At 65.8% G+C, this 115,343-nt stretch carries 93 protein-coding genes and 1 tRNA gene (1 of these 94 only partly in view); 40 read left to right on the forward strand and 54 right to left on the reverse strand.

Going from position 1 to position 115,343, the window contains the following annotated elements:
- Positions 1-90 precede the first annotated feature (90 nt).
- From ACQR13_RS16795 to ACQR13_RS16810, 4 genes are all read right to left on the reverse strand, one after another.
- Positions 91-1,203, reverse strand: coding sequence for a CaiB/BaiF CoA transferase family protein (locus ACQR13_RS16795; protein WP_315828360.1), 1,113 nt, complete (start codon positions 1,201-1,203; stop codon positions 91-93).
- 283 nt (positions 1,204-1,486) lie between these two features.
- Positions 1,487-2,287 (reverse strand): FAD binding domain-containing protein, encoded by an 801-nt coding sequence (locus tag ACQR13_RS16800; RefSeq protein ID WP_434862999.1) that lies wholly within the window; start codon positions 2,285-2,287, stop codon positions 1,487-1,489.
- Between the two features lie 18 nt (positions 2,288-2,305).
- Entirely contained in the window at positions 2,306-4,651 is a 2,346-nt protein-coding gene (locus ACQR13_RS16805) for a xanthine dehydrogenase family protein molybdopterin-binding subunit (RefSeq protein ID WP_316165694.1), read from the reverse strand.
- A gap of 99 nt (positions 4,652-4,750) precedes the next feature.
- Complete coding sequence (locus ACQR13_RS16810; protein ID WP_315717018.1) at positions 4,751-5,236, reverse strand: (2Fe-2S)-binding protein; 486 nt, start codon at positions 5,234-5,236, stop codon at positions 4,751-4,753.
- A 297-nt stretch (positions 5,237-5,533) separates the two neighbouring features.
- Between ACQR13_RS16810 and ACQR13_RS16815 the strand changes: the two genes are divergently transcribed.
- From ACQR13_RS16815 to ACQR13_RS16830, 4 genes are all read left to right on the forward strand, one after another.
- Complete coding sequence (locus ACQR13_RS16815) at positions 5,534-7,570, forward strand: methyl-accepting chemotaxis protein (RefSeq protein WP_316173285.1); 2,037 nt, start codon at positions 5,534-5,536, stop codon at positions 7,568-7,570.
- A 403-nt stretch (positions 7,571-7,973) separates the two neighbouring features.
- Complete coding sequence (locus ACQR13_RS16820; protein ID WP_434843330.1) at positions 7,974-9,488, forward strand: MFS transporter; 1,515 nt, start codon at positions 7,974-7,976, stop codon at positions 9,486-9,488.
- On the forward strand, positions 9,489-10,310 hold the full coding sequence (otsB, locus tag ACQR13_RS16825; protein ID WP_434863000.1) for a trehalose-phosphatase: 822 nt from the start codon (positions 9,489-9,491) through the stop codon (positions 10,308-10,310).
- A gap of 216 nt (positions 10,311-10,526) precedes the next feature.
- Positions 10,527-11,987 (forward strand): trehalose-6-phosphate synthase, encoded by a 1,461-nt coding sequence (locus ACQR13_RS16830; protein WP_316165688.1) that lies wholly within the window; start codon positions 10,527-10,529, stop codon positions 11,985-11,987.
- Between the two features lie 38 nt (positions 11,988-12,025).
- Here ACQR13_RS16830 and ACQR13_RS16835 read toward each other — a convergent pair whose 3' ends face one another.
- Entirely contained in the window at positions 12,026-12,370 is a 345-nt protein-coding gene (locus tag ACQR13_RS16835) for a hypothetical protein (protein WP_316227002.1), read from the reverse strand.
- A gap of 221 nt (positions 12,371-12,591) precedes the next feature.
- Here ACQR13_RS16835 and ACQR13_RS16840 point away from each other — a divergent pair.
- Positions 12,592-12,681: transfer RNA gene (locus ACQR13_RS16840), tRNA-Ser, on the forward strand.
- A 144-nt stretch (positions 12,682-12,825) separates the two neighbouring features.
- On the opposite strand, the gene ACQR13_RS16845 is transcribed toward ACQR13_RS16840, so the two are convergent.
- Both ACQR13_RS16845 and ACQR13_RS16850 read right to left on the reverse strand, forming a co-directional pair.
- Complete coding sequence (locus ACQR13_RS16845) at positions 12,826-15,213, reverse strand: S8 family peptidase (protein WP_434863001.1); 2,388 nt, start codon at positions 15,211-15,213, stop codon at positions 12,826-12,828.
- Positions 15,214-15,279: 66 nt separating this feature from the next.
- Positions 15,280-16,338, reverse strand: coding sequence for an AAA family ATPase (locus ACQR13_RS16850; protein WP_316227000.1), 1,059 nt, complete (start codon positions 16,336-16,338; stop codon positions 15,280-15,282).
- A gap of 690 nt (positions 16,339-17,028) precedes the next feature.
- Between ACQR13_RS16850 and ACQR13_RS16855 the strand changes: the two genes are divergently transcribed.
- Both ACQR13_RS16855 and ACQR13_RS16860 read left to right on the forward strand, forming a co-directional pair.
- Complete coding sequence (locus ACQR13_RS16855; RefSeq protein WP_315827898.1) at positions 17,029-18,234, forward strand: MFS transporter; 1,206 nt, start codon at positions 17,029-17,031, stop codon at positions 18,232-18,234.
- A gap of 839 nt (positions 18,235-19,073) precedes the next feature.
- The gene (locus ACQR13_RS16860) at positions 19,074-20,771 is read left to right on the forward strand and encodes a methyl-accepting chemotaxis protein (protein ID WP_315750799.1); all 1,698 of its coding nucleotides are present in this window, start codon (positions 19,074-19,076) and stop codon (positions 20,769-20,771) included.
- A 23-nt stretch (positions 20,772-20,794) separates the two neighbouring features.
- On the opposite strand, the gene ACQR13_RS16865 is transcribed toward ACQR13_RS16860, so the two are convergent.
- From ACQR13_RS16865 to ACQR13_RS16885, 5 genes are all read right to left on the reverse strand, one after another.
- Positions 20,795-21,256: an NUDIX domain-containing protein gene (locus ACQR13_RS16865; protein WP_316169887.1), complete on the reverse strand. Its 462-nt coding sequence runs from the start codon at positions 21,254-21,256 to the stop codon at positions 20,795-20,797.
- Positions 21,257-21,260: 4 nt separating this feature from the next.
- A complete protein-coding gene (locus ACQR13_RS16870) occupies positions 21,261-22,502 on the reverse strand; it encodes a DUF763 domain-containing protein (RefSeq protein WP_316173277.1) in 1,242 nt (413 codons plus the stop codon).
- Between the two features lie 87 nt (positions 22,503-22,589).
- Positions 22,590-23,570 carry a homoserine O-succinyltransferase MetA gene (metA, locus tag ACQR13_RS16875; protein WP_316191837.1) on the reverse strand — a complete coding sequence of 327 codons (981 nt, stop codon included), beginning with the start codon at positions 23,568-23,570 and terminating at the stop codon, positions 22,590-22,592.
- 12 nt (positions 23,571-23,582) lie between these two features.
- A complete protein-coding gene (locus tag ACQR13_RS16880; protein ID WP_315750808.1) occupies positions 23,583-24,887 on the reverse strand; it encodes an O-acetylhomoserine aminocarboxypropyltransferase/cysteine synthase family protein in 1,305 nt (434 codons plus the stop codon).
- A 150-nt stretch (positions 24,888-25,037) separates the two neighbouring features.
- Positions 25,038-25,994, reverse strand: coding sequence for an alpha/beta hydrolase (locus ACQR13_RS16885; protein WP_315750809.1), 957 nt, complete (start codon positions 25,992-25,994; stop codon positions 25,038-25,040).
- Between the two features lie 141 nt (positions 25,995-26,135).
- Between ACQR13_RS16885 and ACQR13_RS16890 the strand changes: the two genes are divergently transcribed.
- Entirely contained in the window at positions 26,136-27,023 is an 888-nt protein-coding gene (locus ACQR13_RS16890; RefSeq protein WP_315750810.1) for a branched-chain amino acid aminotransferase, read from the forward strand.
- Between the two features lies 1 nt (position 27,024).
- Here the strand turns inward: ACQR13_RS16890 and ACQR13_RS16895 are convergent, their stop codons facing one another.
- The 3 genes from ACQR13_RS16895 to ACQR13_RS16905 are packed head-to-tail and all read right to left on the reverse strand — an operon-like array spanning position 27,025 to position 30,102.
- Entirely contained in the window at positions 27,025-27,906 is an 882-nt protein-coding gene (locus ACQR13_RS16895) for an acyl-CoA acyltransferase (protein ID WP_315750812.1), read from the reverse strand.
- Between the two features lie 39 nt (positions 27,907-27,945).
- Entirely contained in the window at positions 27,946-28,908 is a 963-nt protein-coding gene (locus ACQR13_RS16900) for an amino acid--[acyl-carrier-protein] ligase (RefSeq protein ID WP_315717036.1), read from the reverse strand.
- A gap of 42 nt (positions 28,909-28,950) precedes the next feature.
- Positions 28,951-30,102, reverse strand: coding sequence for an acyl-CoA dehydrogenase family protein (locus tag ACQR13_RS16905; protein ID WP_409998634.1), 1,152 nt, complete (start codon positions 30,100-30,102; stop codon positions 28,951-28,953).
- Positions 30,103-30,519: 417 nt separating this feature from the next.
- Between ACQR13_RS16905 and ACQR13_RS16910 the strand changes: the two genes are divergently transcribed.
- From ACQR13_RS16910 to mtnA, 3 genes are all read left to right on the forward strand, one after another.
- Positions 30,520-30,792 (forward strand): phosphopantetheine-binding protein, encoded by a 273-nt coding sequence (locus ACQR13_RS16910; protein ID WP_315717167.1) that lies wholly within the window; start codon positions 30,520-30,522, stop codon positions 30,790-30,792.
- A 90-nt stretch (positions 30,793-30,882) separates the two neighbouring features.
- Positions 30,883-31,758 carry an S-methyl-5'-thioadenosine phosphorylase gene (locus tag ACQR13_RS16915; RefSeq protein ID WP_315750816.1) on the forward strand — a complete coding sequence of 292 codons (876 nt, stop codon included), beginning with the start codon at positions 30,883-30,885 and terminating at the stop codon, positions 31,756-31,758.
- A gap of 12 nt (positions 31,759-31,770) precedes the next feature.
- Complete coding sequence (mtnA, locus tag ACQR13_RS16920) at positions 31,771-32,877, forward strand: S-methyl-5-thioribose-1-phosphate isomerase (RefSeq protein ID WP_315750817.1); 1,107 nt, start codon at positions 31,771-31,773, stop codon at positions 32,875-32,877.
- A gap of 89 nt (positions 32,878-32,966) precedes the next feature.
- On the opposite strand, the gene ACQR13_RS16925 is transcribed toward mtnA, so the two are convergent.
- Entirely contained in the window at positions 32,967-33,602 is a 636-nt protein-coding gene (locus ACQR13_RS16925; protein WP_315750818.1) for an HAD-IA family hydrolase, read from the reverse strand.
- Between the two features lie 90 nt (positions 33,603-33,692).
- On the opposite strand from ACQR13_RS16925, the gene ACQR13_RS16930 reads away from it, so the two are divergent.
- Together ACQR13_RS16930 and ACQR13_RS16935 are read left to right on the forward strand one after the other, a co-directional pair.
- On the forward strand, positions 33,693-34,463 hold the full coding sequence (locus ACQR13_RS16930) for a S1 family peptidase (protein WP_410051871.1): 771 nt from the start codon (positions 33,693-33,695) through the stop codon (positions 34,461-34,463).
- Positions 34,464-34,573: 110 nt separating this feature from the next.
- Positions 34,574-36,076, forward strand: coding sequence for a flavin-containing monooxygenase (locus tag ACQR13_RS16935; RefSeq protein WP_434863002.1), 1,503 nt, complete (start codon positions 34,574-34,576; stop codon positions 36,074-36,076).
- 217 nt (positions 36,077-36,293) lie between these two features.
- Here ACQR13_RS16935 and ACQR13_RS16940 read toward each other — a convergent pair whose 3' ends face one another.
- Both ACQR13_RS16940 and ACQR13_RS16945 read right to left on the reverse strand, forming a co-directional pair.
- Positions 36,294-37,211 (reverse strand): response regulator transcription factor, encoded by a 918-nt coding sequence (locus tag ACQR13_RS16940; protein WP_315750850.1) that lies wholly within the window; start codon positions 37,209-37,211, stop codon positions 36,294-36,296.
- Positions 37,201-40,575 carry a hybrid sensor histidine kinase/response regulator gene (locus tag ACQR13_RS16945; RefSeq protein WP_434863003.1) on the reverse strand — a complete coding sequence of 1,125 codons (3,375 nt, stop codon included), beginning with the start codon at positions 40,573-40,575 and terminating at the stop codon, positions 37,201-37,203. Before ACQR13_RS16945 ends, ACQR13_RS16940 begins: the two co-directional genes overlap by 11 nt.
- 186 nt (positions 40,576-40,761) lie before the next feature.
- On the opposite strand from ACQR13_RS16945, the gene urtA reads away from it, so the two are divergent.
- The 7 genes from urtA (at position 40,762) to ACQR13_RS16980 (ending at position 47,731) form a co-directional block, all read left to right on the forward strand.
- A complete protein-coding gene (gene urtA, locus ACQR13_RS16950) occupies positions 40,762-42,024 on the forward strand; it encodes an urea ABC transporter substrate-binding protein (protein ID WP_434863004.1) in 1,263 nt (420 codons plus the stop codon).
- A 236-nt stretch (positions 42,025-42,260) separates the two neighbouring features.
- Positions 42,261-43,187 carry an urea ABC transporter permease subunit UrtB gene (gene urtB / locus ACQR13_RS16955; RefSeq protein WP_315717045.1) on the forward strand — a complete coding sequence of 309 codons (927 nt, stop codon included), beginning with the start codon at positions 42,261-42,263 and terminating at the stop codon, positions 43,185-43,187.
- Between the two features lie 39 nt (positions 43,188-43,226).
- Entirely contained in the window at positions 43,227-44,366 is a 1,140-nt protein-coding gene (urtC, locus tag ACQR13_RS16960; RefSeq protein WP_316226996.1) for an urea ABC transporter permease subunit UrtC, read from the forward strand.
- 10 nt (positions 44,367-44,376) lie between these two features.
- Positions 44,377-45,132 carry an urea ABC transporter ATP-binding protein UrtD gene (gene urtD, locus ACQR13_RS16965; protein ID WP_315717047.1) on the forward strand — a complete coding sequence of 252 codons (756 nt, stop codon included), beginning with the start codon at positions 44,377-44,379 and terminating at the stop codon, positions 45,130-45,132.
- A gap of 204 nt (positions 45,133-45,336) precedes the next feature.
- The gene (gene urtE, locus ACQR13_RS16970; RefSeq protein ID WP_315717048.1) at positions 45,337-46,026 is read left to right on the forward strand and encodes an urea ABC transporter ATP-binding subunit UrtE; all 690 of its coding nucleotides are present in this window, start codon (positions 45,337-45,339) and stop codon (positions 46,024-46,026) included.
- Positions 46,027-46,062: 36 nt separating this feature from the next.
- Positions 46,063-47,292 carry a formamidase gene (fmdA, locus tag ACQR13_RS16975; RefSeq protein WP_316226994.1) on the forward strand — a complete coding sequence of 410 codons (1,230 nt, stop codon included), beginning with the start codon at positions 46,063-46,065 and terminating at the stop codon, positions 47,290-47,292.
- Positions 47,293-47,389: 97 nt separating this feature from the next.
- Positions 47,390-47,731 carry an FmdB family zinc ribbon protein gene (locus ACQR13_RS16980; protein WP_284423096.1) on the forward strand — a complete coding sequence of 114 codons (342 nt, stop codon included), beginning with the start codon at positions 47,390-47,392 and terminating at the stop codon, positions 47,729-47,731.
- A gap of 27 nt (positions 47,732-47,758) precedes the next feature.
- On the opposite strand, the gene ACQR13_RS16985 is transcribed toward ACQR13_RS16980, so the two are convergent.
- From ACQR13_RS16985 to ACQR13_RS17000, 4 genes are all read right to left on the reverse strand, one after another.
- Positions 47,759-48,583 carry an MlaD family protein gene (locus ACQR13_RS16985; RefSeq protein WP_434863005.1) on the reverse strand — a complete coding sequence of 275 codons (825 nt, stop codon included), beginning with the start codon at positions 48,581-48,583 and terminating at the stop codon, positions 47,759-47,761.
- A 57-nt stretch (positions 48,584-48,640) separates the two neighbouring features.
- A complete protein-coding gene (locus tag ACQR13_RS16990; RefSeq protein WP_434863006.1) occupies positions 48,641-49,357 on the reverse strand; it encodes a DUF1614 domain-containing protein in 717 nt (238 codons plus the stop codon).
- Between the two features lie 113 nt (positions 49,358-49,470).
- Entirely contained in the window at positions 49,471-50,040 is a 570-nt protein-coding gene (locus tag ACQR13_RS16995; RefSeq protein WP_316165661.1) for a class GN sortase, read from the reverse strand.
- Positions 50,041-50,140: 100 nt separating this feature from the next.
- Positions 50,141-52,408: a marine proteobacterial sortase target protein gene (locus ACQR13_RS17000; protein WP_434863007.1), complete on the reverse strand. Its 2,268-nt coding sequence runs from the start codon at positions 52,406-52,408 to the stop codon at positions 50,141-50,143.
- Between ACQR13_RS17000 and ACQR13_RS17005 the strand changes: the two genes are divergently transcribed.
- A complete protein-coding gene (locus ACQR13_RS17005) occupies positions 52,341-52,541 on the forward strand; it encodes a hypothetical protein (protein WP_434863114.1) in 201 nt (66 codons plus the stop codon). The two genes, ACQR13_RS17000 and ACQR13_RS17005, sit on opposite strands and share 68 nt — an antisense overlap.
- A gap of 67 nt (positions 52,542-52,608) precedes the next feature.
- The gene (locus tag ACQR13_RS17010; RefSeq protein WP_434863008.1) at positions 52,609-53,382 is read left to right on the forward strand and encodes a helix-turn-helix domain-containing protein; all 774 of its coding nucleotides are present in this window, start codon (positions 52,609-52,611) and stop codon (positions 53,380-53,382) included.
- A 1,275-nt stretch (positions 53,383-54,657) separates the two neighbouring features.
- On the opposite strand, the gene ACQR13_RS17015 is transcribed toward ACQR13_RS17010, so the two are convergent.
- Positions 54,658-55,890, reverse strand: coding sequence for an ABC transporter substrate-binding protein (locus ACQR13_RS17015; RefSeq protein WP_315717056.1), 1,233 nt, complete (start codon positions 55,888-55,890; stop codon positions 54,658-54,660).
- 269 nt (positions 55,891-56,159) lie between these two features.
- Here ACQR13_RS17015 and ACQR13_RS17020 point away from each other — a divergent pair, with 269 nt between their 5' ends.
- The 4 genes from ACQR13_RS17020 to ACQR13_RS17035 all read left to right on the forward strand — a co-directional run bounded on the left by ACQR13_RS17020 (position 56,160) and on the right by ACQR13_RS17035 (position 60,308).
- Positions 56,160-57,299 carry an acyl-CoA dehydrogenase family protein gene (locus ACQR13_RS17020; protein WP_316195112.1) on the forward strand — a complete coding sequence of 380 codons (1,140 nt, stop codon included), beginning with the start codon at positions 56,160-56,162 and terminating at the stop codon, positions 57,297-57,299.
- A 214-nt stretch (positions 57,300-57,513) separates the two neighbouring features.
- Positions 57,514-58,683 (forward strand): acyl-CoA dehydrogenase family protein, encoded by a 1,170-nt coding sequence (locus ACQR13_RS17025; RefSeq protein ID WP_434841857.1) that lies wholly within the window; start codon positions 57,514-57,516, stop codon positions 58,681-58,683.
- Positions 58,683-59,339, forward strand: a complete 657-nt coding sequence (locus tag ACQR13_RS17030) for a glutathione S-transferase family protein (RefSeq protein ID WP_315717059.1) — start codon at positions 58,683-58,685, stop codon at positions 59,337-59,339. Before ACQR13_RS17025 ends, ACQR13_RS17030 begins: the two co-directional genes overlap by 1 nt.
- A 177-nt stretch (positions 59,340-59,516) precedes the next feature.
- A complete protein-coding gene (locus tag ACQR13_RS17035; RefSeq protein ID WP_315827916.1) occupies positions 59,517-60,308 on the forward strand; it encodes a helix-turn-helix domain-containing protein in 792 nt (263 codons plus the stop codon).
- On the opposite strand, the gene ACQR13_RS17040 is transcribed toward ACQR13_RS17035, so the two are convergent.
- Entirely contained in the window at positions 60,278-62,860 is a 2,583-nt protein-coding gene (locus tag ACQR13_RS17040) for a cation-translocating P-type ATPase (protein ID WP_434863009.1), read from the reverse strand. The two genes, ACQR13_RS17035 and ACQR13_RS17040, sit on opposite strands and share 31 nt — an antisense overlap.
- A 186-nt stretch (positions 62,861-63,046) precedes the next feature.
- On the opposite strand from ACQR13_RS17040, the gene ACQR13_RS17045 reads away from it, so the two are divergent.
- From ACQR13_RS17045 to ACQR13_RS17060, 4 genes are all read left to right on the forward strand, one after another.
- The gene (locus ACQR13_RS17045; protein ID WP_434863010.1) at positions 63,047-63,913 is read left to right on the forward strand and encodes a 3-keto-5-aminohexanoate cleavage protein; all 867 of its coding nucleotides are present in this window, start codon (positions 63,047-63,049) and stop codon (positions 63,911-63,913) included.
- A gap of 119 nt (positions 63,914-64,032) precedes the next feature.
- Positions 64,033-65,628 (forward strand): AMP-binding protein, encoded by a 1,596-nt coding sequence (locus ACQR13_RS17050; protein WP_434863011.1) that lies wholly within the window; start codon positions 64,033-64,035, stop codon positions 65,626-65,628.
- Between the two features lie 140 nt (positions 65,629-65,768).
- Positions 65,769-67,385 (forward strand): acyl-CoA carboxylase subunit beta, encoded by a 1,617-nt coding sequence (locus ACQR13_RS17055; protein ID WP_316195101.1) that lies wholly within the window; start codon positions 65,769-65,771, stop codon positions 67,383-67,385.
- A 17-nt stretch (positions 67,386-67,402) separates the two neighbouring features.
- Positions 67,403-69,358, forward strand: a complete 1,956-nt coding sequence (locus ACQR13_RS17060) for an acetyl/propionyl/methylcrotonyl-CoA carboxylase subunit alpha (RefSeq protein WP_316195167.1) — start codon at positions 67,403-67,405, stop codon at positions 69,356-69,358.
- A gap of 227 nt (positions 69,359-69,585) precedes the next feature.
- Here ACQR13_RS17060 and ACQR13_RS17065 read toward each other — a convergent pair whose 3' ends face one another.
- From ACQR13_RS17065 to ACQR13_RS17085, 5 genes are all read right to left on the reverse strand, one after another.
- Entirely contained in the window at positions 69,586-69,948 is a 363-nt protein-coding gene (locus ACQR13_RS17065) for a response regulator (protein ID WP_315717065.1), read from the reverse strand.
- A complete protein-coding gene (locus ACQR13_RS17070) occupies positions 69,935-71,317 on the reverse strand; it encodes a sensor histidine kinase (RefSeq protein ID WP_316165647.1) in 1,383 nt (460 codons plus the stop codon). Before ACQR13_RS17070 ends, ACQR13_RS17065 begins: the two co-directional genes overlap by 14 nt.
- 331 nt (positions 71,318-71,648) lie before the next feature.
- Positions 71,649-71,954: a c-type cytochrome gene (locus tag ACQR13_RS17075; RefSeq protein ID WP_434863012.1), complete on the reverse strand. Its 306-nt coding sequence runs from the start codon at positions 71,952-71,954 to the stop codon at positions 71,649-71,651.
- 12 nt (positions 71,955-71,966) lie between these two features.
- A complete protein-coding gene (locus ACQR13_RS17080) occupies positions 71,967-72,716 on the reverse strand; it encodes a CBS domain-containing protein (protein WP_434863013.1) in 750 nt (249 codons plus the stop codon).
- Between the two features lie 91 nt (positions 72,717-72,807).
- Positions 72,808-74,370: an AMP-binding protein gene (locus ACQR13_RS17085; RefSeq protein WP_434863014.1), complete on the reverse strand. Its 1,563-nt coding sequence runs from the start codon at positions 74,368-74,370 to the stop codon at positions 72,808-72,810.
- 323 nt (positions 74,371-74,693) lie between these two features.
- On the opposite strand from ACQR13_RS17085, the gene ACQR13_RS17090 reads away from it, so the two are divergent.
- Positions 74,694-75,881, forward strand: a complete 1,188-nt coding sequence (locus tag ACQR13_RS17090) for an ABC transporter substrate-binding protein (protein ID WP_315717071.1) — start codon at positions 74,694-74,696, stop codon at positions 75,879-75,881.
- A 59-nt stretch (positions 75,882-75,940) separates the two neighbouring features.
- On the opposite strand, the gene ACQR13_RS17095 is transcribed toward ACQR13_RS17090, so the two are convergent.
- The 4 genes from ACQR13_RS17095 to ACQR13_RS17110 are packed head-to-tail and all read right to left on the reverse strand — an operon-like array spanning position 75,941 to position 80,550.
- The gene (locus tag ACQR13_RS17095) at positions 75,941-76,333 is read right to left on the reverse strand and encodes an MAPEG family protein (protein ID WP_315717072.1); all 393 of its coding nucleotides are present in this window, start codon (positions 76,331-76,333) and stop codon (positions 75,941-75,943) included.
- A 26-nt stretch (positions 76,334-76,359) separates the two neighbouring features.
- Complete coding sequence (locus ACQR13_RS17100; protein ID WP_434863015.1) at positions 76,360-77,442, reverse strand: lipocalin-like domain-containing protein; 1,083 nt, start codon at positions 77,440-77,442, stop codon at positions 76,360-76,362.
- On the reverse strand, positions 77,432-79,894 hold the full coding sequence (locus ACQR13_RS17105) for an ABC transporter permease (RefSeq protein WP_316201975.1): 2,463 nt from the start codon (positions 79,892-79,894) through the stop codon (positions 77,432-77,434). Before ACQR13_RS17105 ends, ACQR13_RS17100 begins: the two co-directional genes overlap by 11 nt.
- Positions 79,891-80,550, reverse strand: coding sequence for an ABC transporter ATP-binding protein (locus ACQR13_RS17110; protein WP_315717075.1), 660 nt, complete (start codon positions 80,548-80,550; stop codon positions 79,891-79,893). Before ACQR13_RS17110 ends, ACQR13_RS17105 begins: the two co-directional genes overlap by 4 nt.
- Before the next feature lie 256 nt (positions 80,551-80,806).
- Between ACQR13_RS17110 and ACQR13_RS17115 the strand changes: the two genes are divergently transcribed.
- Positions 80,807-82,111, forward strand: coding sequence for an MFS transporter (locus tag ACQR13_RS17115; RefSeq protein ID WP_315717076.1), 1,305 nt, complete (start codon positions 80,807-80,809; stop codon positions 82,109-82,111).
- 60 nt (positions 82,112-82,171) lie between these two features.
- Complete coding sequence (locus ACQR13_RS17120) at positions 82,172-83,047, forward strand: tetratricopeptide repeat protein (protein ID WP_434863016.1); 876 nt, start codon at positions 82,172-82,174, stop codon at positions 83,045-83,047.
- Between the two features lie 4 nt (positions 83,048-83,051).
- Here ACQR13_RS17120 and ACQR13_RS17125 read toward each other — a convergent pair whose 3' ends face one another.
- The 9 genes from ACQR13_RS17125 to soxX form a co-directional block, all read right to left on the reverse strand.
- Positions 83,052-84,767 carry an N-acyl-D-amino-acid deacylase family protein gene (locus ACQR13_RS17125; RefSeq protein ID WP_434863017.1) on the reverse strand — a complete coding sequence of 572 codons (1,716 nt, stop codon included), beginning with the start codon at positions 84,765-84,767 and terminating at the stop codon, positions 83,052-83,054.
- Between the two features lie 206 nt (positions 84,768-84,973).
- Positions 84,974-86,191: an MFS transporter gene (locus ACQR13_RS17130; protein ID WP_315751164.1), complete on the reverse strand. Its 1,218-nt coding sequence runs from the start codon at positions 86,189-86,191 to the stop codon at positions 84,974-84,976.
- Between the two features lie 462 nt (positions 86,192-86,653).
- Complete coding sequence (locus ACQR13_RS17135) at positions 86,654-87,691, reverse strand: MBL fold metallo-hydrolase (RefSeq protein ID WP_315751165.1); 1,038 nt, start codon at positions 87,689-87,691, stop codon at positions 86,654-86,656.
- Between the two features lie 105 nt (positions 87,692-87,796).
- Positions 87,797-89,545: a thiosulfohydrolase SoxB gene (gene soxB / locus ACQR13_RS17140; RefSeq protein ID WP_315717081.1), complete on the reverse strand. Its 1,749-nt coding sequence runs from the start codon at positions 89,543-89,545 to the stop codon at positions 87,797-87,799.
- A 135-nt stretch (positions 89,546-89,680) separates the two neighbouring features.
- On the reverse strand, positions 89,681-89,983 hold the full coding sequence (locus ACQR13_RS17145) for a hypothetical protein (RefSeq protein WP_409977916.1): 303 nt from the start codon (positions 89,981-89,983) through the stop codon (positions 89,681-89,683).
- Positions 89,984-90,006: 23 nt separating this feature from the next.
- A complete protein-coding gene (soxA, locus tag ACQR13_RS17150; protein WP_315751166.1) occupies positions 90,007-90,855 on the reverse strand; it encodes a sulfur oxidation c-type cytochrome SoxA in 849 nt (282 codons plus the stop codon).
- On the reverse strand, positions 90,852-91,163 hold the full coding sequence (gene soxZ / locus ACQR13_RS17155) for a thiosulfate oxidation carrier complex protein SoxZ (protein ID WP_315717084.1): 312 nt from the start codon (positions 91,161-91,163) through the stop codon (positions 90,852-90,854). The genes soxA and soxZ overlap by 4 nt, the downstream gene beginning before the upstream one ends.
- Before the next feature lie 15 nt (positions 91,164-91,178).
- On the reverse strand, positions 91,179-91,673 hold the full coding sequence (soxY, locus tag ACQR13_RS17160; RefSeq protein ID WP_315751168.1) for a thiosulfate oxidation carrier protein SoxY: 495 nt from the start codon (positions 91,671-91,673) through the stop codon (positions 91,179-91,181).
- An 18-nt stretch (positions 91,674-91,691) separates the two neighbouring features.
- A complete protein-coding gene (soxX, locus tag ACQR13_RS17165; RefSeq protein ID WP_315751505.1) occupies positions 91,692-91,985 on the reverse strand; it encodes a sulfur oxidation c-type cytochrome SoxX in 294 nt (97 codons plus the stop codon).
- 186 nt (positions 91,986-92,171) lie between these two features.
- Between soxX and ACQR13_RS17170 the strand changes: the two genes are divergently transcribed.
- Positions 92,172-92,849 (forward strand): DUF938 domain-containing protein, encoded by a 678-nt coding sequence (locus ACQR13_RS17170; protein ID WP_315751170.1) that lies wholly within the window; start codon positions 92,172-92,174, stop codon positions 92,847-92,849.
- 107 nt (positions 92,850-92,956) lie between these two features.
- On the opposite strand, the gene ACQR13_RS17175 is transcribed toward ACQR13_RS17170, so the two are convergent.
- Positions 92,957-95,023: a prolyl oligopeptidase family serine peptidase gene (locus ACQR13_RS17175; protein WP_315751171.1), complete on the reverse strand. Its 2,067-nt coding sequence runs from the start codon at positions 95,021-95,023 to the stop codon at positions 92,957-92,959.
- 210 nt (positions 95,024-95,233) lie between these two features.
- Here ACQR13_RS17175 and ACQR13_RS17180 point away from each other — a divergent pair, with 210 nt between their 5' ends.
- Entirely contained in the window at positions 95,234-96,451 is a 1,218-nt protein-coding gene (locus ACQR13_RS17180) for an MFS transporter (RefSeq protein ID WP_315751172.1), read from the forward strand.
- 303 nt (positions 96,452-96,754) lie between these two features.
- Here the strand turns inward: ACQR13_RS17180 and ACQR13_RS17185 are convergent, their stop codons facing one another.
- Positions 96,755-97,300 (reverse strand): carboxymuconolactone decarboxylase family protein, encoded by a 546-nt coding sequence (locus ACQR13_RS17185; RefSeq protein WP_315751173.1) that lies wholly within the window; start codon positions 97,298-97,300, stop codon positions 96,755-96,757.
- A gap of 153 nt (positions 97,301-97,453) precedes the next feature.
- Between ACQR13_RS17185 and ACQR13_RS17190 the strand changes: the two genes are divergently transcribed.
- Both ACQR13_RS17190 and ACQR13_RS17195 read left to right on the forward strand, forming a co-directional pair.
- Positions 97,454-98,638 carry an acyl-CoA dehydrogenase family protein gene (locus ACQR13_RS17190; RefSeq protein WP_315751174.1) on the forward strand — a complete coding sequence of 395 codons (1,185 nt, stop codon included), beginning with the start codon at positions 97,454-97,456 and terminating at the stop codon, positions 98,636-98,638.
- 152 nt (positions 98,639-98,790) lie between these two features.
- Positions 98,791-99,930 (forward strand): acyl-CoA dehydrogenase family protein, encoded by a 1,140-nt coding sequence (locus ACQR13_RS17195; RefSeq protein ID WP_315751175.1) that lies wholly within the window; start codon positions 98,791-98,793, stop codon positions 99,928-99,930.
- 215 nt (positions 99,931-100,145) lie between these two features.
- Here ACQR13_RS17195 and ACQR13_RS17200 read toward each other — a convergent pair whose 3' ends face one another.
- The 10 genes from ACQR13_RS17200 to ACQR13_RS17245 all read right to left on the reverse strand — a co-directional run bounded on the left by ACQR13_RS17200 (position 100,146) and on the right by ACQR13_RS17245 (position 111,667).
- A complete protein-coding gene (locus ACQR13_RS17200) occupies positions 100,146-100,601 on the reverse strand; it encodes a fasciclin domain-containing protein (protein ID WP_315717171.1) in 456 nt (151 codons plus the stop codon).
- A gap of 1,066 nt (positions 100,602-101,667) precedes the next feature.
- A complete protein-coding gene (locus ACQR13_RS17205; RefSeq protein ID WP_315751176.1) occupies positions 101,668-102,705 on the reverse strand; it encodes an amino acid ABC transporter substrate-binding protein in 1,038 nt (345 codons plus the stop codon).
- 66 nt (positions 102,706-102,771) lie between these two features.
- On the reverse strand, positions 102,772-103,365 hold the full coding sequence (locus tag ACQR13_RS17210) for a L,D-transpeptidase (protein ID WP_315717095.1): 594 nt from the start codon (positions 103,363-103,365) through the stop codon (positions 102,772-102,774).
- 111 nt (positions 103,366-103,476) lie between these two features.
- On the reverse strand, positions 103,477-103,602 hold the full coding sequence (locus tag ACQR13_RS17215) for a DUF2474 family protein (protein ID WP_315717096.1): 126 nt from the start codon (positions 103,600-103,602) through the stop codon (positions 103,477-103,479).
- Positions 103,602-104,612, reverse strand: a complete 1,011-nt coding sequence (gene cydB, locus ACQR13_RS17220) for a cytochrome d ubiquinol oxidase subunit II (RefSeq protein WP_315751177.1) — start codon at positions 104,610-104,612, stop codon at positions 103,602-103,604. Before cydB ends, ACQR13_RS17215 begins: the two co-directional genes overlap by 1 nt.
- Positions 104,609-106,015: a cytochrome ubiquinol oxidase subunit I gene (locus ACQR13_RS17225; protein WP_315751178.1), complete on the reverse strand. Its 1,407-nt coding sequence runs from the start codon at positions 106,013-106,015 to the stop codon at positions 104,609-104,611. Before ACQR13_RS17225 ends, cydB begins: the two co-directional genes overlap by 4 nt.
- Positions 106,016-106,383: 368 nt before the next feature.
- Entirely contained in the window at positions 106,384-106,995 is a 612-nt protein-coding gene (locus ACQR13_RS17230) for a sigma-70 family RNA polymerase sigma factor (protein ID WP_315751179.1), read from the reverse strand.
- A gap of 231 nt (positions 106,996-107,226) precedes the next feature.
- On the reverse strand, positions 107,227-107,970 hold the full coding sequence (locus ACQR13_RS17235; RefSeq protein ID WP_315717100.1) for a response regulator: 744 nt from the start codon (positions 107,968-107,970) through the stop codon (positions 107,227-107,229).
- Entirely contained in the window at positions 107,967-109,712 is a 1,746-nt protein-coding gene (locus ACQR13_RS17240) for an ATP-binding response regulator (RefSeq protein WP_315751180.1), read from the reverse strand. The genes ACQR13_RS17235 and ACQR13_RS17240 overlap by 4 nt, the downstream gene beginning before the upstream one ends.
- Entirely contained in the window at positions 109,682-111,667 is a 1,986-nt protein-coding gene (locus tag ACQR13_RS17245) for a sensor histidine kinase (protein ID WP_409998644.1), read from the reverse strand. The genes ACQR13_RS17240 and ACQR13_RS17245 overlap by 31 nt, the downstream gene beginning before the upstream one ends.
- 520 nt (positions 111,668-112,187) lie before the next feature.
- On the opposite strand from ACQR13_RS17245, the gene ugpB reads away from it, so the two are divergent.
- The 3 genes from ugpB to ACQR13_RS17260 all read left to right on the forward strand — a co-directional run.
- Positions 112,188-113,513: a sn-glycerol-3-phosphate ABC transporter substrate-binding protein UgpB gene (gene ugpB / locus ACQR13_RS17250; protein ID WP_315751181.1), complete on the forward strand. Its 1,326-nt coding sequence runs from the start codon at positions 112,188-112,190 to the stop codon at positions 113,511-113,513.
- 2 nt (positions 113,514-113,515) lie between these two features.
- Positions 113,516-114,466, forward strand: coding sequence for a phosphotransferase family protein (locus ACQR13_RS17255; protein WP_316187880.1), 951 nt, complete (start codon positions 113,516-113,518; stop codon positions 114,464-114,466).
- A gap of 223 nt (positions 114,467-114,689) precedes the next feature.
- Positions 114,690-115,343: the 5' end (the start) of an ABC transporter substrate-binding protein gene (locus ACQR13_RS17260; protein ID WP_434847326.1), read on the forward strand. The gene runs 969 nt beyond the window's last position; the window shows 654 of its 1,623 coding nt (coding positions 1-654); its start codon is at positions 114,690-114,692; the stop codon falls past the right edge of the window.

The following is a 115,343-nucleotide window of genomic DNA, read 5'->3' on the forward strand; positions in this document are numbered from 1 at the left end:
GACACTGAGATTGAGGCGACGGCGTAGCCAACTCGTTGACATCGGAACAGTCGAGCAGCGCTCGATCGGCGCTGCTGCAGCGATCGAGCTTTAACGCCCTGCCTGCCAAGCGCTTACCACAGCGCCGATCTCCGTCACCTCCGGCTCGCGGATATTCGACGGCGTCCGCGAGAACCTTGGCGCCGGCGCGGGCTGCGTCACGCCGTGCCGCTCGACGAACACGCCACGCGCGGCCATGTGCGCATGCTTCGGCGCCTCCGACATCGTCAGCACCGGTGCGAAGCAGATGTCGGTGCCCTCCATGATCGCGCACCATTCCTCGCGCGTCTTGCGCTTGAACACCGCGACCAGCTTCTCCTTCAGCGCCGGCCAGGCGCGCGGGTCCATCTGCGCGTCGAAGGCGGGATCGGAGAGGTCGGCATGCTGCCGCAGCAGCGCGTAGAACTGCGGCTCGATCGAGCCGATGGAGATGAAGTTGCCACAGGCGCATTCGTAGACGCCGTAGAAGTGCGCGCCGCCGTCGAGGAAGTTGCGCTCGCGCCCCTCGGTCCAGCGGCCCATCGCGGTGAGGTCGAAGAACATCGCGAGCAGCGAGGCCGCGCCGTCGCACATCGCGGTATCCACCACCTGCCCCTTACCGGACTTCGAGGCTTCGAGCAGTGCGGCGAGCACACCGACGACCAGATAGAGCGCACCGCCGCCGAAATCCCCGACCAGGTTGAGCGGCGGCACCGGCCGCTCCCTGGGTCCGATCGCGGCCAGCGCGCCGGTGATCGAGATGTAGTTGATGTCGTGACCGGCCGCATGCGCCAGCGGTCCGTCCTGGCCCCAGCCGGTCATGCGGCCGTAGACGAGCCTCGGATTACGCGCGAGCACGACCTCGGGGCCGAGGCCGAGCCGCTCCATCACGCCGGGCCGGAAACCCTCGATCAGCGCGTCGGCACCGGCGAGCAGATCGAGCACCTGGGGGATGACCCCCTTGTCCTTGAGATCGAGCTCGATCACCTTGCGGCCGCGGCCGGCGACCGACTTCATGGTCTTGCGCGCACCGACGCGATCGAGCGTCACCACCTCCGCGCCCATGTCGGCCAGCAGCATACAGGCGAACGGACCCGGTCCAATGCCGGCGAACTCGACGATGCGGAAGCCCGCGAGCGGTCCGGTGGCGCGGGTCTCGGTCTGTGGTGCGGTCTTGTCGAGCACGTTTGTCTTGTCCCTGCGGTGCTTCGGCGCGTGATGAGGTCGATCGGACAAAGATGGTCGCCGTGACCTTCACCCTCCGCCTCCAGGGGAGGGTGGGTGTGCTTGGCTGCTGTCCGCATCAATCAAACATCATCACGCGCGATGCGTTTCCTGATCCTTTGATTGTCCCGCGTGCATCAGGCCAACGCAAGCGCGCCGTATGCCGCAAAGCAAAACGGCGCGCATCGCTGCGCGCCGCATGGAATTTGTCGTGCCGTTGCGCGGAATGATCCGCGTCGTGAGGTCAGCCCGCGGCTTGCACCGCGCGCTGTGCCATCACCTTCACCAGATTGGCGCGGTAGTCGGAGGAGCCGTGGATGTCGCTGAGCAGGCCCGCCGCGGAGACGCTGACACCGTCGATCGCCGAGGCCGACCAGTTCGACTTCAGCGCCGCCTCGATCGCCGGCACGCGCATCACGCCGCTCTGCGAAGCGCCGGTGGCCGCAACGCGGACGTCGCCGCCCTTCGTCTTTGTGACGAACACGCCAGTGAGCGCGAAACGCGACGCCGGGTGGCGCATCTTGGCGTAGCCGGCCTTTTCCGGCACCGGGAACGACACCTCTGTGATGATCTCGCCGTCCTCCAGCGCCGTCGTGAACAGGCCCTTGAAGAAATCATCCGCCGAGATCGACCGCTTGTTCGTCTTCACGGTGGCGCCGAGCGAGATCAGCGCCGCCGGGAAATCCGCCGCCGGATCGTTGTTCGCGATCGAGCCGCCAATCGTGCCGCGGGCGCGCACCGCGGGATCGCCGAGCACCGAGGTGAGATGGGCGATCGCGGGGATCGCCTTCTTCACATCGGCATTGGTCATGATGTCGTAGTAGGTCGTCGCGGCCTTGATGACGAGCGTGTCGCCCGACAACTGCACCCCGATCAGGTCCTTGATCTTGCCGATGTCGATGACATCGGACGGAGCAGCAAGGCGCTGCTTCATCACCGGGATCAAGGTGTGACCGCCGGCAAGGAACTTGGCTTCGCTGCCCTTGGCGAACAGCGCCGCCGCCTCGTCGACCGAGGAGGCACGATGATAAGTCGTCTGATACATGGTTGCTCCTCCGTTCGATCAGGCGTTGCCGTGGATCGCGTGCCAGACGCGGTCCGGCGTCGCCGGCATTTCCAGCTTGTTGTTGCCGATCGCATCCGTGATCGCGTTGATCACGGCGGCGGATGCGCCGATCGCGCCGGCCTCGCCGCAGCCCTTCACGCCGAGCGGATTACCCGGGCACAGGGTCGTGGTGTGGCTCAGCTTGAAGGACGGCACGTCGTCGGCACGCGGCATCGCGTAGTCCATGAACGATGCCGTCACCGGCTGGCCGTTGCTGTCGTAGATCGCGTGCTCGAGCAGTGCCTGGCCGATGCCCTGGACCAGACCGCCATGAACCTGGCCCTCGACGATCATCGGATTGATCAGTCGGCCGAAATCGTCCGCCGCGACGAAGTTGACGAACGACGTCTTGCCGGTGGCCTCGTCGACCTCGAGCTCGCAGATATAGGTGCCGGCCGGGAAGGTGAAGTTGGTCGGATCGTAGAAAGCAGTCTCCTTCAATCCGGGCTCCATGCCGTCCGGCAGGTTGTGCGCGGTGTAGGCAGCGAGCGCGACCATCGGCAGCGCGATCGACTTGTCGGTGCCGGTCACCTTGAACTCGCCGTTCTCGATGACGATGTCGCCTTCCGAGGCCTCCAGCGCATGCGCTGCGATCTTCTTGGCCTTGGCCTCGACCTTCTCCATCGCCTTGAGGATCGCGGTGAGGCCGACTGCGGCCGAGCGCGAGCCGTAGGTGCCCATGCCGAACTGCACCTTGTCGGTGTCGCCATGAACGATCGAGACTTGGCTGATCGGCACGCCCAGGCGCTCGGCGATCAGCTGGCAGAAGGTGGTCTCGTGGCCCTGGCCGTGGCTGTGTGATCCGGTGAGCACCTCGATGGTGCCGACCGGGTTGACGCGGATCTCGGCCGATTCCCACAGACCGACGCCGGCGCCAAGGCTGCCGACTGCCTTCGACGGCGCGATGCCGCAGGCCTCGATGTAGCAGGAGAAGCCGAGGCCGCGCAGCTTGCCCTGCGCCTTGGCGGCCGCCTTGCGCGCCGGGAAGCCGGCGTAGTCGATCGCCTTCAGCGCCGCGTCGAGCGAGGCGTTGAAGTCGCCGGTGTCGTAGGCCATGATCACGGGGGTCTGGTGCGGGAACTGGGTGATGAAGTTCTTGCGCCGCAGCTCGGCCGGATCGACCTTGAGCTGACGCGCTGCGGTCTCCATCAGCCGCTCCAGCAGGTAGCTCGCCTCAGGGCGTCCGGCGCCACGATAGGCGTCGACCGGCGTGGTGTTGGTGTAGACGCCCATCACCTCGGCATAGATCGCCGGGATGTTGTACTGGCCCGACAGCAGGGTCGCGTACAGATAGGTCGGCACCGAGGACGAGAACAGCGACATGTAGGCGCCGAAATTGGCGTGGGTCTTGACCCGCAGCCCCAGGATCTTGTTGTCGGCATCGAGCGCCATCTCGGCCTTGGAGATGTGGTCGCGGCCGTGCGCGTCGGTCAGGAACGCCTCGGTGCGATCGCCGGTCCACTTCACCGGACGGCCGACCTTCTTGGAGGCCCACAGCGCCACCATCTCCTCGGGATAGATGAAGATCTTGGAGCCGAAGCCGCCGCCGACGTCGGGCGCGATGACGCGCAGCTTGTGTTCTGGTGCGATGTTGTAGAACGCCGACAGCACCAGGCGAGCGACGTGCGGGTTCTGCGACGTCGTATAGAGCGTGAAATGCTCCTCGGCCGCATCGTACTCGGCGATCGCCGCGCGCGGCTCCATCGCGTTCGGCGCCAGCCGGTTGTTGGTCAATTCCAGGGTGACGACGTTGGCGGCCTTGGCGAAGGCGGCGTTGACCGCCCCCTCGTCGCCAATATGCCAGTCATAGACGACGTTGCCGGGGGCCTCCGGGTGAAGCTGCGGCGCGCCGGGCTTCAGCGCGGAGGGCATGTCGGCGACCGCCGGCAGCTCCTCATATTCGACCACGACGGCCTCGGCGGCGTCGCGGGCGAGGTTCTTGCTCTCGGCGATCACGACCGCCACGGCCTGGCCGACGAATCGCACGGTCTCCGGCGCCATCGCCGGCCATGCGCCCATCCTCATCGGCGAGCCGTCCTTCGAGGTGATGGCCCAGCCGCAGATCAGATTGCCGACCTTGTCGTCGACGATCTGCCTGCCCGTGAGCACCGCGACCACGCCGGGCATTGCCTCGGCGGCCGAGGAGTCGATGCTCTTGACCTTGGCGTGCGCGTGCGGGCTGCGGATGAAATGGGCAAAGGTCATGCCCAACAGCTTGACGTCGTCGACGTAACGGCCCTTGCCGGTGATGAAACGCTTGTCCTCCTTGCGGACGACGCTGGCGCCAATGCCTTCCATACCCATGCGAATCTCTCCCCTACCGGAGTTCTATTGTCCCGCCGCGGCCATCGCGCGCAGCGGTCGTGGTCTCGGTATTGCGGTAAACGGCGGCTCTCGCCGGCCTCATTCGGCAGCTTGCGCGACCTTCATCCGTCCGGCAGCGTCGAGCACGGCCTTGACGATGTTGTGATAGCCGGTGCAGCGGCAGATGTTGCCTTCCAGCTCCTCACGCACCGTGCTCTCGTCGAGCTCGCCTCCGTGGCGGTGCACAATGTCGATGGCCGACATGATCATCCCCGGCGTGCAATAACCGCATTGCAGGCCGTGATTGTCGCGGAAGGCCGCCTGCATCGGGTGCAGCTCGTCACCCTTGGCGATGCCTTCGATGGTGGTGACGTTGGCGCCGGCCGCCTGGCCGGCCAGCACGGTGCAGGATTTCACGGCACGGCCGTCGATATGGACGACGCAGGCGCCGCATTGGCTGGTGTCACAGCCGACATGGGTGCCGGTGAGGTTCAGATGATCCCGCAGGAGGTGAACGAGCAGGGTGCGATCCTCGGCCTCGACCGAGACCGCCTTGCCGTTCACCGTCAGTTTGACTGTCGACACGAGTAACCTCCCGATGAATTTTTCTTATTCTGATTAGAAACAGCGCCCTCAGGACTTTGCAACTCGAATTTTCGTCTCTGATGTCATTGCGACGTCTTGCGCGCGGCCTCGGCGATTCGGTCGCATGTGGCACGCCACGCGAGGCGGCACCGGCGCGGGTGAAGCGCAGGCCGCAGGCCGAGGCCGCCCATTTACCGCCCCTTAGCCATTGTGACGTAGTTTTGATCACGCTCTGGTGCGTTGCTGCCGGGCGGTTGGTTTCTGGCCAATATAAAGAATGGCGTGTCGGGGGTGGGAATGTCTGCGCAGCTTGCGCCGCAGTCGCGGCGTGCCAATTTTCTGACCCTGCGATTTCGCGGCAAGATCTTCCTGGGCTTTGCCGTGGTGCTGGCCATCTCCGCCGTCAGCATCGGCTTCTCCTATCTGGGGTTCGAGCGGGTCGCCGCAGCGGTGGCGGCCTATCGCAGCAGCGTTGCGGAAGCCGACACCACCCGCACCATCGATCGCGAGCTGGTCTCGTACCAGGCTCTCGCCCGATACTATGCCCTGACCGGCAAAGCCGACGACGAGGCGGCGGCCACCGCTGCCCAGCAGGCGCTCCAGGCCGCGATCGACAAATCGATGGCTGCGACCGGTGCCGAGCGGCGGGCGCAGGTCGGCAAGCTGCAGGCGCAGTTTCAGGCCTTCGCCAAGACATTCTCGAGCATCGTTGCCCTGACCCGCGAGAACGCGAAGCTGGCGACCGACCAGATCGGCATCATCGGCAACAAGATCCGCTTCAAGTTCGACGATCTGGCGGACACCGCCGCGCTCGCCGGCCTGCCGTCCGTGCAGACGACGGCCAAGGACCTCACCGGCCAGTACCTGACCGTGTCCGCGCTGGTCGGGACCTACATCGCCAAGCCCGATGCCAAGACGGCCGACGGCGCCATCGCGCGCACGCGCTTCCTGGAAACCTCGCTGGTGACGATCTATGCCAATGACGAGAAGATCACCCAGCGCGTCGCCGAGCTCGGCGACCTGATCAAGCAGTACCGCGCCGCCTTCATCAAGCTGTCGGAGAACATGAAAGCGCTCGGCAAGCTCGAACAGGAGATGGGCGTCGTCGGGACCGAGATCATCGCGCTGTCGAACGGGCTGAAATCCGAGGTCGCCTCCGACCAGCAGCGCATCGAGGCCGCCGCCAACACCACCATCGCGGACATCGAGCGGCTGATCGCGATGCTGGCGATCGGCGGGCTGACGCTCGGCGCCGTGCTGGCGCTGATGCTCGGCAACGGCATTTCCAGGCCGATGATCACGATGTGCAAGGCGATGCGCGAGCTCGCCTCGGGCAATTTCGACGTCCGGCTGCCCGGCCTCGGGCGCGCCGATGAGATCGGCGAGATGGCGGCCGCCGTCGAGGAGTTCAAGGTCCAGGCGGTGGCCAAGGCCGAGCGCGACGCCGCGACGCAGGACGCCCAGAACAAGGCTGCGGGCGCCGCGCGCCGGGCCGAGCTCATCCGCTTCGCCGACGAGTTCGAGACCGCCGTCGGCTCGATCGTGTCCAACGTCTCGAGCTCGGCCGAGCACCTCGAGCAGGCGGCTTCGACCCTGACGCGCACCGCCGAGACCACGCAGTCGCTGGCGAGCCGCGTGAGCGGCACCTCCGACCAGGCCACCGGCCGCATCCACTCGGTCGCGAGCGCGACCGACGAGCTGTCGGCCTCGGTCGACGAGATCGGCCGCCAGGTCCGCGAGTCCAGCCGCATCGCGGAATCCGCCGTCGCCCAGGCCGAGGAGACCGACGGGCGCATCGGCAAGCTGTCGCGCGCGGCGCAGGAGATCGGCGACGTCGTCAAGCTGATCACCGCGATCGCCGAGCAGACCAACCTGCTGGCGCTGAACGCCACCATCGAGGCGGCACGCGCCGGCGATGCCGGCCGCGGCTTCGCGGTGGTGGCTTCCGAGGTCAAGTCGCTGGCGGAGCAGACCGCCAAGGCGACCGACGACATCTCCAACCACATCTCCGGCATGCAGGCAGCGACCCAGGAGTCGGTGACCGCGATCAAGCAGATCGGCGGCACCATCCGCCAGATCTCGACCATCGCCTCGTCGATCGCGACCGCGGTCGAGCAGCAGGGCGGCGCGACCCAGGAGATCGCCAGGAACGTGCAGAGCGTCGCGGCAGGCACGCAGGCCGCCGCAGCCGATATCACCCAGGTCAATCGCGGCGCGACCCAGACCGGCGAGGCCTCGGAGGAGGTGCTGCGCTCGGCCCAGTCGCTGTCCTCGGAAAGCGCCCGCCTGCGCGCGGAGCTCAACCGCTTCATGGCGAACATCCGCGCGGCGTGAGTTTTGCGGCGACAGGCTGGTCTTCACACCGCTCGCAGATGCGCTGGCGAGCCCGCGGCCAAACCCTCCGCTGTCATCCCGGCGAACGCCGGGATCCATACGCCGCGGCCGATATGTGGCGGGCGATATCGATCGCGTGCCCCAATCTTGCATCACGCGGTATGCCAGGTCGCGCTCGCTCCGCCCGCTTGCTCGGGACGACACCTGAAATGAGGCGCGCCTGGGCCTCACCCAGGAGACGCTGCGCCCCCGGGGGGGGGGTCGAGCGCCGAACCCCGCCCCACTTCCGGGAACCCGGCGCGCGGCGAGACGTTGGGTCGCAGCGGCAGGGTTTCATTGCCGCATTTGCTTCATCCTCTCGGTCGAGCATGCGGTGCGACCCGCGCCGTCGCATTGGGATTCCATGGCACCCCGACAGGCATCCTTTCCGCACCTCCGCGTCATCACGTCAGCGCCGCAATCCAGCGCGCCGCCGGGCGACACGGCTGGCCAGGATCGTATCATCGAAACCAACATCCCCGCCCGGCTCGACGACCTCCGCTGGAGCGCCTTTCACACCCGCGTCGTGCTGGCGCTCGGCATCACCTGGGTGCTCGATGGGCTCGAGGTGACGCTCGCCGGCGCCTTGTCGGGAGCACTCAAGCAGAGCCCGGCGCTGCATTTCTCCAATCTCGAGATCGGGCTTGCCAACAGCGCCTATCTCGGCGGCGCCGTGATCGGCGCCCTCGGCTTCGGCTGGCTCACCGATCGCATCGGTCGCCGGAAACTGTTCTTCATCACGCTCGCGCTGTATTTGTCGGCGACCGCCGCCACGGCGCTGTCCTGGAACGTCGCGACCTACGCGCTGTTTCGCTTCCTGACCGGCGCCGGCATCGGCGGCGAGTATACCGCGATCAATTCGACGATCCAGGAGCTGGTGCCAGCGCGCTATCGCGGCTGGACCGATCTCATGATCAACGGCAGCTTCTGGCTGGGTGCCGCGCTCGGCGCCGTCGGCGCCATCGTGCTGCTTGATCCTGATGTCGCCAGCCCGGATGTCGGCTGGCGGCTGGCCTACGGCATCGGCGCCTGTCTCGGCCTGGTCGTGCTGGTCATGCGGATGTGGATTCCGGAGAGTCCGCGCTGGCTGATGATTCACGGCCATCCCGAAGAGGCGCATCGGATCGTGGCGGAGATCGAACGCGACGTCACCGGCCACGACCGCGAGGCGCACGCAAAGGAATTGCCGAGGATGCGGCTGCGGATGCGTAGCCACACGCCGCTACGAGAGGTCGCGCATACGCTGTTCTCGGTCTATCGTCAGCGCTCGCTGGTCGGGCTGACGCTGATGATCGCCCAGGCGTTCTTCTACAACGCGATCTTCTTCACCTTCGCGCTGGTGCTGACCGACTTCTACGGCATTAAGTCCGATCATGTCGGCTGGTACATCCTGCCCTTCGCGGCCGGCAACGTGCTCGGGCCGCTGCTGCTCGGCCGTCTGTTCGACACGCTCGGCCGCCGCGCCATGATCACCTTCACCTATGGCGTCTCCGGCGTGCTGCTCGCGCTCACCGGCTATCTGTTCTCGATCGGAGTGCTGAGCGCCGCGACACAGACCGCGGCCTGGATGGTGATCTTCTTCTTCGCGTCACCGGCGGCGAGCGCCGCCTATCTCACCGTGTCGGAGAATTTTCCGCTGGAAGTGCGCGCGCTCGCGATCGCGCTGTTCTACGCCATCGGCACCGGGATCGGCGGCGTGGCGGGACCCGCGCTGTTCGGCGCGCTGCTCGACAGCGGGGCGCGCGGCGCGGTGTTCGGCGGCTATCTGTTCGGTGCCGCGCTGATGCTGATGGCGGCGCTCGTCGCCTGGCGCTATGCCATCGCGGCCGAGCGCAAATCGCTCGAGCAGGTGGCGCGCCCGCTCGCTGTCATGGAGTAGATGATGATGTCCGACAACTCCGATCTGATCGGTTCTCCTGCGGCGGAGCCCGCCGAGATCGTTCCGACGCCGGTGAGTCTCGTGCCGCATCTTCGCGAGGTGGCGATCCTGCTCGATATCGACGGCACCCTGCTCGATCTTGCGCCGACACCGCGCGAGGTGTGGGTCCCGCCGGGCCTTGCCGAGGCACTGAACGCGTTGCTGCAACGAACCTCCGGCGCGCTGGCGCTGGTCTCGGGCCGCTCGCTCAACGACATCGATCTCATCTTCGCGCCGGAGGTCTACCCCGCCGTCGGCGGTCATGGCGCGGAGATGCGGCTCGGCGGCGGCGGTGAGGCGGATGCGATCAAGGCGCCGCCGCTGGACAAGGAGCTGAAGCGCAGGCTCGCTGCGATCGCCAAGCTCAGCCCCGGCATTCTGCTCGAGGACAAGGGGTACTCGCTGGCGCTGCATTATCGCCTCGCGCCGCAGGCGGAGAAGGCGATCTACGAGGAGGTGTCGCGCATCCGCGCCGAGTTGCCGGGGGCGCCGATCGAGGTGCTGCCCGGAAAATGTGTGTGCGAGATCAAGCATGCCGGCTTCACCAAGGCGAGCGGCGTGCGCGAGCTGATGCGGCACGCGCCCTTCAAGGGACGCAAGCCGTTCTTCATCGGCGACGACGTCACCGACGAGACGGTGTTCGCGATCATGCCGGATTTCGCCGGCCTGTCGTTCTCGGTCGGCCGTCGGGCGCTCGGTGTCGACGGACATTTCGACGCTCCGGACGACGTGCGCGCGTTCCTGGCGCGCCTCGCCGACGGCGGAACTAATTCATCGACCTAGCGGTCCGCGCAGTGGCTCGGTATCGCCGCGTTATTAGTTCCATCCGCCATGCATTCGCATGTTGCATGCGTCGCTCTTGATTAGAAACGTTCTGACTTGATTGACGCTGTGATTACACCGCGCGAATGCCCGAATTTGGTTTCATTTGGTTGAAAGGGTGGCCTGGAACCATATTGATGAACAGCTGTTAACCGACATGACCAACAGGAGGGAGCTGTGAACCTCGTCGTGGTTTCGAATCGGGTGGCACGTGGCAAAGCCAACGAGCCAATGACCGGCGGACTTGCGGCAGCATTGCTGCCCATCGTGGAGAAATCGGGGGCAGTTTGGGTGGGATCTTCGGGACGTGTGCGCGACGGCGCGCAGACGGAACCGATCGCGGAGATCGAGCAGATCGGTGAAGGCGCGCTCGCGCTGCTGGATCTGCCGGCTGCGCACTATGCCGGCTACTACGAAGGCTTCGCCAATTCGGCGCTGTGGCCGGCGCTGCATTCACGCAGCGATCTGATCAGCGTCTCGCATGATGATTATCGGTCCTATCGCGAGGTCAACGCCTTCGTGGCGCGCGCGCTGCTCCGGTTCCAGAAGCAGGACACCTTGTTCTGGATCCAGGACTATCACTTCCTGTCGCTCGGCGCGGAGTTGCGCACGCTCGGTGTCAAGAGCCCGATCGGTTTCTTCCTGCACACGCCGTGGCCCGCGCGCAGCGTCATCGACAGCGTGCCGAATCACCGCGATCTCGTCACCGCGATGCTCGCCTATGATCTAATCGGCTTCCAGACCGAGGACGATCGCGAGAACTTCACCGCCTGCATCCGCGCCGATCTCGGCTTGCAGGTGCGTGATGGCGTGGTCAGGTCGCTGCACGGCCGCACACGTCTGGCGGTGTTCCCGATCGGCATCGATGCCGACAAGTTTGCGCAGCAGGCGGCCAAGGCGGTGGCGCATCCGGACGTGTCGCGGCTGCGCCGCAGCCTGAATGGCGAGAAGCTCGCCATCGGCGTCGACCGGCTCGACTACTCCAAGGGCCTCGTCAACCGCATCAACGCGTTCGACCGGATGTGGACGATGCACCCGAGCCTGCTGCGCGCCGCGTCGCTGCTGCAGATCGCAACGCCGTCGCGCGAATCGATCGAGGCCTATGGCAATCTGCAGAGCGAGGTCGCGCGCCTCGTCAGCGAGGTCAATGGCCGCCATGGCGAGGTCGACTGGACGCCGATCCGCTACCTCAACAAGGGCTATGGTCAGGGCGTGCTGGCCGGCCTCTATCGCAGCGCCCAGGTCGGCGTCGTCACGCCGCTGCACGACGGCATGAACCTGGTGGCGAAGGAGTATGTCGCCGCGCAGAGCCCGGTCGATCCCGGCGTGCTGGTGTTGTCGAAATTCGCCGGCGCCGCCAACGAGCTCGACGCGGCGCTGATCGTCAATCCGCATGACATCGACGGCATGGCGCGGACGATCGCGATGGCGCTGTCGATGCCGCTCAACGAGCGCCGCATGCGCTATGAGATCATGATGACGAAGCTGCGCCGCCATTCGATCCAGCAATGGTTTGCCGACTTCGTCGAGACCCTGCAGGACGGTGACTCGGCCGAGGTCGAGATCGAGCCTCTGCCTGCAGCGCCGGCGGGTTTTCTGGCCGGCCGCATGCTGTCGCCCGGCGCGCGCTATCACTGAACCGGGCGTTACACTGCGCCGCCGCACGGCGGCGAGGCTCAATGGCAGTAGGAGACGCCGTCGAGCACGGCGCAGCGCAGCTTGTTTGGCGAACTCGGATTGTCCATCGGCACCATGCCGTTGCCCTGTCCGACGAACACGCCGGGTCCCACCACCACCGAGGCCTTGTTGCCGACGATGACGGACGGGTGCGGCTTCAGGCTGGACTTGGTCCCGTCCGGCCACAGGATCGCATCGCCCTGCCAGATCCCCTTGCGGCCGTCGTCGCAGGTCACGTCGACGCCCTGCTTGGTGCATTGATCGGCGCGCGCCGGGCCGGCGGCAGTCAGGCTGAATGCTGCCGCCAGCAGCACGGCGAGACGGGCAAGGGTGGATGACGGCATCGCGAGGTCCCTCATGTGCAGCCGGACCGACGGGCTGCAAATCAGTGGTCGTGCCGCCCGGCCGGCCGGTTCATCGATCGGCCGGTGAGCGGCGGCGGCCCCCGGCCGAGCCCGCAACCAGGGCGGATTGATGATTTTTATCAGCGATTTGGGGGAAATTTGCCGCCGGAGCCCCCGCCCGGCTTGCAAAACGCCGCCGACCCCGCCAAGAGAGGGCCGCCGGAGAGATGGCCGAGTGGCTTAAGGCGCACGCTTGGAAAGCGTGTGTGCGGGAAACCGTACCGTGGGTTCGAATCCCACTCTCTCCGCCAGTCAATCGCCCTAACCCTTTGAAAATATAGCCAATCTATCGATATGGGCGCTGCCTGTCCCCAATTCAGTCCCCAAAGTATGCATTAGGATGGGCTGGTGCATATCGCGCCGCTTCGTCGTGGCTATTGTGACCGCCGACCATATTAAAGGCGTACAGGAGGCCGGACCTGGAGGCCAACGCGGGCGCGAGCCTGATCGTAAAGTTGAACGACGCCGGGCATCGCAATCGACACCGCGAGGCCGAAGGGTACGTTTTCATCAGCTTTCGCTCCCCGGTCGGGTTCGCGTTGAATGGAAATTTGGAGAGCGTCATTAGGCCCGACAGTCGGGGCGCGTTGGCCCTCCCAGCGCCGCGAAAAAACGGTCCCGCGGCTGCTCTGATTTGCATCGGGTTGAGTTCTCGATACGTCGGCCCGGAAACTGCTTAGATCGTCCGGGACCATCAGGGTGAGCTTGACGGAGCGGTACGACTGCCTTCCCGGCAGGACTGGCGTAAACCACGCAAGCGTTGCGTGCAGAGAATGCAATAGTGCTTGCCCGCTTAGGCACGTCGGAAGGGGGACTTCTACGGTGCACCTTTTCTCCTGCCCCAGCATTCCAACAGCCCAAAATGTTGCTCGATCCTCGGCGCAATAAACCGCAGCATCCGCATCGACCAACCCGTAACCAAGAAAGCGCCGAATGTTGTCCTTCTGTCTCACACTCTGTCGATTTTCGGGTGGACCAAGAACTTGTTTTATTAGACTTGCGCTATCGGCGGGCCAAGCGGCGGTGTGAACGAGCAGCGCCTTTATGAGCACTGCTCGCTGATGATGTGGCAGACTTAAGAACGTTTCGCTGTAGACATCCTCTAACGCGTCATGGATGCGGTGAGCCAGTCGAGACGTCAATGCTGCCGCCGCACTTGTTCCTCCCGTGAAGTGCTCCCAGTTCGTACCACCTTCCCGCGGGGGAGCGGCGACCTTAAGTCCATGAGGCCTTCCAGCGCCGCTCGGCTTCACTGTCAGCGTCGTACCACTGCTAACCATCGAAAGGTGCTCGCGCGATCCTGGCATCAGGATGTCGGGTTTAACGCTGTTCGCAAATCCGGGGCCTAGCGCGCTGGAGGGGTTTGCCATTTGAAGCGGGAAAAATGGATCGACCCTACCCCTGGCACCACGTCGCTCAGCATGTTGGACTGCGTCGATGTTCGCCGCGCCGACCGTTATGCCGTTTACCGTCTCAGAGGGGGAGAGCAATCGGCGTGAAGTAATTAAACGCGATAGGGCGCCGAGGGTTTGTTCAGCGCGATCGGCTGGTGACGCGTTCTCGAAATCTCGCAAGGTCGCCATCGACGCAATTTCGAATGGCGAAATGTAGTTGCCTGCGCTCACTACGAACAAAATACCATAGCGGTGCGACAATCGATCGAGAAGTCGAGCCCAAGGCGATAGCTTGCCGTGAAAGGGCTTTCTGGCGTTTCCTAAGGATAAGTTGACTATTATGACGTTTGGTGCAGTCGCGTCCTCGCCCTCGCGCATGGCGAAGACCGCTTGATAGATGAGGTCAACGATCAGTCGGTCCGGGGGAAACTGATCGCTTGATCCTAACACAGGAAGACAGTGTATGCGTCGCCCAATCACTGGCTCCATGAGATTGCGATCGCCGTGCAATATCAACGACGCCATGGCCGTTCCGTGTGTTCGTTCCGCTACCAACGCGTTGGGCTCAAGGCCAAACAGATCATCTACAGTTAATCGGCCACGGAGAAGTGGATGCTCAGATACGGGAACGCCGTCGAGAAGCGCCACAATGGGAGACTTTTCTGTCGAAGTGCTGGGCGCGCTTTCCACTACGAGCGACGCGTCGTTGACGTCGATGCCTGTGGCAATGCTTTGCGGGCGGATATGCATCACCGGATCAAGGCCGCTAATACCTTCCGGCAAACGATCTATTATGCTCCGGACAGCGGCTACCGGCAGCTTGGCTAGAAGCGCGTGGTAAGCGATATCTGCGATCCTGCATCGAGAGACGATGCTGCCGCCTGCCGAATTTATACTAGCCGCGACGCCTTGTTCTGCGGTTACGGCGATCGCCTCCGCGGCTCTAAATACTAGCTCAATCTCTAATGTAACTTCATCGTCGTCCGCTAAGTCATCTATCTCGTCGGCCAATATTTCCCGGTCTCCTTCTTGAACCCGATCCTGCGGGCCCCAGACGCGAAGATCGCGGAGGGTCGCGAAGACATCGCGCCAAGGTGTAAATCCCGTACCCAATTCCTGACCGGCGATCCAGCGGCGCCATAAGGACAAAATGTTGCTTAATGCCTCAGTATCAGGAACTAGAAGATAAGCCTCGGGGGCCTTGTCTTGGTCATCGCTTTCTAGTTCTTCTTCGTCGATTAGCTCAAGTCCAGGAACGTTCCGGATTGCGTTTGCAAACGTGGCAATGGCGCCGCGAAGCTCGAAGACAAGTAACCGCTCGGGTGCGAGGGCCGACGGATCGGCTCTTAAAGTCAATCCCGTCGGATCACGATTAAGTGCCGTTTCCAATCGGCGAAATTGAGGGCCGAACGATGCGCTCTGCGACGCGAGGAAAATGGCTTCGGTCTACCCGGATTACGCGGGCTTCCGGGGCTTCGATCGACGGGCGCGCTTGGTTGGAGGCGCAGTAGTGGCTTCGATGGATCGATCGCCATAGATGTTCTCAGGCTTTACGCGCGCAACCCACAGCTCCAGCTCATGTGCAACCGCAGTGTCAATTGTGACATCACCCAAGCCTAGGATTTGACGCCGCCTAATGTTCTGGCAAAAATCCCGCGCCTCCGCGTAGGAACTAGCATTCAATTCGGTTGCAATGTCGAGGGCTGTCTTGGTGGGGCGTTGAGGCCATTGCTCCATGATTGTATTCATAAACGAGGCGACTTCCTGCGTCTTGGGCGCTGGAAATGCGATCTTGAGTTGAAATCTACGCCATACCGCTCTGTCAAGCAACTCGGCGTGATTAGTGGCAGCGATGGTTAGAACGTAGCTTGGGAGTTGATCTATCTGCATGAGTAGAAACGACACAACCCGCTTAATTTCTCCCGTTTCGTGATCGTCGCCCCGCTCCTTTCCGATGGCATCAAACTCATCAAAGAAGAGAACGCATGATTGTGTGCGAGCATAGTCAAAGAGTGCTCGAAGCCTCGCGTTTGTCTCGCCTAGGTAGCTGCCCACCAAGGCATCATAGCGCACCACGAAAAACGGAAGAGCTAACGCTTCCGCGATTGCCTCAGCGAAGGACGTTTTGCCGTTTCCCGGCGGCCCGGAGAGTAACACCCGATGGCGCGGCTCATAGCCATGAGCGCGAAGTACGTCGGCGCGCGCGTGCTCTTCCACCAATTGGAGGCCCTCGGCACGGGCAGGTAGCGGAAGCACAAGCTCATCTAAGCGAACGCGCGGGGTAAGTTCCAATATTGTACCGCGGCCGGGGGTCTGTTGCGCGCGGTTTGAAGTCACCAAGCTAGGCGGAGTGACAGCCACCGCTTGCAAGGCTTTTTCTAGCCGATCAGCAAGCAAATGATGACTCTTGGCGCGCTCATCGGCCATCAGTGCCTCAACCGTTGAGCGCAGCATGCTTTTGTCGCCAGCCGCGCCAGCGCGAACGAGAGAGACTAGGATGTCGCTTTTGGCCATGTCACGACTTTACACATCAATCGTTGATAAAGCACGTAAGGTGAACGCCCGCTAGGACGTTAGGTTCTCATGCCTGTGGAAATCGCGGCCTGCTGAAAGTCTCCGCGCAGGGCCGAGCGTCAACCGCGGTAATTGGTTGAACAGACGTCTATTTTTCGTGCCGGCCATCTTAGGTGGTATTTTGCGTATAACGCAGCCTCCTCGAAGAGGTACCAGGGAAGGCTATATTTGCCTTTTCGGCTACCCGCGAGATTGCGCCCGACCAAATTGAGAAAGAATACGCGAAGTGGCTTCCTACCGCACGACTTGCTACAGCGACGGCCCCTCATCACGATCCAGGCGGCATCGAAAGAGCTCAAACTCTCGCTTCCAACCGTCGGTAAGGCTCTCGACCGCCTAGCCGAAGTGGGGATTGTGCGTGACTGGCCGACAGCGTCGCCGCGTCTTTGCATATCGCAAATATCTCGACGTTCTGGATCGTGGCACCGAGCCGTTGGCTCGGTGACCAGTGCCCTCCAAAGCGGCTTCTGGCCATGTCGCGATTGGCCATGTCGCGATGGTTTCGCCCGAGCACCCTCATCCGCGGTGGGGCGCAATTCCGAAACAGCGGGGCTGGCGCGGTGCCAATGCTTTAGAATCATCATTGCAACGCGCGTCGCGCGTCACCTCCGTGCAGTGCCCCCGCCCGAAATGCCCTCCGTCATCGCCGACCCATCCCTCCTGCGCGTCCTGATCGTGCTCGCCATCACCCAGCTGATCGCCTGGGGCACGCTCAGCCTGCCGGCGGTGATCGGCCGGGCCATGGCGGCGGATCTGGAGATGGAGCTGACGGCGATCTTCGCCAGCACGACGGTGCTGTACATGTCGATGGGGCTGTGCTCGCCGCTGCTGGCGCGACCGTTCGTCAAGCATGGCGGGCGGCGGGTGATGATCGCGGGCACTCTGCTGGCGGCGCCGGGCTACGCGCTGCTGTCTGCGGCGCAGGGGCCGCTCTCTTATTATGCCGCCTGGCTGCTGCTCGGCGTGGCCGGCAGCGCCACCCTCTCGACCGCCTCCTACATCGTGCTCAACGAGATCGCGGGCCTGCGCGCGCGCAGCGCCATCGGCGCGCTGATGCTGGTCACGGGCCTGTCGAGCAGCATCTTCTGGCCGGTCACCTCGGCCCTCTCCGCGCATATCGGCTGGCGCAGCACCTGTCTCGTCTATGCCGGCCTGCTGCTGCTCGTCTCGCTGCCGCTGTTCGTGTTCCTGCTGCCGCGGCGCGTCCATGATCATCTGCCGCCGTCGTCGGATCCGCCGGCGTCGGCTCCCGCATCGACGCCGTCGCGCGGCACGTTCTATCTGCTGGTCGGCGCCTCCGGCCTCAACGCCTTCGTCGCGTTCGGGATGGGGGCCGTGCTGATCGAGCTCCTGAAGGCCAAAGGCCTGTCGGCGGCCGAGGCGGTCGGTTTCGGCTCGATGCTGGGGGTGATCCAGATCAGCGCCCGCGCCATCGATTTTCTCGGCGGCGGCCGCTGGGACGGCATCACCACCGCGATCGTCGCCGGACTGGCGCTGCCGGTGGCGATGCTGCTGCTGATGCTGAGCGACGGCTCGCACGCCGCGATCGGCGGCTTCATCCTGATCTACGGCCTTGGCAGTGGCGCGCTCGCCGTGGCGCGAGCCACGATGCCGCTGGTGTTCTACGACAAGGCGGCGTTCGCCAAGGCGTCCGCCCAGATCGGACTGCCGCTCAACCTGCTGTCGGCGGTGTCGGCGCCCATCCTCGTCGAGCTCTTGACCCGCTACGGCAGCAAAGCGCCGCTGGCGCTGAGCCTGGCCTGCTCGTGCGCGGCGGTGGTCATCCTGTTGCTGCTGCGGCAGCGCCGGCCGGCGCGCGCGGCGGTCTCTCCCTGAGGCGTTCGACCGAGTCGCCCGTCGGGCCGGACATGGGCTCGCCGGGAGCGCCGCGACATGCCGCATTCCCCCTGCGCCGAAACACGAAGTTCATTCGCCGTCTCAACGACATCGGCGCAATCGCGCCCGCTTGCGCAAATTTTGTTCTTTCGTTTTATCGGAATTCGTGCTTCTCTCTGATTGTCCCGCCTCATCGACGAGGGGCGCTGCGCATCGTCAGGAGCGTTGGGGTGGGATGTGATGGACGGGCAGGCGCCGACTGACGAGCGGCGCCGGCACGGACGGTCAAGTCGCATGGTCCTGGCATCCCGACGCTGATGCCTGCGCGGCGTGCCATTGGCGCGTTGCCGCAAACGGGGGCAAGAACGCCGGTCCCCGGGGAGAGTGCGAAGCAGCCGTAACACCATTGCGCAGGGAAGGCCGGGCAAACCCGGCTGAACCTGTGGTTCCTGCCCCGTGCATTCCTTTCCGCACGGGGGCCGCAGGAATCAGCCGATGCCTGGTCTTCCCTGCGCCCTCGATGAGGTGAGGGCTGAGCTGCACAAAGCTCGGGCGCCTGACGCGTCGCGACGACGAAACTCCGTGGGAACTCGACACCTGACCCACTGGAACTGGCAAGGGAACCGGCCGTCCCCCTTGGACGATACTTCTGATTATCGCATGTTATTCGAACGATCGCCAACCCAGCTCGGGTTGGTTGTTCTCTGGCTCGAGTTCGCGTGAGTGGACATGATCCGTCCAAAAACTAATTAGTTCGACAGTGTTCGGGCGGCACGGATAGCAAACCATTAATGTACGGTTGGTATCGTGCATACAGTCCACGCAACGAGAACCAGAAAATGCGACACCTGACTGTCTATCAGCGTCTCGCGGCGATCATCGCCGTGATGTCGATCGCACTGTTCGCCGTCTCCGCCATGCAGATCCTGATGCTGCGCGGAACCGTTCTCGAGGAGCGGCAGACCATGGTCCGCAACCTCGTCGAGTCCGCCGTCAAGGTGCTGAGCTATTATGACGCCGCGGCGACCGCCGGCAAGATGGCGCCGGAGCAGGCGCGGCAGCAGGCCTACGCCGCGATCGGCGCAATGCGCTGGGGCCCGTACAACGACTATCTCGGCGTCTACGGAACCGGATCGTCGGATGCCGGCGTGACCTATGTCCACGCCAACCCGAAATACATCAACGTCAACCGCTGGGACTTCAAGGATTCCACCGGCAAGCTCCTGATCCAGGACATCGTGCGCATGGCGCGCGCCGGCGGCGGCTTCGTCGAGTACAAGGTGCCGCGCGCGGGGGGGACGACCGAGCTGCCGAAGATGTCCTATGTCGGCGCCTATGGCAGCGGCGACAAGATGCTGGCGATCCAGGCCGGCGTGTATGTCGACGACGTCGATGCGGTCGTCTATCAGCGCGCGCTGTGGGCCGGCTTCGGCGCGCTCGCAGGTCTGCTGGTGGCCGCGGTCGTCGCCTTCTGGCTCGGACGCAGCGTCGTCGTTCCGCTCGACCGTACCTGCGCCGTGATGGACGAGCTGACCAAGGGCAATCTGGGCCTCGAGGTGCCGTTCACGGATCGCAGGAACGAGATCGGCCGCATGGCGCGCAGCCTGCAGATCTTCAAGGACCATCTCGCCGAGAGCGAGCGTCTCCGGGCCGAGCAGGAGCAGTCCAAGCAGCAGGCCGCCGAGGAGCGCCGCACGGTGCTGGTGCGGATCGCCGACGAGTTCGAGCGCTCGATCGGCGGCGTGATCCAGACCACCGCGACCGCCGCCGGCGAGCTGCAGACCTCGGCGCAATCGATGTCGAGCATCGTCGCCGGCACGACCGACCAGAGCGCGAAGGTGGCCGCGGCCGCCGAGCAGACCGCCAAGAACGTGCAGACGGTGTCGGCCTCCGCCGAGCAGCTGTCGTCATCGATCCAGGAGATCGCCAAGCAGGTCACGCAGTCGTCCTCGATCGCTCAGAACGCGGTCGGGCAGGCGACGCGGACGGAGGCGATGGTCGACCGGCTGGTCCACGCGTCGCAGAAGATCGGCGAGGTCATGGCGCTGATCCAGACCATCGCCGGCCAGACCAACCTGCTGGCGCTGAACGCCACCATCGAATCGGCGCGTGCCGGCGAGGCCGGCAAGGGCTTCGCGGTGGTCGCCAACGAGGTCAAGGCGCTGTCGGCGCAGACCGCCAAGGCAACCGAGGAGATCACCAGCCAGATCGAAGCCATCCGCGACGCCACCGGCTCCACCGTCAACGCCATCCGCGAGATCGGCGCGACCATCGGCCAGATGAACGAGATCACCGACGCGATCGCAGCCGCGGTCGAGGAGCAGGGTGCCGCGACCAAGGAAATTGCCCGCAGCGTCCAGCAGGCGGCGCAGGGCACCCAGGGGGTCATGCAGCACATCGTCGGCGTGCGCGAGGCGTCCGGCCAGGTCGGCGCCGCGGCGGCGCAGGTGCTGAGCGCGGCCTCCCAGCTTGGCAGCCAGTCGGATCAGCTCAAGACCCAGACCGGGCGATTCCTCGGCAACGTCCGCGCGGCGTGACGTCGGCGGCGGATGGTGACAGTTCACCCTCCGCCGATCGCCACGACACGGTCGAGCAGCGCGGCCTGGGCTGGATTGATCCGGACCCTCGCCTCGGCGAGATCGAACCAGGCGGCGCGGTCCACCTCGGGAAAGCGCCTGACGTGGCCGCTACGCGGCGGCCATTCGAGCTCGAACGCGTTGCTGGTGATGCTGTCGGCATCGAGATCGATTTCGGCGGCGAATGCCTCGACCACCTTGCCGCCGCGCTGCTTGATCTCGCCGAGCGGCACGAGCGGCGCCGTCAGCGTCGTGCCGAGCTCCTCGGCGAATTCGCGCCGCGCCACCGCCTCGGCCGCCTCGCCGGCACCGAACTCGCCCTTCGGGATCGACCAGGCGCCGAGATCCTTGTTGCGCCAGAACGGGCCGCCGGGATGCACCAGCAGCACCTCGAGTCCATCGGCGGTGCGGCGAAAGGCGAGCACGCCCGCGCTGCGCGCCGGCATGCCGCTACGCCTCGCCGGTGCGCTGGATGAGGTCACGCTCCCAGCCGAACACCGAACGGCCGTCGAGCTCTGGCGAGGCGGCGCGCTCGGTCGCGATGTAGGCATCGAGCGAGGGGCCGGTCGCGCTGCGCTCCAGCCGGCGGGCCTGGTCGTCGAGCCGCTTCAGCGCCGACAGCGCCTCGTCGCGGCCGAGCTTGGCGTTGCCGACGGCCGATTTGAGCACGCGGATGGTCTCGTCATAGACCTTGATCGGCACCGGATAGGGATGCCGGTCCTTGCCGCCATGCGCCAGCGAGAACCGCGCCGGGTCGCCGAAGCGATACGGCGCGCCGTGCACGACCTCGGCGACCATGGCGAGCGAGCGCACGGTACGGGCGCCGACGCCCGGCGTCAGCAGCAGGTCGGGGAAGTCGACCGGGCCGCGCTCGGCCGCGGCCGCCAGCGTGCCGTGGAGGCGGCGGGCGAATACGTCCTTCGGTCTGACGTCGTGATGCGCCGGCATGACGAGATGCGGCAGCAGGCCCTGCGCCGGCTCCGGCGTGCTCAGCCGTTCGAACTCGGAGACGACGCGGTCGGGGCCGAGCTCGGCGAGCAGCTCGAGCTGCGCGTCGCGCGACGGCGCGGCGCGCTTGTCGGTGAGGTTGACGATCTCGCCCTGGACCGGACCGTCGATGGCGCTGTGCGGAGCGTCGACGAAGCTCGCGAGCTGTTGCGAGTGCCAGTGATAGCGCCGGGCCTGGCGGGCGTCGCCATTCATGCCCTGCTGCACGACGGTCCATTTGCCGTCGGCGGTGACGAAGAAGCCGTGCAGATAGAGGTCGAAGCCGTCCTGCACCGCGGCGCTGTCGACCTTGGCGACGAGCTTGCTGGTCCGCACCAGCTCCTCGCCGTCGAGGCCGAGCCGGTCGCCGAGCAGGCGCAGCTCGTCGGGCGTCTTGCGCGAATGCTCGCCGCGGCCGCCGCAGACGTAGATGCCGAGCTCGCCGGACAGCGGCTTCAGCCCGCGCTTCAGCGCGCCGATCACGCTCGTGGTGATGCCGGAGGAATGCCAGTCCATGCCCATGACGGCGCCGAACGACTGGAACCAGAACGGATGCGACATCCGCGCCAGGAATTCGTCGCGGCCGTAATGATGCACGATCGCCTGGGTGATGATGGCGCCGAGCGAGGCCATGCGCGTGCCGAGCCAGGCCGGGACGCGTCCGGAATGGAGCGGAAGATCGGCGCTGCCGGTGCGTCGGGCCATCGGAACCTTGCAAGCGAAGTGTGCCGTGCCAATCTAACAGATAGCGCGCCATTGCGCGATCGCCCCGATGAAAGGCGGGCCTTGGCGCTATCCGGTTTGCCCGAGATGACCGATCCAGTTGCTGAACAGCGTCTGGGCGGCGCTTTCTGCGGCGAGATCGGGCCGCAGCGTCAATCCCGGGAGCTCGGCCGCCAGCGTCGGGTCGCGCCTTTCCTTGGCCCGCCACTCGAACGCGTTGAGCACCGCCTCGCTCTCGGCGCTGAAATAGGATTTCGGCAGCCGCGGGTAGTCGTCGCGCTGCCCGGCGAGAAAGCGCGCGATGTCACGCATGTATTCGCGCTGCAGGGAGAGCGCGTCATACTCGGGATGGCCCTGGAAGAACACGAACCGGCTCGGCATCGAGCGCGCGAAAATGTCGACGCCGACTTCGTCCGAGCGGGTCAGGATGTCGTAGCCGCGCTCCGCCAGCAGCGGCTCGTTGACGGCGTTGAGGCGGGAGTGCGGCACCTGAAGCGGCAAATGGATGCCGTGCGTGAGCCAGTCGTCCTGGACCTTCACGCAGTCGAAGATGCCGGAGCATTTGCTCGCCAGCCGCTGCCGCTCGATGTCGTCGAGATGCAGCACGGCCGCGTGGGCCGCGAGACACGACCAGATGGTCGAGCGCGTGTTGGTTCTGGCCCAGTCGATCACGGAGGCGAGGTCCGACCAATAGGGCTCGTCGCGCAAGGCCGCGGCGACAGGCTCGGCGCCGGTCACGATCAGGCCGTCGATGCCGAGCCGATCGAGCGACCCGATGTCGGCGTAGGACTGGGCGACGTGGCTCCTGGCCGCCTGCGAGCGAGAGATGGAGGGCAGCGAGAAGCAGTGCAGGCGGATGCGGACGTGCCGCGGCGCGCACTGCCGCAGCAGGCGGCCGATCTGGAGATCAGTCGCCTTCAGGGCGCTGTCCGGCATGTTGTTGACGAGGCCGATCGAAAGCTCGATCGGGCGTCGGCCGCGGTCGTCGAATTCAGCGGGCGCGAGGGCAGGGCTCGCGATCCTGCGATGTCGGTCGAACAGCAGGGTCATCGGCTGATCGCTCTACTCCGCCGCATCCAGCTGACGCGTGCGAGGGCAGGCCTGGGCGAGCGCCTGGTCGAGATCCTCGATGATGTCGCTGACGTGCTCGATGCCGATCGACAGCCGGATCGTCTCCGGGAGGACGCCCGCCTTGCGCTGGTCGTCCGGCGGCATCTGCCGATGCGTGGTCGATGCGGGATGGCAGGCCAGCGACTTCGCATCGCCGATATTGACCAGCCGTGTGACGAGCTTCAGGGCGTCATAGAACGCCTTGCCCGCTTCCATGCCGCCCTTGATCCCGAATGTGAACAGCGACGACGCCCGACCGTCGAGATATTTCTGGACCAGGGGATAATAGCAGCTGTCGGGGAAGCCGGCGTAGTTGACCCACGCCACGCGCGGATCGTTGCGGAGGAATTCGGCGACCTTGCGTGCATTCTCGACGTGACGCTCCATGCGCAGCGCGACCGTCTCGATGCCCTGCAGCAGCAGGAAGGCATTGAACGGCGACAGCACCGCGCCCATGGTCCGCTGATAGACGCTGCGCGCGCGCTGGATATAGGCGCTGCGGCCGAAATGATCGGTGTAGACCATCCCGTGATAGGACGCGTCGGGCTGGGTGAAGGCGGGAAAGCGGTCGGCGTGATCCTTCCAGGGGAAGTTGCCGCTGTCGACCAGCATGCCGCCCAGCGTCGTGCCGTGACCGCCGAGAAACTTGGTCAGCGAATGCACCGCGATGTCGGCGCCGTAATCGAACGGCCGCAGCAGGATCGGTGTTGCGACGGTGTTGTCGACGATCAGCGGCACGCCGTTGCGATGCGCGACCTTCGCCAGCGCCTCGATGTCGCAGACATTGCCGGCGGGATTGCCGATCGTCTCGGCGAACACGGCCTTGGTGTTTTCGTCGATGAGACGCTCGATGGCGTCGGACGCATCGCTTTCGGCAAAGCGTCCGGTGATGCCCTGGCGCGGCAGGATGTGACCGAGCAGCGTGTGCGTGGTGCCGTAGAGCTGTGGCACCGAGACGATGTTGCCGCCGCCATCGGCAAGATTGACGAATGCGAAGTGAAGTGCCGCCTGCCCGGTGCCGACGGCGAGCGCGCCGACGCCACCTTCGAGCTCGGCGACGCGCTTCTCGAGCACCGCCGTGGTCGGATTGGAGATACGGCTGTAGCGATAGCCCTCGGCTTCGAGATTGAACAGCGCTGCGCCGTGATCGGCGCTGTCGAAGGCGTAGGCGGCGGTCTGATAGATCGGAACCGCGACGGCCTTGGTGGTCGCCTCCGGCTCATAGCCGGCGTGGATTGCAATCGTCTCGTTGCGCATCGGCGATCTCCCCGCTCGCTTCGATCAATGCGGCGAGCTGCTCGTATTCCGCGAGTGGTGTCGTTGTAGGAGCGCAGGCGTAAAGCGGGCAATAATTCGCGACAAGAACGACGAAATAACCCTAACGATATGTGGCCGAAGAGCTTCGAATTAGCGCGCAACAGGGACACGCAGGAGCGACCGGATCTGCTGCCCGACCAGATCCAGTGCGACCTTCGCCTGCGGCAGGATCGCACCGAGGGCGTGGAAATTGTGAACCATGCCGTCGTGACAGACATGCGCGACGGTGACGCCGGCCTCCGTGAGCCGTGCCGCATAGGCATTGCCCTCGTCGCGCATCGGATCGAACTCCGCGGTGTGGATCACGGCGGGGGGAAGCCCAGCCAGCGTCTCGCGGCACAAGGGCGATATCAGGGGATTGGCGACATCGGACTCGCCGGCCAGATAGTCGGCGAGGTCGGCCTGCCAGGTCGCCCTGTCGATCAGATAGCCGGTCCCGAACAACTCGCGCGACGGCCAGGGGTTGGAAAAATCAAGCACCGGGCAGATCAGGCATTGCAGCGCGATCCTGAGACCGGTGCTGCCGGCAGCCTGCTGACAAACCGCGGCGGCGAGCGTGGCGCCCGCGGAATCGCCGCCGATCACAATGCGATTGCCGTCGATGCCGAGCGCGGCCGCGTGATCGATGGCGAAGTGAACCGCAGCGATCGCATCCTCGATTGCTGCGGGGAACGTGTGCTCGGGAGCGAGACGGTAGTCGATCGAGAGCAGCCGGCAGCCGGCGGCGGCGGCAAGCGCGGCGGCGACCTTGTCGTGCGTGTCGATGCTGCCTGCCACGAGACCGCCGCCGTGAAAGTATACGAAGCCGGGCGGCATCCCGGTATCGTCCAGGCCTGCTGCAGGCGTATACAGGCGATAACGAAGCAGCCCGGAGGGACCGGAGAAATCGCCGTCCCGCGTGATGGCGGCGCCGCAGTCGTTGCGCGCGAACTGCATCAGTTTCGCCAGCGACTGCCGGCGTTGCCGGGGACTCGGAGGCTCCCGGCTTTCCGTCACAACGGCCGCCACCATCGAAAGCAGGCGCTGGGCGCGAGGGTCGAGCGGCATGACAGCTCCAGTTAACCAAGGCATCGGGCATTGTGCCCATCCGCAGTGAATCGATCATGAGCGGCAGGTCGCGACCGGGAAATCCTTAAAATATTCACGCCAGAAGTGCAGATACGATCGATGCCGAACGGGAGCGCCGCCATGACCCACATTGTCAAGCCTGTCAGTTACTCGCAGACCTGGACCTTCTTCGACGGCGAATGGCGCGAGGGCAATGCGCCGATCATGGGCGTCCGGACCCACGCGACGTGGCTCGCATCGACCGTGTTCGACGGGGCGCGCGCATTCGAAGGCGTGACGCCCGATCTCGATCGGCACTGCGCGCGGGTGAATCAGTCCGCGATCAATTTCCGGCTCAAACCCGTGGTGGACGTCGAGACCTGGATGGGGCTGGCGCGGGAGGGCGTCGCGCGCTTCGCAGCAAGAGCCGAGCTCTACATCCGCCCGATGTACTGGGCGCAGCACGGCGCCGGCGGTGGTGTCCTGTTCGATCCCGAGACCACCAATTGGTGCCTGTGCATCTATGAGGCGCCGATGCCGCAGCCGACGGGCAACGCCATCACGCTGTCGCCGTTCCGGCGGCCGACGGCCGAATGCGCGCCGGTCGACGCCAAGGCGGCGTGCCTCTATCCGAACAATTCGCGCGCGCTGATCGAGGCGGCCTCGCGCGGCTTCAACAATTGCCTGATGCTGGATCTGCTCGGCAACGTCGCCGAGTTCGGCAATGCCAACGTGTTCATGGTCAAGGATGGCGTTGTCTTCACGCCGGTGCCGAACGGAACCTTCCTCAACGGGATCACGCGACAGCGCGTGATCGAATTGCTGCGAGGCGACGGCGTCAGTGTGGTCGAGACGACGCTTCGATATGACGATTTTCTGAACGCCGACGAGATATTCTCATCGGGCAACTTCGCCAAGGTCGCGCCGGTGATCCGCATCGACGAGCGGACGATGCCGATCGGTCCGGTGTTCAGCCGTGCGCGCAGGCTGTACTGGGACTATGCGCACCAGGCCAGGGCGGCGGCATAGGTCAGGACCCGTAGATCGGAAGCTCGGTGTCGCTGAGATCGCCGAGCCGCGCCGGCTGCGGCCCCTTGATGTACTTGCGGCCGCGGCGTTCGGTGTAGACGCCGTACAGCCCGGCGACCGGTCCGTTGGCGTCGACGATGACGGACACGCGGCCCCGCAGCAGCAGGAAACGGCCGACGGCGCCGGCGCAGGCGACATAGTCTGAGATGTCGCGGCAATAGATCAGCTGCATGGCGGGCAGTGCGAACCGTCCTTGCCGGATGCGCGCCTGCTGCAGCACCAGGGGAATGCTGCTCTGCTTCGACCTGACCACGATGCTGAGACAGCCATGGCCGGCGTGGCGGATCAGCAGATCCGCTTCGTCGGATGGAATGCCGTCTACAGCGTGCGCATCTGCCGCGACCTGTTGGACTCGAGCGCCCTGGCCCGCAGCCGAGAGTACCGGAATGGAAAACAACAGGCCGCGACAATAGGCACGAAACCCCTGAGCCTCGATGATCGGCCAGGTCCGGCGCGCGGCGCTGATGTTGACGTAGGTGACCTCGGGCCGCCGCTGGGCGATCGCGGTGAGCATCGTCGCGTAGTTGCGGAACGCCGGCTCGACATACCAGCTCGAGAGATTGCACCAGATCCGGGGCTGCGCTGGTGTGCCTCGATTGCTGTAGATCAGCAGCAGGACGCCGACCGCATTGCCGCCCTGCTCGAGCAGGTAGCCGTAGCGTGGATAGCCCTCGGGCGTCGGGCGCGCGGCCTGTCGCTGCAGGCCGCTCGACCAATAGCGGCAGGGGCGCCGGGGAAAGCCGCGCGCCAAGAGATCGGCGACCGCGTCCAGATCGGAGGCTCCGATCTCGCGGCACCGGATCGGTGGCTGGAGCGCGCTCATGAGATGGTCTGCCGATCCCTCGCCGGCGGCTTGGTGGCGTCAGCCGACGGTGCTTGCCTGGCGCTCGAATTGCAGCGCTTCCCGCACGCGCGACGGCCAGCGCGTCGGATCGATGCCGTGGGTGTGGAACAGCGCGACTGCCAGGCGGTCCATGCCGAAGGCCACGCAACCGGTGTGCGCCGGCGCACCGTCGGCATCGTCGATGCCCCAGGTGGTGCCGAAATGCTCGCGATGATAGTTGAAGCTCATGCAGGCGGTGGGCTGCTCCTCCGAGCGCAACGGCACCAGCAGCTCGAATTTCAGCGCCTGCTGCTTCTGGCTGACCGCCTTCATCTGGCCGACGCGGCCGAAGAACGGGTCGCTGGCATGATCGACGCGGAACGACAGGCCGAGATCGCGCGCAATCGCCTGTGCCTTTACCATCCAGCGGTCGCGGAATGCCGAGACGTCGTCGGGCGTGCCGATACAGACATATTCGCGCATCCGGAACGACTGCAGGCGGTCGAGATGACGCGACGGCTCGCGGCGGAAGCAATCGGCCGCGACGTCGAAGCGCAGGCCGCCGACCGGCAGCGCGCCGCGGCTCGCCGCGATCGGATAGACCGGATAGCAGGCCGCGGGCGACAGCACGAGGTCGGCTGGTGACAATGAGGTGGTCCAGTCGCCGCCCTTGTCGAACCGTGCCACGGCTTCATGGATGTCCCGCTCGGTGCCGTGCAGGCCGCAGACGCAGCCGAGCAGGTTGGGGAAACTCTTCAGATAGCCCGACTTTTCGAGCTGGGCGCGGCTCATGACGGGCGGAAAGCGCATGACCTCCGTGCCGGGCTCGCGATGCCGCGTGATGAGCGTCGCGAGCCGCTCCACCACGCCTTCATACAGCGCGGTCCGCGCATAGACGCCATCCGCGCCCATGCGATGGAACAGCGCGCCGGTCAGATGATCGAGCGCGTCGGCCGGCTGGGGTGCAATCTCGGGCGACTGCGGGAGAACGGGAATCGTCATTGTGCAAATCCTGGGTCGAGGCAATGGCTGCAATCGGCGCGATCATTCATGGAGCGAAGTCGGTACCGTGCTCATCAAGTTGGCCGTGGCAATGTTTGCGAGAATACGGTCGTTGTTGATCATGATCGGCGCCGACAGAACGTCGCGCAGGTGGCGGCCGATCGAGAACTCGCCGTCGTTGCGATAGCCCGAGAGACCGCAGGCGCGCATGGCATGCATCACGGTCTCGACGGCAAGTTCAGAGGCCTGCACCTTCAATAGCGTGATGGAGGACTGGAAGTCGAGCGAACCCAGCGCCCGCTCGTCATACTCATGGGCGACGAAGGCATCCATGTTGGTGACGATCATTGCGCGCAGCCGGGCCAGCGCCATCTTCGCCGCGGTGTAATGCGCAGCTGCCGGCGGCATCTGTCCGCCGGCGCCGCGTGCGGCCTTGCGCAGGAAGCGCTGAGCGCGCTCCACGGCAGCCGCAGCGATGCCGGCCCAGGCCGACGACCAGCACAGATGTGCGAACGGCGTCATCGTCTGGCCGTGGATGCGCTCATAGGGCTCGGTGAACATGCGGTCGGAGGGACAACTCACCTCGAGCGCGAATCCTGTTGAGCAGGTGCCGCGCATGCCCAGCGTTTCCCAGCCAAGGGTGCGCGAGATCGTGTAGTCGTCCCTGGTCAGCGCCAGCAGCACCTGATCGGAGGCGGCGGCGCCGTCGGCGCGCCGTGCAATCGTGACGAGGCCATCGGCTTCCGCGCCATAGGAGATGACCGTGGCGTCGCGCTTCAGCGAGATGCGGCCATTCTCGTGGCCGACGGCCGCAGCGCTTGCGCGGATGTTGCCGCCGTTCTGTCCCTCGGTGGTGGACGAGGCCATCAGCAGCTGCTCGGATGCGATACGGCGCATCAGGGATTCCATGTAGGCGCTGCCGCGGCCGTGACGCACCAGGCAGGCGACCTTGGTCTGGTGCATGGCGAAGATCATGGCGCTGGAGGCGCAGGCGCGGCCGAGCGCATAGCAGGCATCGGCAATGTCGTGAATCGAGGCACCGAAGCCACCGAACTCGACCGGAATCTGCATCCCGAGCAGCTTGTGCTCGCGTGACGCTTCGATTGCTGCCTTCGGGAAGCGGCCGTCACGGTCGACCTCGTCGGCTTCCGCGGCGGCCCGCGCGGCAACAGCGGCGGTCCGCTGCAGGAACATGTCGCTGCGATCGAGCAGGAGGCTCTCGCCATCGTCGGGGATCGGGTTTCGAAGCGCGGTTCCCTGGAGAGTCATGACCGATCGATACTCCGGATTTTGTCTCGTTGAGAGATCGGCACGTGCGTCCTCGCAAGATCAGGACAGATGCACTGCGCCTTCTTTGGGCTGCACGCAGGGTATGGATTTGATTCAAATACGTCGACGAAATTCAGGGTAAACGCCGCGCCATCGACGGGTGGGGGTTAATTCCTGGTTGTTTTGGTCCGAGAATTCTAGACCAAGCCGTTAGCGTTAAGACGAGTTCAGACTTGGAACGGGCTGCGGCGTAACTCTTTCGACGCCGAATTGCATTATCTCCCTGCGCGAGCGTCGATCAGATCCGACGTGCCCGAACAAGCCGCGAGTGAAGAGGTCCCCATGCCGAGTTTCGATGTCGATGTCAGTCACAGGATCGTGGCGCTCGTGCGCGATATCCTCGCGCAGAACGCCACGGCCGCCGACGTGACGGCGGATGCAAAGCTCGTCGACATCGGGCTGACGTCCATGGACATGGTCAACCTGATGCTGGCGCTTGAGGCGGAGTTCGATTTCACCATTCCGCAGGAGCTGATCACGCCGGAGAACTTCCAGTCTGTCGCCACGCTGGAGCGTCTGGTGAGCGGTCAGCTGGCGGCAGCCAAGGCTGCCTGATCCAGTTGCCACGCCCCACGGATCACCGCGTCGCTGTTTTCAATTCGTCGCAAAGCTGGCATTCTCGTCTCGGTTGGAGATGGGGACGTCATGACGAAGGCTGTGCTTGGCATTATCGGCGGCTCAGGCATCTATGATCTGCCGGGACTGGAAGATGCCCGCGAAGAGGTGATCGCGAGCCCCTGGGGTGAGCCGTCGGCGCCGGTACGCCGGGGGACGATCGCGGGCCTGCCGATCGTGTTCCTGCCGCGCCATGACAAGGGACACCGGCTGTCCCCCTCCGACATCAATTATCGCGCCAACATCGACGTGCTGAAGCGCGCTGGCGTCACCGACCTGGTGTCGCTGTCGGCCTGCGGCTCGTTCAAGGAAGAGCTCCCGCCGGGTACCTTCGTGCTGGTCGATCAGTTCGTCGATCGCACCTACAAGCGCGAGAGCTCGTTTTTCGGCAAGGGGTGCGTCGCCCACGTGTCGATGGCGCATCCGGTTTCGCCGCGGTTGCGCATTCATCTGGCGGCGGCGGCCGAGGCGGAAGGCATCGCGGTCGTGCGCGGCGGCACCTATGTCTGCATGGAGGGGCCGCAATTCTCGACCTATGCCGAGAGCATGACCTACAAGGCGTCAGGCTATTCGGTGATCGGCATGACTAACATGCCGGAGGCGAAGCTCGCCCGCGAGGCCGAGATCTGTTACGCGACGGTCGCAATGGCGACCGACTTCGACTGCTGGCATCCGGATCATGACGCCGTTACCGTGCAGGACATCATTCGCGTGCTCACCACCAACGCCGACAAGGCCAAATCACTGGTCTCGCGGCTCGCCCGCGAGTTTCCGCGCGAGCACGAACCGTGCCCGATCGGCTCCGACCGTGCGCTCGACACAGCCTTGATCACTGCGCCGGAGGCGCGCGATCCCGAGCTTCTGAAGAAGCTCGATGCGGTCGCAGGCCGTATCTTGCGCGGCTGAGGGGGATCGAACATGAAGGTGGACGGCCGGCACTATCGCAGCATCTGGCTCGACTCCGACGGCTGGTCGGTCTGCGCGATCGATCAGCGCCGATTGCCGCACGAGTTCGTGGTGGCGAAGATCACGACATGCGAGGAGGCCGCTGACGCGATCCGCGGCATGCTGGTCCGCGGTGCGCCGCTCATCGGCGCTACCGCCGCGTTCGGCATGGCGCTGGCGATGCGCGACGACCGCTCCGATCCCGGCATCGACCGCGCCTACCAGATGCTGATCGCGACGCGGCCGACGGCGATCAACCTGAAATGGGCGCTCGACACGATGAGCACCATGCTGCGCCGGCTGGCGCCGTCGGAGCGTCGCGATGCGGCCTATTCCCGCGCCGTCGACATTGCCGGCGAGGACGTCACGATCAACCAGGGCATCGCCGCGCACGGCTTCGCGCTGATCGAGGCGGCCGCGGCGCGCAAGAAGCCGGGCGAAGTCGTGAACGTGCTGACCCACTGCAATGCCGGCTGGCTTGCGACCGTTGATTGGGGCACGGCGACCGCGCCGATCTATCTCGCGCACGATCGCGACATTCCGATCCATGTCTGGGTCGACGAGACCCGGCCGCGCAATCAGGGCGCCTCGCTGACTGCCTGGGAACTCGGGCATCACGGCGTGGCGCATACCGTCATCCCGGACAACACCGGCGGCCATCTCATGCAGCATGGGATGGTCGATCTCGCCATCGTCGGCACCGACCGCGTCGCCGCCAATGGCGACGTCTGCAACAAGATCGGCACCTATCTAAAGGCGCTGGCCGCGCATGACAATGGTGTGCCGTTCTATGTCGCGCTGCCGTCGCCCACGATCGACTTTGCCGTTGCCGAGGGACGGCAGATCCCGATCGAACAGCGCAGTGCGCAGGAAGTGACCGAGATGACCGGCCGCACCGCCGACGGCCGCATCGAGACCGTGCGCATCGTGCCGCCGGGATCGCCAGTCGCGAACTACGGCTTCGACGTCACCCCGGCCCGGCTGGTGAGCGGGCTGATCACCGAGCGTGGCGTGCTGCGGGCCGACGGCGCAGCACTGGCGGCGGCTTTTCCGGAGCGGGCCAAACAGACGAACTATTGAGATCAGCGTCGTTGCGAGCGCAGCGACGCAATCAAGAATCCCACGAAGCCTCCGGATTGCTTCGGCGCAAGTTCGCCGCGCAATGACGATCAGCGCAGGCTCAATCCCGTCGCCGCTTCCAGCTCCGCGATCGCCTGCGATGCGCTGACGACCTTGATCGTGGTCATGCCCATCTCGCGCGCCGGCTTCAGGTTGATGCCGAGATCGTCGAGGTAGACGCAGTCCGCGGGGCTGACTCCGAGCGTCTCGGTCATCATCTGGTAGATCCGGGGATCGGGCTTGCGCAGCCCGATCTTGGCCGATTCGATCACGTGATCGAACAGCACCATCACCTCCGCGACGTACAACGAGCGGCCGCCCTGGCTGCCGGTTGCGTTCGCCGGGAGATTGTTGGTGATGCAGCCGGTCTTGCATTCCGCCTTGATGCGTCGGAGCGCCTCGACCATGTCGGGCCGGAGATCGCCGGCGAGCAGCGGCAGCACCTCGCGCCCGCTGACCGCTGCGCCACCGAGTGCCAGCGACTCCTCGGCAAACAACCTATCAAACGTCTCGAGGTCGATTTCGGCGCGCTCGAATTTCGCCCAGGCGTTCTCGAGATGGTTGGCGGCATTGGTGTTGCGGATGATGTCGACGGGATAGCCGCGCTCCTTCTCGAACCGCGCGAATGCCTCGAACGGCGATGTCGTCATCACGCCACCGAAATCAAAGATCACCGCCTCGACCATGTCAGTCCCGTCCTCCCTCGATCCCTGGATGATCGCTAGCACGGGACGCCGCACTTGGCGACCTCGGCGGCAGCCGCTATTGCTGCCGCGATGAAGCCGTCTCACGCAATCATTGCAGCCGCCGTCCTGCTGGCGCCATCGCCAATCCTCGCCATCGTCGGCAACGCGCCGGCGCTGAATGACGGCATCGGCCGCTCCGTGGTCACGATCGTCGGCTCGCGCGGCAATTTTTGCAGCGGCGCGCTGATTGCTCCGAAGCTGGTGCTGACCGCCGGGCATTGCGTGCCGCCGGGGCTCGATTACCGCATCGTGGAATACGATCGTGACCGCAAGCCGGTTCTCAAGACGGTCCGGCGGGTGGCGGTGCATCCGAGCTTCAGCGTGCAGGCCATCCTGGCGCATCGCGCCACCGCCGATGTCGCGCTGCTGGAATTGGAGGCGCCCGCGGAGGCGCGCGTGCCGGTGGCGCTCGGCGTGCCGCAGCCGCCGCTTGCCGCCGGCAACGCGTTCACGGTCGCAGGGATCGGCGTCGCGATTCCCGGCGACGGCAAGAGCGGCGGCGTGGTGCGTGGGGCTGCGTTGGTTGCGACGGGCAAGCCAGGCACGTTGCAGATCCGGCTGGTCGATCCGGCGACGCAAGGCGCGCGGTCCGGACTGGGCGGATGCACCGGCGACTCCGGCGGCCCTGCGTTCGAGACGCAGCCGCAGGGTCAGGTGCTGATCGGCGTCATCTCATGGTCGACCGGACCGAATCTCGGCGCCGGCTGCGGCGGCATGACCGGCGTCACGCCGCTGACGCTCTATCGCGATTGGGTCGCACAGACCGCGCGGCAATGGGGCATACCGCTCAGCGGAAATTGAGATCGTTCAGGGCTGGGTTGCGGCTCGCCGTCGCGGGTTGACCATCGTCGTGATCGGGTTCAGCCTGTCACGCGAGGAAACACCATCAAGACCAAAGCCCAGGGACTCACATGAACGTCATCGCGCCCATCCGGGAGGCCGCGTCCTCGCACGCGACCGAACATTTCGACGTGCTGATCGTCGGCGCCGGCATCTCCGGCATCGGCAGCGCCTATCAGCTGAGCAGGCAGATGCCCGAAAAGCGTTTCGTGATCCTGGAGAGCCAGGACAGCTTCGGCGGCACCTGGCGGACGCACCGCTATCCCGGCATCCGCTCCGACAGCGACCTGCATACGTTCGGCTACAGCTTCAAGCCATGGGTCGGGCCGCCGATCGCGACCGCGGAAGAGATCCTCAAATACATGGGCGACGTGATCGAGGAGAACGATCTCGGCCGGCACATTCGCTATGGCCACCGCATCGTGTCGGCGAGCTGGTCGAGCGCGACCGGTCTCTGGACGGTGCAGGCGGTGAAGGGCAGGGATCAGCAGCCCGCCACCTTTACAACGAATTTCCTCTGGATGTGCCAGGGCTACTACCGCCACTCGAAGGGCTACACGCCGGAGTGGCCGGACATGGCGGAGTTCAAGGGCCGCATCGTGCATCCGCAGGTCTGGCCCGAGGATCTCGATCTCACGGGCAAGCAGGTCGTGGTCATCGGCTCCGGTGCGACCGCCGCGACCATCCTGCCATCGATCGCGGGCCAATGCGCACACGTGACCATGCTGCAGCGCTCGCCGACCTACTTCCGCATCGGCCGCAATGCGATCGAGCTGGCCGAGGAGCTGCGGAGACTGCAGGTGAAGGAGGAATGGATCCATGAGATCGTCAGGCGCAAGATCCTGTTCGAACAGGATTGGTTCACCAAGCGCTGCCTGACCGAGCCCGACCAGGTGAAGAAGGAGCTGATCGGCCAGATCAGCGCCATCCTCGGACCCGACTACACCGCCAAGCACTTCACGCCGAGCTACCGTCCGTGGCGGCAGCGCATCGCCTTCGTACCGGACGCCGACCTGTTCGAGGGCATCAAGAGCGGAAAGGCTTCGGTCGTGACCGACGAGATCGAGCGGTTCACGGAAGACGGCATCAAGCTGAAGTCCGGCGACGAGCTCAAGGCCGACATCATCGTCACCGCGACCGGCTTCGATCTTTGCGTGCTCGGCGACATCGCATTCTCGATCGACGGCAAGCCGCTCGACTTCGCCGACACCGTGACCTATCGCGGCATGATGTTCACCGGCGTGCCGAACCTGGCCTGGGTGTTCGGCTATTTCCGCGCCAGTTGGACGTTGCGCACGGACCTCGTCGCGGATTTCGTGTGCCGCCTGCTCGCGCACATGAAGGAAAAAGGCGTGAGCAAGGTCGTGCCAGCGCTGCGCCCGGAGGATCACAACATGCCGCTGCTGCCATGGATCGACCCGGAGAACTTCAACCCCGGCTACATGATGCGCAACATGCACCTGCTGCCCAAGCGCGGCGATAAGCCGGAGTGGCAGCACAGCCAGGACTATTGGAGCGAGAAGGACCAGATCCCGGCAATCGATCTGGATGATCCGGCGTTCGTGTATGGGTGAGCTTTTGACGGCCGGCGTACCGCTCCAAAGACGGCGTCGTCCCCGCGAAAGCGGGGATCCATAGCCACCGGCAGGTGTGGTGGGCACAACGTCAACTTTCGTCCCGCCTCAAGCAGCATCACGCGGTATCGGTCCCGGGTCGGCGCCCGCCGGCGCTTCGCGCCGCAGGGCTTGCGCGGGACGGCAGTGATGGTTGGGGCACGCTGGTCGGCCCGCCTCATCCCTCCCGCCGCGTCACCCCCGTCGCGACCGCCGCGGCGGCGGTGCGGTTCTCGACGCCGAGCTTGGCGTAGATCTGCTCGAGGTGCTTGTCGACCGTGCGCGGACTCAGTCCCAGAATCTGCGCGATGTCGCGGTTGGTCTTGCCCTTGGAGAGCCATGACAGCACCTCGCCCTCGCGCGTGGTGAGACCGAACTCGCTGGAGAACTCCTTGGGCAGCTCACCGGAGGACTCCTTGGCGAGCCGCAGCAGGAACTCGTTGGGCCCGGCTCCGCCCATGTAGTAGAGGCGCAGTTCGGGATGATCCGGGATCGAAGCGGCGGCCTTCGCACCGCCCTTGCCGTTCTGCGCCTGATCCAGCCAGAGTCGCAGCGCCTCCGGCAGCACGAGGTCGTCGGCGGTGCCAAGACTGTCCGACAGCAGCTTCTGCGCCTGCGGCGTTGCCCACATCAGCCGTCCCTCGCGGTTGACGGCAAGCAGGAAGCGGCCGGAGACGTCGAGCGCGGCGCGCGCGCTCTGCGTCATCCGGGCGTTCGCGAGATGCACGCGGATGCGCGCCAGCATTTCCGAGACCGCGATGGGCTTGGTGACGTAATCGACGCCGCCGGCCTCCAGTCCTTTCACGATATGCTCGGTATCGGCGAGCCCGGTCATGAAGATCACGGGGACGTTGGAGAGGCCGGCCTCGCGCTTCAGCTTGCGGCACGTTTCGAAGCCGTCCATGCCCGGCATGACCGCGTCGAGCAGGATGATGTCCGGCGTGATCTGGTCGACGATGCGCATCGCGGCCGCGCCGTCGAGCGCCACCATCACGGTCATGCCGGCGCTATCCAGCGCGTCGGTGAGCAGCCGAAGCGTTTCTGGCGAGTCGTCGACCACCAGCGCGACGTCACGCTTCCTGCTGTCAGTGCTCATAGGCATGCAAGGTCTTCAGAGTTGCCATGTACTGATCGAGATCGAAGCGGTCAACGAGCGTGCGCATATGGGCGACGAAGTCGGCATGCTCCGGATGCGCCTTGCGGATCTCGTCGAGCTTGAGCTGAATGGCCCTGATGTAGCCGATCTGGCCGAGGCTCATCAACTCCTCGACATAGTTGAGCGGGGGTCGGGATCCGGTGTCCGGCCGCCAGCGTGGCGGAGCCACAGGGATATCGGTCTGGTAGCTCCATTCGAGCTTCAGCAATTGACGTATCGCCTCCAGCAGCCTTGGGATGTCGATCGGCTTCATCAGGTAGCTGTCGTGAAATGGTTGCGCCAACGGCCGGCCGTGCGCCTCGAGCGCGCTCGCAGATGTCATCAGGATCCGGGCCTGATGATGACCGCTGTTGCGCAAGGTCTCGGCCACTGTCCAGCCGTCCATGCCGGGCATCGAGATGTCCAGAACGAACAGATCCGGCTGGCAGTGTTGTGCGAGCGCGAGGCAGGCGGGACCGTCGGGCGCGCTCAGCAGGATGAAGCCGAGCGGCGTCAGCACCTCGCGCAGGAGGTCGCGATGCACAGGATCATCGTCGGTGATCAGAATCGTCCTGCGCGGCCCGAGATAGCCGGCCACCGGCGCCTTCACCGGGGGATGCCGTGTCGGGTTGGTGACCTCCGACAGCAGGATCTTGACCTTGAATGTGCTGCCCGCGCCGACTTTGCTCACGACCTTGATGTCGCCGCCCATGACGCCGGCGAGCAGACGGCTGATCGTCAGGCCGAGCCCCGTACCTGTCTGCGGCTGCGCAACCCCGAGCGCGCCGCGCTCGAAGGGCGCGAAGATGCGCTCCAGATCGTCAGGCTGGATGCCCGGACCGGTGTCGATCACCTCGAATTCGGCCACCGGGCTCCGATAATGCACGACGAACCGGACGCTGCCTTCCCCAGTGAATTTGATGGCATTCGACAGCAGGTTGATCAGGATCTGGCGCAGCCGCTTCTCGTCGGCATAGACGACCAGCGGCAGTACGGCAGGCCGCTTGAACACGAAGTCGACGCCCTTCGCCGCAGCTTGCAATCGGAACATGCCCACGAGCTGATCGAGGAATTCGCTCAGGCGGACCTCGTCGCGCGACAGATAAAGTCGCCCGGCCTCGATCTTGGAAATATCGAGAATGCCGTCGATCAGGCCGGACAGATGATCGGCGCTGCGGCGGACGACGCGGACCTGGTCCCGCGGCTTCGGTGCGAGGCTCGTGTCCTGCTCGAGCAGTTGCGCATAGCCGGAGATCGCGTTCAGCGGCGAGCGCAGCTCATGGCTGAGGCCGACGACATAGCGGCTCTTGGCGAGATTGGCCGACTCCGCCACCTCCTTGGCGCGTTGCAGCTCGGCGTCAGTGCGCTTGTGCGCCTCGATCTCCTGAATCAACAGCTGCGTCTGCCGGCGCGTCTCGGCCTCGGCGGCGCGGCGGCTCTGCTGCGCCAGCACGAACAGCCAGGTCACCACGCCGATGATGATGGATAGGGCGAAGAACACCTTCCACAGCACGTCGGAGATGATGCCCTTGAAGCCCGGGAGCGCCGCCGAGGTCTCCAGATAGATCATGCCGAGCGTCAGTGCGACGAGCCCGGCCGATGTCAGAAATACACCGACATAATGACCGAGCTGCGAGTTGATCTTGGCCAGCAACGACTCTGGCAGCATGCCGCTGAGCGCCGCTGCGACCTGCGCCTGTGCCCGCGCGTGCGGCTTGCACAGGTCGTGGCAGCGGGCGTCGAGCGAGCAGCACAGCGAGCAGATCGGACCCGCATAGGCCGGGCAAGAGGCGGTGTCCTCCGGCTCGAACTGATGCTCACAGATGCAGCATTGGATCCGCTCGATGTTCTGCCAGCTCCGCTTTGGCTTGCGTGCCAGATAGTATTTGCCGTCGGTCAGATAGGCGATCGCAGGCGCGGTGACGAGCGCGACGCCGAGCGCGACGAAGGTCGACAGCGCCTTTCCGGTCGGCCCGAACAGGCCATAGAAGGCGCTGATCGAGACGATCGTCGCGATCGTCATCGCGCCGACACCGACCGGGTTGATGTCGTAGAGATGGGCGCGCTTGAACTCCATCTGCGGCGGGCGCAGGCCCAGCGGCTTGTTGATCACGAGGTCGGCGACCAGCGCGCCGACCCAGGAGATCGCGATGTTGGAGTACAGCGCCAGCGTCTGCTCCAGCGCCTTGTAGACGCCGATCTCCATCAGCAGCAGCGCGACGACGACGTTGAACACCAGCCACACGACGCGCCCCGGATGGCTGTGCGTCAGACGCGAGAAGAAGTTCGACCAAGCGATCGAGCCGGCATAGGCATTGGTGACGTTGATCTTGATCTGGGAGACGATCACGAAGGTGCCGGTCAACGCAAGCGCCAGATCCGGCCGGGCCAAGACATAGCGGAACGCCTCCAGATACATGTGCGCGGGTTCGGCTGCGTGGTCGGCGGAGACTCCGTGGCTCAGCGCGAAGAAGGCGAGGAACGAGCCTGCCAGCAGCTTCAGTGCCCCGAGCACGATCCAGCCGGGGCCAGCCGACAGCAGCGCGATCCACCACGAGCGCTTCGATGTGCGGCTGTCGCGCGGCAGGAAGCGCAGGAAGTCGACCTGCTCGCCGATCTGGGCGACCAGCGAGAACACGACCGCTGCCGCGGTCCCGAACAGCGCCAGATCGAGATGGCCCATGGGATCGCCGTGCTCGCCGGGAAATTGCTGCCATTCGACAAAGGAGTGCGGGCTGGCATAGGCGATTGCGGCAAAGGGCAGGATGTGCAGCACGACCCACAGCGGTTGCGTCCACAGCTGGAAGCGACTGATCAGGGTGATGCCATAGGTGACGAGCGGGATGATGACGACGGCGCTGATGAGATAGCCGATCGGCCGGGGAATGCCGAAGCACATCTCCAGCGCCGAAGCCAGGATGACCGCCTCGATGGCGAAGAAGATGAAGGTGAACGACGCGTAGATCAGCGAGGTGACGGTCGAGCCGATATAGCCGAAGCCGGCGCCGCGCGTCAGCAGGTCGATGTCGATGCCGCATTTGGCCGCATGATAGGCGATCGGCAGGCCGCAGCAGAAGATGATCACGCTCGCGACCAGGATCGCGGCGGTGGCGTTGGTGACACCATAGTTCAGCGTGATGGTGCCGCCGATGGCCTCGAGTGCGAGGAACGAGATCGCGCCCAGCGCGGTGTTGGCGACACGGGCGGCCGACCAGCGCCGAGCGCTCTTGGCCGTGAAACGGAGCGCATAGTCCTCCAACGTCTGGTTGGCGACCCACTGGTTGTACTGGCGCCTGACGCGGTCGATCCGCTGCCGCCCTGCCACTCTCGAACTCCTCACCCGCGAGCGCTTGTCCGCATGCTCGTCCTGCCCCTCGCAAGACCTACGCAGAGCCTACGTCGCGCTTTTGCGGTGCAGTATACGCAATCTTGCGTATCCGTGCGTTGCACAAACCGCGCCATCCTTCGTCTGACCCAACGCGTGTCCTCGAACCAAATGAATGGGGTGCTCATGTCAGACGAAACGAAAAAGGGCCTCAAGTCGCCGCTTCGGCGGCAGTTGCTGATGGGAATGGCCGCGATCCCGGCGCTGGCCATGATGCCGCGGCCGTCGTTCGGCGCCGGCCCCGCAACCTCCGCTGTCAACACCACCGGCCTTGCAGTCACGGATAGCGAAGTCACCGTCGGCATTCTGCATTCGGTCACCGGCACCATGGCGATCTCCGAGACCGGCTCGGTGCAGGCCGAGAAGCTCGCGATCGAGCAGATCAACGCTGCCGGCGGCGTGCTCGGCCGCAAGATCAAGTACATCCAGGAAGACGGCGCGTCCGACTGGCCGACCTTCGCCGAGAAGGCGAAGAAGCTGCTGGTCAACGACAAATGCGCCGCCGTGATGGGCTGCTGGACCTCGGCCTCGCGCAAGGCGGTGCTGCCGGTGTTCGAGCAGTACAACGGCATGCTGTACTACCCGACCTTCTACGAAGGCCTCGAGCAGTCCAAGAACGTCATCTACACCGGCCAGGAAGCCACCCAGCAGATCATCGCCGGCCTCGACTGGGTCAACAAGACCAAGGGCGCGAAGACCTTCTATCTGCTCGGCTCCGACTACATCTGGCCGCGCACCTCGAACAAGATCGCGCGCAAGCACATCGAGGGCCATCTGCAGGGCTGCAAGGTCGTCGGCGAGGAATACTTCCCGCTCGGCCACACCCAGTTCAATTCGGTCATCAACAAGATCAAGCTGACCAAGCCGGACGTGATCTACGCGATCATCGTCGGCGGCTCCAACGTCGCGTTCTACAAGCAGCTCAAGGCGGCCGGCATCGACATGTCGAAGCAGACGCTGCTCACCATCTCCGTGACCGAGGACGAAATCGACGGCATCGGCGGCGAGAACATCACCGGCGCCTACGCCTGCATGAAGTACTTCCAGTCGCTCGAAAATCCGAACAACAAGGCCTTCGTCGCCGAATTCAAGAAGATGTGGGGCGAGAAGACCGTCATCGGCGACGTGACGCAAGCTGCTTACCTCGGTCCGTGGCTGTGGAAGCTGACGGTGGAAAAGGCCGGCAGCTTCGACATCGACAAGGTCGCCGCCGCCTCGCCTGGCATCGAGTTCAAGGGCGCGCCGGAAGGCTATGTTCGGATCCACGAGAACCACCATCTCTGGTCCAAGACCCGCGTCGGCCGCGCCAAGGCAGATGGTCAGTATGAGCTGATCTACGAGACCGCCGACTTGGTCGAGCCCGATCCGTTTCCGAAGGGCTACCAGTAAGCCGACTGGCGCGCTTCGTTGCCATAGGCCGATGAAGCGACGTCCTTGCCACACGACAGGTGCGCTCCCTCCCCTTGTGGGGGAGGGCTGGGGAGGGGGGTACCCCACCCGCAGCTCGTCGTGGAGGCCCCCCTCCCTAGCCCTCCCCCACAAGGGGGGAGAGAACGATCTTGGCTGCGGACACACTGTGCCGGCGCCGATCCATTTTCCAGCAGGGCATCACGAGAGGACGGATCATGTTCGGTGACTATTCCATCGGCGACCTCGGGGCCATCTTCGCGATGCAGGGCTTCGCGGGCCTCATCCTGTTTTCGGTCTATGTGCTGATGGCGCTGGGGCTGGCCATCATCTTCGGCCAGATGGGCGTCATCAACATGGCGCATGGCGAGTTCATGATCCTCGGCGCCTACGTCACCTGGATGACGTCGAACGCCTTCCAGCATTTCCTGCCCTCGTTGTTCCCCGGCTACTTCTTCGTCGCGATGATCTTCGCATTCATCGCCTCCGGATCCCTCGGCATGCTGGTCGAGTGGGCGATGATCCGCCGTCTCTACAAGCGGCCACTCGACACGCTGCTCGCCACCTGGGGTCTCAGCCTGATCCTGCAGCAGGCCTATCGTTCCGTGTTCGGCGCGCGCGAGGTCGGCGTCGAACTGCCGGATTGGATGATGGGCTCTTGGCAGGCGACCGACGCCATCCAGATCCCAATCAACGGCATGTTCGTGATGTGCTTGACCATCCTGATCACGATCGTCGTGGCCTACGTGCTGTTCCTGTCGCGCTGGGGCAAGCAGGTGCGCGCTGTGGTGCAGAACCGCGTCATGGCGGGCGCCGTCGGCATCAACACCGAGAAAGTCGACCGCTACACCTTCGGCCTCGGCTGCGGCATCGCCGGGGTCGCCGGCTCCGCCTTCACCATGATCGGCTCGACCGGTCCGACCGCCGGACAGCTCTACATCGTCGACACCTTCCTGGTCGTCGTGTTCGGCGGCGCCGCCAGCCTGCTCGGGACCATCGCATCGGCCTTCACCATCTCCCAGGCGCAGTCGACCATGGAGTTCTTCATGTCCGGCTCGATGGCCAAGGTGCTCACGCTGTTGGCGATCGTCGCAATCCTGATGCTGCGCCCCCAGGGGCTGTTTGCGCTGAAGGTCCGCAAATAGCCGAAACGCGCAGGGAATAGGGAATCAGAAGGCACGATCATGATCATCAACACGCGCTTCTTCAACCGCTCCGAGCTCATCGGCTTCGCTTCGCTGCTGCTGCTGCTCGTCGTCATCCTGCCGCTGGCACTCGACATCTTCCGCCTCAACCTCGTCGCGAAGTATCTGACGTATTCCTTCGTCGCGATCGGCCTGGTGCTGTGCTGGGGCTATGGCGGCATTCTCAGCCTCGGGCAGGGCGTGTTCTTCGGCCTTGGCGGCTACTGCATGGCGATGTTCCTCAAGCTGGAAGCCTCCAGCGTCGCCAACACCAAGATCCAGTCGACGCCGGGCATTCCCGACTTCATGGACTGGAACCAGCTGACGCAGCTGCCGTTCTTCTGGAAGCCGTTCCAGAGCTTCCCGTTCGCGCTCGCCGCGATCATCCTGGTGCCGGCGATCTTCGCCTTCATCATCGGCGCTGCGATGTTCAAGCGCCGTGTCGGCGGCGTGTACTTCGCAATCATCACCCAGGCGATCGCGGCGATCATGACGATCCTGATCGTGGGACAGCAGGGCTACACCGGCGGCATCAACGGCATCACCGACCTGCGCACGCTGCACGGCTGGGACATCCGCACCGACCACGCCAAGTACATCCTCTACTTCGTCGAGGTGTTCTTCCTGTTCGCAGCGATCCTCGTCGCCCAGTTCATCCGCCTGACCAAGCTCGGCCGCATCCTGGTGGCTATGCGTGAGCAGGAGGACCGGGTCCGCTTCTCCGGCTACAGCGTCGCCAATTTCAAGATCTTTGCTTTCTGCGCGGCCGCCGTGTTCGCCGCAGTCGGCGGCGCGCTGTTCACCTTGGAAGTCGGGTTCATGTCGCCGTCCTTCGTCGGCATCGTGCCGTCGATCGAGATGGTGATCTACACCGCGGTCGGCGGCCGGCTTTCGATCTTCGGCGCGGTCTACGGCACGATCCTGGTCAACTTCGCCAAGACCAGCCTGTCGGAAACTTTCCCGCAACTCTGGCTGTTCGGTCTCGGTGCCCTCTTCATCGCCGTCGTGCTCGCCTTCCCGAACGGCCTGGCCGGCATCTGGGGCGACTATGTCCAGCCGCGCATCGACCGCCTGCTGGCGTCCCGCACCAAGAAATCCGGCAATGGCGGCCTGGTCGCCAACGGCGCCCCCGCAGAGTGAGGAGACAGCGATGCTCATCGGTCATCAGCCCAAGGAATTCCTGCTCGCGGTCGAAGCGCTCACCGTCTCGTTCGACGGCTTCAAGGCGGTCAACGATCTCTCTTTCTACGTCGAGGAGAACGAGATTCGCGTCATCATCGGCCCGAACGGGGCCGGCAAGACCACGGTGCTCGACCTGATCTGCGGCAAGACCAAGGCGACATCCGGCTCGATCCAGTTTCGCGGCAAGGAGCTGACCAGGCTGCGCGAGAACGAGATCGTCCAGGCCGGCGTCGGCCGCAAGTTCCAGACGCCGTCGGTGTTCGAGGATCTCACCGTGTTCGAGAATCTCGAGATCTCGTTTCCGCGCGGCCGCACCGTGTTCGGCTCGCTGACCTTCCAGCGTGACGCCGCAGTCAAGGATCGCGTCGAGGAGGTCGCCGAGATGATCTTCCTCAAGGATCGTCTCAACACCTCGGCGGCCGTGCTCAGCCACGGCCAGAAGCAGTGGCTCGAGATCGGCATGCTGCTGATCCAGAACCCGGACCTTCTGATGCTCGACGAGCCCGTCGCCGGCATGAGCGTCAGCGAGCGCGCCAAGACGGCCGAACTGCTCAACCGCATCATCAAGGACCGCTCCGTGCTCGTCATCGAGCACGACATGAAGTTCGTCGAGGACATTGCTCACAAGGTCACCGTGCTGCACCAGGGCCAGATCCTGTCCGAGGGCACGATGGAGCGGGTCAAGAACGACCCCAAGGTCGTCGAAGTCTATCTGGGGCACTGAGCCGATGCTCGGGAAATCGCTCGATCCACACCCTCGCTGCGCTCCCCTCCCCCTTGCGGGGAGGGGGCGGGGGTGGGGGTCCACACGGGCAGTCTCGCCCGGAGCCACCCCCCTCCCCAACCCTCCCCCACAAGGGGGGAGGGAGCTTAGTGCCAATGCCGCTCGATCGGCCGTCTCACTCCCTCTTGCATAGGAAGATATCCGATGCTCGCAATCTCCGATCTCCATGTCGCCTATGGCCAGAGCGAGGTGCTGCATGGCCTGAACGTCAAGGTCGCGCCCAACGAGATCGTCGCGATCATGGGGCGCAACGGCATGGGCAAGACCACGCTGATGAAGTCGCTGATGGGCATCCTGCCGGCGAAGAGCGGTTCGATCGCGATGGACGGCGCCGAGCTCGCAAGCCTGAAGAGCTATGAGCGTGTCGCCAAGGGCCTCGCTTACGTGCCGCAGGGCCGCATGATCTTCTCGACCATGACGGTGAAGGAGAACATCGAGACCGGGCTCGTCGTGTCCGGCGAGTCCGAGGTGCCCGGCGACATCTACGAGCTGTTCCCGGTGCTGCTCGAGATGAAGGGCCGCCGTGGCGGCAATCTCTCCGGCGGCCAGCAGCAGCAGCTCGCGATCGCGCGCGCGCTCGCCACCAAGCCGAAGGTGCTGCTGCTCGATGAGCCGACCGAGGGCATCCAGCCGTCGATCATCAAGGAGATGGCGCGCACCCTGAAGCGCATCCGCGACGAGAAGGGGCTGTCGATCGTCGTCTCCGAGCAGGTGCTGAGCTTTGCGCTCGACATCGCCGACCGCGTGCTGGTGATCGAGAACGGCGAGATCGTCCGCGACGATCCGCGCGACCAGGTCGATGCTGCGCAGGTCTCGAAATATCTGTCCGTCTAACCACTCCGTGCAAGCAAGTAACAAGGGGAGCTTCTGATGCCTGACACACTGATCAAGGTCGATCTGACCAAATCGGCCTACGAGAACGACAAGGTCCACAACCGCTGGCACCCGGACATTCCGATGGTGGAGTGGGTCAATCCGGGTGACGACTTCATCATCGAGACCTATGACTGGACCGGCGGCTTCATCAAGAACAACGACTCCGCCGACGACGTGCGCGACATCGACCTGTCGATCGTGCACTTCCTGTCCGGCCCGATCGGCGTCAAGGGCGCCGAGCCTGGCGATCTCCTGGTCGTCGACCTGCTCGACGTCGGTCCGCTGAAGGAGAGCCTGTGGGGCTTCAACGGCTTCTTCTCCAAGCAAAACGGCGGCGGCTTCCTGACCGACCATTTCCCGCTGGCGCAGAAGTCGATCTGGGACATCAAGGGCCTCTATACCTCGTCGCGCCACGTGCCCGGCGTGAACTTCGCTGGCCTCATCCATCCCGGCCTGATCGGCTGTCTGCCCGATCCGAAGCTGCTCGCGACCTGGAACGAGCGCGAGACCGCGCTGATCGCGACCAACCCGACCCGCGTGCCCGGCCTTGCCAACCCGCCGTTCGCGCCGACCGCGCATGCCGGTCAGGCCAAGGGCGACGTCAAGGCCAAGATCGGCGCCGAGGGCGCCCGCACCGTGCCGCCGCGCGAGCATGGCGGCAATTGCGACATCAAGGACCTGTCGCGCGGCTCGAAGATCTACTTCCCGGTCTATGTGCCCGGCGGCGGCCTCTCGATGGGCGACCTGCATTTCAGCCAGGGTGACGGCGAGATCACCTTCTGCGGCGCCATCGAGATGGCGGGCTGGCTGCACATCAAGGTCGACGTCATCAAGGATGGTGTGGCGAAGTACGGCATCAAGAACCCGATCTTCAAGCCGTCGCCGATCACGCCCAATTATCGCGACTACCTGATCTTCGAGGGCATCTCGGTCGACGAGGCCGGCAAGCAGCACTATCTGGACGTCCACATCGCCTATCGCCAGGCGTGTCTCAACGCCATCGAGTACCTGAAGAAGTTCGGCTACTCCGGCGCCCAGGCCTATTCGATCCTCGGCACCGCGCCGGTGCAGGGTCATATCTCCGGCGTGGTCGACGTGCCCAACGCCTGCGCCACCCTGTGGCTGCCGACCGAGATCTTCGATTTCGACGTGATGCCGTCGTCGGCGGGGCCGATCAAGCACATCAAGGGCGACATCCAGATGCCGATCTCGCCGGACAAGTAATTCTTCTCCCTGCGCGATGGGTGCGGGACGGCAGCGTATCGGCCGCCCCGCATCCGCCGCGTGAGATGGAGATGATTGTTGCGCAGGAGACGAGACGATGCCGGTCTATGAATATCTCTGTGATGCATGCGGTCCGTTCACGGACATGCGTCCGATGGCCGAATGTGATGAGCCGCAGGTCTGTCCGCAATGCCAGGACATGGCGCCGCGCGTGATCCTCACCGCGCCCGCCTTCGCCTGCATGCCGGCGGAGCGGCGCACGGCGCATGCCACCAACGAGCGCAGCCGCCACGCGCCGCAGACGGTGGCCGAGTACAAGGCCAAGCATGGGCCGGGCTGCGGCTGCTGCGGGCCTAAGAAATCGCCGCGGCTGATGACCAAGTCCAAGAGTGGCGCCAAGGGCTTTCCGACGGCGCGGCCCTGGATGATCAGCCACTGAACGAACGCGAGGGGCGGCGCCCGCCCCTCAGCGTGACGCTGGCACGCGGCGCGGACCCGGACCCGCCGGCTGGCCGCCGAACTTGACGCTCATCGCATTGGCGCCGTCGCTGATGTCGACCAGCGTCTTGCGGCTGTCGTCGATCACCTTGGCGGATTTGCGCTTAAAGCCGTCGACCAGCTCGCGCATCGACTTGATCTGATCGAACAACTGTCCGGGATTGCCGTCCGCGAAGCCGGGAATGGCGGCGTCGATCTTGGTCACGAGCGTGTCGAAGCCTTTGAAGATGTCCTCGGCCTTGTCGATCGCGGAGTCGAACGCCGCGGTCTTGGCCTGCAGCGAGGCGGTCTCGCTCTCGAAGCTCTGTAGCGCCTCCTTGATGGCCGGCGCATTGCTGACGACGTATTTGTCGATGTTGTGCACCGTCTCGACCATCGTCTCCTGGTCCTTGAGATCGGCCGTCAGCACCGGCACGCCGTCGCGATCGAGCGGCACCGGCGGCGCCGTCGGCGCGCCGCCGACCAGCGAGATCGCGGCGATGCCGGTCAGGCCCTGGAACTCGATGCCGGCGGTGGTGTCCTTGCGGATCGGCGCGGACTTGTCGAGCGTGATCATGGCAACGATCTTGCGCGGGCTTTCCAGATTGATCGACAGGATCTGCCCGGCCTGCACGCCGTCGAAATTCACCGGCCCGCCCTTGCGCAGGCCCGCCGCCGAGCCGCCGTCGAACACGACGCGCATCATGCTGCGCTGCTCGGCGATGCGATGCTTCTGCTTGATCAGGACGCCGCTGATCCCGGCCGCGACGGCCGCGATCGTCAGGGTTCCCACGATGAGATTGATCGCGCGCATTCCGTGCCCACTGCTGCCTCTGCTCGATTTTAGCCGCTATGTCTCCCGGTTGAAAGCTCAGCGCGCAAGGCCCGGCCGGGAGGGCGCGGCGAGGCCGGCCAGCAGCACCGCCAGGATACCGGTGAGAAAAATGCCATCGAACGTCCCGGCACCGCCGATCGAGGCCACGGGCGCGCCGATGCTGCCGATCTTGTCGAGGTTCATCAGGTCGGCGCCGACCAGCGTGCCCATCGAGCCGCCGATATAGGCCAGCGGCGCGGCATATTCGCGCGACAGCAGGAACGCCAGGATCGCGGTCACGACAACCGGCGCGAACACCGGCACGGCGATGCCGACGCCCTGCACCGGCGTCGCCATCGCGTGGATGATCACGGCGATCACCAGCACCGCGATCGCGGCGCGCAGCCAGAGCTGGTAGCGCAGCATGAGATAGGTCGACATGATCGTCGGGATCACGGCGCCGCCGACATTCACAGCGAGCAGCGTGCCGGGCCATTGATGCACCAGCGGCACGACATATTGCATGCCGAAAAAGTCGATGATCTCGCCGGAGCGCGCGACCTGCCCGGGCAGCATGGTGATCGGAATGTTGAAATAGCTGCCGACCAGCGAGCCGAACAGCAGCAGCATCGCCGTGCCCGAGCTGACGCCGAGCTTCATGTAGGCGTAGCGCAGGATGCCGAGCTGGATCAGGACGATCAGGACGCCGAACGCCAGCACCAGGATGGCGAAGAAGGCCGGCGTGATTGGCAGATACTGGACCTGGGAATGCATGTCGGAAGCGCTTGGGTGTGAGCCTTGCTGAGCCCGTGGGATCATCCCACGGGAGCGGCAGGGTGACAAATGGGCATTCGTCGCCTGGTTCCCAAGAGCGGCTATGCTCGTGTTCATTCGCCCGCAGCGATCATTGTGGCGTGCAGCACATAACGCTCCGGCCCCTGTGTCAGGGCGTCGAATGGCCAGCAGGTCGACAGCACCAGTTCGGCGCTGTCGGTCCCTGGATCGATCCCCGAGGCATCGAAGCGCACCACACGGGCGGCGTCGGCGCGATAGCGGAACGTCTTGCCGTCACGCCTGACGATGTCGATCTCGTCGCCGATTTTGATGTCGCGCAGGAAGCGGAAATGCGTGTCGCGGTGCGCGGAGTACACCACGACGCCCGGCTCGCCCGGCTCGGCGCTGCCTTCGACATGGCCGGCACCGAAGGCTAGCGCCTGGCCGCTGGAGCCGGCCAGCGCGATGGTGGAGACGCCGAGGCGCTTCACTTCGATGCGCGCCACCGGGACGGTGTCGGCCCAGGACCACGGCTTCACCGGATGGCCTGTAGCGATGGTTTGGCTGAACGCGCGGTCGAGCAGCGCTTGCGCGAGAACGGCCTTGGCGTGGATGAAGGCGCCGTGGCCGAACAGGATGACGCCGATCAGTGCTATCGCGAGAGGGATGAGGAAGCGGGGCATTGTCTCTCCTCCCGTCATTGCGAGGAGCGAAGCGACGGAGCAATCCAGAGTCGGGTCCTGAGCCCTGGATTGCTTCGTTTCGCTCGCAATGACGTGCTCCTTAGTTGGCAACTCGCCGCCTGATCGCGACCAGCCAGATCAGTTCGAGCATCAGCACGCCCAACCCGAGCAGCATGCTCAGCTCGGCATCGGTCGCCGTCTTCGGCAGGGTGATCGTCGCGGGCGACGCTGGCACCACCGGTCGCTTCACCGCGGCGAGCTGGACGTCGCCGTTGGCCTCAGCGCGGCGCTCGTTCTGCATTGCCGGCACCCGGCCGTGCTCGCCGAACACCTTCTCGAAGTCCCAGCCGGCCGGCAGGTTGATCGGCAACTCGGCGAGCCTCAGCGGCTCGCCGTCGGGACGGCGCGGCGTCTTGTCGACGGCGACGAGGCTGGTCAGGCGCGTCACCAACTGATGCTCCAGCGCCAGCTTGAGAATGGCGCCGTCGGCTTCCTCCGGCGTCATCTGCCGCATGGTCCTGGCCACCTCGGCGTCGCCGATCTTGCGCCGCGCCCACAGCTTTGAGAGGCCCTTGCCCTCGGCGGCGCCGGACAGCGGCAACGTGATGGTCCATGGCTGGTCGCCGATGCGGCCCTTGAGCTGCAGCGATCCGGCGAGACGGTCGATCTTGGCGGCGAGCACGAGCGGCTCGTTGCGATAGACGTCCGGCAGCACGGCTGGCGTGAGATCGGCGGAGGCTTCCGAGAAGCTCGCGCTGAGCCCGGTCACGATCGGGTTCTCGAGCTTGGCGAAGAGATCGCGCATGCGCCCCTCGACCTGCTCGACCGAGCCGATATGGGTGAAGGCGCCGCGGCCAAGCTCTGAGGCGCGGGTCATCAGATAGGTGTTCGGCGCCGAGCCGATGCCGACCATGAAGATGCGCGAGCGGCCGCGCATTGCGGTAATGGTCTCGAATAGCTGCTGCTCGTTGCCGATGGCGCCATCGGTGAGGAATACCACCTGTCGCACGCGGTCGCCGTCGCTGCCATCATCGGTCAGCGCCGCGCGCATCGCCGGCACCATCTCGGTGCCGCCGCGCGCGTCCAGCGAACTCACGAAGCTGGTGGCGCTGCCGACATGCTCGGCATCGGCCGGCACCGAGGCGGGGAAGAGCACCGTCATGGTGTCGTCGAAGCGGATCACGTTGAAGCGATCGTTCGGCTGCAGCCGTCCCAGCGCATAGAGCAGGCTGGCCTTGGCCTGGCGGATCGAGGTGCCGCCCATCGAGCCGGAATTGTCGATCACGAAGATGACGTCGCGCGGCTGCGGGCGCTGCGCCGTTGCAGCCACCGCCGGCGGCGTGACGAAGGCGAGCAGATAGTCGGCGTCGCCAACCTGCTCGTGAAACAGCCCGACCGACGGCATCGTCGCAGCGGCCGGCTTCCAGGTCAGCTCGAAGTCGCGGTCGGCCGGCACCACGCCCTCGGCCAGGGTGACGACTCGCGTCTTCGCATCGGGGCTGTCGATCGTCACCTGGTGATGGTGGCTCTTGACCTCGCCGAGCGCAAAGCCGGCCTGCAGCCGCACCGCGATCCTGGTTGGACTGACCGGATCAGTCTTGGCCGGATCGAGCACCTCCGGGGAGATGCGTTTGCGGTCCGGTACCGGATCGTTCGCAGCGGCGCCCCAGCCGTTGCTATCAGGGCGCAAATCGACGCTCTGCACGATCGGCGCCGGATTGTAGCGCGGCGCGACGTCCAGCGGCACCCGCAGCGAGAATTCGCCGGCCGCCTGCGCCACCGGCTGCTGATATTCGATCTGCACCAGCACGGTTTCGCCGGGGCCGATATTGGCGAGCGAGTTGGTGAAGATGTTCGGCCGCTCCTGCTCGGTCAGCGCCGCGGTCTTGCCGTCGCGCTTGGCCTGCTCGTAGATCACCTTGGCCTGTTCGCGCGGCTTGATGTCGCCGACCACGACGCGGTCGCCGACGATCATCTTCAGCGTGTCCACCGCGCTGTCCGGCGGCAGCGGATAGACATAGACCGCCTCCATCCATTGCGAGCTCGTGTTCTTGAACAGTTGCGTCACGCGCGCCCGCGCCGTCGGCCCCGACACGACGATATCGACATCGATGCCGAGCCGCGGCGCCTCGGCGTAACCGGCGTCGCTCTTGAACAGCAGCGCCCCGGAGCGGGCATCGCCCGGCCTGGTCAGCGGCGCCAGCGGCCCTTCGGCGGACCAGCCAGGGGTGACGCTGAGAAACAGCGCCGTGAAGCCGACCAGCAGCACGGCGGCCGCCTGCAGCAGCAGGAATAGCAGCATGGTCACGATCCACGACCGGACCGGATGGGAGTTGCTTCTGATATCGTGGTCCATCGTCTCGCTCATCATTGGCTCCGCAACGAACAATTTCGGCATGCCGACACTGAGCGCAGCGCGCCAGCGCCGCGAGCGGAATGGTCGGTCTTGTTCGGCCGCCGCCCGCCCGCGCATGTCCGGTGGTGGTCGAGAGCGCGACTGATCTGTCCGGGTTTGTGCTGATTTGTCCGTCTGCTAGAAGAGGTGCGCACCACGCGGCAGGGGACAGGATGTCGATACCGGACAACAGCGAGCTTTCCGACGAACAGAGCCGGCAGGTCGCGGAGACCATCCGCGAGGAGATCGCGCGGCGCCGGATGTCGCGGCAGGCGCTGGCGGAGCAGGCCAAGCTGAGCCTCTCGACCCTGGAGAAGGCCCTCGGCGGCCGCCGCCCGTTCACGCTCGCCACCATTGTCCGGCTCGAGCAGGCGCTCGGCATGTCCCTGCGCAAGGCGCCGAGCGCACCTCTCGCCGCACCTGCCGCAAGCGGCGGCATTGCACCCGACAGCCTCGGCTCCTATTCGCGGCGGGCTGTAGAGTGGATCGAGGGCACCTACGTCACCTTGCGGCCGTCATTCGGCGACAAGGACGCCGTCTATGCGTACCGCACCGACATCGTCTGGGACGATGCGGCGTCGTCGCTGGTGTTTCGCGAGGGCGCGCGGCTCGATGCGGCGTTCACGCAGTTCGGCGAGGTCGCCGTGCCCAACCAGTCCGGCTTCGTCTACCTCGTCACCAACCGCCACGGCCAGCACCGGCTGATCACGGTGTCGCGTCCCACCATTACCGGCGAGATGTACGGCATCATCACGACCTTGCTCGCCGGCCGCGGCTCGCTGCTGACACCGATCGCCGCGCCGATCGCGCTGCTGCCGCTGCGCAATGTCGATGAGCCGAGCTTCGGCCGGCTCAGCGCGGATGACCGGCACTACCCGCTGTATCGCGAGCACCTGCGCAAGACGGTCGAGGAGCCGTTCGCGCTGTTCGTGCAGGGCGTGCCGTGAGATTTGGGCACACGACTAACCGCCGTCATTGCGAGGAGCGAAGCGACGAAGCAATCCAGAGTCGCGAAATCGGCCCTGGATTGCTTCCTTCGCTCGCAATGACGGAGCCAATGGTGGACGGCATCGCCTCAACGACCACCGCTGTCATCCCGGCGAACGCCGGGATCCATAACCACAGAGAGCAGTTCGGGGCACGCTGGTCATGACGATCGCGCATCTCACACCGGCTGCGGCGTATCGATACCGGATCCGCGCCGCGCCGTGCTGGCGCTCGTCACGGCTTGTCCGGGACGACAGCGGTGGGTGGTGCGGGGGCGCTGTTCACTAGACTGCGGCGGTTGGGCAAGGCTCCGTAGTCCGCACACACTGGCGCCGATGGTGGGCACGCGAACGCCTGATGGCGTTCGCTTTGCCCACCCTACGAAGAGATGATTAGCAATGAATCGTCGAACACGATTGGCCGACGACGCGGAGGAAAGATCAGATTCACATCTCAAACAGCATGGACACGTGGCCGCATCCTCGCGGCGACACTCGCCCGAGGCCTGTCGTGATCATGTCCCTCGCAAACAGTGCAGAGGGCGCAGGGAATGCCGGGTGAAGGCCTCACCCATGGCCCGCCTGCGAAAAGAATGCAGGCGGCAGGTACCACAGGCAAAGCCGAGCACGCCGGCATTCCCTGCGCGATGGGTTGAACGCTTATACGCAGTCTCCCTGGTGCGCCGGCTTGTTGGCCACCATGGCGACAATGCGCTTGCGCGCATTGCGCTGGACACCAGCTTCGGGGTGTCAGGACGCTGCGACTTCACGTCCGCGAGCGATCGTTCGTCCGCGCCCTCGTGAGAAGACGCTGCGATCTCTCGCGGCCACCGCATCCCCGCCTCGCGTGTCGTGACGATCGCGCGCAACGCCCCTCTGCGGTGAGGCGGGATGTCGAGAGTTGATCATGGATTCGGAAAAATAGCAAGAAGTTTTTGGATGGCAGAATGTTGCGTCACGGGCAGTCTGCTCCCCTCCCCCTTGCGGGGAGGGGGCGGGGGTGGGGGTCCACGAAGACCGCTCGAAGTATTGGGGTGATGAGAAGGAATTGTTCTGGGGGGTGGTTGCGGCGCCGAAATGCGCTGTGCCCTTCACGGCCTTTGGAGTGCGGAGACCCCCACCCCCAACCCCTCCCCGCAAGGGGGAGGGGAGCCGATCGTCGGCGTAGAGAGAGGGGGGCTCAAGCGATGCGGCGCGTCGTTGGACGATTCCGAGTGAGGCGCCGCAGCGACGCTGCTATCCCCCGACATCCGCGCTGATGATGTCGCCGAACAGATCCCACTTGCCGCCCTTGAACTGCATCATCTTGAGCTGCTCGATCGGGGCGAAATCGTTCGGGCCGGTGTTGACCTTGATGCCCGGGATCAGGGTATCCGGCGCGAAGTCCTTGAGGCTGGCGGCCTGCTTCATGACGTTGTCGCGGGTGAGAGTGTCGCCGCACTGTTTCAGGGTCTGCACCATGGTCTGGGCCGCGGCATAGCCATAGGCGAGGTTGGCGTCGGAGATGTTGGCGCCCGGCATGTACTTGTCGATGAAGGCCATGAACTTCTTCATGCCCTCGTCGTCCTTCCACTGGGGGTCCGACGGATCCTTGAGATAGCCGGCGGACAGCACGCCCTCGGACGCCTCGAGGCCGGCCGGCTTCATCACCGCGCCGATCGAGATCGAGACGTCGGTCATCAGATGCATCGGCTTCCATTCCAGCTCGGCGATCTTCTTGATCGCCTGCGCCGCGAATTTCGGCGTCGAGATGTTGACGAACACGTCGGCGCCGGTGCCCTTGAGCTTGACGATGTGGGAGTCGATCGATGGCTCGGTGGTCTCGTAGCTCTCCTCGGCGACGATCATGGTCTTGGCCTTGTCGCCGAGCACCTCCTTGATGCCGAGGACGTAGTCCTTGCCGAAATCGTCATTGGCATAGAAGATCGCGATCTTCGCGTTCGGCTTCTCCTTGAGGATGTACTTGGCGAAGATCCGCGCCTCGACGCGGTAGCTCGGCTGGAAGCCCATGGTCCAGGGGAATTCCTTCGGGTCGTTCCATTTGCTGGCGCCGGTGGCCAGGAACAGCTGCGGCACCTTCTTGGCGTTGTGATATTTCTGCACGGCGGTCTGGGTCGGCGTGCCCAGCGCGTTGAACACCAGGAACACCTCGTCGCTCTCGATCAGCTTGCGCACCTGCTCGACCGTCTTCGGCGGGCTGTAGCCGTCGTCATAGGAAATGAAGTTGATCCGGCGGCCGTTGATGCCGCCCTGATCGTTGATCATCTTGAAATAGGCCTCCTCGGTCTTGCCGATGATGCCGTAGGCCGAGGCCGGGCCGCTATAGGCCTCGACGTTGCCGATCCTGATCTCGGTGTCGGTGGCGCCGGTGTCGTATTTCTTTTGCGCAAGCGCGCTCTGGCTCGCCAGTACGGAAAAGGCGGCCGCGGCCGCGAATGAGAGCAGTGTCCTGGTCGTCATCGGCAACATTCCCTGGGCTTCCTCTGGTTGAATTTTTGTGATTGTCGTTCTTGTTCTTGGCTTGCGGCGATGGCGACCATGGAAGGCCGCTCACGGCAACGAGTGGGCAGATGTGTGCAATGCACTGTCTTGCGTCCAGGCGCTGGCCGTGGGAGGCCGGCCGGGCCGACCGGGCGCGCCGCAGGTGATTTTGCCGGTCAGCCACTCCACGCAAGTTGATACGGGCGTTTCCGGCGCATCTTCGAAAGCGCACGAAGCAGGATGCTCCCGGCACCGCCATGACGAAAAGCCCGTTCTACACGGCCGAGCACGAGGCCTTCCGCGACGTCATCAAGCGCTTCGTCGACAAGGAGATCGCGCCGTTCGCGAGCGCGTGGGACGAGGCCGGAGAATTTCCGCGCGCGCTGTATCTGAAGGCGGCGGAGATCGGCCTGCTTGGGCTCGGCTTCCCGGAGGAATTCGGCGGCGTGCCGGCCGACCAGTTCATGAAGATCGTGTCGTCGCAGGAACTGGCGCGTGCGGGTGCCGGCGGCATCAGCGCCAGCCTGATGAGCCATACGATCGGCGCGCCGCCGATCGCGCGCGCCGCGCAGCCGCAGGTGAGGGCGCGCGTGCTGCCGGAGATTCTGGCTGGGCGCAAGATCTCGGCGCTGGCGATCACGGAGCCGAGCGGTGGCTCAGACGTTGCCAATCTCAGGACCCGGGCCGTCCGCAACGGCGATCGCTATGTCGTCAGCGGCGAGAAGACATTCATCACCTCCGGGATGCGGGCCGACTACATCACGGTCGCGGTGCGCACCGGCGGACCGGGGCCGGCGGGCGTCAGTCTGCTGCTCGTGCCGGGCGACACGCCGGGGCTTACGCGCACCAGGCTCGACAAGATGGGCTGGTGGGCGTCGGACACCGCGACCCTGCATTTCGACGGCTGCCGCGTGCCCGTCGAGAACCTGATCGGAGAGGAGGGGCAGGGCTTCAAGCTGATCATGCACAATTTCAACAGCGAGCGGATGGGCATGGCGGCGAGCTGCACGGCCTACGCCCGTGTCTGCCTCGACGATGCGATTGCCTACGCCAAGGAGCGCCAAACCTTCGGCAAGCCGCTCGCGCAGCACCAGGTCATCCGCCACAAGCTGGTCGACATGGCGCAGCGCGTGGCGGCATCGCAGGCGATGCTGGAAATGCTGGCGTGGCGGCTCGAACAGGGTGACAATCCGGTCGCCGAGATCTGCATGATGAAGAACCAGGCGACGCAGACGATGGCCTACTGCGCCTCCGAAGCCGTGCAGATCTTCGGCGGCGCCGGTTTCATGCGGGGTGTCCGCGTGGAACGGATCTATCGCGAGGTCAAGGTCAACGCCATCGGCGGCGGCACCGAGGAGATCATGAAGGACCTGGCGAGCCGGCAGATGGGATTGTGACGCGCGCCTTCTCAGCACGTCATTCCGGGGCAGCCCGCAGGGCTGAACCCGGAATCTCGAGGTTGTTGCAACGAACGCAAAGCAATCTCTGGATTCCGGGTTCAAGGCCTGCGGCCTTGCCCCGGAATGACGAGCGTGACTCGGTCAAATGAGACCATATCGAGATTCCCGGTTCGGTCGCTCGCGATCGCTCCGGAATGACAGGGAATGAAACATGCTCTTCTCCGCCGACCACGACGAACCGCGCCGCATCCTGCAGAAGTTCATCGCCGCCGAGATCAATCCTCACGTCGACGAATGGGAGGAAGCCGGCATCTTCCCTGCGCATGAGCTGTTCAAGAAGCTCGGTGACCTCGGCTTTCTCGGCCTCAACAAGCCGGTCGAGTTCGGCGGCCAGGGGCTGGACTATTCCTACGCGCTGATGATGGCGGAAGAGCTCGGCGCCATCAATTGCGGCGCGATCCCGATGGCGATCGGCGTGCAGACCGACATGGCGACGCCGGCGCTGGCGCGGTTCGGCTCCGACGAGGTGCGCAAGGAGTTCCTGGCGCCCGCGATCTCAGGCGACTACGTCGCCTGCATCGGCGTCTCCGAGCCCGGCGCGGGCTCCGATGTCGCCTCGATCAAGACCCAGGCGCGCGGCGATGGCGACGACTACGTCATCAATGGCGGCAAGATGTGGATCACCAACGGCACCCAGGCCGATTTCATCTGCCTGCTCGCCAACACCAGCGACGGACCTGTCCATCGCAACAAGTCGCTGATCTGCGTGCCGATGAAGAGCAAGGGCGTGCAGGTCGCGCGCAAGCTCGACAAGATGGGCATGCGCTCGTCGGATACCGCGCAGATCTTCTTCGACAACGTCCGGGTGCCCAAGCGCAACCGCATCGGCGAGGAGGGGCAGGGTTTTACCTATCAGATGATGCAGTTCCAGGAGGAGCGACTGTGGGCGGGCGCCGCCTGCCTGAAGGCGCATGAGTCCATCATCAACGCGACCATCGAGTACACGCGCAACCGCAAGGCCTTCGGTCGCTCGATCCTCGACAACCAGGTCGTCCATTTCAAGCTCGCGGAAATGCAGACCGAGGTCGAGCTGCTGCGCGCGCTGACCTACCAGGCCGCGGAGGCGCTGATCGCCGGCGAGGACGTGACGCGGCTCGCGACCATGGTGAAGCTCAAGACCGGCCGGCTCGGCCGCGAGCTCACCGACGCCTGCCTGCAATATTGGGGCGGCATGGGCTTCATGAACGAGACCCCGGTCAGCCGCGCCTATCGCGATTCGCGCCTGAGCTCGATCGGCGGCGGCGCCGACGAGGTGATGTTGACCATTCTGTGCAAGATGATGGGGACCTTGCCCGGCACCGGCAAAGCGGGGAACGCCTGATGATCACGCTGTATCATTGCGACGGCGCGCGTTCGTTCCGCCCGCTGTGGATGCTGGAAGAGCTTCGACTTAACTACGAGTTGAAGATGCTGCCGTTCCCGCCGCGGGTGCTGGCGAAGGAGTATCTGGCGATCAATCCGCTCGGCACGATCCCGTTCATGATCGACGGCGAGACGAAAATGACGGAGTCCTCGGGCATCTGCCATTATCTCGGCATCAAGCACGGCCCGACGCCGCTGATGGTCGGGCCTGAGGAAAAGGACTACGGCGCGTTCCTGAACTGGATGTATTTCTCCGACGCCACGCTGACGTTCCCGCAGACGCTGGTATTGCGATACACTCAGCTCGAGCCGGAGGAGCGTCGCTCGCCGCAGGTCGCCACGGATTATGCCAAGTGGTTCCTGGGACGGCTGCGCGCCGTGGAGGCAGCGACCGCGAATGCCGAGTTCTTGTGCGCGGGTCGTTTCACCGCGGCCGACATCGTGATCGGCTATGCATTGCGTCTCGCAGACACGCTTGGGCTCGCCAAGGATTTTGGGCCGAATGTGGCTGCCTATTGGGTGCGATTGCAGCAGCGCGAGGGCTATCAGCGGGCACGCGCCGCCGAGCAGCGTGCGGGCGTGGAGCAGGGCATCGAGCCGCGGGTAAGGCCGTAGCTTTGGGCACGTCATTCCGGGGCGATGCTCACGCGCGCCCCGGAATGACGATCATCTCGGATCGGTGAGTTAACCGCGACAAAAATCGGCAATCGTCGCCGATGACAGGGGCGCGAATTGCGCTATGGTTCTTCTCCAAAGAAGCGGCCGACAGAGCCGCGCCTCAGGAGGAAGACCATGGATGTGACCCGCCGGGACTCCGGCCATCTCATGCTGATCACGCCCGAGCGCGTCTTCTACGCCGGGCTGCTCGGCCGTCCGCGCCAGCGCTGCTCGGGCGCGTGCCATATCTACGTCGCGCTCACCGGCAGCCTGCGGCTGATTCCCGACGGCGGCGAGGAGCGTCGCGGCGAGCTGCTGGTCGTGCCGCCCAACAGGCCGCACACGATCGAGAGTGATTATCGGACCGTCATCGTCGTAACGATCGAGCCGGAGAGCGTGCCGATCGGCACCTTGGATCGCTTCGCGAGCAAGGTCACCCGCGAGGCGGAGGCCTATGCTGGCCGCATCCGCGCCGCCTATGAGGAGCTGGTGCAGCGGCCGCTGAGCGGCGACGTCACCAGCGCCGTGTTCGACCGGCTGTGCTTCGGCGAGGTGCTGCCGCAGCGGACGCTCGATCCCCGCGTGGTCAAGGCGATCGGCCTGATCAGCCGCTTCTCCGGCGAGCCGGCCACGGCCGAGAGCTGCGCCGCCGCCGTCGGGCTCTCGACGTCGCGCTTCCTGCATCTGTTCAAGGAGGAGACCGACATCTCCTTCCGCTCGTTCCGCGCCTGGAAGCGCGCGCGGCATCTGCTCAACTACGCCAACCAGGACCTCAACCTGGCGCATCTCGCGCAGGACATCGGTTATCCGGATTCCACGCATTTCAGCCACTCGATCCGCCGCTTCTACGGGCTGAAGCCGCGCGCGATCTTCTCCGGCTCGCGCGATCTCGCGATCTACCGCGCCGGCGAGGTCGCCTTGACCTGACCTTTCCTGGCTGCGTGCCGCGCGAGCGCGGCGCGCAGTGGGAACTTCGACAGTTCGAGCAGGATCAGCGTGGTCAGCGCGGCTGTCGCGGTCAGGGCGAGATCGTCGGCGTGCAGCGGTCCGAACCGGAACAGCGCCGCGGCGGCGGGTAGCGTCAGGCTGGTCGCGAGCACGGCGACGACGAAGCCGATCACCAGCAGCAGCATGCGGTTCGGCCGCAGCAGCGCCTCGCGCAGCGAGCTCGAGAACGAGCGGTTGACGAAGATCAGGCTGACGATCACCGACACCAGGGTGAAGAACACCAGCGCGCGGAGCTCGTCGTCCGGCATGCCGTTGCGGTGTGCCAGCAGCAGGACGCCGCCCGTGGTGAGCATCGCCAGGATGCCCTGCAGCGCCCCCCACAGCACCAGCGGCCGCGGCAGCAATGGCTCCTGCGGATCGCGCGGCGGCCGCCGCATGATGTCGCTTTCCTCGGTCTCGGCCTCGAACACCAGCGAGCAGACGGGATCGATGATCATTTCGAGAAAGGCGATGTGCACGGGTCCGAGCAGCAGCGGCAGGCCCGTGACGAGCGGCAGCAGCGCCAGCCCGGCGATGGGAAAGTGCACGGCGAGGATGAAGCTCATCGCCTTGCGCAGATTGTCGTAGATGCGCCGGCCGAGCCGGATCGCCTTGACGATCGAGCCGAAATCATCGTCGAGCAGCACGATCGCCGAGGCCTCGCGCGCGACGTCGGTGCCGCGGCCGCCCATCGCGATGCCGATATGCGCGGCCTTGAGCGACGGCGCGTCGTTGACGCCGTCGCCGGTCATCGCGACGATCTCGCCGTCGGCCTTGAGCGCGGTGACGATGCGCAGCTTCTGCTCCGGCATGATGCGCGCGAACGCCGTCGGCGCGCGCGCCGCAAGCGCCAGGGCGTCGTCGTCGAGATCGGCAAGCTCGGGGCCCGCGATGACGCGCTCGGGATCGATCCCGGCCTGCCGCGCAATGGCGGTGGCCGTCGCGGGATAGTCGCCGGTGATCATGATGACGCGGACGCCGGCGGAGCGGCACTCGGCGACGGCATCCTTCACCTCCGGACGCAGCGGGTCGGCGAAGCCGACGAGACCGCGGAACGAGAACGCGAAGTCCTGCTGTGTGTCGGGGAGCGCCTCGCCGCTCCAGCTCGCCTGGGCGACGCCGAGCACGCGCAGGCCCTCGGCGGCGAGCGTCTCGACGCGCGCCTGCAGCGCCGCCAGCTCGTCGCCGTCGACGCCGCAGAGCGACGCGATCGCTTCCGGCGCGCCCTTGGCCGCCACGACGCCGGCGCCGTCGCGCGACCAGACGTTGGTCATCGCCAGCAGGTCGGGGCGCAGACCGTAGCGCCGCTGCAACGTGGCGCCCGCGGTGGCGTCGGCGCCGAGCGCGTGCAGCGCCTGCTCCATCGGATCATGCGACTGCGGGTCGCAGGCGAGCACGGCGGTGGCGACGAGATCGCGGAAGGGCGGTGCGATGGCGTCCGGCGTCGCCGTCGCAGGCTGCAGCACGCCGCCGTCCGGCAGCACCAGCCTGGCCACCATCATGCGGTTCTGCGTCAGCGTGCCGGTCTTGTCGGTGCACAGCACGGTGGCGGCGCCGAGCGATTCGATCGCCGAAGCGCGCCGCGTCAGCACCCGCGCCTGCGAGATGCGCCAGGCGCCCATCGCCAGAAACACCGTCAGCACCACCGGGAATTCCTCCGGGAGCATCGACATGCCCAGCGCGATGCCGGCGAGGATTCCCTCCAGCCAGCCGCCGCGGTACACCGCATAGAGCACGACCGTGACCGCAACCACGATGGCGCCGGCGATCGCGAACGCCAGCACCAGGCGCCGGGTCTGCTGCCGCAACCGCGGCGTCTCGGTCTCCAAGGCGGTCACCGACTGGCCGATCCTGCCGATCGCCGTGTGCGGCCCGGTCGCCATCACCTCGGCAATGCCGCCGCCGCGCACCACCAGGCTGCCGGAGAACACGAAGGGCTGGTCGTCGCCGCCGGCCACGGTTGCCGCGTCCATCGCTTCGCCGGCGGCCGGCCGCTTGCGCACCGGCACGGATTCGCCTGTCAGCAACGATTCATCTGTCAGCAGATCGTCGCATTGCCGCAGCACCGCATCGGCTGCGACGCGATCACCTTCCGCCAGCACGATGAGATCGCCGCGCACCACCTCGCGGCCGGCGATGCGGATGCGCTCGCCGTCGCGGATCACCAGGGCGCGCGGGCTTGACAGGTCGCGCAGCGATTCCAGCACGCGCTCGGTCCGCGCCTCCTGCACGATGGTGATGAAGACGGAGGCCGAGGCGAACACGCCGAGCAGCATCGCTTCCGCCGCGTCGCCCAGCGCGAGATAGATGCCGGCGCCGCCCAGCAGCAGGAGAAGCATCGGTTCCTTCAGAACGTCGGCGACGAGGCGCAGGATCGAGCGCGAGCCCGGCTGCGGCAGCTCGTTGAAGCCTTCCGTCCGCAGCCGGCGCGCTGCCTCCGCCGCGCTCAAGCCATTGGGAAACATCGGCGCAGGTTGTGGGTCGATCGACATTGCACGCCCGTGAGGAGAAGCAGGAACCGCTTAGCGCCGTTTCCGGCCGCGGACTTGATGCAAAGCAATATCCGGTTGCGCCGCATGTCACCAGCGAGTCAACGCAAGCAGATCCCGGCGTGCGGCCGTCATATACGGACCCTGTCAGCACAGCGCCGCCTGCGCGCAGCCCATCGAACGAGTGCCATGAGCGACAAAGCCGTCATCACCTGCGCGCTGAACGGCGTGCTCACCGATCCCAGGCAGCATCATGTGCCGGTCACGCCCGAGGAGATGGCGCGCGAGGCGCGGCGCGCCTATGACGCGGGTGCTGCGATCATGCACATCCATCTGCGCCAGCAGGCGCCGGGCAAGGGGCATCTGCCGTCCTGGGACGTCGACGTCTCCCGCGAGATCCAGCAGGCGATCCGGGAGGCCTGTCCCGGCGTGATCATCAATCACACCTCGGGCGTGTCCGGACCGAACTATCAAGGCGCGCTCGACTGCATCCGGCAGACCCGGCCGGAGATAGCGGCCTGCAATGCCGGCTCGCTGAACTATCTGAAGGTCAAGGCCGACAACAATTGGGCCTGGCCGCCGATGATGTTCGACAACTCGGTCGAGAAGATCCAGGACTATCTTGCCGCGATGAAGGACGCGCACACGATCCCGGAATTCGAATGCTTCGATGTCGGCATCGTCCGCTGCGTCGGCATGTATCGCCAGGCCGGCATGTATGACGGCCCGCTCGAATACAACTTCGTGATGGGCGTCGCCTCCGGCATGCCGGCCGATCCCGAGCTGCTGCCGATCCTGCTCAAGCTGAAGCTGCCGGAAGCGCACTGGCAGGTCACGGCAATTGGCCGGGCGGAGATCTGGCCGCTGCACCAGCACTGCGCCGAGCTCGGCGGCCATCTCCGCACCGGGCTGGAGGACACGTTCTATCTCGCCGACGGCACCAAGGTGACCTCGAACGGCCAGCTGATCGAGGCCATCGCGGCGTGCGCGCGGCGCGCCGGCCGCGAGATCGCAAGCCCGGCCGAGGCGCGGCAGATGTTCGGCACGGTGAACTGACGCAGGCAGACGCCGTCATTGCGAGCGCAGCGACGCAATCCAGAGTTCTGCATGACGCCCTGGATTGCTTCGTCGCCTTCTGCTCCTCGCAATGACGTGAATGGGGAGGGAACAGACCAATGACCAATCTCGACGCCACCGGCGGCGTGTCCGGTCCCGGCCGCATCGGCCGGGTTGCGATCGGCGACCTCCTGAAGCGCGCGGCGCGCCGCTTTCCCGAGCGGGTGGCGATCACCGATGGCGCCCGTCAGGTGACGTTCACCGAGCTCGAGCGCGATGCCAACCGGTTTGCGAACCATCTCGTCGCCAAGGGGCTGAAGCCGGGCGAGAAGATCTCGACCGTCTGCAACAACTCGATCGAGTTCGTCAAAGCGCTGTTCGGCATCCATCGCGCCGGTCTCGTCTGGGTGCCGATCAATACGATGCTCGGGCCCGCCGACATGGATTACATCCTCGGCCATGCCGAGGTGCGCTTCGCGCTCGTCGATGACAATCTGTTTGCGCAGCCGGAGCGGCGGGCGGCGCTGGAACAGCGCGGCGTCGAGCTGGTCGCCGTCGATCTCACCGGCACGGCGAGGACCGCGGGGCTTGCCAGCTTCGCCGACCTCATCCAGGGGCATTCGGACGTCGAGCCCGAGATCGAGATCAACGATCGCGATCTCGCGATGATCATCTACACGTCGGGCACGACGTCGCGGCCGAAGGGCGCGATGCACTGTCACCTTGCCGTGGTGATGGCTGTCATGAGCAACTGCATCGAGATGCAGCTCTCGCGCGACGACGGGATCACCGGGCAGTTCCCGCTGTTCCACTGTGCCGGTCACGTGCTGCTGCTCAGCTATCTCTCGGTCGGCGGCCGCATGGCGGTGATGCGCGGCTTCGACCCGGTCGCCTGCATGGAGGCGATCGTACGCGATCGGCTGACCGTGTTCGTCGGTCTGCCGCTGATGTACCAAGCCATCCTCGATCATCCGCGGCGGAAGGAGTTCGATCTTTCGCATCTGCGCACCTGCCTCTACACCATGGCGCCGATGGGCCGGCCGCTGCTGGAGCGCGCGATCAAGGAGCTGTGTCCGAACTTCGCGCTGACCAGCGGTCAGACCGAGATGTATCCGGCGACGACGATGTCGCGGCCCGAGGTCCAGCTCGACCGCTTCGGCAACTACTGGGGCGAGTCGCTGTTCGTCAACGAGACCGCCATCATGGACGATGCCGGAAATCTGCTGCCGCCCGGCGAGATCGGCGAGCTGGTGCATCGCGGGCCCAACGTGATGCTGGGCTACTACAAGGATCCGAAATCGACCGAGGACGCCCGCAAGTTCGGCTGGCACCACACCGGCGACCTCGCGGTCATCGACAAGGGCGAGGTGCTGTTCCTCGATCGCAAGAAGGACATGATCAAGTCCGGCGGCGAGAACGTCGCCTCGGTCAAGATCGAGGAGACCCTGCTGGCGCATCCGGCGGTGCAGAATGCCGCCGTCGTCGGCCTGCCGCATCCGCAATGGGGCGAGGCCGTCTCGGCCTTCGTCAAGCTCAAGCCCGGCGCGCAGGCCAGTGAGACCGAGCTGCTCGAGCACTGCCGCAAGTCGCTTGGCGGCTTCCAGGTGCCGAAGCTGGTGCGGGTGCTCGAGGAGATGCCGATGACGGCTACCGGCAAGCTGCGCAAGGTCGAGCTGCGCCAGGCCTATGGCGAGCATTTCGCGAAGAGCGCGTGAGCCGTATCAACGACTTCCGCCGTCATTCCGGGATGGCCCGAAGGGCCAGGCCCGGAATCCATAACCACCATCGGGAGTATGGATTCCGGGCTCGCGCTCCGCGCGCCCCGGAATGACGGCCAAAAGAGAGAACCTCGTTCGTGGCAGTGATCGACAACACCATCTCTCCCGCCGGCGCGGCCTTCCAGGCCAACCGTGACGGCATGCTCGACCTGATCGCGCGGATGCGCGATCTGGAGGCGCGCACGCGCAATGCCTCGGCGGCGGCAAAGGAGCGCTTCCATCAGCGCGGCCAGTTGTTGCCGCGCGAGCGCGTCGCCTTGGTGCTCGATCCCGGCGCGCCGTTCCTGGAGCTATCGACGCTTGCCGGCTACATGTTCGATACGCCGGACCCGGCCAAGAGTGTGCCGGGCGGCGGCGTCGTCGCCGGCATCGGCTTCGTGTCCGGCGTGCGCTGCATGGTCTCGGCGAACGACGCCGGCATCGATGCCGGCGCGCTGCAGCCTTACGGCCTCGACAAGACCCTGCGCGTGCAGGAGCTGGCGCTGGAGAACAAGCTGCCCTACGTGCAACTGGTCGAGAGTGCCGGTGCCAACCTGCTGCGCTACCGCGTCGAGGATTTCGTCCGCGGCGGCAACATCTTTCGCAACCTGGCGCGGCTATCGGCGGCGGGCCTCCCGGTCGTCACCGTGACGCATGGTTCGTCGACCGCGGGCGGCGCCTATCAGACCGGATTGTCCGACTACATCGTGATGGTGCGCGGGCGCACCCGTGCCTTCCTCGCCGGGCCGCCGCTGTTGAAGGCCGCGACCGGCGAGATCGCCACCGAGGAGGAGCTCGGCGGCGCCGAGATGCACACCTCGATCTCCGGGCTCGGCGACTATCTCGCCGAGGACGATCGCGACGCGCTGCGCATCGCGCGCGAGATCATGGGCAAGCTCAACTGGGACCGGCCGTCGCGGGAGTCGTCGCCGGTACAGCCGCCGCGCTACGATCAGGAGGAGCTGCTCGGCATCATGGCGCTCGACCACAAGCGCCCCGTCGACATGCGCCAGGTCATTGCGCGCATCGTCGACGACAGTGACTTCGTCGAGATGGCGCCGAACTACGGGCCTGCGACGGTGTGTGGCCATGCCCACATCGAGGGCCAGGCGATCGGCATCGTCACCAACAATGGCCCGCTCGATCCGGCGGGCGCCAACAAGGCGACGCACTTCATCCAGGCCTGCTGCCAGACGCGCACACCGATCCTGTATCTCAACAACACCACAGGCTACATGGTCGGCCGCGCCTATGAGGAGGCCGGCATGATCAAGCACGGCTCCAAGATGATCCAGGCGGTGACGTCGGCGACCGTGCCGCAGATCACGATCTATTGCGGGGCCTCGTTCGGGGCGGGCAATTACGGCATGTGCGGCCGTGGATTCCACCCGCGCTTCTGCTTCTCCTGGCCCAACGCCAAGACCGCAGTGATGGGTGGTGAGCAGGCGGCGGAGACGATGGCGATCGTGACCGAAGCGGCCGCGGCGCGCCGCGGCAAGCCGGTGGAACGCGAGAAGCTCGACGCCATGAAGGCGCAGATCATCGGCGTGTTCGACAGCCAGATGGACGTGTTTGCGACTTCGGCGCGCGTGCTCGACGACGGCGTGATCGATCCGCGCGACACCCGCGCGGTGCTGTCGGAGGTGCTGGCGATCTGCCGCGAGGCGGAGGCGCGGCAGCCGCAGCGCATGCAGTTCTCGGTGTCCAGGCCATGAGCGGAGAGATGACGGGAATGCAACGCAGGCCGTTCCACAAGGTGCTGATCGCCAACCGCGGTGAGATCGGCTTGCGGATCATGCGCACCGCGCGCCGGCTCGGCTACGGCGTGGTCGCAGTCTATTCCGATGCAGATTTTGAGGCGCCGCATGTCCGGCTCGCCGATCAGGCGGTCCGCATCGGCGCGCCGCCGCCGGCACAGTCCTATCTCAACATCGCAGCGATCATCGCCGCGGCAAAGGCGACGGGCGCGGATGCCGTGCATCCCGGTTATGGCTTCCTCGCCGAGAACGAGGATTTTGCGCAAGCGTGCAAGGAGGCCGGTCTGGTGTTCATCGGGCCATCGCCCGAGGCGATCAAGGCGATGGGCAACAAGGCCGGCGCCAAGGTGATCATGAGTTGCGCCGGTGTGCCCTGCGTACCCGGCTATCAGGGGGAGGACCAGGGCGACGACGCAATGCTGCGCGAGGCGCGCCGCATTGGTTTCCCGGTAATGATCAAGGCCGTCGCCGGTGGCGGCGGCCGCGGCATGCGGCTCGTGGCAGACGCCGGCGCGTTCCCCGATTTGCTGCGCAGTGCGCGCTCCGAAGCGGCCGCCGCGTTTGGTGACGGCACCGTCATCCTGGAGAAGGCGATCGCCAATCCGCGCCACATCGAGATCCAGGTGTTCGGCGATCGGCACGGCAATGCCATCCATCTCGGCGAGCGCGACTGTTCGGTGCAGCGCCGGCACCAGAAGCTGATCGAGGAGGCGCCGTCGCCCGCGGTCGGGCCGGAGCTGCGCGCGCGCATGGGCGCCGTGGCGGTGCAGGCGGTGAAGGCGCTCGGCTATGAGGGCGCGGGCACCCTGGAATTCCTGCTCGACGGCGACGGCCAATTCTACTTCATGGAGATGAACACGCGGCTGCAGGTCGAGCATCCCGTGACAGAGGCACTGACGGGACTCGATCTCGTCGAATGGCAATTGCGCATCGCCGCCGGCGAGCCCCTGCCGTTGCGCCAGGAGCAGGTCAGCTTCTCGGGGCACGCGATCGAGGTGCGACTGTGCTCCGAGGATGCGGCGCACGACTTCATGCCGCAGTCCGGGCGGATGACGCTGTGGCAGATGCCCGGGACGATCCGGGTCGAGCATGCGCTGGAGTCCGGCGCCGACATCCCGCCCCATTACGATTCGATGATCGCCAAGCTGATCAGCCATGCTGCGACTCGTGAGGAGGCGCGCGCAAGACTGATCGCCGGATTGGAGCAGGCCGTTGCCTTGGGCGTCCCGACCAACCGGGCCTTCCTCATGTCCTGCCTGCGGCATCCGGCCTTCTCCGCGGGCAAGGCGACCACCGCATTCATCGCGGCGCATCGTGACGAGCTGCGTGCGCCGGCGGTCGAAGCGGCAGACCTCGCGCTGGGTGCGTTGCTGCTCTCCGTCAGCCATCCGCTCGCGCATCCCGTCCGCCGCGGCCGCTCGCTCGCGGCAGCCTTCGCGACGCCGCTCCGGTTCGAGATCGCCGGTGAGGTGGCCGAGTGCGAGCTGCTGCGCGAGCGTGACGGAATCTATCGCGTGACGCGTGGCGATGCAGAGCATCGCTTCGAGATCGTGTCGCTCACGGATGATGCGATCCGCGTTCGTCACGCCGAGATCGTCGAGAGCGCCCGCTTCGTCCGCGACAACGATCGGCTGTTCGTCCAGCATCGCGACCAGACGCTGGCGCTGCGCGACGTGACGTTGGCGAGGCCGCAATCCTCAGCCGCTGGCGGCGGTGATGGCAGGGTTCGCGCGGCGTTGAATGGTCGTGTGGTCGCGGTGCTGGTGAAGCCGGGCGACAGCGTGGCTGTGGGACAGCCGGTGGTGACGCTCGAGGCGATGAAGATGGAGCACGTCCACACCGCCGGCATCGCCGGAACGGTGACCGCGATCGAGGTCGCCGAGGGCGACCAGGTGACGACGGGGCGGATCGTGGCGGAGATTGCGGCCTGACCGTCGGGCAGGTGGGCGTGAGTTGCCTGCCTGCGTCCTTTCAGGGCGCGACGTCGATGTGGATGGCCGGGACAAGCCCGGCCATGACGACGTGGAAACAGACGGTCGAAAGACGGAGACCGCCACAAGCGATTGCGCTGGCAGTTGCGGGGAGAGGTCGGCTTGTCTCGAAGATGCAACCGCTGCAGCCACGTCACGCGGAAGCTCGTCTCCCGCTGCAACAGACTTCACTGATGCAATTGCCGCTTCAGTGCGGCTACCAGCCGCGACGTCTGGAACGGCTTCGACAGCAGCGGTGCCGTGGCGAATTCTTCCGGGCATTGATCGACGGAATAGCCGGTGACGGCGACGAAGGGCACGCCGGCCGCGACCAAAGCGCGCGCGATCGGCGCCGATGTTTCCTGCCCGAGATTGACGTCGAGCACGGCGAGATCGCAGTGATTCCGCTCCAGCAGATGGAGGGCTTTGTGCACGGTCGCCGCCACGCCGACGACCGTGAATCCGGCGGCTTCGAGCTCGACCGCGAGGTCGAAGCCGATCATGGGATCGTCCTCGACGATCAGGAGATGAGTCTTCTCACTGTCGCGCATGATGACGGTCGCGGCAGAGGCGTTGCAGGGGGCACCTCAGGTGCCAGCGTAGTCCGGTCGGCAGGAACTCGACCTCGACCGTTCCATCCAGGCCGGCGCGTACCAGATCGGAAATCACCCGGCTGCCGAAGCCGGTGTGCTCCGGCGGCGCGACCTCAGGTCCGCCGCTTTCGACCCAGGTCATGTCGAAGCTGTCGTCGATGCGCGTCCAGCGGACCGCGATCCGTCCCTCGTCGTTCGACAGTGCACCATATTTGGCGGCGTTGGTGGCGAGCTCGTGGACTGCCATGCCGATCGACTGCGCGGCCTCCGGCGTCAGCTCGATCGGCGGCCCGTCGATCGCGATGCGGTCGCCGATCAAGTCGCTGAACGCCCCGAGCTGCGAGCGGACCAGGCCGCCGAGTGGAATGAAACGCCAATCGTTCTGGATCAGGAGATCCTGATTGCTCGCGATCGCCTGCAGGCGCTCCAGAAAGCGGTTGAGGTCGAGCTGGCGGCCGTGACGGGTCATCTGCCGGGCGATCGCCTGCACCAGCGACAGCAGGTTCTTGCTGCGGTGGTTCACCTCGGCCAGCAAGGTGCGCAACTGCTCCCTTGTCTGGCGCTTGTCGGTGATGTCACGCACGATCTTGGAGGCGCCGATGATGCGGCCGCTGGAGTCCCGGACCGGCGAGACCGTCACCGACACGTCGATGAGCGCCCCATCCTTGCGCAGCCGGATGGTCTCGAAATTGTCGATGATCGCGCCGGATAGGACGGTGGCGAGGATCCGGTCCTCCTCGGCCTGGCGCTCCTGCGGGATGATCGTGCGGATCGAGCGGTTGATCATCTCGCCTTCCGAGAAGCCGAAGATGCGTTCGGCGCTCTTGTTCCAGCTGGTGATCGTGCCGTCCAGCGTCTTGCTGACGACGCCGTCCGAGGACGAGGCGACGATGGCCGCGAGCATCGCCGCCGCACGCTCGGTCTTCTTCGACAGCGTGACATCGCGGATGACTTTGGAGATGCCGACAATCACGCCGGTGCTGCTGCGGATCGGTGAAAACGTGATGGAGACCTCGATCGGGCGTCCCTGCTTGGTCAGCCGGACGGTCTCGAAGCTCTCGATCGCTTCGCCCGCGTTGACCCTGGCGCGCAAGGCGCTCGCTTCTTCCGCCAGCTCGGGGGGGATGATCTCGGAGACGGATCTGCCGATCATTTCGGCCGCGGTGAACCCCAGCATCCGTTCGCTGGCCGCGTTCCAACTGCGGATGACGCCGTCGGCGGTGGTGCCGACAATGGCGTCGGCCGAGGACTCCACGATCGCCGCCAGATAGGCCGTATCGTCGTCGGTTACGCGTGGGGCGGGGGAGGCGCCGGGCATTCCGTGCACGTCGCAGGCTCCTTGCTAACAGGTCGGCAGAGAAGACGCCGTGCACCGGATTACCAACTTGTTTGTGTACAAATGCAAGGGCTATCTCGATCGCTGCTTGTTGTTGGTTTTTCCGGCAACGAGGACAGGACGATTTGCCGTCAGCAGACCCCCTTGGGGCCGTGCGACGTGCTCCAGCTCACGACGGCGAACACGGAGAACGCAGGCATGGGCGTTTTGTTCCAGGAGATCCTGCTAAATTGCCGCCGAACGTTCGGCGCCAGGGGTCCGCTTGCATCCGGACGCCGCCGACCGGGGGGGCGGCTCAACCCATTGGCGAATGTCGCATCAACTACCTCCTCAGGCTGAGGATGTAGCCTGCCAGGTCGGCCGCATCATTCGCACTGAGCGGATTGTTGGCCATCGTCGCGTGGGGAAGCAGGAGGAACTTGGCCAGCATCTCCTTCGTCACGTCATCCCTGGCCGCGATGGCGACGAACGGCCGGGCGCGCCGGAACTTGGTCGGCTCTGTGGCCACGGCGTGGCAGGCGGCGCACCAGCGCTCGGCGAGCTGGCGGCCGTGATCGAGATCCTCGGCGGCCGCCGGGGCGGACAGCAGGACCAGCAGCAGCAGCGATGGTACGGAGGCACGTCGCACGCCCGGCTCTCCTCACAGCGGCTGGTCGTCGTCGGTCGACGGCTGGTTCTGCAGCGAGACGATGTCACCGCCGCCGAACTCGTCCTCTGGCGGCGGATAGACCCACATGTGGTCGCGCACGTTCCTGACGCCCTGGACGCTCTTGGCCGCCACGATCGCCGTGGCCCGCTCCTTCTCGCTGCGCACCGCGCCCGTGAGATGCGCGATACCGTTGCGGACGACGACGTTGAAGCGGCAATGCTTGCAGGCGGCCTGGTCGAGTGAATCGAGGATGGCGTTGCGGATCCCGTCATCGTCAGGGGTGGGGCCTGGAACGGCAGTGGCGAGGTCGGCCACGGTTTGCAGGAAATCCGTATGGGTCACCACGCCGGCCAGCCGGTCGCCACTCATCACAGGGAGACGCTTGATGTTGCGCTTCTCCATGATCTCGGCGATCTCCGCCAGGCTGGCATCGACGCTGACCGTGACCGGAGGCTGGCTCATGATGTCGCCAACCGTACGGCCGTGGGAATGGACGAAGTCGGCGCCGATGCGGCCGCGGCCGACCAGGAGGTCGAGCCAGCGGCCTTGCCTGCGTTCGGTGCCGAGCTCGGCGCGGCGCAGGAAATCACCGTCCGTGACCATGCCGACGAGCGTGCCGGACGCGTCGACCACAGGCAGCCCGCCGATGTGGTTGCGCAGCATGATCCGCGCTGCCTCGGCCACCGGGGTTCCGGGCGTCACCGCGATCACGGATCTGGTCATGATTTGATGAGCGCGCATGTCGTCGTCTCGTGCTGCGATCGCAATTGGCGGAGAATAGCTGCGCGGCACCGCGCGCGCTTGACCAGGATCAATCCGAGGTCGTGCCGCCCTACACGATCCTTGACGTCTTGTTGCCCCAATAGCGGTCGCGCAGCAGGCGCTTGTAGAGCTTGCCGGTCGGCAGCCGCGGCAGCTCCTTCTCGAAATCGATCGAGCGCGGCACCTTCTGCCGCGACAGCGACTGCCGGCAGAACGCGATCAGCTCCTCTTCCAGCTCGGGCCCAGGCATGATGCCCGACATCGGCTGGACCACCGCCTTCACCTCCTCGCCGAGATCGAGGTTGGGCACGCCGAATACGGCGGCATCGGCGACCTTCGGATGCGTGATCAGCAGGTTCTCGCATTCCTGCGGATAGATGTTCACGCCGCCGGAGATGATCATGAAGGTGGCGCGGTCGGTGAGATAGAGATAGCCGTCGGCATCGACATAGCCGACGTCGCCCACGGTGCTCATGCTGCCGTCGGCCGAACGGGCCTCCTTGGTGCGCTCGGGGTCGTTGAAGTACTCGAACGGCGATCCCGTCTTGAACCACACCGTGCCGGCCGTTCCTGTCGGGCACGGCTGCATGGTCTCATCGAGAATGTGCAGGTCGCCGAACAGCACCTTGCCGACGGTGCCGCGATGCGCGAGCCATTCCGCGCTGTCGCAGGCGGTGAAGCCGAGGCCTTCGGTGGCGCCGTAATATTCGTGGATGATCGGCCCCCACCATCTGATCATGTCCTCCTTGACCTGTGCCGGGCAGGGCGCGGCGGCATGGATCGCGACCTCGAGCGAGGAGAGATCATAGCGCGTGCGGATCTCTTCCGGCAGTTTCAACATGCGCGAGAACATCGTCGGCACCAATTGCGTATGCGTGATGCCCCATTGCTCGACCAGTTGCAGGTAGCGCTCGGGGTCGAACGTCTCCATGATGATGGCGGTGCCGCCGACGCGGATGGTGAGGTTGACCGCGGCCTGCGGCGCGGAGTGATAGAGCGGCGCCGGCGACAGGTAGATCATGCCTTCGCGGTAGCGCCACAGTCTTTCCAGGAAGTCGAAGATCGGAAGCTGCTGAACCGGCGGCTGCTCGGGCAGCGGCCGCAGGATGCCCTTCGGCCGGCCCGTGGTGCCGGAGGAGTACAGCATCGCGGTGCCGACGCATTCGTCGGCGATCGGCGTCGCCGGCAGGCCGGCCGTGGCCTCGGCGAGGCCGACGATCCGCTCGCTCTCGCCAAGTTCGTCCCGTCGGCCATCGGCGACGATGCAGAGCTCGATGTCGGGCGCCTCCTTCAGCGCCTCGCGCGCGACGTCGAGCTTGGCGAGGGAGGTGATCAGAAGCCGCGACCGGCTGTTATTGAGGATGTAGGCCAGCTCGCCGGGCGTGAGGTAGGAGTTCACGCAGGTGAAATACAGCCCGGAGCGCTCGCCGGCGCCGCACGCCTCCAGATAGCGGCTGTTGTTCTCCATGAAGATCGAATAGTGGTCGAGCCGCTTCAGGCCGCGTTGGCGGAACAGATGCGCCAGCCGGTTGCTGCGCGCTTCCAACTCGCGATAGGTCACCGCCTCGCCGGTCGAGGCCATGATGAAGGCAGGCTGCAATGGGCGCAGCCGGGCGTGCTTGCCGGTGTACATGTGTCCTCCTGCCGATGCGCGCAGCTCGCCGCGGCGCGGCGCGCAGGCGGGAGGAAGGCGCCTGCCGCGGCACCTCGGCATGGCGACGCGATGCAGACGGTGCTGCCTCACGCGTCCAGGCGGTTTCCTTCCCTGCGCACCATCCCGGCGGGACGGCTCGTTGTTTGGACGCGAATGTAGCGGAGGAGCCTGCGTCTCTCAACATGGCTGTCAGCCGATTGGCTGAGGCGGGAAGGGATGGGCGTGGCCGGGGTTCTGGCATAACATGAGCGCGCATTCCAACGAATGACATCTCAAGACCAAGACATGCGGGGAGAGACCATATGAAATCGGGTTTGCTGGCTTTTGCGGCCGTCGGTGCGCTGCTGGCGGCGGCGCCGGCGTCGGCGCAGGTCAAGATCGGCATCCTCAACGACCAGTCCGGCGTCTATGCCGACTACGGCGGCAAATATTCCGTCGAAGCGGCCAAGATGGCGATCGAGGATTTCGGCGGCGAGGTGCTGGGGCAGAAGGTCGAGCTGGTCACCGCCGACCATCAGAACAAGCCCGATCTCGCCTCGTCGATCGCGCGGCGCTGGTACGACACCGAGGGTGTCGACATGATCACCGAGCTGACGACCTCCTCGGTCGCGCTGGCGATCCAGGATCTGTCGAAGGAGAAGAAGAAGATCGACATCGTCGTCGGTGCCGCGACCTCGCGCATATCGGGCGATGCCTGCACGCCCTACGGCTTCCACTGGGCCTATGACACCCGCGCGCTCGCGGTCGGCACCGGCGGCGCGCTGGTCGAATCCGGCGGCGATACCTGGTTCTTCATGACCGCCGACTACGCCTTCGGCTATGCGCTGGAGAAGGACACCAGCGACATCGTGACGTCGAAGGGCGGCAAGGTGCTGGGCTCGGTGCGCATCCCGCTCAACTCGTCGGACTTCTCCTCCTTCCTGCTGCAGGCGCAGAGCTCGAAGGCCAAGATCATCGGGCTTGCCAATGCCGGCCTCGACACCACCAACTCGATCAAGCAGGCGGCCGAGTTCGGCATCGTCAAGGGCGGGCAGAAGCTCGCCGGCCTGCTGATGACCCTGTCCGAGGTGCATGGTCTCGGGTTGGAGGCGGCGCAGGGCCTGATCCTCACCGAAGGCTTCTACTGGGATCGCGACGACAAGTCCCGCGCCTTCAGCGAGCGCTTCATGAAGCGCACCGGCCGGATGCCGAGCATGATCCACGCCGGCACCTATTCCGCGACATTGTCCTATCTGAAGGCGGTGAAGGCCGCCGGAACCAAGGACTCCGACGCGGTGGCGGCGAAGCTGAAGGAGCTGCCGGTCGACGACGCCTTCGCGCAGGGCAAGGTGCTCGCCAACGGTCGCATGGTCCACGACATGTACCTGTTCGAGGTCAAAAAGCCGTCGGAATCGAAGAAGCCGTGGGACTACTACAAGCAGCTCGCCACGGTGCCCGGCGACAAGGCGTTCTTCACCGCCAAGGAGAGCGGCTGTCCGCTGACGAAGTGATCGTCACACCATCGCCGTCGTCGCGGCGAAAGCCGGGACTACGGCGATGGGTGCAGCAATCAGCCGTGCAGCATCCGCCACAGGATGGCGATCAGCGCGCCGGCGAGGAGTACGGATGCGGCGAGCGCCTGCACGCCGAAACCGGGGCCGCGCTTCTCCGCGGCCTTCGCATAGGACACCATGTACATCGCGCGACCCGCGATCCAGACGAGGCCGATCAGGGCCGCGATCGGGTCGCTGACATAGATCGCGAACAGCCACAGCGCCGGCAGGAAGATCGGCATCCATTCCAGCGTGTTCACTTGCACGCGATAGGTGCGCTCGAAATCGAGATTGCCGGTGACGGCCGGCGCCTTGACGCCGAACCTGGCGCGCGCTTGCGCGACGCGGACCCCCATGTAGAAATACAGCATGAGCGCGAGCACGGTGACGAGTGCGGTGAAGTGATACATGCGCGGTTCCCCCTGATGACGGCTTGTTAATATCCCGTCAGCTCGAGATAGCCCACCCCGGTGTGGCTGCCCTTGAAGCTGATCGGTCCCTCCCAATACGGCACGCGGGTGCCCATCCAGGCCCTCGAGTTGAGCGGCGCGGTATCGATGGCGATGCCGAGCGCTGATATCTCGACGCGCCAGCCGACCGGAAGCCTGCGTTCACCGATCGCGACCGTCTCCTTTGGCGTCATCACGATGCCCCCGGGGCCGAGCGCGCGCGAGACGCCGTCGGCCGTGATCCAGGTGCCGGACGTGTAGTCGCCATTGCCCTGCCGCATCCGGTACAGCATCAGCTTCTCGCCGCCGGAGAAATGCAGCGCGAACCAGTCCCAGCCGCTCTGGTCGGCGGCCAGCGGCTGGCTGCTCCATTCGCGGTCGAGCCAGGCCACGCCTGTCACCTCGACCGGCGTGTCGTCGAAATTGATCTGGCCGCGGGCGCGGTAGAACGGCTGGCTGTAATAGTAAGACGCCTGGCCGCGCTCGGATTTGCGGCTGTAGCCGCCGATGCCCTGCAGCACCACCGGACGGTGCGCCTCCAGATGCAGCGCGTAGGAGAAGTCCGGCCCGGCGGCGGTCATGTCGAGCGGCGCCAGCGATCGATCGTCGGTCGCGGCGGTGCCGCGCAGCTGCCAGTCATCGATCCAGGCCTGGAACGGCTTGGCCTCGACGCCGGCCTGGCCGACGCCGCCGCGCGCGAATTTCTCGGCGGAGCGATGGCTGTCCGCGCGCGTCACCGCGGCATGCGCCATCCAGAGCTGCTGATTGTCGAACCCCTCGGCTTGCAGTCCGGGCCGCGCCGCCGAGCGGAACAGCGTCCATTGCAGGCCATAGGCCTTGCCGCTGCTATCGTTGAGGTTTGCGGTGACGTACCACCACTCGATGCGGAAATCGTCGTGCGGCCCGTGATCCGCAGGGAAGCCGAACTCTCGTCCGGGCGTCACCGGTGCAAAGCCGTCGGCGCTGTCGCTCAGGCCCGCAAAGCCCTGTGCATGTGCGAGGCGCGGCAGTGCCAGCAGGCCGAGCCCGCCGATCAGGCCGCGCCGCGTGATCGTCGTTCTAGCGCTCAATGGTGAACGTCCTGACCAGATCGGCCGGCTGCATCCGGGCCAGCCGCAGCACCGGTAGCAACGAGGCGATCACCGCCGCGACCAGCGTGACGACCAGCAGCCGGATGAGCTGCAGCGGGAACACGTCGAACGGCAGCCGCCAGCCGAACGCTTTGACATTGACGATCGCGATCAGGCACCACGCCACGACGAGCCCGAGCGGCAGCGCGAGCAGCGCGGTCAGGCCGGCGAGCGACAGCGTCTTCAACAGCTCGACTTCGGCGAGCCGCCGCCGCGTCAGCCCGATGGCCCATAAGGGTGCGAGCTGCGGCAGCCGCGAGTTCGCCAAGGTCAGCAGGCTGGTCAGCAGCGCGATCGCGGCGACGCCCAGCGTGAAGGTGTTGAGCGCGCCGGTGACCGCGAAAGTGCGGTTGAAGATCTGCTTCGACTCCTGCTTCACGGTGGCTTGGTCGATGACGTTGCGGCCGTCCAGGCCGAATTTGTCGGTCAGCGCGCTGATCAGTCCCGGCACGTCGGCCGGCGCCGCGCGCACGGCCATGCGCGTGATGGGCGTCGCCGGGAAGCGGCGCGTCAGCGCGGCGACGTTGACCGTGATCTGGCCCTTGGGATTGCCGTAGTCGGCATAGATCCCGGCGATCGTGATGCGCCAGTCGCCGCCGGATGCGGGGAGGTCGATGCTGTCACCGACGGACAGATGGAGCCGGCGCGCCAACTGCTCGCTGACGAAGCCGGCGTCGCCGCGCACCAGCTGCTTCCAGGCGCTGTCGCCGGCCTGCAGCAGCGGCCAATGGTCGCGATAGGTGTCGTGATCGGGCAGGCCGAGAATGTCGATCGGCGCGCCCGCCAACTGCGTTTCGGCGCGTCCGCCCGGCAGCACGGCCTGGACATCGGGCCGCGCGCGCAGCCAGGTCTGGATGTCGCGCGCCTGCGCTTCATCCGCGGCGCTGACGTAGACGTCGGCGGCGAGCCGGCCATCGAGCCAGACCAGGAAGGTGCGGCTGAAGGTCTCGACCATCGTGGCGACGCCGACATTGACGGCGAGCGCGAGCAGCAGCGCCATCAGCGCCAGCGACAGGCCCGAGATCTGCTGGCGGCTGTCGGCCCAGAACCATTGCGCCAGCGCCGCGCGCGCGCCGCGCTCGCCGAGCCGCAGCACCAGCTCCAGGATCGCGGGCAGCAGCAGCGCCGCGCCGAGCATCATCGCCGCGAGCACGCCGAAGCCAGCCAGCAGCGACTGCCCGAGCCACAGCAGCAGGCCGGCGGCGACGAAGAAGGCGAGCGCGACCGCGCTCTGCAAGCGCAGCCAGCGCCGCTGCGCCTCCTGCCACGCATAGGGCTGCGCGGTGGAGAGGATCGGCAGCCGCATCGATTTGATCAGGCTGGTCGTCGCGGCTGCGAGCGCGCCGGCGATGCTGATGACGAGGCCCGCAAACCACCATTCCGGCTGCAGGCTGAGCTCGCCCGGCACCTGCGCGCCATACAGCCCGCGCAGCGATACCGCCACGTTCGGCAGCAGCGCGGCGGCGATGACGTAGCCGCACACCAGCCCGACGAGCCCTGCCACCAAGGCAAAGGCGATGAGCTCGCCGATCAGCACGCCGTTGAGCTGGCGCGCCGACACGCCGCAGGCGCGCAAGGTGCGCAGCACCGGCAGGCGCTGCTCGAAGGCGAGGCCGATGGCGGAATTGACGATGAACAGGCCGACGACGAAGGACAGCAGGCCGAAGGCGGTGAGGTTGAGGTGGAAGCTGTCGGTCAGTCGCTCCAGGTCGGTCTCGGCCTCCGGCTGCACGAGCTGTAGCCGGCCGCCCGCGAACGACTGCAACGGCGGCCGTTGGACCGACGTCTTGCCGACCAGCAGCCGCGAAATCTGGCCGGGCCTGTCGAGCAGCCGCTGCGCGTCGCTGATATCGACCACGAGCACGCCGGGCGCGAGCTGCTGCTGCGCCATCAAGGGTGGCAGCAGGGCGTCGTTGCTGAGCCGCGGCGCCGTGCCGTCTTTCAGTCCGAGATCGGCCAGCGTCTCCGGCGAGATCAGCGTGCGATGTGGCGGTGTGAGAAAGGCCTCGAGCTCGCTGCGCCCGACCATCGGCGCATTGCCGACCTCCCGGGGGATGCTGAACGGCTCGATGCCGAGCAGCCGCACCGAATGGCCGTCGATCTGCACGCGGCCCTCGAGCACCGGCGACACCGGCCAGCCGGCGCGGCGCAATTCCGCGAACACGCTCTGCGGCAGCATCTTGCCGTCGGTCGCGACCAGCATCGGCGTGCGCGCGCCGCCGAAGATCGCCGCGGCGCGATCATAGGAGCTGCGCGCCTGCTGGTTCAGCGCCTGCACGCCGCTCCACAGCGCGGTCGCCGAGATCAGCCCGATCAGCAAGGTCGCGAGCTGCATCGGATGCCGGCGCCAGTGGCTGAGCAGCACGGCGAGAATCCACAGCGCGCGCCTCATGCGATGCGCCCACCATGCAGGTGGACGCGGCGGTCGAGCATCGCCGCGAGCCGCGCGCTGTGCGTCACCATCAGGAAGCCGCAGCCGGTGCGCGCGACGAGGTCGCGCGTTAGCGCCATCACCTCGTCGGCGGTGTCCTCGTCGAGATTGCCGGTCGGTTCGTCCGCGAGCAGCAGGGCCGGCTTGACCGCCAGCGCTCGGCCGATCGCGACGCGCTGCTGCTGTCCGCCCGACAGTTGCTCCGGATAGCGCTTGAGCAGCGACTTCAGCCCGAGCCGCTCGACGAGCTCGGTGTGCCACGCCGGATCATGCCGACCGGCCAGCCGCGCCTGGAAACTGAGATTGTCCTGAACCGACAGGCTCGGCACCAGATTGAACTGCTGGAACACGAGGCCGAGCCGCTCGCGCCGGACCGCCGCGCGTGCCGAATCGTCGAGCGCCCCGACCGAAACGCCGTCGAGCAGAATGTCGCCGCCGTCGGCGGCATCGAGCCCGGCGATGAGATGCAGCAGCGTGCTCTTGCCGGAGCCGGATTCACCGGTCAGCGCGACGCGCTCGCCGGAGGAGACGTCGAGGTCGACGCCACGCAGGACGTGGATCGGCTCGCCGCCGGATCGATAGGACTTGGTGAGATGACGGACGCTGAGCACGAGCATGATCGGGGTTGTTGCGTCACAACATAACAAGGGCCAACGCGAACATCACGCGCTCGTTCTTCATGACGCCCCTGATGTGATGCCGGCCGCGCGCAATCAGGTTGCGAGGGTATCGCGATGCAGCCCAAGAGGGCGGATTCCCGCGTTGCAGCAATAACTTAGCGCGCCAGCCGGTTGCCTGCGAAGCCGCTTCGTGGGTAGCATCGTCAAAACGCCCGGACGACAGGGGCGGATCATGACAGAATGGGGAAGGACCATGGCCGCGCCAACGACGCTGAAGGGCACATCCCGCGCAAGCGCGACACCGAAAGGCGCCTGGAAGATCACCTTCCTGCTGTTCCTGTTCATGCTGGTGAACTTCGCCGACAAGATCGTGGTCGGGCTCGCCGGCGTGCCGATCATGACCGAGCTCAATCTGAACGCCGAGCAGTTCGGCCTGCTTGGATCATCCTTCTTCTTCCTGTTCTCGATCTCGGCGATCGTCGTCGGCTTCGTCGTCAACAAGGTGCCGACGCGCTGGGTGCTGCTGGTGCTGGCGCTGATCTGGGCGCTCGCGCAATTCCCGATGGTGGGCACCGTCGGCTTCACCACGCTGCTGATCTGCCGCATCATTCTCGGCGCCGGCGAAGGTCCCGCGGCGTCCGTCGCCGTTCACGCGGTCTACAAATGGTTCCCCGATGAGAAGCGGGCGATGCCGACCGCGATCCTGTCACAGGGATCCGCCTTCGGCGTCATCCTCGCCGTGCCCGCGCTGAACTGGATCATCGTGAATCACGGCTGGCACTATGCCTTCGGCGCACTCGGCGTGGTCGGGCTGATGTGGAGCGTGGCGTGGCTGTGGCTGGGCAAGGAAGGGCCGCTGGCGGAGGTCGAGCTCGCCGGATTGCGCGAGCGGCGCGTTCCCTATCTGCAACTGCTGACGTCGCGGACCTTCGTCGGCTGCGTCGCCGCGACCTTCGGCGCCTATTGGGCGCTGTCGCTCGGGCTGACCTGGTTCACGCCGTTCCTGGTGAAAGGCCTCGGCTTCTCGCAGCAGCAGGCCGGCTTCATCTCGATCCTGCCCTGGATCTTCGGCGCGTGCGTGGTGCTGACCACGGGCTTTGTGTCGCAGACGCTGATGGCGCGTGGCGTCTCCACGCGCATGGCCCGTGGCGTGGTCGGCGCGACGCCGCTCGTGATCGGCGGCGGGCTGATGGCGATGATGCCGCATGTCGACGCCGCTTCGGCAAAGATCGCACTGCTCGTGGTCGGATCGGGATTGTGCGGCTCGATCTACGTCGTCTGCCCGCCGATGATCGGCGAGTTCACCCCGGTCACGCAGCGCGGCGCCGCCATGGCGATCTACGGCGCGCTCTATACGCTCGCCGGCATCGTTGCGCCCCTCGTGATGGGCAAGATGATCCAGGCCTCTGGCAGCCTGCTCGAAGGCTACATGTCCGGCTTCACCATCAATGCTGTCATCATGGTGATCTCCGGCCTGCTGGGTCTGGCGCTGCTCTGGCCCAACAGCGAGCGTGCCCGCCTGCAGGCGCAGCAGGGTGTGGCGCCGGAATTTGCGTGATACAACCCCCGCCCGGGGTCATCAGGAGGCGGCCTCGCATTCACCCGCGTGAGGTCCCGCATGATGCGCCTGTTCTCTCATATGCTGCAGTACTGGCGCGGCGTGCGATGCCTGACGATCGAGGACTTCTCGGGCGCCATCTTCCACTTCAGCAAGGTGGTTCAGCTCAACCCGCGCAACCATTACGCTTACCACAATCGCGGCGTGGCGCTCCAGGGCATGGGCAGCTACGCCAGCTCGATCGAGGATTTTGGTCTCGCGCTCAAGCTCAAGCCCAACGCGCAGACCTACGGCGCCCGCGGCGTGTCACGCAAATTCCTCGGCGACTTCGACGGCGCCATTGACGACCAGACGCGCGCTCTCGCGCTCGAGCCCAGGCTCGCGGCGGCTCATGGTGAACTCGCGTACCTTCATCATGTGAAGGGCGATCTGGATCGCGCGATCGCCCAGAGCACGACAGCAGTCGGCCTCGCGCCCAAAGACCCGGTCATGCATCGGGGACGTGGCTATATTCAGTTCTGCCGCGGCAGGTTCGAAGCCGCGGCAGCTGACATGGAACGATCGCTCGCGCTCGAGTTCGAGCCCTATGCGGCCCTGTTTCGTTACCTGTCGCTGGCTCGGTTGCCGGGGCGCGCCAGGCCAGATCTCGCTTCTTTCGCGGCGTACTGGGCGGCGGGGCAGTGGCCCTGGCCTGTGTTCGATCTTCTCATGGAGCGTTCGACGGCGCAGCAGCTGTTGAACGCGGCGGCAACGGCTCCAGAACAGGCTGAAGCCTATTTCTACATCGGTGAGTGGCATCTCCTGCACGGCCGCAAAGACGAGGCCGGCAGGGCACTCGAGATCGCGCTGCGCTCGTTGCCACCCTGGTTCAACGAGCATCCCGCCGCGCAAGCCGAGCTTGCAAGGCTTGCCGAGACGGTCGCCGCGGCCAGTTGACGTCTCAGCTCAGCTGGCGCGCCCCCCTGACCAGCCGTCCCGGGCGTGCGCCGGTGGCCTCGCCGTGGCGGCGCGTCACCACGCCCGACACGATCGTCGCATCATAGCCGTCGACCTCCTGCATCAGCCTGCGCCCTCCGACCGGCAGGTCGTAATGTACCTTGGGCGGATGCAGGTGCAGCCGTCCGTAGTCGATCACGTTGACGTCCGCCTTGTAGCCCGGTGCGAGCAGGCCGCGATCGTCGAGGCCGACCGAGAGCGCGGTCTTGCGCGACTGCGCGGCGACGACGAAGGGAATCGACAGTCTGTCGCCACGCTTGCGGTCGCGGGTCCAGTGCGTCAGCAGATAGGTCGGGAAGCTGGCATCGCAGATGATGCCGCAATGCGCGCCGCCGTCGCTGAGGCCGGGCACGCTGCGCGGGTCGCGCAGCATCTCGTAGGTGGCATCGAGATTGCCGTCGGAATAGTTGAGGAACGGCACGTAGAGCATGCCGCGCCCGCCGTCCGTGAGCATCGCGTCATAGGCCAGTTCCTCGGGACGACAGCCGCGCGCGCGGGCCTGGGCGCCGAGTGACCGCTCCGGCGGCTGCTCATAGTCCGGCGGATCGCCGAGCAGATACATCTTGTCGTAGTTCGGCTTGAAGAACAGCGGGTCGTCGGTCGCGCTGGCCTGCTCGCCCAGGATGGCCGCGCGCAGCGCCGGATCGCGCATCCGCGCGACGCGCTCATCCAGCGGCAGATGCGCGATCGCCTGGTAGCTCGGATGCGTCTGCAGCGGGTTGCGCGACAACTCCAGCCCAAGCAGCAGCCCAACCGGGCGCGCCGCGATCTGCGCCGTCACCGACAGGCCGCGCGCGGCGGCGGCGTTGATTTCGGCCAGCGTCTGCCGCCAGCGTTGCGGCGCGCGGTCGTTCTGCGTCACCGAGAACGAGATCGGGCATTTCGTCGTGTCGGCGATGCGCAGCATCATCGGCAGGTCTTCGTGGATGGTGGAGATGTCGAGCACGAATTGCAGCACGCTGCGGCCGGCGCCGTGCATGGCCTGGGCGATCGTCGTCAACTCGTCCTCGCCGGCCTTGAGCGTCGGCGTGTAGTCACCGGTCGATGTCCGATGGTTGAGCGTGCGCGAGGTCGAGAAGCCGAGCGCGCCGGCCTTGACCGCATCGCGCGCCAGCGCCGCCATGGCGCGGTTGTCGTCGGCGGTGGCCGGATCGCGGCGCGCGCCGCGCTCGCCCATGACATAGACGCGCAGCGCCGCATGCGGCAGCTGCGCGCCGATGTCGAGATCGAATTCACGCTTGCCGAGCCACTCCATGTAATCCGGAAAGCTCTCCCATTCCCAGGGAATGCCGGCTTCGAGCACCGGTTCGGGGATGTCCTCGACGCCCTCCATCAACTGGATCAGGCGCTGATGATCGGCCGGCCGGCACGGCGCGAAGCCGACGCCGCAATTGCCCATGATCGCGGTGGTGACGCCGTTCTGCGACGACGGCGAGATGTCTTGGCTCCAGGTCACCTGGCCGTCGTAATGGGTGTGAACGTCGACGAAGCCTGGTGTCACGAGTTTGCCGCGCGCGTCGATCTCCTCCCGGCCGGTCGCATTGACCTTGCCGACGGCGACGATACGGCCGTCCGCAATCGCCACATCAGCTTCGTAGAGTTCGCCGCCCGAGCCATCGGCAACGGTTCCGCCGCGGATCACGAGATCTGGCTGCGTCATGGCGTGTCTTCCCCGGGTGTTGTTGTTGGCCGCATCATCGGCGGGAAGGCGATGATGTCAACACGCGGGGATCAGGCAGCAGCGTTGCGCCGGCGCAGGTGACGCGAGCGCCGTAGGGTGGGCAAGGCGGCGCGCGCCCACCATTCTCAGCGGTGATTTCTGGCGGACGGTGGGCATGCTTCACGTTGCCCACCCTACGAAGACTGCTACGCCTTGGCCTTTTTCGGCTCGGTGAAGAACGCGAGCACGATCGTCAGCAGCATGAACACGACGGAGGCGCCGAACACCCAGCGCGGCGCGTTCATGTCCATGATCCAGCCGAACAGCAGCGGGCTGACCACGCCGGCGAAGTTGAAGCCGGTCGACACGATGCCGAAGGCGCGGCCGGCGGCACCCGGCGGGGCGGCATTGCGCACCAGCATGTCGCGCGACGGCGCGATCACGCCGCTCATGAAGCCCGCAACCAGCATGATCGCCGTGAGCAGCACGGTCGGCAGGTTGATGAAAGTGATCATCAGCACCAGCACGGCGTTGATCGCATAGGCGACGGCCGCGACCAGGTTGTGATGGCGGATGCGGTCGGCGAGCTGGCCGCCGGCGAGCACGCCGACGGCGCTGGCGCCGAGGAACGCGGTCAGTGCGATGTTGGCGGTCGAGAACGAGATGCCGTAGCCGTTCATGAGCGCGACAACGCCGAAGCTGGCGATGCCGGCGTTGGACAGGCTGAGCAGCATGAAGAACACGGTCAGCAGCATCAGCATCGGCGTCAGCAGGCTGGGCTGTTTGACCTTGCTGCCGTCGGCGCTGGTGTGATGCGGATGCGGCGGCACCTCGGGCACGTTGCCGACGAGCAGCAGCAGCGCGGCGAGCGGTCCGACCAGGCCGGCTGCGATCAGCGCGCCGGAGCCGCCGACGGTGGTGACCAGCGCCGCCATCACGGCGGGCGCGACGGCGCCGCCGAGATAGCCGGCGAAGGTATGCACACCGAACGCGCGGCCCATGCGCTTCTCTTCCATGTGTGCGGCCAGCAGCGCGTAGTCGGAAGGATGGTAGACCGCGTTGGCGAGGCCGAGCAGCACCGCCGAGACGACAAGGCTGGCATAGCTCAGGTAGACGCCGAGCATCGCCAGCGACAGGCCACCGAGCGTCAGGCCGATCAGCAGGATGCGGCGGGCGCCGGCGCGGTCGACCAGATAGCCGACGGGCGCCTGGGTCAGGGCCGAGACGACCGCGAACACGGTGAGCGGAAAGCCGAGCTCGATGTAGCCGACGCCGAGCTTCTCCTTCAGGTAGGGAAACAGCATCGGCAGCACCAGCATGTGCAGATGGCTGACCCAGTGCGCCAGCGAGATCAGCGCCAATGTGCGCAGCGGCGAGGCGGTCCGGACCGGAGCATGTTGCGGTGCGGCGAGAACGTCAGCCATGGTCGATCCGTTGGCCCCCGGCGTCAGCGATGGAAAGGAGGGCGCGTTGCCGGCAAACCGCCGATGCTCCCGAAATCAGGGGCGCGCGCGACACAACGCCACACTATCGGAATGCGGTTCATTGTCCATGAACGCCCGCGCATGGCACCTGCGCGCCGCGGCCGGCGTTTGCGGGCTGGGGTAGAGGAAACACGGCAGGGTGCCGGCTTTGCATGCATCCGCGCTGAGGGAGCCACTCCGCATCGTCAACCTCGGTGTCATCCCCGCACACGGGGATCCATAACCACCGGCGGATGTTTGTTACGATGCAGGTTCAACGTGCAGCCTGCCTCAAGACAGATCACGCGGTATCGGTCCCGGGTCGGCGTCCACCGACGCTTCGCGTCCGCGGGCTTGCCCGGGACGACAGCGGAGTGTGAGGGCGCCGCCAAGGGCTGCCGAAAGGTGGGAGAGCGTGACCTCCTACGGCACCACCGGCCCGCCGGCCTTTTTCCACGCGTCCAACCCGCCTTCAATATGCGCCGTATTCGCCAGCCCCGCCGCCTGTGCCGTCTGCACCGCCATCGCCGAGCGCTCGCCATAGGCGCAGAAGAACACAATGCGGCGGCCGGTGGCGGCGGCGACCTCGCGCAGCATGCCGCCCGGCTTGAGATTGTCCTCGATCGCAGGATAGGGCGCGTGCAGTGCGCCGGACAGCGTGCCGTGCTTGGCGCGCTCCGCGGCTTCGCGCAAATCGACCAGCAGCACGTCGGGGCGTCCCAGGCACTCGATCGCCTCGCGTGCCGACAGCGACAGGCCCCGCTTCGCCAACTCCTCCTGATGCAGCCCGACGCGCATGTTGGCGGGCACCGCGACATCCATCATCTTCGGGTTCGGCAACTTCAGATTCGCCATCAGCGCGACGTAGTCGTCGACCGACTTGACCTGCAGGCGCGGATTGTAGCGGCGCTCCTCGCCGATCGTGGAGACGGTGTCGCCCTTGTAGTCGTGTGCGGGATAGACCAGCGTGTCGTCGGGCAGCCGCAGCAGCTTGTTGAAGATGGAGTCGTACTGCTGCCGCGCATCGCCGTTCTGGAAATCGGTGCGGCCGGTCCCTCGGATCAGCAGCGTGTCGCCGGTGAAGACGCGGTCGCCCAGCGAGAAACTATAGGAATCGTCGGTGTGCCCGGGCGTGTACATTACTTCCAGGCTGATGCCCTCGATGGCGATCCGGTCGCCCTCGCTGACACGCATCGCCACCACGTCGGCCTTGGTCTGCTCGCCCATGATGGTGACGCAATGGGTTCGGTCGCGCAAAGCGCCGAGGCCGGTGACGTGATCCGCATGCAGGTGGGTGTCGACGGCCTTCACCAGGCGCAAATCGAGCTCGCGCAAAAGCTGGCAGTAGCGCTCGACCTTCTCCAGCACGGGATCGATGATGACGGCCTCGCCGCCGCTGCGGCTGGCGAGGATGTAGCTGTAGGTGCCGGAGACGCTGTCGAACAATTGGCGGAAGATCATCAGCGCCTCCTTCCGATCTGGATCATCGTGGCATTAGCACGACCGGCCCGATGTCACCAATGCGGCGAACGCTCGGTAGGTCGGATTGCATCGCGCAATCCGCTGTCACGACTGCGATGCAAATCCGGGATTGCCGTCGACACCCGAGAGCGTGACCTTGTTCGTTCCGACCAGCACCAGTTGGCCGTTGCGCAGGTGGTTGGCCACCACGTCCCACACCGGCTTGCCGTCCTGCGCGTTCATCGAGGCCCAGCCGGCGACCTTGTAGCTCTTGCGGGCGTCCAGCGGCCGGCCATCGTCGAGCGTGAGATCGGAGATGCGGCGGCCGATCGGCTCGGCGGGCGCGCAGCGGTAGGATAGCCCTCCGGTTCGCACCATGTCGCCGCCCTGCTGCAGATAGGGGTCGGCGTTGAACAGGTTGTCGCAGACGTCCTCGAGCACGTCCTTGATCTCTGCGCCGGACATCCGCTGCACATAGGTCTCGGGATAGGTGATGGCGGTCTGCGCCAGCACGTCCTCGAGCAGGATGGATTGGTTCGCAAGCAAGGTCGGACCCCAGCGGAATCCGGGAGACAGCGCAATCTCGGCATCGAGCTCGCGGCGCAGCGCCGCGCAGATCAGGTCGTCGGTCGCGCCTTCGAAATTGCCGCGCCGGTAAAGCAGCCGGTCGGACGTCGCGAGCTTCTCGCTCCAGGCCGCGACCTGCGGCTGCTGCGTCTGATCGATCAGCGCCTGCATCGCCGGGTCCGGTTTCAGCAGCTCCGAGTAGACGGGCAGCAGCCGGTAGCGCGCATCGGCGACGCGGCCCTTGCCGACGTCGAGATCGAGCACGGCGAGGAATTTGCCGTTGGAGCCGGCATTGGTGACGAGCGTTGCGCCCTTGGAATTGCTGACCGCGACCGGCTGCGGAACCGCGTCATGGGTATGGCCGCCGAGGATGACGTCGATGCCGGTGACGCGGCTCGCCAGCTTGAGGTCGACATCCATGCCGTTGTGCGACAGCAGGATCACGGCATCGACCTTGTCGGCGCCGCGCAGGCCATCGACCAGCTTCTGCAGTTCCTCCTCGCGGATGCCGAACGTCCAGTCCGGCGTGAAGCGGCGCGGATGCGCGATCGGCACGTAGGGAAAGGCCTGGCCGATCACGGCAATACGGGCGCCGCCGATCTCCTTGATGGTGGCCGGCTTGAACACGCGGCCCGATCCGGGATCGTACGCCTTGGCGTCGTTGAACGCCGCCTCCTCCGTCAGGAACACGTTCTGCGCCAGGAATTCGCCCTTGAAGCGGGCGAGGTTGGTGCGCAGCGCCTCCTCGCCATAGGTGAATTCCCAATGCCCGGTCATGGCGTCGATGCCGAGCAGGTTGGCGGCGCTCACCATGTCGGCGCCGCGCATCGCATTGGCGAGCCCGGTGCCCTGCCAGAGGTCGCCGCCATCGAGCAGCACCGAGCGATGGTCGCCGGCATCGGCGCGCAGCTTGTCGACCAGGGTCTTCAGATGCGCGAATCCACCCATCCGGCCGAAGCGGACGGCGTACTTCTCGAACTCGAACGAGGTGAATGCATAGGCCTCGGCGCTGTCGGGCCGGATGCCGTAGCGGTCGAGGAAGGCGCGCTCGACCAGATGCGGCGGCCGTCCCCACATCTCGCCGATGCCGAGATTGACGCTGGGCTCGCGGAACAACAGCGGGCGAAGTTGCGCATGCGTGTCCGTGATGTGCAGGATGCGCGCGTTGCCGAACTTCTCGATGTCGTAGAGGCTGACGGTGTCGGCGGCGCAGGCGCTGCGCAGCAACGCCGGCGCGGCGAGCGTGGCGACAACTGATGCCTTCAGAAAGTCCCGGCGCCGAATCATGGCTCGCGTCCTAGATCATGATGCGATTCCACGGAATCGCATCATGATCCATCCCTTTGTTTGAGCATGATCTCCACAAACGCCTTCGGCGTTCGTCGCGAGGGAAAACCGGTTGCCACTTCTCCGGATCATGCTCTAGCGGATCTCCATGTCCTTCCAGCGCTGCTTCTCGCTGGTGGCCTGGACGACCGAGGCCTTGGCGAGCGCCTCGGCCTCCTGCGCCGACTTCAGCGCAGAATCGAAATTGCCGGAATCCGCTGCCTTCTTCGCAGCGGTGAGTGCGGCCTGGGTCACGGTCCATTGGTTGCGCAGACGTCCGGCTTCCTTGTTGGCGCTCTCGGCCGCCGCGACAGCCGCGAGATAGTCGGCCTCCGACGCGGCCCGCGCGGAGCCGGCGCCGACCGCTGATACCATCATGGCGAACACGATCTTTTTCATGACGCTTGCTGTCGTGACGTTTTTCATGGCCGCGCTCCAGGTCCTGAAACCGGCAGGCCGTTCGACACGTAGGACAGGTAATATTCGAGGTTGCGGTATTCGTCCGATTGCGGCTCCAGCGGCACGGCGCGTGTCTGGCTGTTGCAGGTGACGAAGCGCCGGCTGATCGTGCCCATGCCGCTCCATTCCGAGCGGTAGATCGGCATCGCGTTGAGGATGCCGAGCGCCGGCGCCAGGATCTCGGCGCGGATCCGCTCCCCCGGGCTCTGCACGTGGCAGCTCGCGCAGGAGAAGTTCAACTGGCCGCGGCGGGTGTAGAAATACTCCTTGCCCTTTTCGAAGGCCTCGAGCGCACGCGGGTCGTCGGGGATCTTGATGTCGAAGCGCTTGCCGCGCGACGTGTACGCCATGTAGGCGGTCAGCGATGCCATCTCGTCCTTGACGTAGGAGTAGGGCTGCTCGCCATTGGCCTCGCGGCAGCGGTTCAGCGCCAGCTCGAGGGTGATGACCTTGCCTTCCTTGTCGTCGAAATAGGGATAGGTCTGGCGGATGCCGATGCCGCCGTTCGGGAAGCAGTCGGCATAGGTCTTGCCGTTCTTGAACGGCTTGGCGAACATCTCCTTGCCGGCATCGAGCGCGAACTCGTAGGGCGGAAACTGCTCCTTCTCCTCCCATTGCTTGCGCATGTCGGCGTTCATCGAATACGGCCCGTTGACGAAATCGTCGAACGCCACCTTCGGAAACTTCTTGACGAAGTAATCCTGGAACGCCTTGGCGTCGGCGGCCGGGTTCGGCTTGTCCGCGGCCGCAGCGCCGGAGGCGCCGAGAGCGAGCGCGGCCGCCACGGTCAGCGCGAGGCGCGGCACCCTCATTGGATCGTCGCCGTCAGGCTGTCGGTCGCGCCCTTGCTGTCGACCCAGCTCACCTTGAGCTCGTCGCCCTTGGCCGCGCCCTTGAAGGCGAACTTGACATAGGGGTCCTTCGACACCGCGGTGCCCCAATCGGCCAGGAACACCGTCTTGTCCTTGTGCACGAAGGTGACCTGCTGGATGTAGTGCGCCGGGATCACTTCGCCCTTGGCGTCCTTGACCAGGCCCGTATCCATCGGGTGCTGAATCAGTGTCTGGACCTCGGCGATGTCGCCATTCAGGACGGCGCGGACGCGGATGCTCGATGCCATGATGATCTCCTGACCTTAGCCGCCGCAGCCGCCGACGGTGACCTTGACCTCCTTGGTCGCGCTATAGAGCTTGCCGCCGGATTCGACGAGCGCGATCACGTTGGAGGTCTTGGCCATCTTGAGCCGGTTCGCCACCGCGGGCACGGTGCCCTCGGGGATGTGGTACGACGCCGCCAGCGCGAACGGATTCTCGCTGACGATGAAGCCGATCGAGGTGACGTTCGGCAGCGACGTCGTCACCGCGATCGGCACCACGCCGCCATTCTCGGCGATCTCCGGCGCGTCGAGCTTGATCTTGTCGGACGCCTCGTGGTCGCGGCCGTACAGCGCCTTGACCGCGTCGCCCGCATTCTTCTGCTTGAAGGCGTCTTCCGGATATTTGTTGTCATTGGTCGCGGCAAACACGGGGGTCGCGTGCAGCACGGCGTTGCCGAGGCCGATCAGCGCGACGAGGCCGGCGCCCTTCAGGAACAGGCGGCGGTGGGCCAACGGGCCGAACGAGGCAGTCATGGCGGTCTCCAAACGGAATCAGAGGGTCTGCAGGAAGTCGACGATGGCGCTGATTTCCTGCTCGGTCAGGATGCGGTTGCGGCCGAACGGCGGCATCACCGTCAGCGGATTGCGCCTGGTCTCGTCGTTGAGAATCGCGATCAGCTCGGCGCGGTCGTATCTCGCCGTGAGGTTCTCCAGCTTCGGACCGATCGAGCCCGGCAGGTCGCCGCCCTTGATCTCGTGGCAGGTCAGGCAGTTGCCCTTGCCGCGGTCGAAGGCGAGCTTCTGGCCGTCGACGGCACCGGACTGGGCGTGAGCGGCCATGGACATGGCGAGCGAGAGCCCCATCGCCAGGGCGGTACGCAGGACAGGTGTGATCAAGGTGGAGTTCCGACGTCTCGGTGATCTCGGCAATATAGGCGCTGCAAAGCATAAAGACCATCGGCTGACAATGCAGCTATGGTGGCCGCAACGCGGTCAACGAGGGCCGTTCATGGGGCGGCCGGGAGAATGGGCATGGCGGAATATGTCGTGGAGTTCGGCCGGGACGGTCGGCCGGTGGAACCGGACGGACGGCTGGACGCGGCCGCGTTCCACCGCAACCATCAGGCGATCTGGGCGGTGCTGGAACGGCTGCTGGCGGGCAAGACCGGCGACGTGCTGGAGGCCGGCAGCGGCACCGGCCAGCACGTCGTGCATTTCGCTTCCCAGCGGCCGGACCTGACGTGGTGGCCGAGCGATCTCAACGCCAACCACCTCGCCAGCATTGCGGCGTGGCGCAGCCATGCCGGGTTGTCCAACATCCGTGATGCCCAGCGCATCGACCTGTCAGATCCCGGCTGGCCGGCGGCGTTCCGCGCCGCGGGCGGGCCGTCGCAGCTCGCCGCGATCTTCTGCGCCAACGTGATTCACATCGCGCCGTGGTCGGTGGCGGAGGGATTGTTCGCCGGCGCCGGGCAGGCGCTGTCGGCGGACGGCGCACTGATGCTCTACGGCCCGTTCAAGCGCGACGGCAAGCACACGGCGGTCAGCAATGCCGTGTTCGATACGTCGCTGCGCGAGCGCAATCCGGACTGGGGCGTGCGCGACATCACCGACCTCGAGGCGCTCGCCGCGCGCCACGGGCTCGCCTTGCGCGAGAGGATGGAAATGCCCGCCAACAACATGATCCTGGTGTTCGCGCGGCTCGCCTGACGAGCCTCTCCGTCATTGCGAGCGAAGCGAAGCAATCCAGACTTCCGTCTTGGCCCTGGATTGCTTCGTCGCCTTCGGCTCCTCGCAATGACGGTAGAGAGTGCTGCTCAATCCATCGCCAGCCCGACATGCCGCGCCAGAAACCGCGTGCCCAGCGTGATGAAGCTGGCGCGCTCACGGTTGTCGGTGCCGTAGCCATGGCCGCCGGCGGCGGGTTCGTAGAACCAGGCGTCGTAGCCCATGGCCTGCAGCTTGGCGGTCATCTTGCGCGCGTGGCCGGGATGGACGCGGTCGTCGCGCCGCGTGGTCGCGATCAGGATCGGCGGATAGGGCTGGCCGGGCGTTGCGGTGTGATAGGCCGAGTAGGTCGACAACCAGCTCCAATCCTGGTCGCTGTCGGGATCGCCATATTCGGCGATCCAGCTCGCGCCGGCGAGCAGCTTGGTGTAGCGGCGCATGTCGATCAGCGGGATGGTGCAGAACAATGCGCCGAAGCGCTCGGGGTAGCGCACCAGCATGTTGGTGATCAGGATGCCGCCATTGGAGCCGCCTTGCGCCGCGATGCGCTTCGGCACCGTGACGCCGCGGCGAACGAGGTCGGCGGCGACCGCTGCGAAATCATCATGCGCGAGCCGCTTGCCCGCATAGCGGCCGGCGTCGTGCCAGGCGGTGCCGAACTCGCCGCCGCCGCGGATGTTGGCCTCCACGAGCGTGCCGCCACGCTCGAGCCACAGCTTGCCCAGCGCCGCATTGTAGGCCGGACGGAGCGTGTGACCGAAGCCGCCATAGGCGCTCATGTGCACCGGCGCGTCGCCTGTGAGCTCGGCCGGCCCGGTCTGGGTGTAGGGAATACGCTCGCCATCCACCGAGATCGCCTCGTGTCGCGTGACGACGTGCCCCTCGGCGCTGAAGGTGCGAGGCGCCTGCTTCAGCACGATCGGCGCGGCCAAGCCCTCGATCAGTAGCAGCGACGGCGGCGTCAGCGGATCCTGGATGTTGGCGAGCAGGTCGCCGTTGCTTTCGGCCTCGTCGGTGTCGAGACGCCAGACGTCCACCGTCGCGATCTCCGGCAGGCCGGGAAGCCGCTCGCAGCGCCACTCCCCCGGTGACGGCGTCCACACCTCGAACCTTGCCCTGAGCTCGTCGAGGATCGACAGCACCAGCCGGTCGCCGGCCCAGGACAGACCCTGCAGCGCGCGTCGCGGCGCGGGCTCGAACACGCGGGTGAAATCGCGGCGCCCGGCAAGGAATGCCGAGAGCCGGAGACCGAGTACCACATCTGCGGGATGGGTGACCTCGCCGACGGTCCAGGGCTGGCGCAGCTTGATGGCCATCCAGTCGCCATGCGCTGACATCCAGCAGTCGGTCGGCAGGTCGAGCCTGGTCCGCGCCCCGCCGCCGTCACCGAGCCATAGATATTGGTTGAAGAAGTCGATGCCCTCGGCAAACCACACCCGCGCCGGCGCGACGCTGCGATCGACACCGACATGCACCCATGTCGACTGACTGCCTTCGGCGGCGAAGATCACCTCCGCCTGCTCGACCGGCTGGCCGCGCCGCCAGCGCCGCACCGTCCGCGCGTAGCCCGACGGCGTCGCCATGCCCGCGCCGAACGCGCTCGCCAGCAGCAGGGTGTCGGCATCGAGCCAGGCGGCGCCGCCCTTGGCCTCCGAGAGCGTGAAGCCGCCCGTCACGAAGCGCTTCGTCGCGAGGTCGAACTCGCGCAGCACCACGGCGTCGCTGCCGCCCCGCGACAGGCTCAGGATGGCGCGCTCATGCGCCGGCGGCAGGCTCGAGACCCCGTTCAGCGCCCAGTCCTCGCCTTCGTCGGCAGCGAGTCGGTCGATGTCGAGCAGGTCCTCCCATTGCGGTTGCGCCTTGCGGAACTCCGCCATCGTCGTGCGCCGCCACAAGCCGCGCGGATGCGCCGCGTCCTTCCATTGATTGTACAGCAGCCCGCCGCGGCGGCTGACGAACGGGATGTTGTCCGGCCGATCCAGGATGGCGGCCAGCGTGTCGCGGTCGCGTTCGAAGGCCGCATCGCCGAACGCGGCGAGCGTGCGCTGGTTCTGCGCCGCGACGAAGGCGAGCGCGCGCTCGCCGTCGATCTCCTCGAGCCACAGATACGGATCGTCATCAGGCGCCGCGATGGTCGGACGATCGTCGATTGACATGGCTCAAGCTCCGCGGGCGCCGTTGACGCGAGAATACAGCCGGCTTGATTAGCCGGGCAGGTCGGGAGTGTCGAATCACGCTCCGTGGCGCGTTCGCTGCCGCATGGCTTGTCTCCGTTCGCGCCCGTTGCCTCGGGCGCGCGCTTCCCGCAATAGTGCGGCTGAACCAGCAAGGCGGGAGCGTGCGTGCCACGCCTCCGGATACCTGAGATGATCGATCTGACCGTGAGCGAAGACACCTCCGATGATGCCCGCGCTCGCCGTAACGTGGCGCGGCTCGCGGCCGCCCAGGCGCTGACCGGCGCCAACTCGGCCGTGATCTTCGCCACCGGCGCGATCGTCGGTGTCACCATTGCCCCGAACATCGGGCTCGCGACGGTACCGATCTCGATGTACGTCGTTGGCCTCGCCGCCGGCACCTTGCCGACCGGCGCGATCTCGCGCCGCTATGGCCGCCGGGCGGCCTTCCTGATCGGTACCGGCTGCGGCGCCGTCACCGGCGTGCTCGGCTGCCTCGCCATCTTGCGCGGCTCGTTCGCACTGTTCTGCCTGGCGACGTTCCTCGGCGGCGTCTATGGCGCCGTCGCGCAATCCTATCGCTTCGCGGCGGCCGATGGCGCCAGCGCGACGTTCCGGCCCAAGGCGGTGTCGTGGGTGATGGCGGGCGGCATCTTCGCCGGTCTGCTCGGTCCACAGCTCGTGCAATGGACCATGGACGTCTGGCAACCCTATCTGTTCGCATTCAGCTATCTGGTCCAGGCGGCGGTCGCGCTGGTCGCGATGGGGATCGTCGCCGGCGTCGATCTGCCGAAGCCTGAAGCTGCCGATCTCCATGGCGGCCGGCCGCTGTCCGAGATCGTGCGCCAGCCGCGCTTCATCGCAGCTGCCCTGTGTGGCACCATCGCCTATCCGGTGATGAACCTGGTGATGACCTCGGCACCTTTGGCGATGCAGATGTGCGGGCTCACCGTGTCGGATTCCAATTTCGGCCTGCAATGGCACATCGTGGCGATGTACGGCCCGAGCTTCTTCACGGGATCGCTGATCGCGCGCTTTGGTGCGCCTGCCATCGTCGCGGTGGGCCTGGGGCTTGAAGCGGTCGCTGCCGTCATCGGCTTGTCGGGCCTGACCGCGATGCACTTCTGGGCCACCCTGGTCATGCTCGGCGTCGGCTGGAATTTCGGCTTCGTCGGCGCCTCCGCGCTGGTGCTGGAGACACATACATCCGCCGAGCGCAACAAGGTGCAGGCGTTCAACGATTTCCTGATCTTCGGCCTGATGGCGCTGGGCTCGTTCTCCTCGGGCCAACTGCTCGCCAATTTCGGCTGGTCGGCGGTGAACCTCGTGGTGTTCCCGCCGGTGCTGCTGGGATTGTGCGTGCTTGCACTGGTGTGGTCGTCGAAGCGGCGCGAGGCAGCGGCGGGCTGACTAAAACGGGCGTAGTAGTAACGAGGTCGCGCCGCACCCACGGTGCGCTCCCCTCCCCCTTGCGGGGAGGGGGCGGGGGTGGGGGTCCACGAACCGTGCTCTCTCAGATTACAAGGATCAAAGTCTCTCGCTCGGCCGAGCGGTGGATGCCCAGCCTTGAGAGCCGATAGCAGTGCAGATTGATAAGGTCGCACCTCACTTCGCGCAGCGCCCGGAGACCCCCACCCCCGACCCCTCCCCGCAAGGGGGAGGGGAGTGCACCGGCATCGTGGCGACAGCGGCGCATCGCAGCTCACGCGCTTCTCACTTCAACTCCGACACCTCGCCCTCCGGCAGGTCGAACTCGAACGCGTTCAGCGTCATCGACACCATCGTGTAGTAGCCGCACAGGCCGATGATCTCGACCAGGCCGCGTTCGCCGAGCAGCGCGATCGCTTCCTTGTAGAGCGCATCCGTCAGTCCATGGCCCTCATGCAGCGACTTGGCGACGTCGTAGATCATCTGTGCCTTGGGATCGGAGAATTCCGGCGTGCGACGGTCGCGGATGTCCTCGATGATCTCCAGGTCGAGCCCGCCGGCCAGCGCCAGACGCTTATGCGCGTACCATTCGTAATGCGCGGTCCAATGCCGCGCCGTCACCAGGATCGCGATCTCCGAGAGTGCTGCCGGAAACACCGTGTCGTAGCGCAGGAAGGCGCCGAGCCGCGTCGCGTGCCGCGCCATCTCCGGGCTGTTCAGCCAGGCCATCATCGGCGGCGGCGGCGAGCCGCGCTTGCTGGCGATCGACTCGTCATAGGTCTGGCGCTGGTCGGCGCTCATTTCGCCAGGCGAAAGAAGTTTCAGGCGCATGTTCGTTTCCTCGTATTTCACGCGGCGGCATCATGACCATAGAACGCCTGGCAAGGCGAGGGCGCCCGCGGCGACATCGATGTTGAATTCCCTGACGCGCTGAGGTTAGGTCGTTCCAAAGACAGCAATCATGGAAACGCGTGAGGACTTGGCATGGCCGATCTTGATACATTCCGCCGCGAAACCAGGGCCTGGCTGGAGGCCAATTGCCCGCCGGAGATGCGCCGGCCGATGACCTCCGAGGAGGACACGTTCTGGGGCGGCCGCAATGCGAAATTTTCCTCCGAGCCGCAGCGCGTCTGGTTCGAGCGCATGCGCGACAAGGGCTGGACCGTGCCGCATTGGCCCAAGGAATATGGCGGCGGCGGCCTCGACGGCGAGGAGGCCAAGATCGTGCGCCAGGAGATGGCGGCGATCGGCGCGCGCGCGCCGATCACCTCGTTCGGCATCTCGATGCTCGGGCCGGCGCTGCTGAAATACGGCACGGACGACCAGAAGCGCGAGCACCTGCCGAAGATCACCGCCGGCCTCATTCGCTGGTGCCAGGGCTATTCCGAGCCGAATGCCGGCTCCGATCTCGCCTCCTTGCAGACGCGGGCCGAAAGCGACGGCGACGACTACATCATCAACGGCCAGAAGATCTGGACCTCCTACGCCAACTACGCCGACTGGATCTTCTGCCTGGTGCGCACCGATCCGGCGGCGAAGAAGCATGACGGCATCAGCTTCATCCTGTTCGACATGACGTCGAAGGGCGTGTCGACCAAGCCGATTCTCCTGATCTCCGGCCGCTCGCCATTCTGCGAGACCTTCTTCGACAATGTCCGCGTGCCCAAGGCGAACGTGCTGGGCACCGTCAACCGTGGTTGGGACGTTGCGAAGTACCTTCTGCAACACGAGCGCGCGATGATTTCCGGCATGGGCGAGCGCGGCGGCAGCCGGCCGCTCGGCCAGGTCGCGGCAGATTCTGTCGGCAGCGATGCGCAGGGGCGGCTCGACGACGCGCTCTTACGTGCGGACATCGCGACCTTCGACGTCGACGAGGCCGCGCTTGCCGCCGCCGCCGAGCGCATGGTCGATCTCGCCAAGGCGGGACAGGGGCATCCGGCGTTCTCGTCGGCGATGAAGTACTACGGCACCGAGCTCAACAAGCGACGCCACGAGCTGCTGATGGCGGCCGGCGGCATCGACGCGCTCGAATGGGAGAGCGAGCGCTCCCATGAAGGCGCGCGTCCCCGCGCCTGGCTGCGCACCAAGGCCAACTCGATCGAAGGCGGCACCTCCGAGGTCATGCTCGGCATCGTCGCCAAGCGTATCCTCGATCTGCCGGGGGCGTAGTTCACCCCTCTCGCCGTCATTCCGGGGCGCCGCGAAGCGGCGAGCCCGGAATCCATAACCACGATCGTGAGTATGGATTCCGGGCCGGGCCCTTCGGGCCATCCGGAATGACGAGACCGAAATTGATTGCCATCGTTGCAACGGGATCTGCCATGCCTCTCCTCCTCACCGAAGAACAATCGATGCTGCGCGACAGCGCGCGCGGCCTGATCTCAGATCACGCGCCGGTGTCGCACCTGCGCAAGCTGCGCGACAGCCGCGACGAGACCGGCTTCTCCAAAGAGCTCTGGGCCACCTTCGCCGAGATGGGCTTTGCCGGACTGCTCGTGCCGGAAGAGCACGGCGGCTCCGGCCTCGGCGCGGTCGAAGCCGGCGTCGTGATGGAGGAAATCGGCCGCACCTTGATGCCGTCGCCGTTTCTGGCGACGTCGGTGCTGTCAGCCTCGGCGCTCGCCCGCGCCGGCTCGGCGGCGCAGAAGTCCGAGTATCTGCCGAAGATCGCCAGCGGCGCGCTGCTCGCCGCGCTGGCGCTCGACGAAGGCGCCAAGCATCGTCCTTTGCACACCGCCCTGCAGGCCGTGCGCTCCGGCAACGGCTTCAAACTGAACGGCGCCAAGGCGATGGTGGTCGACGGCCACGTCGCTGATCTCCTGCTCGTCGTCGCGCGCAGTGCGGGCTCGCCTGGCGATCGCGATGGCCTCACGCTGTTGCTGGTCGATCCCAAGGCCAAGGGCGTGGCGATCGAACGCACCATCATGGTCGACGCGCACAACGCCGCGCGGGTGACGCTCGACAACGTCGAGGTCACCGCGGATCACGTGCTCGGCGATGTCGATGGTGGCGCTGCCACGCTCAGCGCCGTACTCGATCTCGGCCGGGGCGCGGTGGCCTCCGAGATGGTGGGACTGAGCGAGGAGGTGTTCGGCCGCACCGTTGCCTATCTCAAGGAGCGCAAGCAGTTCGGCAAGGCCATCGGCGAATTCCAGGCGCTGCAGCACCGTGCCGCGCAGCTCTATATCGAGATCGAGATCACCCGCGCCGCGGTGCTGAAGGCGCTGCAGACGCTCGACGCCGATTCCGCCGGCGCGACGGCCGCCGTGGCCGTCGCCAAGGCCCGCGCGGGGGCGACCGCGACCCGCGCGGTGCAGGAGGGCGTGCAGATGCATGGCGGCATGGGCATGACCGACCAGTTCGACATCGGCTTCTTCATGAAGCGCGCCCGCGTCTGTGAGGAGCTGCTCGGCGATGCGAACTATCACGCAGCGCAGCTGGCTCAGCTCAGGGGGTACTAAGCAAGGCCGCTTGTCGGCACCCGCCGACTCCACACGCTCAGCTGTCATCGTCCGCGAAGGCGGACGATCCAGTACGCCGAGCGAGTTGTGATTGACCGACAAGCCCGCAGGGTACTGGGTACCCCGCCTTCGCGGCGTACCCAGTAACTATCGACGACAACAGCAGAGTTCGCAAAAAAAGAGCGCGCCATCACCGATGGCGCGCTCTCGTTCGATCAATGATGCATCGCGGTCTTGGCCGGTGGCAGCAGCACCTTGTCGATGACGTGGATGACGCCGTTCGAGGCCATGACGTCGGCCTGCACCACATGCGCGTCGTTGACCTGCACGCCGAAGAAGGTGCCGTCGACGGCCACCGGCTGGCCTTGCGCCGTTTTCACGCTCAGCTTCTTGCCGGCGACGTCGCCGGCCTTCACCGCGCCGGGGATCACGTGATACTTCAGGATCGCGGCGAGCTTGCCCTTGTTCTTCGGCTTAAGCAGATCCTCGACGGTGCCCGGCGGCAGCGCGGCGAACGCCGCGTCGGTCGGTGCGAATACGGTGAAGGGACCCTTGCTCTTCAGCACCGGCACGACACCTGCGGCCTTGGCGGCGGCGACGAGCGTCTTGAACTGACCGGCGCCGACGGCGGTGTCGACGATATCGGCGGCACGTGCCGCGGCTGCTGACATGGAGAGCGCGCCCAGCATCAACGCGCCGGCCACGAACGAACGGAATCCCAGCGTCATTCGAGTTTTTCCCTGTGAACTGAACTGATGAGTTGGCTGATGCGCAAAGGGATTTCGGTACCCCTTGTTCGCCCTGTTGTGCAGGGCCGCATCACCCGACCGGATTGGTCAGGCTCGTTACGATCGCTGCGATTGGCTGGATTTGAGGATGAGTTCACGAACTCGTGAGTGGCTCCCCGAACATCTAAGGCAGATCGCGCGAGAGCCATGGATCCGCGGGACTAATTGCTTTGCGGGAGCATCCGCAGTGCCCGTCGTGCCATTTTGTCGCAACCCGACGGGCGTTGTCTCGTCGGGCAAATCAGCCGCACATTCCCCGCCGTCACGGCCCGCAAGAGGGACGCTTCGCGATCGTTACGAAACGTGGGCCGGTGACGCGATGGACGCATCGGATCGCAGCGCGAGTGATCGCGCCGACGAACGATGGCGATGCGGACGTGAAAGCGCGTGGTCCTGGCGCCCCGATGCTGGCGTCAAGTCGACGGGTGATGATCCCGGGCGGCGACGGTGGCTAACAAGCCGGACACCGAGGAGAGCGCGCCATAAGCGTTAACACCGTCGCGCAGGGAAGGCCGGGTTGTCCCGGCTGAGCCTGTGGTTCTGCCGCCTGCATTTTTTTACGCAGGCGGGCCGCAGGTGCCAGTCGGCACCTGGCCTTCCCTGCGCCCTCGATTTTCGGAGGGTGGAGAATTTGGCAAAGCTCGGGCGCGGAAGACGTCGCGGGGATGATGATGTTTGTTCTGCTCTAAGCACCGGAAAATCAGCCCTCGCGGCGCATATGAATGCGCCCTCTCCCCTTGTGGGAGAGGGCTACACAGAAGCCAACTCCAAGCTTGCTTGGGTGAGGGGTTGGTGCGGAAAATGCAGGTCTGAGTTCGTGGCAACCCCTCACCCGGTTTCGATGCTGCGCATCGAAACGACCCTTTCCCACAAGGGGAGAGGGTGCACCGTTCGTGTCGCGAGAGGCGTGAGACCAGTCGAAGCGAAGCCGACAATTCCGACCGGCGTTCTACCTGATCGGCGGCGCGTACTGGACACCACCCGCGTTCCACAGCTGGTTCATGCCGCGCGGGATCTTCAGCTTCGACTCGCTGCCGACATTGCGCTCATAGACCTCGCCGTAATTGCCGACGTGACGGATCACGCGCGCGGCCCAGTCCTTGGTCAGGCCGAGGTCCTGGCCGTAGCTGCCCTCGTTGCCGACCAGCCGCATCACGTCCGGCTTCTTCGACTTCAGCGCCTCGTCGATGTTCTTGGAGGTGACGCCGAGTTCCTCGGCATTGATCATCGCGTACAGCGTCCACTTCACGATCATCATCCAGTCGTCGTCGCGCTGGCGCACCACGGGCGCGAGCGGCTCCTTGGAGATCAGGTCGGGCAGGATGTCGTGATCGCCGGGCTTCGACAGCGTCAGACGCAGCGCGTAGAGCTGCGAGACGTCGGCGGTGAAGGTGTCGCACTTGCCACTGTCATACGCCTTGATGACGTCGTCGAGCTTGGGATACTTCACCTCCTCGTACTTCATGTTGTTGGTGCGGAAATAGTCGCCGAGGTTGAGCGCGTTGGTGGTGGAATCCTGCACGCAGACCTTGCTGCCGTTGAGGTCGAGCGCCGTCTCCAGCTTGCGCGACCGCGGCACCATGAAGCCCTGGCCGTCGTAATAGGCGACCGCCGGGAAATACAGGTCGTAGTTCTGCTCGCGCGCCATCGACCAGGTGGTGTTGCGCGACAGGATGTCGACCTTGCGGCTCTGCAGCTCCTTGAAGCGCTCGTTGGCGTCGAGCGGCACGAACTTCGCCTTCTTCGGATCATCGAAGATCGCGGCCGCCACGGCGCGGCAGAAGTCGACGTCGAAGCCGCTCCAATTGCCCTTGTCGTCGGGAATCGAGAAGCCGGGCAGGCCGGCATTGACGCCGCACAACACCTCGCCGCGGCGGATGGTCCGCTTCAAGGTGCGGGTGTCGTACATCTCATAGGTGACGGCGAGCGCCGCGACGAGGACGGCGACGGCGAGCCCGATCAGCAGGCCGCCTCGGAAAGTGCGCATGGTGAATCTCTTTCAGAAAATGTCAGGACAAAGCGATGGCTGAATGTCCGGCGGCGGGCGCCGGCGTCACAGTTCCGGCTTCTGCCGCACCACGACCTTGGTGCCGACCGGGACGCGGTCGAACAGGTCGGCGACATCGGCATTCACCAGCCGGAAGCAGCCGGAGGAAATCTTGCTGCCGATCGTCCAGGGCTGGTTGGTGCCGTGGATGCGGTACACGGTGGTGCCCAGATACATCGCGCGCGCGCCCAAGGGATTGCCGGGGCCGCCGGCCATGAAGCGCGGCAGATAGGGCTGGCGCTGGATCATCTCCGGCGGCGGCGTCCAATCCGGCCACTCGGCCTTCTTGGTGATCGACAGCAGCCCCTGCCACTGGAAGCCGTCACGGCCGACGCCGATGCCGTAGCGGATGGCACGTCCGCCCGGCTGCACCAGATAGAGGTGGCGTTCGGCGGTGGACACGATGATGGTGCCCGGCGGCTCGGTGGTGCGGAAATAGACCACCTGCTTGCGCCATTCGGGATCGAGCTCGTAGCCGTCATCGGCGACGAGACCGGGCTGATCGCCGGGGTCCTCGGACTGGGCAAAACTATGCGATGTGGACAGCGCCAGCGCGATGATGGCGCTGGCCGCACAAAGCAGGCGACGGAAACTCGGCATTCAAAGCTCTCCTCAACGGACCCCTGCGAAGCTTGCCCGATCAAATCCACCCGTCAAATTTCAGGAGCATATTCGCAGCAAAGTCAAGGTGAGCGCAGGGCGCACCCGTTGTCATCCGAGCTTCATCCAGAGCCGCAGCAGGAAGGCCACCGCGCCGACGGTCGCCACGCCGGCGAGCCAGAGCGCAACGAACCAGGCGAGGCGCTTCGCGAGGGACGCGGGCTCGGGAGCGCGCATCAGTGATAGCCGCTGTCGTGCCCGACCTTGCCGCGAAACACCCAATAGGCCCAGCCGGTGTAGCCGAGGATCAGCGGCACCAGCACCAGCACGCCGGGCAGCATGATCAGTTGGCTGCGTTCGGGTGCTGCCGCCTGCCAGATCGTGATGCTCTGCGGCACGACGTAGGGATACATGCTGATGCCGAGGCCCGCGTAGGAGAGGAAGAACAGCGCGAGCGCGAGAAAGAACGGCCAGCTATCGTGCCTCTGGGCGAGGTTCTTCATCATCAGCACGGTGACGCCGACGACGGCGAGCGGCACCGGCGCGGTGAGAATGATCGCCGGCCACCTGAACCAGCGGTCCGAATATTGGATCGTGAGCAGCGGCGTCCACAGACTGACGGCGGCAATGGCGAGCAGCATCGCGAACAGCAGGACCCAGCTGATGCGATAGGCCTTGTCGCGCAGGTCCCCCTCTGTCTTCAGGATCAGCCAGGTTGCGCCGAGCAGCGCGTAGCCGACCACGAGCGAGACGCCGGTGAGGAGGCTGAACGGCGTCAGCCAGTCCCACCAGCCGCCAGCATAGTGCCGGCCCTCGACATGCACGCCCTGCAGGATGGCGCCGAGCGCGATGCCCTGCGCGAGCGCCGCGACCCATGACCCGCCGGCAAAGGCGATGTCCCACAGATTGCGTGTGGCGCGGGTGCGCCAGCGGAATTCGAAGGCGACGCCGCGGAAGATCAGGCCGACCAGCATCGCGATCAGCGGCGCATACAGCGCCGGCATCAGGATGGAATAAGCGAGCGGGAACGCGGCCATCAGGCCACCGCCGCCGAGCACCAGCCAGGTCTCGTTGCCGTCCCACACCGGCGCCACGGTGTTGGTGATGACGTCGCGGTCCTGCTTGCCTGGAAACAGCGGGAAGAGGATGCCGAGGCCGAGATCGAAGCCGTCCATCACGACGTAGATGAACACGGCGAGCGCGATGATGAAGGCCCAGAGGGTGGCGAGATCGATGGCGACGCTCATGATCCGACGGCTCCCTGCACGACGCCGGCGGCCGGCGTGATGCCGGCGGTGCGGACCGGCTGCTCGCTGCTCGGGCCCGGCTCGCCGGGATGCGGCGGCTCGGCCATCAGGCGCAGGATGTACAGCACGCCGGCAGCGAAGATGATGAAATACACGATGATGAAGGCGAGCAGCGAGGCACCCACGGCCGGGGCCGCGAGCGGCGAAACGGAATCGGTGGTGCGCAGCAGCCCGTATACGGTGAACGGCTGCCGGCCGGTCTCGGTGGTGATCCAGCCGGCCATGACGGCCATGAATCCCGCAGGTCCCATCGCAATCGCGAAGCGGTGCAGGCCGCGATTGATGTACAGCCGCCCGCGCCAGCGCTCCCACAGGCTGAACAGGCCGAGCGCCAGCATCAGCAGGCCCAGGCCGACCATGATGCGGAACGACCAGAAGGTGATCGGCACCGGCGGCCAGTCCTGCCGCGGCACGGTGTCGAGCCCGGCCATCGGCGCGTCGATCTGGTGCTTGAGGATCAGCGAGCCGAACTTGGGGATCCCGAGTGCCCATTTCAGTTCGCCCTTGGCCTGGTCGGGCCAGCCGAACAGGTATAGCGGCGCGCCGTCCTTGTGGCTCTGGAAATGGCCTTCCATGGCCATGATCTTCACCGGCTGGTGTTCGAGCGTGTTGAGGCCGTGCTGATCGCCGACCAGGATCTGCAGCGGCGCCACCAGCGCCGCCATCCACATCGCCATCGAGAACATCACGCGCGGGCCCGGCAGATGCGGATTGCGCAGCAGATGCCAGGCGCCGACCGCGCCGACCACGAGCGAGGTGGTGAGATAGGCCGCCAGCACCATGTGCACGAGGCGGTAGGGGAAGGACGGATTGAAGATGACTGCGAGCCAGTCGACCGAGACGAACTGGCCGTCGGCGTTGACGGCATAGCCCGCCGGCGTCTGCATCCAGGAATTGGCCGAGAGAATCCAGAATGCCGAGATCAGCGTGCCCACGGCGACCATCAGGGTGGCCAGGAAATGCAGCTTCGGGCCGACGCGCTTCAGGCCGAACAGCATGACGCCGAGAAAGCCGGCCTCGAGGAAGAACGCCGTCAGCACTTCATAGGCCATCAGCGGGCCGATCACCGGTCCGACCTTGTCGGAATAGACCGACCAGTTGGTGCCGAACTGGTAGGACATCACGATGCCGGAGACGACGCCCATGGCGAAGGTAATGGCGAAGATCTTGAGCCAGTAATTGAAGACGTTGAGATAGACGTCGCGGCCGGTCCACAGCCACAGCGCCTCGAGCACGGCGAGGTAGGACGCGAGCCCGATCGAGAAGGCGGGGAAGATGATGTGGAAGGTGACCGTGAAGGCGAACTGCGCGCGCGCCAGCTCAACCGCATCCAAACCGAACATCAGCACCGTCCGTCATTGCCGTGGGGCTTGTAGCACCGCCCCATGACGGAAGATTGCACCGGCAACGCGCGATATCAAATGGTCAAATCGCCCTATTGGCGGGGTGAGCGGTCCCAAACGACGAAGACCCGGCGGGGGCATCCGCCGGGTCTTCGGAGCAACCTTGGAAGGTGGAGGTATCCTTGAATTTGCTCGCTCCAAACCGAGATCAGCTGGGGGACTGAGGCTCGGCTGATGGATAACGTTCTAGCGGCGGAAATTTTCCAGGTGATTTCGCCGATTGTTTCAATTGTTTCGTTCGGCGATTTTGATGCGTCGTCGTCTTTGGAACCCGCCGGGACCGCAGCCCCGGCGAGAATGAAGCTTGGTCAGGCGGCGAGGCTGTGGACGCCGGCACAGCGCAGGAGCTCGGCCAGGTGCTTACGGGCATAGAACATGCGCGTCTTCACCGTGCTCTGCGGAATGCCGATGATCTGCCCGACCTCCTCCACCGACTTCTCATGGTAGTAGATCAGGGTGATGATCTCGCGATGCGCCGGCGACAGCTTGGCGACGCAGGCGCGCAGGATGGCGCTGGTGGTGGAGCGCTCGAGCGAGGTCTCCGGGGTGTCGGAGTCGTCGGCGATCTCGCGCACCTCGTCCTGGTCGATGTCCTCGAAGCGGCGCTGGCGCAGCGCGGTCAGCGCCTTGAAGCGGGCGATCGACAGCAGCCAGGTCGAGACCTGCGAGCGGCCCTCGAACTGCTTGGCGGTGCGCCAGACGTCCAGGAACACCTGGCTGACGAGGTCCTCGGCGATCGTGGTGTCGCGGACGATGCGCAGGATGAAGCGATAGACCCGCACATTGTGACGCGCATAAAGCGTGTGCATCGCGGTGCGATCGCCATCGGCAATGCTCTCCAGGAGCATGTCGTCCGTGGTCGCCTGGGCGGCGATGATGCCCTGGCTGGCTGCGGAATTGATGGCAACGACGTTCTGCATGGCACTCTCCCGTTCCGCCGCCCCCTTGCGGCGTTTCGACGGGATGGATTGTTAAGGAGTGCCCGTTTCGGGACGTCTGCACGAAAACAGGAAAATGGTTTCGTGCGCCTGCGGAAATGTTTCGTCGCGCCGCACATCGCGAAACACTCGTGGCGGAATTGTGCCCAATTCCAAGAAGCGGAACGGAATGCGGGTACAGGAGCTGCTTTCGCCGCCGCCGGCCGGCTGTCCTCAGGCCTTCTCGCCGGCCGGGGAGAACAGGTAGCCGCCGCCGCGAATGGTCCGGATCACGGCCGGTTTGGTCGGATCGGGCTCGATTTTGCGACGGATGCGCATGATTCTAAGATCCACGGCGCGATCGAACGCCTCCGCATCGCGGGCATTGGCGAGCTCCAGCAGCCGCTCGCGCGACAGCACCCGCTTCGGGTTGGCGGCGAACACTTTGAGCAGGCCGAACTCGGACGCCGTCAGCGGGTGCTCGTTGCCCTCGTCATCGCGCAACGCCTGGGCATCGAGATCCAGCCATTTGGTGCCGAACCGCACCAATTGCGGGTCCTTGGCCTGGGCCGGAGCGGTCTCCGTGACGGCCGCCGCAGCCTTGGCCGGTCCGCTGCGGCGCAACACGGAGCGGATCCGGGCCATCAATTCGCGCAATTCGCACGGCTTGGCGACGTAATCGTCGGCGCCAAGCTCAAGCCCGACCACGCGGTCGATCGGGCTGGCGGTGGCCGTCAGCATGATCACCGGGATGTTGGTGCGGCCCTTGAGATCGCGAATGATCGACAGGCCGTCTTCTTCGGGCATGTTGAGGTCGAGCACGACGAGATCTGCGGGGCCGGTCTCGATGGCGCTGCGCAGGCTCTTGCCGCCGTCGCACAGCGTCACGCTGAAGCCGTGCATCTTGAGGTAATCACCCACCATTTCGCGGGCAGGGGCCTCGTCGTCGACGATGATGATGTGCTGGCTCTGACTCATGACAATTCGGCCGCCGGCAGTGTGATGGTGAAGGTCGATCCGGATCCCGGCCCTTCGCTCCTGGCCGTCACCTCGCCACCATGCATGTCGACGATGCGTTTGACAATCGACAGGCCGAGCCCGGTCGAGCTCTCGCCCGCGGTCGGTTTGGCCGACAGCCGCTGGAACCGCCCGAACAGGCGGCCGAGATCCTCCGGCGACAGCCCGGCGCCCTGGTCGGTGACGGCGATGATGGTGTTGTCGCCGTCATCGGCGGCGTTCACGGTGATCCTGCCGCCGATCGGGCTGTACTTGATCGCGTTGCTCAAGAGATTGTCGATCGCCTCGCGGATCCGGTCGATGTCGCACATGGTCGACAGCAGCGTCGGCGCCGAGACCTCGATGACCTGCTGCTTGTTGAGGGCGAGCGGCTGGTTGGCCTCGACCACCTCGTGGATCAGGGCCGTGATGTCGACCGGCTCGCGGCGGATGGTGATGTCGAAGGCGTCGGCCATCGCATCCGAGATCAGATGGTCGACCATCGAGGTCAGCCGCTTGGCGGCATCGCGGATATGTCCGACCTGGCTGGTGATCCCCTCTGCGGAGGCGCCGGTCGCGATCAACTCGGTCAGCATTTCCGTGCGGCCGAGGATGACGCCCAGCGGATTCTTCAGGTCATGGGCAACGGTGCCGAGAATCTCGTTCTTGAAGCCGTTGGCGCGCTGCAGCCGCAGCCATTGCGCCGACAGCCGCCGGTTGGCCTGCATCAGCGCGCGGGTGCGCTGGGCGACGCGGTCCTCGAGCTGGGTGTTGGCCTCATGCAGCTGCTGATACAGGATCACGTTGTCGAAGGCGATCGACAGCCGGCTGGAGAAGATCTCGACCAGCGAACGGTCGGTCTCGGACAGCGGCCGCTCCGCCTGCAGCAGCACCACGACTTCGCGCCCCGAGCCGGTGCGGACATAGAGCACGGTGCGGTGGTCTGCGAATTCGTTGCTGCGCTGCCTGAAGGCGGCCTCGACCATGTCGCGCAGATCCGGATCGAGCGAGCGCGAGGTGACGGCGCCGGAGAAGCGGCTGTAGCAGCCGGAGCCGGCCAGCACCGAAAAATCGTCGGTCTGGCTGCCGTCGTCGCGCAGCACCAGGATCCCCGCGCAATCCACGTTCAGCAGCGACGCGATCTGGGTCAGCACGCCCTCGGCCAGCCGCTGCATCGACTTGAAATCATACAGCGTCGAGGCGGCGTCGATGATGATCTCGAGGCCGCGCCGGGTCTGCACCATGCGCTCGAGCTGCTGGTAGCTGCGCAGCGCCGCCGTCAGCGAGGTGAACAGCTTGTCGGCGGTGAGCTCGGTCTTGGCCTTGTAGTCGTTGATGTCGTACTGGACGATGACGCGCCGCTCCGGCGCCTGGCCCGGCTGCCCGGTCCGCAGGATGATGCGGACGGTCTCGTTCTTGATCTCGTTGCGGATGTATTCGACGAGCTCGAGCCCGGCGACGTCGGTCTCCATGATGACGTCGAGCAGCACGGCCGCGATGTCGGTGTGCTCCCGCATCAGCGCGCGGCCTTCGGCCGCCGAATAGGCGGACAGGATTTCGAGCCCCTGGCCGTTCAGGCTGTAATCCGACAGCGCAAAGCGGGTGCCCTCGTGCACGGCATGGTCGTCGTCGATGACGGCGATCTTCCATTTCCGGGCCGAACCGTCGTCCTCGTCGAAACCGGTATCCTCGATCAGTTGGAGGACATCGTCCTGTTCGGCCATTGCGTCGTTCCGTCACCCATTGCTGTCTCGGCGCCGCCCTTGGCGACCCGCGGCATGATAATCCGAAAGGTGGTGCCTTGTCCCTCGCGGGATTCCAGCATCATGCGGCCACCGAGCTGCTGCGTCACCAGATTGTAGACGATATGCAGCCCGAGCCCCGTTCCCCCTTCGTTGCGGCGTGTCGTGAAGAACGGATCGAAGGCCTGGCGCTGCACGTCGGGGGGCATGCCTGCCCCGTTATCGGCGAAAATGATCTCGATGTCATCCGTGCCGCGCGGCCGCGCCGTGATCGAGATGGTGCCCGCGCGGCCGTCGGCAAAGGCGTGGTTGACGGCGTTGAGGAACAGGTTGGTGAGAATCTGACCGTAGAACCCGGGATAGCCGTCGATGAAAAGCCCCTCGGGGACATCGACCGCCAGCGTGATCGGCGCGCGCTTGAGCACCGGCTTGAGGCTGGTGATGATCTGATCGGTCGCCTCGCTCAGGACGAAGGTCCGTCGCTCCGCATGGGAGCGGTCGACCGCGACCTGCTTGAACGACTGGATCAACTCGCCGGCGCGCTGCAGGTTGGCGACCAGTTGCTCGGACGCATCGCGCGACGAACGCACGAACTCCTCCAGTTGCGACCGGCGCAGGCCGCCTTCGGGCGACCGCAGCGCCGCCTCGAACATCTCGACGCGGCGCGCGAAGCTGGAGGCCACCGTCAGGCTGATGCCGATCGGATTGTTCACCTCATGGGCGACGCCGGCGACCAGCCCGCCCAGGGCCGCCAGCCGCTCGGCGTCGATCAGGTTGCGCTGCGCGGCGTTGAGCTCGAGCAGCGCGCTCTCGGCCTTTTCCTTCGCGGTGCGCAACTCGTCCTCGGTCTTGCGCTTGGCGATCGCGTTCTCGCGGAAGGTCTCGACGGCGCGGGCCATCGCGCCGACCTCGTCGCGCGCCTCGGTGCCCTGGACCTCGCGGTCGTAGTCGCCCAGCATGATTGCGCGCATCGAGGCCATGATCTGCTGCAGCGGCAGCCGGATCGACAAGGCGATCAGCACGCCCGCGGACAGGATGACTCCCAGGAAGATCACCGCGATCGAAAGGACGCGGCGGGAGATGTCCTTCAATGTCCGATCGAACGTCGCCTGCGCCTTCTGCTCGTGCTGGCGCATCTTCACCGACAGGCCGTCGATGGCGCCGATGGTTTCGGCCTGGCTGGCATCGATGGTGTTGCGCAGCAGTTCGGTGCGGTTGGTGAGCTGATCGGTGAGCTTGGAGAATCCCGCGCGCAGCGCCGCGGTCCGGGCCGACAGCCGCTGCAGCGCCAGCCGCTGCAGATCATTGTCCGCAAGGCTCGACATCACCGGAATGGTCTTCTCGATCGTCTCCGTGTTGCGGCGCGCGTCCTCGGCGGAGGCGGGCGCGAGCGACAGGTAGTAGGAATTGGCCGCGACCAGCATGGCGGTGAAGGCCTCGCGCGACTTGCCGAGCGAGGGCCAGATCTGCGCGTCGCGATGGCCGGTCGCGCCTTCGATCACCGAATAGAGCCCGGCGATGTCGCGGGCGGGGCCGAGAACCTCTTCCTCATAGGTCTTGGAGATCGTCGCCTGCAGACTTCGCAGCTCGCCGAAGCCGTCCAGGAAACGCACGGTGACGCGCTCCAGCTCCTCGACCGACCCCGACAGCATCGGGTCGGTCGAGGCGCGCGTCGTCAGCGTCCCGAGCACGGCCTCGCGCAGCAGCAGGATCTCGGCGAACAGCTCCGGGCTCGGCTGATTGATGTAGCGATGAATGAGGTTCTGCAGCCGGCTCGTCTCGCTTTCGAGCAGGGCCAGCACCTTGTCGGATTCCCGGACCTGGCGAACGTCGTCCCAGGCCGTGCCCAGCACCGTCGCGCCGTTCCAGATCAGCGCCGCCAGCACGATCACGACAGCCGAGTTGAGCGCGGCGATCGAGAGGATGCGCCAGCGGATCGGAACCGCCCGCAGCGCGCGAACGATCCGTGCCCGCCCCAGGACCGCCAGACCGAGCGGCCGCGCGACGGATTTCCGCTGCTCGGATCGCGCCACGATCGCTACCTCGGGCCGGGCGTGCGGAGCCTGCCTGCGTCCGCTCTGCCGCGCGCAGCCGGGCCTGTATGCTGCGGCGCAGCCAGTCGCGCCGCCGAGCATGATGGGCGTGAAAGGGACGAGCGGTACCGCGCGCCCGCCTCAGCGCGCATCAGCACCGGCGTGACGTCCACTCTCGAGATCGACGAAAGATGGGCGCGGTACACAGGCAACACTTTTCCCCCTGATGATGAGGTCGGCCCGGACATGAAAAGGTTCAATGCACTCCCGAACAGGTGCTATAAGGCCATTCTGACGTCAAAGCGATACACGTCAATGGTTTGCTGATAGTTTGTTGCAGCCTTGGGTTGCTGGACCTGATTTTTCGGTCCGATTGCGATCTCAGCCCGAGCCTATTCATTCATCGAATTGGAGTTGCCTCCTGGTGACGGTCCTTCTGCGTTCTGTTTCGTTTGCAATCCTGCTCTGGACGGTTGTTGGCGCAAGCACGGCCAAGGCCGCGACCGAGATCGTGTGGTGGCATGCGATGTCGGGCGAGCTCGGCAGGCAGGTCGACAGGCTGGCGGCCGACTTCAACGCGTCGCAGTCCGACTACCGCATCGTGCCGAGCTACAAGGGCAGCTATACGGAGACCGTGACGGCGGCCATCTTCGCGTTCCGCTCGCGCAGCCAGCCGGCGATCGTGCAGGTCAATGAGATCGCGACCGCGACGATGACGGCGGCCAAGGGCGCGATCTATCCCGTTTACGAATTGATGCGCGACGAGCAGGAGAGCTTTTCGCCGTCGGCCTATCTGCCCGCGATCGCCGGCACCTATGCCGACGCCGACGGCAACATGCTGTCGTTTCCGTTCAACGCCTCCACGCCCATCCTCTACTACAACAAGGATCAGTTTCGCGCGGCCGGGCTCGATCCGGGCATGGCGCCGAAGACCTGGTCCGAGCTCGGCAAGGCTGCCCGGCGGCTGCGCGACAACGGTGTCGCCTGCGGCTTCACGACGTCGTGGCCGGCCTGGATCAACGTGGAGAATTTCTCGGCCTTCCACAATCTGCCGATCGCCACGCGGGCCAACGGCTTTGCCGGACTGGACGCCGTGCTGACGTTCAACAATCCGCAGGTCACGCGGCACATCGCCCAGCTCGCGGAATGGCAGAAGAGCAAGGTCTTCGACTATGGCGGCCGCGGTCAGGCTGCCGAGCCGCGTTTCCAGAAGGGCGAGTGCGGCATCTTCATCGGCTCCTCGGCAACGCGCGCCGACATCAAGGCGAATTCGAAGTTCGAGGTCGGCTACGGCATGATGCCGTACTGGCCTGACGTTGCGGCCGCGCCGCAGAATTCGATCATCGGCGGCGCGACGTTGTGGGTGCTCCGCGACCGTCCCGCGGCCGAGTACAAGGGCGTGGCCAAGTTCTTCGCCTATCTGTCGCGGCCCGATGTTCAGGCCGCTTGGCACCAGAATACGGGCTATTTGCCGATCACCCAGGCGGCCTTCGATCTGACGCGCGCGCAGGGCTTCTACGACCGCAATCCAGGAGCCGCGATCTCGATCGAGCAGGTGACGCTCAACCCACCCACGGAGAATTCGCGCGGACTGCGGCTCGGCTCGTTCGTGCTGATCCGTGATGCCATCGAGGACGAGATGGAGCAGGCCTTCAGCGGCCGCAAACCGGCGCAGGCGGCGCTCGATGCCGCCGTCGACCGCGGCAATCGTCTGCTGCGCCAGTTCGAGCGCGCGAGCCCGGATCGCTGAAAATGACGTTGCCACCGGTCGCCGATGGCGCGCAGCTCCGGCGCCTCCGTGCCGACGTGACGCGCTGGCTGCCGGCTGCACGCGATATTGCGCGCGGCCATGGCTACGACGACGCGCGGCTGGTTCCGTTCGCGGCGGGCACCAATCTGGTCCTCGCGCTGAACGACGGACTGATCCTGAAGGTCTTCCCGCCGTTTCATCGCGGCAAGTTTCAGTCCGAGCGGGCGGCCTTGCGCGTGCTCGCCGGTGGCGTCGGCGACGTCCGTACCCCCGACCTGCGACACGAGGGGGAGCGCGACGGCTGGTGCTATCTGATCATGACCAGGCTCGGCGGCATGCCTGCTTCGGATGTGTGGCGGCAACTCCCGGAGTGGGACAAGCAGCTCTTGCTCAGGCAGGTCGGTCGTCTGATCGCCGCCGTGCAGCGGGTCCCGCCTGGCGAGCTGCTGGCGCTCGGTCCGCGCTGGTCGGATTTCTTGCGGATGCAGATGGCCGGATGTCATGCACGCCATCAGCGGCTCGGCTTGCCGCCGACGCTTCTCGCCGGGCTGGACGATCTCCTGCGCGAGGCCGCAGCACTGCTGCCGCAGGATCCGCCGCCGGTCATCCTGACCGGTGAATACATTCCGGAGAACTTACTCGTCACGCGCAGCGGTGATGGCTGGCAGCTGAGCGGGCTGTTCGACTTCGGCGACGTCATGACCGGTTTTGGCGAGTATGATCTGCTCGGGCCGAGCGCCTTCATGGCAGCGGGTCATCCCGGGCGCGTGCGTGCCTTGTTCGACGGCTACGGATTTGCGCTGGAGGACATCGACCGGCAGCTGAAGCGACGGCTGCTGGTCCTGCTGTTGCTGCACCAGTACAGCGATCCGCTCCGACACATCTGCATTCCGGATTGGCCGGCCAAGGTCCGCGACTTCGACGAGCTGCAGGCGCTGATCTGGCCGGAGTGATCCCAACCGGGGCGGCGGTCCAACAGGCGTTGCGTAAATCTGTCGCAGGCTAGCTGAGGTGATTATAAACTCAGCAAATATGCAGCTTTGTATGCAATTGGGGGCGCTGAGCTGTGCCGCTCGGTGAAGGCCCCTCGATATTTCAATAGCTTAGCTTTCAGCCGGGCTTGGCACAAAGCTTGCGATCGCTGTTCCCGACAGTCGTTATCCTCGGGAGCATTTGATGAAGCGTCGCGATTTTCTGAAATCCGTGTCCGGTCTGGCTGCGGGGGCCGCGCTGCCAATGGCGCCGGCCATCATGTCTTCCGCCAAGGCCGACGCGCGGTCCGAGACGCTGCTGATCGTGTCCGAAGGCGGTCCCAACAACCTCGACATCCACGGCGTCGGCACCAACGTGCCGGGCTACGAGGTGTCCTGGAACTGCTATGACCGCCTGATCAGCCACGAGATGAAGAGCGGCCCGGGCGGGGTGCCGTACTACGACCGCGACAAGTTCAAGCCCGAACTCGCCGAGGACATGACCATCGGCGACATGTCCGCCACCTTCAAGCTGCGCAAGAACGCCAAATTCCACGACGGCACGCCGGTCACGGCCAAGGACGTGAAGTGGTCGCTCGATCGCGCCGTCAGCGTCGGGGGCTTCCCGACCTTCCAGATGAGCGCCGGCTCGCTGACCAAGACCGAGCAGTTCGTCATCGTCGATGACCACACCGTGCGCGTCGACTTTCTGAAGAAGGACCGGCTGACGATCCCCGATCTCGCCGTCATCGTACCCTGCGTGGTCAACTCGGAGCTCGTGAAGAAGAACGCGACCGACAAAGACCCGTGGGGGCTCGAATATACCAAGCAGCAGACCGCTGGTTCCGGCGCCTACAAG

Origin of the sequence: Bradyrhizobium sp. HKCCYLRH3059, assembly GCF_051168035.1 — a bacterium.
Classification (GTDB): domain Bacteria; phylum Pseudomonadota; class Alphaproteobacteria; order Rhizobiales; family Xanthobacteraceae; genus Bradyrhizobium.

Coding starts and splice junctions, on each gene's coding strand:
- ACQR13_RS16800 (WP_434862999.1), bottom strand. CDS start 2,287: ATGTATCAGACGACTTATCATCGTGCCTCCTCGGTCGACGAGGCGGCG.
- ACQR13_RS16805 (WP_316165694.1), bottom strand. CDS start 4,651: ATGGGTATGGAAGGCATTGGCGCCAGCGTCGTCCGCAAGGAGGACAAG.
- ACQR13_RS16815 (WP_316173285.1), top strand. CDS start 5,534: ATGTCTGCGCAGCTTGCGCCGCAGTCGCGGCGTGCCAATTTTCTGACC.
- ACQR13_RS16820 (WP_434843330.1), top strand. CDS start 7,974: ATGGCACCCCGACAGGCATCCTTTCCGCACCTCCGCGTCATCACGTCA.
- otsB (WP_434863000.1), top strand. CDS start 9,489: ATGATGATGTCCGACAACTCCGATCTGATCGGTTCTCCTGCGGCGGAG.
- ACQR13_RS16835 (WP_316227002.1), bottom strand. CDS start 12,370: ATGCCGTCATCCACCCTTGCCCGTCTCGCCGTGCTGCTGGCGGCAGCA.
- ACQR13_RS16850 (WP_316227000.1), bottom strand. CDS start 16,338: ATGGCCAAAAGCGACATCCTAGTCTCTCTCGTTCGCGCTGGCGCGGCT.
- ACQR13_RS16855 (WP_315827898.1), top strand. CDS start 17,029: ATGCCCTCCGTCATCGCCGACCCATCCCTCCTGCGCGTCCTGATCGTG.
- ACQR13_RS16860 (WP_315750799.1), top strand. CDS start 19,074: ATGCGACACCTGACTGTCTATCAGCGTCTCGCGGCGATCATCGCCGTG.
- ACQR13_RS16865 (WP_316169887.1), bottom strand. CDS start 21,256: ATGCCGGCGCGCAGCGCGGGCGTGCTCGCCTTTCGCCGCACCGCCGAT.
- ACQR13_RS16870 (WP_316173277.1), bottom strand. CDS start 22,502: ATGGCCCGACGCACCGGCAGCGCCGATCTTCCGCTCCATTCCGGACGC.
- metA (WP_316191837.1), bottom strand. CDS start 23,570: ATGACCCTGCTGTTCGACCGACATCGCAGGATCGCGAGCCCTGCCCTC.
- ACQR13_RS16880 (WP_315750808.1), bottom strand. CDS start 24,887: ATGCGCAACGAGACGATTGCAATCCACGCCGGCTATGAGCCGGAGGCG.
- ACQR13_RS16885 (WP_315750809.1), bottom strand. CDS start 25,994: ATGCCGCTCGACCCTCGCGCCCAGCGCCTGCTTTCGATGGTGGCGGCC.
- ACQR13_RS16890 (WP_315750810.1), top strand. CDS start 26,136: ATGACCCACATTGTCAAGCCTGTCAGTTACTCGCAGACCTGGACCTTC.
- ACQR13_RS16895 (WP_315750812.1), bottom strand. CDS start 27,906: ATGAGCGCGCTCCAGCCACCGATCCGGTGCCGCGAGATCGGAGCCTCC.
- ACQR13_RS16900 (WP_315717036.1), bottom strand. CDS start 28,908: ATGACGATTCCCGTTCTCCCGCAGTCGCCCGAGATTGCACCCCAGCCG.
- ACQR13_RS16905 (WP_409998634.1), bottom strand. CDS start 30,102: ATGTTCCTGCAGCGGACCGCCGCTGTTGCCGCGCGGGCCGCCGCGGAA.
- ACQR13_RS16910 (WP_315717167.1), top strand. CDS start 30,520: ATGCCGAGTTTCGATGTCGATGTCAGTCACAGGATCGTGGCGCTCGTG.
- ACQR13_RS16915 (WP_315750816.1), top strand. CDS start 30,883: ATGACGAAGGCTGTGCTTGGCATTATCGGCGGCTCAGGCATCTATGAT.
- mtnA (WP_315750817.1), top strand. CDS start 31,771: ATGAAGGTGGACGGCCGGCACTATCGCAGCATCTGGCTCGACTCCGAC.
- ACQR13_RS16925 (WP_315750818.1), bottom strand. CDS start 33,602: ATGGTCGAGGCGGTGATCTTTGATTTCGGTGGCGTGATGACGACATCG.
- ACQR13_RS16930 (WP_410051871.1), top strand. CDS start 33,693: ATGAAGCCGTCTCACGCAATCATTGCAGCCGCCGTCCTGCTGGCGCCA.
- ACQR13_RS16935 (WP_434863002.1), top strand. CDS start 34,574: ATGAACGTCATCGCGCCCATCCGGGAGGCCGCGTCCTCGCACGCGACC.
- ACQR13_RS16940 (WP_315750850.1), bottom strand. CDS start 37,211: ATGAGCACTGACAGCAGGAAGCGTGACGTCGCGCTGGTGGTCGACGAC.
- urtA (WP_434863004.1), top strand. CDS start 40,762: ATGTCAGACGAAACGAAAAAGGGCCTCAAGTCGCCGCTTCGGCGGCAG.
- urtB (WP_315717045.1), top strand. CDS start 42,261: ATGTTCGGTGACTATTCCATCGGCGACCTCGGGGCCATCTTCGCGATG.
- urtC (WP_316226996.1), top strand. CDS start 43,227: ATGATCATCAACACGCGCTTCTTCAACCGCTCCGAGCTCATCGGCTTC.
- urtD (WP_315717047.1), top strand. CDS start 44,377: ATGCTCATCGGTCATCAGCCCAAGGAATTCCTGCTCGCGGTCGAAGCG.
- urtE (WP_315717048.1), top strand. CDS start 45,337: ATGCTCGCAATCTCCGATCTCCATGTCGCCTATGGCCAGAGCGAGGTG.
- fmdA (WP_316226994.1), top strand. CDS start 46,063: ATGCCTGACACACTGATCAAGGTCGATCTGACCAAATCGGCCTACGAG.
- ACQR13_RS16980 (WP_284423096.1), top strand. CDS start 47,390: ATGCCGGTCTATGAATATCTCTGTGATGCATGCGGTCCGTTCACGGAC.
- ACQR13_RS16985 (WP_434863005.1), bottom strand. CDS start 48,583: ATGCGCGCGATCAATCTCATCGTGGGAACCCTGACGATCGCGGCCGTC.
- ACQR13_RS16990 (WP_434863006.1), bottom strand. CDS start 49,357: ATGCATTCCCAGGTCCAGTATCTGCCAATCACGCCGGCCTTCTTCGCC.
- ACQR13_RS16995 (WP_316165661.1), bottom strand. CDS start 50,040: ATGCCCCGCTTCCTCATCCCTCTCGCGATAGCACTGATCGGCGTCATC.
- ACQR13_RS17005 (WP_434863114.1), top strand. CDS start 52,341: ATGGTCACGATCCACGACCGGACCGGATGGGAGTTGCTTCTGATATCG.
- ACQR13_RS17000 (WP_434863007.1), bottom strand. CDS start 52,408: ATGAGCGAGACGATGGACCACGATATCAGAAGCAACTCCCATCCGGTC.
- ACQR13_RS17010 (WP_434863008.1), top strand. CDS start 52,609: ATGTCGATACCGGACAACAGCGAGCTTTCCGACGAACAGAGCCGGCAG.
- ACQR13_RS17015 (WP_315717056.1), bottom strand. CDS start 55,890: ATGTTGCCGATGACGACCAGGACACTGCTCTCATTCGCGGCCGCGGCC.
- ACQR13_RS17020 (WP_316195112.1), top strand. CDS start 56,160: ATGACGAAAAGCCCGTTCTACACGGCCGAGCACGAGGCCTTCCGCGAC.
- ACQR13_RS17025 (WP_434841857.1), top strand. CDS start 57,514: ATGCTCTTCTCCGCCGACCACGACGAACCGCGCCGCATCCTGCAGAAG.
- ACQR13_RS17030 (WP_315717059.1), top strand. CDS start 58,683: ATGATCACGCTGTATCATTGCGACGGCGCGCGTTCGTTCCGCCCGCTG.
- ACQR13_RS17035 (WP_315827916.1), top strand. CDS start 59,517: ATGGATGTGACCCGCCGGGACTCCGGCCATCTCATGCTGATCACGCCC.
- ACQR13_RS17040 (WP_434863009.1), bottom strand. CDS start 62,860: ATGTCGATCGACCCACAACCTGCGCCGATGTTTCCCAATGGCTTGAGC.
- ACQR13_RS17045 (WP_434863010.1), top strand. CDS start 63,047: ATGAGCGACAAAGCCGTCATCACCTGCGCGCTGAACGGCGTGCTCACC.
- ACQR13_RS17050 (WP_434863011.1), top strand. CDS start 64,033: ATGACCAATCTCGACGCCACCGGCGGCGTGTCCGGTCCCGGCCGCATC.
- ACQR13_RS17060 (WP_316195167.1), top strand. CDS start 67,403: ATGCAACGCAGGCCGTTCCACAAGGTGCTGATCGCCAACCGCGGTGAG.
- ACQR13_RS17065 (WP_315717065.1), bottom strand. CDS start 69,948: ATGCGCGACAGTGAGAAGACTCATCTCCTGATCGTCGAGGACGATCCC.
- ACQR13_RS17080 (WP_434863013.1), bottom strand. CDS start 72,716: ATGCGCGCTCATCAAATCATGACCAGATCCGTGATCGCGGTGACGCCC.
- ACQR13_RS17085 (WP_434863014.1), bottom strand. CDS start 74,370: ATGTACACCGGCAAGCACGCCCGGCTGCGCCCATTGCAGCCTGCCTTC.
- ACQR13_RS17090 (WP_315717071.1), top strand. CDS start 74,694: ATGAAATCGGGTTTGCTGGCTTTTGCGGCCGTCGGTGCGCTGCTGGCG.
- ACQR13_RS17095 (WP_315717072.1), bottom strand. CDS start 76,333: ATGTATCACTTCACCGCACTCGTCACCGTGCTCGCGCTCATGCTGTAT.
- ACQR13_RS17105 (WP_316201975.1), bottom strand. CDS start 79,894: ATGAGGCGCGCGCTGTGGATTCTCGCCGTGCTGCTCAGCCACTGGCGC.
- ACQR13_RS17110 (WP_315717075.1), bottom strand. CDS start 80,550: ATGCTCGTGCTCAGCGTCCGTCATCTCACCAAGTCCTATCGATCCGGC.
- ACQR13_RS17115 (WP_315717076.1), top strand. CDS start 80,807: ATGGCCGCGCCAACGACGCTGAAGGGCACATCCCGCGCAAGCGCGACA.
- ACQR13_RS17120 (WP_434863016.1), top strand. CDS start 82,172: ATGATGCGCCTGTTCTCTCATATGCTGCAGTACTGGCGCGGCGTGCGA.
- ACQR13_RS17125 (WP_434863017.1), bottom strand. CDS start 84,767: ATGACGCAGCCAGATCTCGTGATCCGCGGCGGAACCGTTGCCGATGGC.
- ACQR13_RS17130 (WP_315751164.1), bottom strand. CDS start 86,191: ATGGCTGACGTTCTCGCCGCACCGCAACATGCTCCGGTCCGGACCGCC.
- ACQR13_RS17135 (WP_315751165.1), bottom strand. CDS start 87,691: ATGATCTTCCGCCAATTGTTCGACAGCGTCTCCGGCACCTACAGCTAC.
- soxB (WP_315717081.1), bottom strand. CDS start 89,545: ATGATTCGGCGCCGGGACTTTCTGAAGGCATCAGTTGTCGCCACGCTC.
- ACQR13_RS17145 (WP_409977916.1), bottom strand. CDS start 89,983: ATGAAAAAGATCGTGTTCGCCATGATGGTATCAGCGGTCGGCGCCGGC.
- soxA (WP_315751166.1), bottom strand. CDS start 90,855: ATGAGGGTGCCGCGCCTCGCGCTGACCGTGGCGGCCGCGCTCGCTCTC.
- soxZ (WP_315717084.1), bottom strand. CDS start 91,163: ATGGCATCGAGCATCCGCGTCCGCGCCGTCCTGAATGGCGACATCGCC.
- soxY (WP_315751168.1), bottom strand. CDS start 91,673: ATGACTGCCTCGTTCGGCCCGTTGGCCCACCGCCGCCTGTTCCTGAAG.
- soxX (WP_315751505.1), bottom strand. CDS start 91,985: ATGTCCATGGCCGCTCACGCCCAGTCCGGTGCCGTCGACGGCCAGAAG.
- ACQR13_RS17170 (WP_315751170.1), top strand. CDS start 92,172: ATGGCGGAATATGTCGTGGAGTTCGGCCGGGACGGTCGGCCGGTGGAA.
- ACQR13_RS17175 (WP_315751171.1), bottom strand. CDS start 95,023: ATGTCAATCGACGATCGTCCGACCATCGCGGCGCCTGATGACGATCCG.
- ACQR13_RS17180 (WP_315751172.1), top strand. CDS start 95,234: ATGATCGATCTGACCGTGAGCGAAGACACCTCCGATGATGCCCGCGCT.
- ACQR13_RS17185 (WP_315751173.1), bottom strand. CDS start 97,300: ATGCGCCTGAAACTTCTTTCGCCTGGCGAAATGAGCGCCGACCAGCGC.
- ACQR13_RS17190 (WP_315751174.1), top strand. CDS start 97,454: ATGGCCGATCTTGATACATTCCGCCGCGAAACCAGGGCCTGGCTGGAG.
- ACQR13_RS17195 (WP_315751175.1), top strand. CDS start 98,791: ATGCCTCTCCTCCTCACCGAAGAACAATCGATGCTGCGCGACAGCGCG.
- ACQR13_RS17200 (WP_315717171.1), bottom strand. CDS start 100,601: ATGTCAGCAGCCGCGGCACGTGCCGCCGATATCGTCGACACCGCCGTC.
- ACQR13_RS17205 (WP_315751176.1), bottom strand. CDS start 102,705: ATGCGCACTTTCCGAGGCGGCCTGCTGATCGGGCTCGCCGTCGCCGTC.
- ACQR13_RS17210 (WP_315717095.1), bottom strand. CDS start 103,365: ATGCCGAGTTTCCGTCGCCTGCTTTGTGCGGCCAGCGCCATCATCGCG.
- ACQR13_RS17215 (WP_315717096.1), bottom strand. CDS start 103,602: ATGCGCGCTCCCGAGCCCGCGTCCCTCGCGAAGCGCCTCGCCTGGTTC.
- cydB (WP_315751177.1), bottom strand. CDS start 104,612: ATGAGCGTCGCCATCGATCTCGCCACCCTCTGGGCCTTCATCATCGCG.
- ACQR13_RS17225 (WP_315751178.1), bottom strand. CDS start 106,015: ATGTTCGGTTTGGATGCGGTTGAGCTGGCGCGCGCGCAGTTCGCCTTC.
- ACQR13_RS17230 (WP_315751179.1), bottom strand. CDS start 106,995: ATGCAGAACGTCGTTGCCATCAATTCCGCAGCCAGCCAGGGCATCATC.
- ACQR13_RS17235 (WP_315717100.1), bottom strand. CDS start 107,970: ATGAGTCAGAGCCAGCACATCATCATCGTCGACGACGAGGCCCCTGCC.
- ACQR13_RS17240 (WP_315751180.1), bottom strand. CDS start 109,712: ATGGCCGAACAGGACGATGTCCTCCAACTGATCGAGGATACCGGTTTC.
- ACQR13_RS17255 (WP_316187880.1), top strand. CDS start 113,516: ATGACGTTGCCACCGGTCGCCGATGGCGCGCAGCTCCGGCGCCTCCGT.